This is a genomic window from Hyunsoonleella flava, assembly GCF_004310325.1.
Taxonomy (GTDB): Bacteria; Bacteroidota; Bacteroidia; order Flavobacteriales; family Flavobacteriaceae; genus Jejuia; species Jejuia flava.
The window spans coordinates 461,374-576,716 of record NZ_SIRT01000001.1 but is presented as its reverse complement, the minus strand read 5'-3'; the positions used below and the strand labels follow the sequence as shown (position 1 = coordinate 576,716).

At 33.6% G+C, this 115,343-nt stretch carries 99 protein-coding genes and 1 pseudogene (2 of these 100 only partly in view); 51 read left to right on the top strand and 49 right to left on the bottom strand.

Annotation, left to right across the window (positions count from 1 at the left end):
- On the top strand, positions 1 to 528 hold the 3' portion of the coding sequence (locus EYD45_RS02395) for an ABC transporter substrate-binding protein (RefSeq protein ID WP_130962741.1). Its footprint begins 261 nt before the window's first position; the window shows 528 of its 789 coding nt (coding positions 262-789); the start codon falls outside the window, past its left edge; its stop codon occupies positions 526 to 528.
- Positions 529 to 725: 197 nt separating this feature from the next.
- Here the strand turns inward: EYD45_RS02395 and EYD45_RS02390 are convergent, their stop codons facing one another.
- The gene (locus tag EYD45_RS02390) at positions 726 to 932 is read right to left on the bottom strand and encodes a Lacal_2735 family protein (protein ID WP_130962740.1); all 207 of its coding nucleotides are present in this window, start codon (positions 930 to 932) and stop codon (positions 726 to 728) included.
- Positions 933 to 1,106: 174 nt separating this feature from the next.
- Here EYD45_RS02390 and EYD45_RS02385 point away from each other — a divergent pair, with 174 nt between their 5' ends.
- Positions 1,107 to 1,616: a hypothetical protein gene (locus EYD45_RS02385; protein WP_130962739.1), complete on the top strand. Its 510-nt coding sequence runs from the start codon at positions 1,107 to 1,109 to the stop codon at positions 1,614 to 1,616.
- Between the two features lie 201 nt (positions 1,617 to 1,817).
- Here the strand turns inward: EYD45_RS02385 and EYD45_RS02380 are convergent, their stop codons facing one another.
- Complete coding sequence (locus EYD45_RS02380) at positions 1,818 to 2,522, bottom strand: DUF4197 domain-containing protein (RefSeq protein ID WP_130962738.1); 705 nt, start codon at positions 2,520 to 2,522, stop codon at positions 1,818 to 1,820.
- Positions 2,523 to 2,791: 269 nt separating this feature from the next.
- Here EYD45_RS02380 and EYD45_RS02375 point away from each other — a divergent pair, with 269 nt between their 5' ends.
- Positions 2,792 to 3,901, top strand: a complete 1,110-nt coding sequence (locus tag EYD45_RS02375; RefSeq protein ID WP_165453872.1) for a TlpA family protein disulfide reductase — start codon at positions 2,792 to 2,794, stop codon at positions 3,899 to 3,901.
- Positions 3,902 to 3,973: 72 nt separating this feature from the next.
- Here EYD45_RS02375 and EYD45_RS02370 read toward each other — a convergent pair whose 3' ends face one another.
- On the bottom strand, positions 3,974 to 5,071 hold the full coding sequence (locus EYD45_RS02370) for an OmpA family protein (RefSeq protein ID WP_130962736.1): 1,098 nt from the start codon (positions 5,069 to 5,071) through the stop codon (positions 3,974 to 3,976).
- Positions 5,072 to 5,221: 150 nt separating this feature from the next.
- Positions 5,222 to 6,076, bottom strand: a complete 855-nt coding sequence (purU, locus tag EYD45_RS02365; RefSeq protein ID WP_130962735.1) for a formyltetrahydrofolate deformylase — start codon at positions 6,074 to 6,076, stop codon at positions 5,222 to 5,224.
- A 142-nt stretch (positions 6,077 to 6,218) separates the two neighbouring features.
- On the opposite strand from purU, the gene EYD45_RS02360 reads away from it, so the two are divergent.
- Both EYD45_RS02360 and EYD45_RS02355 read left to right on the top strand, forming a co-directional pair.
- Positions 6,219 to 9,668, top strand: coding sequence for a methylmalonyl-CoA mutase family protein (locus tag EYD45_RS02360; RefSeq protein WP_130962734.1), 3,450 nt, complete (start codon positions 6,219 to 6,221; stop codon positions 9,666 to 9,668).
- Between the two features lie 132 nt (positions 9,669 to 9,800).
- On the top strand, positions 9,801 to 10,238 hold the full coding sequence (locus tag EYD45_RS02355; protein WP_130962733.1) for a hypothetical protein: 438 nt from the start codon (positions 9,801 to 9,803) through the stop codon (positions 10,236 to 10,238).
- Here EYD45_RS02355 and EYD45_RS02350 read toward each other — a convergent pair.
- The gene (locus EYD45_RS02350; protein WP_130962732.1) at positions 10,235 to 10,627 is read right to left on the bottom strand and encodes a hypothetical protein; all 393 of its coding nucleotides are present in this window, start codon (positions 10,625 to 10,627) and stop codon (positions 10,235 to 10,237) included. The genes EYD45_RS02355 and EYD45_RS02350 overlap by 4 nt on opposite strands.
- A gap of 125 nt (positions 10,628 to 10,752) precedes the next feature.
- On the opposite strand from EYD45_RS02350, the gene EYD45_RS02345 reads away from it, so the two are divergent.
- Positions 10,753 to 11,196, top strand: a complete 444-nt coding sequence (locus EYD45_RS02345; RefSeq protein WP_130962731.1) for an Lrp/AsnC family transcriptional regulator — start codon at positions 10,753 to 10,755, stop codon at positions 11,194 to 11,196.
- A gap of 5 nt (positions 11,197 to 11,201) precedes the next feature.
- Here the strand turns inward: EYD45_RS02345 and EYD45_RS02340 are convergent, their stop codons facing one another.
- From EYD45_RS02340 to EYD45_RS02330, 3 genes are read right to left on the bottom strand one after another with little or no spacing between them, the layout of a single operon-like run.
- Positions 11,202 to 11,576: a VOC family protein gene (locus tag EYD45_RS02340; RefSeq protein ID WP_130962730.1), complete on the bottom strand. Its 375-nt coding sequence runs from the start codon at positions 11,574 to 11,576 to the stop codon at positions 11,202 to 11,204.
- Positions 11,577 to 11,579: 3 nt separating this feature from the next.
- Entirely contained in the window at positions 11,580 to 12,545 is a 966-nt protein-coding gene (locus EYD45_RS02335) for a YpdA family putative bacillithiol disulfide reductase (protein WP_130962729.1), read from the bottom strand.
- Positions 12,545 to 13,756 (bottom strand): MFS transporter, encoded by a 1,212-nt coding sequence (locus EYD45_RS02330; RefSeq protein WP_130962728.1) that lies wholly within the window; start codon positions 13,754 to 13,756, stop codon positions 12,545 to 12,547. Before EYD45_RS02330 ends, EYD45_RS02335 begins: the two co-directional genes overlap by 1 nt.
- A gap of 267 nt (positions 13,757 to 14,023) precedes the next feature.
- On the opposite strand from EYD45_RS02330, the gene EYD45_RS02325 reads away from it, so the two are divergent.
- Together EYD45_RS02325 and EYD45_RS02320 are read left to right on the top strand one after the other, a co-directional pair.
- Positions 14,024 to 14,554 carry a DUF4252 domain-containing protein gene (locus EYD45_RS02325; RefSeq protein ID WP_130962727.1) on the top strand — a complete coding sequence of 177 codons (531 nt, stop codon included), beginning with the start codon at positions 14,024 to 14,026 and terminating at the stop codon, positions 14,552 to 14,554.
- A complete protein-coding gene (locus EYD45_RS02320) occupies positions 14,551 to 15,282 on the top strand; it encodes a DUF1684 domain-containing protein (protein ID WP_130962726.1) in 732 nt (243 codons plus the stop codon). Before EYD45_RS02325 ends, EYD45_RS02320 begins: the two co-directional genes overlap by 4 nt.
- A gap of 24 nt (positions 15,283 to 15,306) precedes the next feature.
- Here the strand turns inward: EYD45_RS02320 and EYD45_RS02315 are convergent, their stop codons facing one another.
- The 3 genes from EYD45_RS02315 to EYD45_RS02305 all read right to left on the bottom strand — a co-directional run bounded on the left by EYD45_RS02315 (position 15,307) and on the right by EYD45_RS02305 (position 17,819).
- Positions 15,307 to 16,320, bottom strand: coding sequence for a DUF3500 domain-containing protein (locus EYD45_RS02315; RefSeq protein ID WP_130962725.1), 1,014 nt, complete (start codon positions 16,318 to 16,320; stop codon positions 15,307 to 15,309).
- Positions 16,321 to 16,429: 109 nt separating this feature from the next.
- On the bottom strand, positions 16,430 to 16,795 hold the full coding sequence (gene crcB, locus EYD45_RS02310) for a fluoride efflux transporter CrcB (RefSeq protein WP_130962724.1): 366 nt from the start codon (positions 16,793 to 16,795) through the stop codon (positions 16,430 to 16,432).
- Positions 16,796 to 16,799: 4 nt separating this feature from the next.
- Positions 16,800 to 17,819: an SRPBCC family protein gene (locus EYD45_RS02305; protein ID WP_130962723.1), complete on the bottom strand. Its 1,020-nt coding sequence runs from the start codon at positions 17,817 to 17,819 to the stop codon at positions 16,800 to 16,802.
- A 186-nt stretch (positions 17,820 to 18,005) separates the two neighbouring features.
- Here EYD45_RS02305 and EYD45_RS02300 point away from each other — a divergent pair, with 186 nt between their 5' ends.
- The 7 genes from EYD45_RS02300 (at position 18,006) to EYD45_RS02270 (ending at position 27,317) form a co-directional block, all read left to right on the top strand.
- On the top strand, positions 18,006 to 20,036 hold the full coding sequence (locus EYD45_RS02300) for a dipeptidyl-peptidase 3 family protein (RefSeq protein WP_130962722.1): 2,031 nt from the start codon (positions 18,006 to 18,008) through the stop codon (positions 20,034 to 20,036).
- Between the two features lie 321 nt (positions 20,037 to 20,357).
- Positions 20,358 to 21,377 carry a ligase-associated DNA damage response exonuclease gene (locus EYD45_RS02295; RefSeq protein WP_130962721.1) on the top strand — a complete coding sequence of 340 codons (1,020 nt, stop codon included), beginning with the start codon at positions 20,358 to 20,360 and terminating at the stop codon, positions 21,375 to 21,377.
- Complete coding sequence (locus EYD45_RS02290; protein WP_130962720.1) at positions 21,374 to 22,963, top strand: ATP-dependent DNA ligase; 1,590 nt, start codon at positions 21,374 to 21,376, stop codon at positions 22,961 to 22,963. Before EYD45_RS02295 ends, EYD45_RS02290 begins: the two co-directional genes overlap by 4 nt.
- Positions 22,963 to 25,416: a ligase-associated DNA damage response DEXH box helicase gene (locus tag EYD45_RS02285; protein WP_130962719.1), complete on the top strand. Its 2,454-nt coding sequence runs from the start codon at positions 22,963 to 22,965 to the stop codon at positions 25,414 to 25,416. Before EYD45_RS02290 ends, EYD45_RS02285 begins: the two co-directional genes overlap by 1 nt.
- 3 nt (positions 25,417 to 25,419) lie before the next feature.
- Positions 25,420 to 26,070 (top strand): ligase-associated DNA damage response endonuclease PdeM, encoded by a 651-nt coding sequence (pdeM, locus tag EYD45_RS02280; RefSeq protein ID WP_130962718.1) that lies wholly within the window; start codon positions 25,420 to 25,422, stop codon positions 26,068 to 26,070.
- 97 nt (positions 26,071 to 26,167) lie between these two features.
- Complete coding sequence (locus tag EYD45_RS02275) at positions 26,168 to 26,539, top strand: hypothetical protein (RefSeq protein ID WP_130962717.1); 372 nt, start codon at positions 26,168 to 26,170, stop codon at positions 26,537 to 26,539.
- A 151-nt stretch (positions 26,540 to 26,690) separates the two neighbouring features.
- Positions 26,691 to 27,317 (top strand): peptidase associated/transthyretin-like domain-containing protein, encoded by a 627-nt coding sequence (locus EYD45_RS02270; RefSeq protein WP_130962716.1) that lies wholly within the window; start codon positions 26,691 to 26,693, stop codon positions 27,315 to 27,317.
- 87 nt (positions 27,318 to 27,404) lie between these two features.
- On the opposite strand, the gene EYD45_RS02265 is transcribed toward EYD45_RS02270, so the two are convergent.
- Positions 27,405 to 27,917: a hypothetical protein gene (locus EYD45_RS02265; RefSeq protein ID WP_130962715.1), complete on the bottom strand. Its 513-nt coding sequence runs from the start codon at positions 27,915 to 27,917 to the stop codon at positions 27,405 to 27,407.
- 68 nt (positions 27,918 to 27,985) lie between these two features.
- Positions 27,986 to 28,555 carry a hypothetical protein gene (locus EYD45_RS02260; RefSeq protein ID WP_130962714.1) on the bottom strand — a complete coding sequence of 190 codons (570 nt, stop codon included), beginning with the start codon at positions 28,553 to 28,555 and terminating at the stop codon, positions 27,986 to 27,988.
- A 148-nt stretch (positions 28,556 to 28,703) separates the two neighbouring features.
- Between EYD45_RS02260 and EYD45_RS02255 the strand changes: the two genes are divergently transcribed.
- The gene (locus EYD45_RS02255) at positions 28,704 to 29,537 is read left to right on the top strand and encodes a winged helix-turn-helix domain-containing protein (RefSeq protein WP_165453871.1); all 834 of its coding nucleotides are present in this window, start codon (positions 28,704 to 28,706) and stop codon (positions 29,535 to 29,537) included.
- Here EYD45_RS02255 and EYD45_RS02250 read toward each other — a convergent pair.
- Complete coding sequence (locus EYD45_RS02250) at positions 29,534 to 30,436, bottom strand: peptidoglycan DD-metalloendopeptidase family protein (RefSeq protein WP_130962712.1); 903 nt, start codon at positions 30,434 to 30,436, stop codon at positions 29,534 to 29,536. The two genes, EYD45_RS02255 and EYD45_RS02250, sit on opposite strands and share 4 nt — an antisense overlap.
- 182 nt (positions 30,437 to 30,618) lie before the next feature.
- Here EYD45_RS02250 and EYD45_RS02245 point away from each other — a divergent pair, with 182 nt between their 5' ends.
- The 4 genes from EYD45_RS02245 (at position 30,619) to EYD45_RS02230 (ending at position 37,336) form a co-directional block, all read left to right on the top strand.
- Positions 30,619 to 32,043 carry an MltF family protein gene (locus EYD45_RS02245; RefSeq protein WP_233702491.1) on the top strand — a complete coding sequence of 475 codons (1,425 nt, stop codon included), beginning with the start codon at positions 30,619 to 30,621 and terminating at the stop codon, positions 32,041 to 32,043.
- A 273-nt stretch (positions 32,044 to 32,316) separates the two neighbouring features.
- Positions 32,317 to 34,284, top strand: coding sequence for a leucine-rich repeat domain-containing protein (locus tag EYD45_RS02240; RefSeq protein WP_165453870.1), 1,968 nt, complete (start codon positions 32,317 to 32,319; stop codon positions 34,282 to 34,284).
- 125 nt (positions 34,285 to 34,409) lie between these two features.
- Positions 34,410 to 36,599 carry a tetratricopeptide repeat protein gene (locus tag EYD45_RS02235; protein WP_130962709.1) on the top strand — a complete coding sequence of 730 codons (2,190 nt, stop codon included), beginning with the start codon at positions 34,410 to 34,412 and terminating at the stop codon, positions 36,597 to 36,599.
- A complete protein-coding gene (locus tag EYD45_RS02230) occupies positions 36,599 to 37,336 on the top strand; it encodes a LytR/AlgR family response regulator transcription factor (protein WP_130962902.1) in 738 nt (245 codons plus the stop codon). Before EYD45_RS02235 ends, EYD45_RS02230 begins: the two co-directional genes overlap by 1 nt.
- Positions 37,337 to 37,731: 395 nt before the next feature.
- Here the strand turns inward: EYD45_RS02230 and EYD45_RS02225 are convergent, their stop codons facing one another.
- Positions 37,732 to 39,822: a DUF3857 domain-containing transglutaminase family protein gene (locus EYD45_RS02225; protein WP_130962708.1), complete on the bottom strand. Its 2,091-nt coding sequence runs from the start codon at positions 39,820 to 39,822 to the stop codon at positions 37,732 to 37,734.
- 526 nt (positions 39,823 to 40,348) lie between these two features.
- Between EYD45_RS02225 and EYD45_RS02220 the strand changes: the two genes are divergently transcribed.
- Positions 40,349 to 41,500: a DUF7486 family protein gene (locus EYD45_RS02220; RefSeq protein WP_130962707.1), complete on the top strand. Its 1,152-nt coding sequence runs from the start codon at positions 40,349 to 40,351 to the stop codon at positions 41,498 to 41,500.
- Between the two features lie 42 nt (positions 41,501 to 41,542).
- Here the strand turns inward: EYD45_RS02220 and EYD45_RS02215 are convergent, their stop codons facing one another.
- Positions 41,543 to 41,758 carry a hypothetical protein gene (locus tag EYD45_RS02215; protein ID WP_130962706.1) on the bottom strand — a complete coding sequence of 72 codons (216 nt, stop codon included), beginning with the start codon at positions 41,756 to 41,758 and terminating at the stop codon, positions 41,543 to 41,545.
- Positions 41,759 to 42,065: 307 nt separating this feature from the next.
- Between EYD45_RS02215 and EYD45_RS02210 the strand changes: the two genes are divergently transcribed.
- The 6 genes and pseudogenes from EYD45_RS02210 to EYD45_RS02190 all read left to right on the top strand — a co-directional run bounded on the left by EYD45_RS02210 (position 42,066) and on the right by EYD45_RS02190 (position 50,365).
- Positions 42,066 to 43,811: a sensor histidine kinase gene (locus EYD45_RS02210; protein ID WP_130962705.1), complete on the top strand. Its 1,746-nt coding sequence runs from the start codon at positions 42,066 to 42,068 to the stop codon at positions 43,809 to 43,811.
- Positions 43,808 to 44,521, top strand: coding sequence for a LytR/AlgR family response regulator transcription factor (locus tag EYD45_RS02205; protein WP_130962704.1), 714 nt, complete (start codon positions 43,808 to 43,810; stop codon positions 44,519 to 44,521). Before EYD45_RS02210 ends, EYD45_RS02205 begins: the two co-directional genes overlap by 4 nt.
- Positions 44,522 to 44,651: 130 nt before the next feature.
- Positions 44,652 to 46,235, top strand: a complete 1,584-nt coding sequence (locus EYD45_RS02200; RefSeq protein ID WP_130962703.1) for an ELWxxDGT repeat protein — start codon at positions 44,652 to 44,654, stop codon at positions 46,233 to 46,235.
- Positions 46,236 to 46,366: 131 nt separating this feature from the next.
- Positions 46,367 to 46,483: pseudogene (locus EYD45_RS17100) on the top strand (IS982 family transposase); the annotation flags it as partial.
- A 507-nt stretch (positions 46,484 to 46,990) separates the two neighbouring features.
- Positions 46,991 to 48,736, top strand: coding sequence for a LytTR family DNA-binding domain-containing protein (locus EYD45_RS02195; RefSeq protein WP_130962702.1), 1,746 nt, complete (start codon positions 46,991 to 46,993; stop codon positions 48,734 to 48,736).
- A 210-nt stretch (positions 48,737 to 48,946) separates the two neighbouring features.
- The gene (locus EYD45_RS02190) at positions 48,947 to 50,365 is read left to right on the top strand and encodes a T9SS type A sorting domain-containing protein (RefSeq protein ID WP_130962701.1); all 1,419 of its coding nucleotides are present in this window, start codon (positions 48,947 to 48,949) and stop codon (positions 50,363 to 50,365) included.
- 421 nt (positions 50,366 to 50,786) lie between these two features.
- Here the strand turns inward: EYD45_RS02190 and EYD45_RS17095 are convergent, their stop codons facing one another.
- The 12 genes from EYD45_RS17095 to EYD45_RS02135 all read right to left on the bottom strand — a co-directional run bounded on the left by EYD45_RS17095 (position 50,787) and on the right by EYD45_RS02135 (position 65,450).
- Positions 50,787 to 50,945, bottom strand: coding sequence for an agmatine deiminase family protein (locus EYD45_RS17095; protein WP_130962901.1), 159 nt, complete (start codon positions 50,943 to 50,945; stop codon positions 50,787 to 50,789).
- Entirely contained in the window at positions 50,938 to 51,951 is a 1,014-nt protein-coding gene (locus tag EYD45_RS02180) for an agmatine deiminase family protein (protein ID WP_130962700.1), read from the bottom strand. The genes EYD45_RS17095 and EYD45_RS02180 overlap by 8 nt, the downstream gene beginning before the upstream one ends.
- 540 nt (positions 51,952 to 52,491) lie before the next feature.
- The gene (locus EYD45_RS02175) at positions 52,492 to 53,439 is read right to left on the bottom strand and encodes a hypothetical protein (protein WP_130962699.1); all 948 of its coding nucleotides are present in this window, start codon (positions 53,437 to 53,439) and stop codon (positions 52,492 to 52,494) included.
- A gap of 35 nt (positions 53,440 to 53,474) precedes the next feature.
- Positions 53,475 to 54,098 carry a hypothetical protein gene (locus EYD45_RS02170; protein ID WP_130962698.1) on the bottom strand — a complete coding sequence of 208 codons (624 nt, stop codon included), beginning with the start codon at positions 54,096 to 54,098 and terminating at the stop codon, positions 53,475 to 53,477.
- A 25-nt stretch (positions 54,099 to 54,123) separates the two neighbouring features.
- The gene (locus tag EYD45_RS02165) at positions 54,124 to 57,165 is read right to left on the bottom strand and encodes a hypothetical protein (protein WP_130962697.1); all 3,042 of its coding nucleotides are present in this window, start codon (positions 57,163 to 57,165) and stop codon (positions 54,124 to 54,126) included.
- Positions 57,166 to 57,269: 104 nt separating this feature from the next.
- Positions 57,270 to 57,470 carry a hypothetical protein gene (locus EYD45_RS02160; RefSeq protein WP_130962696.1) on the bottom strand — a complete coding sequence of 67 codons (201 nt, stop codon included), beginning with the start codon at positions 57,468 to 57,470 and terminating at the stop codon, positions 57,270 to 57,272.
- 12 nt (positions 57,471 to 57,482) lie between these two features.
- A complete protein-coding gene (locus tag EYD45_RS02155; protein ID WP_130962695.1) occupies positions 57,483 to 58,676 on the bottom strand; it encodes a hypothetical protein in 1,194 nt (397 codons plus the stop codon).
- 12 nt (positions 58,677 to 58,688) lie between these two features.
- Positions 58,689 to 59,633 carry a DUF4412 domain-containing protein gene (locus tag EYD45_RS02150; protein ID WP_130962694.1) on the bottom strand — a complete coding sequence of 315 codons (945 nt, stop codon included), beginning with the start codon at positions 59,631 to 59,633 and terminating at the stop codon, positions 58,689 to 58,691.
- Positions 59,634 to 59,740: 107 nt separating this feature from the next.
- Entirely contained in the window at positions 59,741 to 60,274 is a 534-nt protein-coding gene (locus EYD45_RS02145) for a hypothetical protein (RefSeq protein WP_130962693.1), read from the bottom strand.
- Positions 60,275 to 60,279: 5 nt separating this feature from the next.
- Positions 60,280 to 61,245, bottom strand: coding sequence for a hypothetical protein (locus tag EYD45_RS02140; RefSeq protein ID WP_130962692.1), 966 nt, complete (start codon positions 61,243 to 61,245; stop codon positions 60,280 to 60,282).
- Between the two features lie 11 nt (positions 61,246 to 61,256).
- Positions 61,257 to 61,406, bottom strand: coding sequence for a hypothetical protein (locus EYD45_RS16695; protein WP_165453869.1), 150 nt, complete (start codon positions 61,404 to 61,406; stop codon positions 61,257 to 61,259).
- A gap of 141 nt (positions 61,407 to 61,547) precedes the next feature.
- The gene (locus EYD45_RS02135) at positions 61,548 to 65,450 is read right to left on the bottom strand and encodes a hybrid sensor histidine kinase/response regulator transcription factor (protein ID WP_130962691.1); all 3,903 of its coding nucleotides are present in this window, start codon (positions 65,448 to 65,450) and stop codon (positions 61,548 to 61,550) included.
- A gap of 465 nt (positions 65,451 to 65,915) precedes the next feature.
- Here EYD45_RS02135 and EYD45_RS16690 point away from each other — a divergent pair, with 465 nt between their 5' ends.
- On the top strand, positions 65,916 to 66,077 hold the full coding sequence (locus EYD45_RS16690) for a hypothetical protein (RefSeq protein ID WP_165453868.1): 162 nt from the start codon (positions 65,916 to 65,918) through the stop codon (positions 66,075 to 66,077).
- Between the two features lie 70 nt (positions 66,078 to 66,147).
- On the opposite strand, the gene EYD45_RS02130 is transcribed toward EYD45_RS16690, so the two are convergent.
- The 6 genes from EYD45_RS02130 to EYD45_RS02105 form a co-directional block, all read right to left on the bottom strand.
- Complete coding sequence (locus EYD45_RS02130) at positions 66,148 to 66,633, bottom strand: hypothetical protein (protein ID WP_233702489.1); 486 nt, start codon at positions 66,631 to 66,633, stop codon at positions 66,148 to 66,150.
- A gap of 29 nt (positions 66,634 to 66,662) precedes the next feature.
- Positions 66,663 to 68,447, bottom strand: a complete 1,785-nt coding sequence (locus tag EYD45_RS16880) for a hypothetical protein (protein ID WP_207303280.1) — start codon at positions 68,445 to 68,447, stop codon at positions 66,663 to 66,665.
- A 106-nt stretch (positions 68,448 to 68,553) separates the two neighbouring features.
- On the bottom strand, positions 68,554 to 70,410 hold the full coding sequence (locus EYD45_RS02120; RefSeq protein ID WP_130962690.1) for a glycosyltransferase family 2 protein: 1,857 nt from the start codon (positions 70,408 to 70,410) through the stop codon (positions 68,554 to 68,556).
- A gap of 4 nt (positions 70,411 to 70,414) precedes the next feature.
- Entirely contained in the window at positions 70,415 to 71,317 is a 903-nt protein-coding gene (locus EYD45_RS02115) for a hypothetical protein (protein ID WP_130962689.1), read from the bottom strand.
- Positions 71,318 to 71,353: 36 nt separating this feature from the next.
- Positions 71,354 to 71,743 (bottom strand): hypothetical protein, encoded by a 390-nt coding sequence (locus tag EYD45_RS02110; RefSeq protein ID WP_130962688.1) that lies wholly within the window; start codon positions 71,741 to 71,743, stop codon positions 71,354 to 71,356.
- Between the two features lie 54 nt (positions 71,744 to 71,797).
- Positions 71,798 to 71,980, bottom strand: a complete 183-nt coding sequence (locus tag EYD45_RS02105; RefSeq protein ID WP_130962687.1) for a hypothetical protein — start codon at positions 71,978 to 71,980, stop codon at positions 71,798 to 71,800.
- A gap of 197 nt (positions 71,981 to 72,177) precedes the next feature.
- Between EYD45_RS02105 and EYD45_RS02100 the strand changes: the two genes are divergently transcribed.
- The 9 genes from EYD45_RS02100 to EYD45_RS16685 all read left to right on the top strand — a co-directional run bounded on the left by EYD45_RS02100 (position 72,178) and on the right by EYD45_RS16685 (position 81,967).
- The gene (locus tag EYD45_RS02100) at positions 72,178 to 72,696 is read left to right on the top strand and encodes an RNA polymerase sigma factor (protein ID WP_130962686.1); all 519 of its coding nucleotides are present in this window, start codon (positions 72,178 to 72,180) and stop codon (positions 72,694 to 72,696) included.
- A 55-nt stretch (positions 72,697 to 72,751) separates the two neighbouring features.
- A complete protein-coding gene (locus EYD45_RS02095; RefSeq protein WP_130962685.1) occupies positions 72,752 to 73,651 on the top strand; it encodes a FecR family protein in 900 nt (299 codons plus the stop codon).
- Positions 73,638 to 76,142 carry a TonB-dependent receptor gene (locus EYD45_RS02090; protein ID WP_130962684.1) on the top strand — a complete coding sequence of 835 codons (2,505 nt, stop codon included), beginning with the start codon at positions 73,638 to 73,640 and terminating at the stop codon, positions 76,140 to 76,142. The genes EYD45_RS02095 and EYD45_RS02090 overlap by 14 nt, the downstream gene beginning before the upstream one ends.
- 749 nt (positions 76,143 to 76,891) lie before the next feature.
- Positions 76,892 to 78,859 carry a DUF2779 domain-containing protein gene (locus EYD45_RS02085; protein WP_130962683.1) on the top strand — a complete coding sequence of 656 codons (1,968 nt, stop codon included), beginning with the start codon at positions 76,892 to 76,894 and terminating at the stop codon, positions 78,857 to 78,859.
- A 3-nt stretch (positions 78,860 to 78,862) separates the two neighbouring features.
- Entirely contained in the window at positions 78,863 to 79,861 is a 999-nt protein-coding gene (locus EYD45_RS02080; RefSeq protein ID WP_130962682.1) for a helix-turn-helix transcriptional regulator, read from the top strand.
- A 104-nt stretch (positions 79,862 to 79,965) separates the two neighbouring features.
- A complete protein-coding gene (locus tag EYD45_RS02075; protein ID WP_130962681.1) occupies positions 79,966 to 80,235 on the top strand; it encodes a multiubiquitin domain-containing protein in 270 nt (89 codons plus the stop codon).
- Positions 80,236 to 80,241: 6 nt separating this feature from the next.
- Complete coding sequence (locus tag EYD45_RS02070; protein ID WP_130962680.1) at positions 80,242 to 81,417, top strand: ThiF family adenylyltransferase; 1,176 nt, start codon at positions 80,242 to 80,244, stop codon at positions 81,415 to 81,417.
- Positions 81,404 to 81,814 carry a DUF6527 family protein gene (locus EYD45_RS02065; RefSeq protein WP_130962679.1) on the top strand — a complete coding sequence of 137 codons (411 nt, stop codon included), beginning with the start codon at positions 81,404 to 81,406 and terminating at the stop codon, positions 81,812 to 81,814. Before EYD45_RS02070 ends, EYD45_RS02065 begins: the two co-directional genes overlap by 14 nt.
- A gap of 12 nt (positions 81,815 to 81,826) precedes the next feature.
- Positions 81,827 to 81,967 carry a hypothetical protein gene (locus EYD45_RS16685; protein ID WP_165453867.1) on the top strand — a complete coding sequence of 47 codons (141 nt, stop codon included), beginning with the start codon at positions 81,827 to 81,829 and terminating at the stop codon, positions 81,965 to 81,967.
- 821 nt (positions 81,968 to 82,788) lie between these two features.
- Here the strand turns inward: EYD45_RS16685 and EYD45_RS02060 are convergent.
- Both EYD45_RS02060 and EYD45_RS02055 read right to left on the bottom strand, forming a co-directional pair.
- Positions 82,789 to 87,816 carry a DUF4132 domain-containing protein gene (locus EYD45_RS02060; RefSeq protein ID WP_130962678.1) on the bottom strand — a complete coding sequence of 1,676 codons (5,028 nt, stop codon included), beginning with the start codon at positions 87,814 to 87,816 and terminating at the stop codon, positions 82,789 to 82,791.
- Between the two features lie 15 nt (positions 87,817 to 87,831).
- Positions 87,832 to 88,293, bottom strand: coding sequence for a hypothetical protein (locus EYD45_RS02055; RefSeq protein WP_130962677.1), 462 nt, complete (start codon positions 88,291 to 88,293; stop codon positions 87,832 to 87,834).
- A gap of 261 nt (positions 88,294 to 88,554) precedes the next feature.
- On the opposite strand from EYD45_RS02055, the gene gcvT reads away from it, so the two are divergent.
- The 6 genes from gcvT (at position 88,555) to EYD45_RS02025 (ending at position 94,854) form a co-directional block, all read left to right on the top strand.
- Positions 88,555 to 89,637: a glycine cleavage system aminomethyltransferase GcvT gene (gcvT, locus tag EYD45_RS02050; RefSeq protein WP_130962676.1), complete on the top strand. Its 1,083-nt coding sequence runs from the start codon at positions 88,555 to 88,557 to the stop codon at positions 89,635 to 89,637.
- Between the two features lie 14 nt (positions 89,638 to 89,651).
- The gene (locus EYD45_RS02045) at positions 89,652 to 90,488 is read left to right on the top strand and encodes a sugar nucleotide-binding protein (protein ID WP_130962675.1); all 837 of its coding nucleotides are present in this window, start codon (positions 89,652 to 89,654) and stop codon (positions 90,486 to 90,488) included.
- A gap of 110 nt (positions 90,489 to 90,598) precedes the next feature.
- Positions 90,599 to 90,889 carry a 4a-hydroxytetrahydrobiopterin dehydratase gene (locus EYD45_RS02040; RefSeq protein WP_130962674.1) on the top strand — a complete coding sequence of 97 codons (291 nt, stop codon included), beginning with the start codon at positions 90,599 to 90,601 and terminating at the stop codon, positions 90,887 to 90,889.
- Positions 90,890 to 90,906: 17 nt separating this feature from the next.
- Positions 90,907 to 92,973 (top strand): S41 family peptidase, encoded by a 2,067-nt coding sequence (locus tag EYD45_RS02035; protein ID WP_130962673.1) that lies wholly within the window; start codon positions 90,907 to 90,909, stop codon positions 92,971 to 92,973.
- 10 nt (positions 92,974 to 92,983) lie between these two features.
- Positions 92,984 to 94,018 (top strand): LIC11966 family surface protein, encoded by a 1,035-nt coding sequence (locus EYD45_RS02030; RefSeq protein WP_130962672.1) that lies wholly within the window; start codon positions 92,984 to 92,986, stop codon positions 94,016 to 94,018.
- A gap of 89 nt (positions 94,019 to 94,107) precedes the next feature.
- Positions 94,108 to 94,854 (top strand): YebC/PmpR family DNA-binding transcriptional regulator, encoded by a 747-nt coding sequence (locus EYD45_RS02025; RefSeq protein WP_130962671.1) that lies wholly within the window; start codon positions 94,108 to 94,110, stop codon positions 94,852 to 94,854.
- Positions 94,855 to 94,907: 53 nt separating this feature from the next.
- Here EYD45_RS02025 and EYD45_RS02020 read toward each other — a convergent pair whose 3' ends face one another.
- From EYD45_RS02020 to holA, 9 genes are all read right to left on the bottom strand, one after another.
- Entirely contained in the window at positions 94,908 to 95,984 is a 1,077-nt protein-coding gene (locus tag EYD45_RS02020) for an AMP-binding protein (RefSeq protein ID WP_130962670.1), read from the bottom strand.
- A 9-nt stretch (positions 95,985 to 95,993) separates the two neighbouring features.
- On the bottom strand, positions 95,994 to 96,953 hold the full coding sequence (locus EYD45_RS02015) for a CPBP family intramembrane glutamic endopeptidase (RefSeq protein ID WP_130962669.1): 960 nt from the start codon (positions 96,951 to 96,953) through the stop codon (positions 95,994 to 95,996).
- A 3-nt stretch (positions 96,954 to 96,956) separates the two neighbouring features.
- Positions 96,957 to 97,991: an o-succinylbenzoate synthase gene (locus EYD45_RS02010; protein WP_130962668.1), complete on the bottom strand. Its 1,035-nt coding sequence runs from the start codon at positions 97,989 to 97,991 to the stop codon at positions 96,957 to 96,959.
- Between the two features lie 6 nt (positions 97,992 to 97,997).
- Positions 97,998 to 98,690: a DUF2490 domain-containing protein gene (locus tag EYD45_RS02005; protein ID WP_130962667.1), complete on the bottom strand. Its 693-nt coding sequence runs from the start codon at positions 98,688 to 98,690 to the stop codon at positions 97,998 to 98,000.
- Between the two features lie 5 nt (positions 98,691 to 98,695).
- Positions 98,696 to 99,373, bottom strand: coding sequence for a metal-dependent hydrolase (locus EYD45_RS02000; RefSeq protein ID WP_130962666.1), 678 nt, complete (start codon positions 99,371 to 99,373; stop codon positions 98,696 to 98,698).
- A gap of 67 nt (positions 99,374 to 99,440) precedes the next feature.
- On the bottom strand, positions 99,441 to 100,355 hold the full coding sequence (gene menA / locus EYD45_RS01995; RefSeq protein ID WP_233702487.1) for a 1,4-dihydroxy-2-naphthoate octaprenyltransferase: 915 nt from the start codon (positions 100,353 to 100,355) through the stop codon (positions 99,441 to 99,443).
- Complete coding sequence (locus EYD45_RS01990) at positions 100,343 to 101,182, bottom strand: 1,4-dihydroxy-2-naphthoyl-CoA synthase (RefSeq protein ID WP_130962665.1); 840 nt, start codon at positions 101,180 to 101,182, stop codon at positions 100,343 to 100,345. Before EYD45_RS01990 ends, menA begins: the two co-directional genes overlap by 13 nt.
- 454 nt (positions 101,183 to 101,636) lie before the next feature.
- Positions 101,637 to 102,302 carry a uracil-DNA glycosylase gene (locus tag EYD45_RS01985; RefSeq protein WP_130962664.1) on the bottom strand — a complete coding sequence of 222 codons (666 nt, stop codon included), beginning with the start codon at positions 102,300 to 102,302 and terminating at the stop codon, positions 101,637 to 101,639.
- Positions 102,302 to 103,306, bottom strand: coding sequence for a DNA polymerase III subunit delta (holA, locus tag EYD45_RS01980; RefSeq protein ID WP_130962663.1), 1,005 nt, complete (start codon positions 103,304 to 103,306; stop codon positions 102,302 to 102,304). Before holA ends, EYD45_RS01985 begins: the two co-directional genes overlap by 1 nt.
- 60 nt (positions 103,307 to 103,366) lie before the next feature.
- Between holA and EYD45_RS01975 the strand changes: the two genes are divergently transcribed.
- The 3 genes from EYD45_RS01975 (at position 103,367) to EYD45_RS01965 (ending at position 105,747) form a co-directional block, all read left to right on the top strand.
- A complete protein-coding gene (locus EYD45_RS01975) occupies positions 103,367 to 103,813 on the top strand; it encodes a type I restriction enzyme HsdR N-terminal domain-containing protein (RefSeq protein ID WP_130962662.1) in 447 nt (148 codons plus the stop codon).
- The gene (locus EYD45_RS01970; RefSeq protein WP_130962661.1) at positions 103,810 to 104,799 is read left to right on the top strand and encodes a glycosyltransferase family 2 protein; all 990 of its coding nucleotides are present in this window, start codon (positions 103,810 to 103,812) and stop codon (positions 104,797 to 104,799) included. The genes EYD45_RS01975 and EYD45_RS01970 overlap by 4 nt, the downstream gene beginning before the upstream one ends.
- 108 nt (positions 104,800 to 104,907) lie before the next feature.
- Positions 104,908 to 105,747: an OmpA/MotB family protein gene (locus EYD45_RS01965; protein ID WP_130962660.1), complete on the top strand. Its 840-nt coding sequence runs from the start codon at positions 104,908 to 104,910 to the stop codon at positions 105,745 to 105,747.
- Positions 105,748 to 105,935: 188 nt separating this feature from the next.
- Here EYD45_RS01965 and EYD45_RS01960 read toward each other — a convergent pair whose 3' ends face one another.
- Positions 105,936 to 106,556 carry an L-threonylcarbamoyladenylate synthase gene (locus EYD45_RS01960; RefSeq protein WP_130962659.1) on the bottom strand — a complete coding sequence of 207 codons (621 nt, stop codon included), beginning with the start codon at positions 106,554 to 106,556 and terminating at the stop codon, positions 105,936 to 105,938.
- A 98-nt stretch (positions 106,557 to 106,654) separates the two neighbouring features.
- Between EYD45_RS01960 and EYD45_RS01955 the strand changes: the two genes are divergently transcribed.
- Genes EYD45_RS01955 through EYD45_RS01945 form a run of 3 tightly spaced genes read left to right on the top strand, consistent with a single transcriptional unit; the run spans position 106,655 to position 109,489 of the window.
- Positions 106,655 to 107,521: an alpha/beta hydrolase gene (locus EYD45_RS01955; RefSeq protein WP_130962658.1), complete on the top strand. Its 867-nt coding sequence runs from the start codon at positions 106,655 to 106,657 to the stop codon at positions 107,519 to 107,521.
- 40 nt (positions 107,522 to 107,561) lie between these two features.
- Complete coding sequence (locus EYD45_RS01950; RefSeq protein WP_130962657.1) at positions 107,562 to 108,527, top strand: retropepsin-like aspartic protease; 966 nt, start codon at positions 107,562 to 107,564, stop codon at positions 108,525 to 108,527.
- Positions 108,524 to 109,489 (top strand): glycogen-binding domain-containing protein, encoded by a 966-nt coding sequence (locus tag EYD45_RS01945; protein WP_130962656.1) that lies wholly within the window; start codon positions 108,524 to 108,526, stop codon positions 109,487 to 109,489. Before EYD45_RS01950 ends, EYD45_RS01945 begins: the two co-directional genes overlap by 4 nt.
- 10 nt (positions 109,490 to 109,499) lie before the next feature.
- Here EYD45_RS01945 and EYD45_RS01940 read toward each other — a convergent pair whose 3' ends face one another.
- Together EYD45_RS01940 and EYD45_RS01935 are read right to left on the bottom strand one after the other, a co-directional pair.
- Positions 109,500 to 110,141 carry a hypothetical protein gene (locus EYD45_RS01940; RefSeq protein ID WP_130962655.1) on the bottom strand — a complete coding sequence of 214 codons (642 nt, stop codon included), beginning with the start codon at positions 110,139 to 110,141 and terminating at the stop codon, positions 109,500 to 109,502.
- A gap of 126 nt (positions 110,142 to 110,267) precedes the next feature.
- Complete coding sequence (locus EYD45_RS01935) at positions 110,268 to 112,619, bottom strand: ATP-dependent helicase (RefSeq protein WP_130962898.1); 2,352 nt, start codon at positions 112,617 to 112,619, stop codon at positions 110,268 to 110,270.
- 130 nt (positions 112,620 to 112,749) lie between these two features.
- Here EYD45_RS01935 and EYD45_RS01930 point away from each other — a divergent pair, with 130 nt between their 5' ends.
- Both EYD45_RS01930 and EYD45_RS01925 read left to right on the top strand, forming a co-directional pair.
- A complete protein-coding gene (locus tag EYD45_RS01930; protein ID WP_130962654.1) occupies positions 112,750 to 114,312 on the top strand; it encodes an FMN-binding glutamate synthase family protein in 1,563 nt (520 codons plus the stop codon).
- Between the two features lie 20 nt (positions 114,313 to 114,332).
- Entirely contained in the window at positions 114,333 to 114,854 is a 522-nt protein-coding gene (locus tag EYD45_RS01925) for a DUF7935 family protein (protein ID WP_130962653.1), read from the top strand.
- 3 nt (positions 114,855 to 114,857) lie between these two features.
- Here EYD45_RS01925 and EYD45_RS01920 read toward each other — a convergent pair whose 3' ends face one another.
- Positions 114,858 to 115,343 carry the 3' portion of a patatin-like phospholipase family protein gene (locus EYD45_RS01920; RefSeq protein WP_130962652.1) on the bottom strand. 429 nt of this gene lie beyond the right edge of the window, so 486 of the gene's 915 nt are visible here — the last part of the coding sequence; its start codon lies beyond the right edge, outside the window; its stop codon occupies positions 114,858 to 114,860.

Here is a 115,343-nt window from a genome sequence, read left to right as displayed (position 1 = left end):
AATAACAAAGCGATTGTAGATGAGTGCGAACAAATTTGTAACGTTCATATTTCGGATATTTTTGATTTAGAGGATAGTTATGAATTGATACGTCACTATGGTATTCTTTTTCAGAAAGAAAACAAAGCAGAAGAAATCATATCTGAAATAAGAAAAGAAGCAAAAGATTTTAAGCTTTACATTGAAAATAAGCCCAATCTGAAATCAGTATATTTTATATGGAGAAACCCTTGGACAGTTGCTGCTAACAGTACGTTTATCAACTACATGATGCAGCTAAATAAATTTGAAAATATTTATAAAAACAAGAAACGTTATCCGGAAATAGAGCTAAAAGAAGAGAATAATGCAGAACTTGTGATGTTATCTAGCGAACCTTTTCCTTTTAAAGCGTCTCACAAAAAAGAGATAAAAAAATTCTATCCAAAAGCGGAAATACTTTTGGTAGATGGAGAAATGTTTTCTTGGTACGGCTCTAGACTAATTAAAGCATTTCGCTACTTCAAATGGCTCCGCGAGCATCTTTAGAAAACTCAACCTTGCTGATATCATCTACAAAGTTTTTTATTCTTCGCTCTAATTCTTTTACACTAACCAATTTGTTAGTGTTTGCTTTAATTTTGCCTACTTTACAAAAATGGGGACTCATAATTTTCTCTTTTACTATAAATTACGAGCATTTTGCCGATTTGGATGTAATGCGAACGTTAAAGAAACGCTAAACTTTATACAGCTGGTCTTTGATGGTTTCTGGTGAGGTATCCTAGTTTGTTCAGTTTGTTCAGTAATTTAATCGCTTTATATTCAGAAAAATCACTTAATGGAGCATCAGTTTGTCTAAGATTGTAAGCTTGTTCTATAAGGGTTTTGTACTTTTTTATGAGTTCAATTTGGCTTTGCTGGATAGAATCATCCTTTTTGTATTTTTTCATTTTTTTGAAAGTATTAAAAAAAGTAGTTGGCAAATCAAATTACTTCCAACAGACTTACATTTCAATAATATGGATAGACCGTGTTAAGCGTATTTTATAATGTTATGTTAATTAACACTTAAAGAAATCTAAACATCTTTAAATTTAAATAATTATTTTAAAAGTCTGATACTTATGCGAATAAAATTTTTATACTTCCTTTTGTTTGTGTTTTCAATCGGTCTTACAGCACAAGAAAGTAACTGCAATTGCTGCACTGAAAAGCATTCGGAGTTTGATTTTTGGATTGGGTCATGGACAGTTACAAATCCAGACGGCACTTTAGCGGGAAAAAATATTATTGACAAAATTCAGGATAATTGTATTTTAAGAGAGAATTGGACAAGTGCTAAAGGTAATTTTACAGGAACTAGTAATAATTTTTACAACTCTACAAAAAAACAGTGGGAGCAAATTTGGATTGATAACCAGGGTGGCAATTTGCACTTAAGAGGCAATAGGGTTGGCAACCAAATGATTTTAAAAACCGATGTAGCTAAAAATAAAGATGGACAGCCTTACTATCATAAAGTAACTTGGACGCTGAATGAAGACGGTTCAGTGAGGCAATATTGGGAAACTATTACTAATGACAAAGATGTTACTATTGCTTTTGACGGGCTATATAAGAAAGCAGAAAACTAAAAATACCATAGTTATCCAAAAAAGAAAACCTGATAAATAAAAAATAAGAGTTTGAATTTTAGCCTTAGGAGAATTATCAAGATTATAAAAAACTTTTGTTCCCATTATTAGAACAATAAAAACTCCAAAAAAGAAAATTTTAACTTTCTCTTTTTTTGGAAGTCCTTTCCTTTTAAATTCTTCATTGAACTCTTTCAAGTTTTAATCTTGTAAAGCGAACACCTTCTTCAACAAATCTGTTGTTCTTGAACCTATTTTGTTCCTTATTTCCTTTTCTTCAACAGCAATCATGGTGTACACGCCTTTTAATGCTTCATTAGTTACATAGTCTGTTAAATCTGGATTTACATCATTAGTAAAAGGAAGTGTGTTGTATTTATTTATAAGATTATTCCAAATATCATCAGCACCAACTTTACTAAAAGAATTTTTAATCACAGGATTAAACTTATCATATAAAGCAGTTTGCGTTTTTGAAGTTAGATATTGCGTTGCTGCATCATCATTACCTAGTAAAATATTTTTAGCGTCAGTAAAAGTGATATCCTTTACAGCGTTAACAAAGATAGGAGTGGCTTCTTTTACAGCATCTTCAGCGGCTCTATTTAAAACTTTTAGCCCCTCATCAGCCAACTTACTTAAGCCAATATCCCTAAGTGCCTTATCAACTTTTTGTAACTCTTCGGGGAGTAGTATTTTTACCAATTCATTTTTAAAAAATCCATCTTTTTGGGTAAGTTTAGTTACCTGTTCGTCAATTCCAAAATCTAAAGCCTGTCGCAATCCTGAAGCTATTTCGGTATTGGTAACTACACCTCCTTGTGGTAACTGGTCAATCACACCTTGTAATTCGGCACAGGCCACTAAATTAAAAATTATAAATACTGAAAGAATTTTACGTATCATGGTAATTGGGTTTTGTTTTCAAAAGTAATGAATACTAAAAAATAAGACACCCAAAAAACAAGTATTTGGGTGTCTTTATATATGTAAACCAGATTAATCCCTCAATTAACTAGGCTTCATTTCATATTAATAAGACACGGTAAAATTAAAAAGGTCACATGAAATTATAATTTTTTATTTATTTTGCACGGTAATCCCAACCAAATACTATTCTAGCATAATTATTGTTATTACTGTTATATACTTATTTTATGTATTTGAAATTAAAAATGAAACACTTCGTTCTTCTTGCTATCATCATACTTTTTCCGACTCTATTTTTCGGGCAAATTAGAATTTCTGAAAACATTCAAAACTCTCAAATTAATACGTCTGAGGACAATGCACTCTATTTTGTGGATTTTTGGGCAACTTGGTGCGGGCCTTGTATACATGCATCCAAATATTTAACCTCTTTACAGCGTCAGTATCCCGAGAAATTCCATATTATGTCTTTAAGTCAGGAAAACCCTGATATCGTAAAGCGTTTTATGACAAAGCATGTTTTAGAACTTGCAGTGGCCATTGATTATCAAGGTGAAACGTTTTCAAAATATAATATATCGAGTTTGCCGTATGGAGTTTTGTTAAATGCGAAAGGAGAAAAACTTTGGGAAGGCCATCCTGCAGAATTTAAAAACTACCATTTAGATGGTTATTTGAGCACCAATAAAACAACTATGAATATTGGTGATATGTATCAACTACAATCTTATAAACCAATAGATGTTGTAAAGGAAACTGGTCCAAAAACTGATTTTGATATTACTGAAATTACTGATTCTTACGAAACATTAGAAATAATTGAAAAGCCAGATTTTTTGCAGTTAACAGGAAGCTTAAAAGATATTATAGCATATATTAATAATGCCTATAGAAATCAAATAAGTATATCGGATGATTTAAATAAAATGTATCGTATGCGCTTTAAGTATGATACAAAGGCACTAAAAAACATGGAGCGCATAATTTTTAAACAACTAAAGTTAAAACAAAAGTATAGCACTGTAAATGGCGAGGTACTTTTTTTAAATATATCTGACGCTCAATTTTGGGATATTAACCAAATTAATTGGGGAAATGATACACCACATTTTTTAATTGGAGATTCTGACCTAAAGGCAGATAATGTATCTCTAAACCAAGTTACTTTTCAGTTGGCAAACTTATTAGAACTACCTATAGTTACGAGTGATGAAGAAATGGCCAATACGTTACACGATTGGGAGTTACATTACAAATACTTCGACTTAATGGCCTCAAACCTTAGTGATACATATGGTGTAAAAATAGAAAAAAAGGTTCTTGATTATCCCAACTATATTATTTCTAGGCGATAATCTTTTCTACAAAATATGATAACAAAAAAAAGACGCCCAACAGGCGTCTTTTTAATACTATACTGTAAAGTTCTAGTTTCCTATAACTCTAAACTCAGTTCTTCTGTTCTTTCTGTGTTCTGCTTCAGAACAATCAACACCATTAGAGCAACGGTTTACCAATCTAGATTCTCCGTAACCTTTAGCAGATAATCTACTTCTAGAAATACCTTTAGATACTAAATAGTTTACAACAGAGTTAGCACGTTGTTGTGATAATGACATGTTGAAATCATCGTTACCTCTAGAATCTGTATGAGACATTAATTCAATGCTTACAGGCTTGCTATTTAATAATGGTAATAACGTTTCGTCAATAATCTTTTTAGACGCAGGTGTAATACGAGCACTACCTAGTTCGTAAAAAATTGGTAATACATTAGCATTTAATAATCCACAATCCACTTCTTCCCAAGTAGTTAAACCTCCTTTTTTAGCCAAAACAGTTCTAGTAACGGTTTTAGACTGTGCAGGCACAGTTACACTTCTTGTTGTAGCTGGAGTAGCTAGCACCTGACGCTTGATAGTTTTGTACTCTGCAGGAATATCAATTTGATCCATTCTAGCAGGAGTTTTTACTACACGCTTTTTGTAGGTAGCACCTTGCTCTGGTACAGGAACACTACTTGTAGCAGCATCTCTTTCTAATGTTGTGAAACTTACATCTCTAAATTGCGCAGGATACTCAACAAAACATGCTACCATACAATCCTCTTTATTAGGAGAATCACAAGCTGTTTCTCTGTATTCCCAACCAGAAGTTTTAGGATATGTTTCAAACGTTCTTGAATCAGAACCAAAAGAAGCAGGAATAATGCTTAAATCAGATCTTCCTTCTTTACTTACGTAAGGTACTTCAACAGTTTCATAAGTAGCAGGTACATAAACAAACTTTTTAGAAGCTTCCTTAACTAACACGCGCTCTTCAACGGTTCTGTAAGTTGCAGGAACAACTTCTAACTTAGTGTATGCAGGATAGGTTTGGATAGTTTCTTCAACAGTCTTAAACTCATCTTTTGTAATACACTTTACGTAGCATTTACCTGGATCAGGATTTGCAGGTAGGTTTTGTGCTTGGGACATTCCGAAGCCTAATAAAAAAGTTAGGCATAAAATAAAATTTGATTTCATAAAAATTAAGAAATTAGTTAATGGTTTTTATCTATTCGATAATTAAGACACCAATATATCAAATAAGTCACAATTAACATTTGTTAATTTTAACAAATTTTAACTTTTTTCAAAAACATGATTGAAATCCATTGAAAATCAGTGGAATAATTAAGAAAAAATGACGGTCTTATTATTATAAACCATTACTTTCCTTTCAGAATGTAGTTTTATAGCATTGGCCAAAACTATTTTTTCAAGGTCTCTACCTTTTGCAATCAAGTCTTTAATTGTGTAGGCATGTGTTACTCTTGAAACATCTTGCTCAATGATTGGTCCAGCGTCCAACTCTTCAGTAACATAATGGCTTGTTGCTCCAATAATTTTCACACCACGTTTATATGCCGAATGGTATGGCTTTGCACCAACAAAAGCTGGTAAAAATGAATGATGAATATTTATAATTTTATTAGGGTACTTATTAATCAGTTTTGGAGATACAATTTGCATATATCTGGCGAGTACTATAAAGTCTATGTCATTCGACTCAAGCAATTCCAGTTGTTTATCCTCCGCTTCAGATTTTGTGTCTTTTGTTACTGGTACATGATAAAAAGGGATTTTAAAACTGTCTGCTATCGGTTTTAAATCCACATGGTTACTAACAATAAAGGGAATTTCCAGATGAAGTTCTCCTGAATTATAGCGTCCTAAAATATCATACAAACAATGATCATATTTAGATATGAATAAAGCCATTTTTGGTTTTCTTTCAGAAGAATAAATACGCCATTTCATATCAAACGCATCAGCCAATTCATTCTTAAAGCACGCTTTAAAAGTTTCTGTGGAAAAATTATCGTCAATAAACTCACTTTCCAACCTCATGAAAAATATATCCTGTTGTCTATCAACATGCTGATCTAAGTAAACAATATTGCCATTTTTTTTAGCAATGAAGTTTGTCACAGTTGCAATGATATTTGAACGATCTTTACAATGAATTAAAACCGTGATTTTTTTCATGAGTTTTCTTTTGAAGCCTCAAAAATAATTAAAAAGGGTGTTGAGGCTAAAAATTGAGTGAATTTTGCAAAATGTGCTTTAAAAGTTAATTTTTTTTGAATTATTCGTAAATTGCAACCCGTAAACTAGTTATTTTTCAATAATGAATCAACATACCCCTTACAAACCTGAGCATAAAATTAGAATAGTTACCGCAGCATCGCTTTTTGACGGACATGATGCCTCAATAAATATTATGCGGCGCATTATTCAAGCTACGGGTGTAGAAGTCATTCATCTAGGGCATGACAGAAGTGTGGAGGAGGTTGTAAATACGGCGATTCAAGAAGATGTTAATGCTATATGTTTAACGTCTTATCAAGGTGGGCACAACGAGTATTTTAAGTATATGTATGACCTTTTGAAAGAGAAAGGTGCAAATCACATCAAAATCTTTGGAGGTGGCGGTGGCGTAATTCTCCCTTCAGAAATTAAAAATTTGATGGATTATGGAATTACACGCATTTATTCTCCAGATGACGGCAGGGAAATGGGGTTGCAGGGAATGATTAACGACTTAGTTGAAAAATCAGATTTCGCCATTGGAGATAGTTTAGACGTTTCTTTAAAAGACGTGACAACGAAAAGTGCAAAAACCATTGCCAGAATAATTTCTTCTGCTGAAAATTTCCCTAATGTGGCAAAAGGCATTTTAGATGATATTACTACTAAAAATAAAAATACAACCATTCCCGTTTTAGGTATTACAGGCACAGGTGGTGCTGGAAAATCCAGTTTGGTAGATGAACTTGTACGACGTTTTTTACTGGACTTTCCTAAAAAAACGGTCGGTATTATTTCTGTAGACCCTTCCAAGCGAAAAACTGGTGGTGCATTACTAGGTGATAGAATTAGGATGAACTCTATTAATAATGATAGGGTTTACATGCGTAGTTTGGCAACACGACAATCAAATCTTGCACTTTCAAAACATGTAAATGAAGCTATTGCAGTTTTAAAAGCTGCTGAATATGATTTGATAATCTTAGAAACTTCTGGAATAGGGCAGAGCGATACGGAGATAATAGAGCATTCTGATGTGTCGTTGTATGTGATGACACCAGAATTTGGTGCAGCTACACAGTTGGAAAAAATTGATATGCTAGATTTTGCAGATATCGTTGCCATTAACAAATTTGATAAACGGGGTGCCCAAGATGCCTTACGCGATGTAAAAAAGCAATACATGCGTAACAATAATCTTTGGGATACGCCACAGGAACAATTACCTGTTTTTGGTACTATCGCGTCGCAGTTTAACGACCCAGGGATGAATAGGCTTTATAAAGCAGTTATGGATGTTTTGGTAGATAAAGTTGGGGCGAAGTTAAAATCATCATTTAATACAACTGGAGCATCTAGTGAAAAGATATTTATAATCCCACCTTCTAGAACGCGCTACTTATCTGAAATTGCTGAAAGTAATCGCTCTTATGATACATTGTGTGCAGAACAAGTTGATATTGCTCAAAAACTATATGGCATATTTCAAACAATTTGTTCTGTTTTAAATGTCTCCTTAACTGAAGTAGAAAGATTATGTCTTGGGGAATTAGGTTTAAATGAAGATGAAATTCTTAATAGTCCTGAAGTCTCTGGGAAGAATGACAAAAAAGAATTCATTAAATTATTAATCGCAGAATTTAATAAAGTAAAAAAAGATTTAAGTCCGTACAATTGGGAAACTATTTGTGGTTGGAGTGAAACCGTAAATCGTTACAAAAATCCAATCTATGCTTTTAAAGTAAGAGATAAAGAAATTAAAATTGAAACGCATACTGAATCGTTATCCCGCACTCAAATCCCAAAAGTTGCGCTTCCAAAATACAAAGCTTGGGGAGATATTTTAAGATGGTGCTTGCAAGAAAATGTTCCAGGGCAATTTCCTTATACTTCTGGGCTCTACCCATTTAAACGAACTGGCGAGGATCCAGCACGTATGTTTGCAGGTGAAGGTGGTCCAGAACGTACAAACAAACGTTTTCACTATGTAAGTGCAGGCATGCCAGCTAAACGATTGTCCACTGCTTTTGATAGTGTGACACTTTATGGCAACGACCCTGATTATCGTCCAGATATTTATGGTAAGATTGGTAATGCCGGTGTTTCTATCTGTTGTTTGGACGATGCTAAAAAGTTGTACTCTGGCTTTAATCTTGCAGATTCCATGACCTCGGTAAGTATGACGATAAACGGGCCTGCGCCAATGCTTTTAGGTTTTTTTATGAACGCTGCGATAGATCAGCAATGTGAGATTTATATTAAAGAAAACAACCTTGAAAAAGAAGTTATTTCCAAAATTGAAAAGCTATATAAAAACAAGGAGCGACCAACATATAATGGAACATTACCAGAGGGAAATAATGGCTTAGGGCTAATGCTTTTGGGTGTTACTGGCGATCAAGTGTTACCGAAGGAAATTTATCAAAACATTAAAAAAGACACCATTGCGCAAGTTAGAGGTACGGTTCAAGCAGATATTCTTAAGGAAGATCAAGCACAAAATACCTGTATTTTTTCTACTGAATTTGCGTTGCGCTTAATGGGCGATGTGCAGGAATATTTTATTGACAACAATATTAGAAATTTTTATTCAGTATCAATTTCAGGTTATCATATCGCTGAGGCTGGTGCAAACCCAATTACGCAATTAGCTTTAACTTTATCTAATGGTTTTACATACGTAGAATATTATTTGAGCAGAGGCATGGACATCGATAAATTTGGTCCTAACCTTTCATTTTTCTTTTCAAACGGGATAGATCCAGAATATGCAGTTATCGGAAGGGTAGCGCGCAGAATATGGGCAAAAGCGATGAAGGAAAAATATGGAGCCAATGCCAGGGCCCAAATGTTGAAATATCATATTCAAACCTCAGGACGAAGTTTACATGCTCAAGAAATTGATTTTAACGACATTAGAACCACGCTTCAAGCACTCTACGCTATTTATGATAATTGTAATTCCCTACATACAAATGCGTATGACGAAGCGATAACGACACCTACCGAAGAATCGGTGCGTCGTGCCATGGCAATTCAACTAATCATAAACAAAGAATTGGGATTAGCTAAAAATGAAAATCCTATTCAAGGTGCTTTCATTATTGAAGAATTAACCGATTTGGTAGAAGAAGCGGTATTGTTGGAATTTGACAGAATTACCGAACGCGGTGGAGTTCTTGGTGCTATGGAAACCATGTATCAGCGTAGCAAAATCCAAGAGGAGAGTTTGTATTATGAAACCTTGAAACATAATGGCAAGTTCCCAATAATAGGCGTTAACACATTTTTAAGTAGTAAAGGTTCGCCAACTATTTTACCTGCTGAGGTAATTAGGGCTACTGAGGAGGAAAAACAATCTCAAATTAAAACTTTAGAAAATCTGCATAAAGCTAATGATACAAAAGAGTTTTTGAAACAACTTCAGGAAACGGCCATCAATAACCAAAATATTTTTCAAGCTTTGATGGAAGTTTGTAAAGTCTGTTCCTTAGGGCAAATTACAAAAGCACTGTTTGAAGTAGGAGGGCAGTATCGCAGAAATATGTAATCAGAGAACCAGATTTATGCTGTAAAGATGTGTGAATCGCTTATGCTGCTAAAAGCAGGATCATCAAAATTATCTAAAATCTTTAAGCAACCATTTTCAAATTTTTTCATCTATAAGAAAAGCTTACCTCTAATGAAAAAGATATTATACTTCACAATCATCATTCTGTTGTTCAATTGTGCATCAGACGACGGCAAACCAAATGAAGAAACCCAACTGTTAGGAAAATGGCAAGTAATTGAGCATTTATTAGATCCTGGTGATGGCAGCGGTACATTTAAACCTGTAACAAGTCAAAGGGTTATTGAGTTTTTTCTTGACGGCTCTGTGAAGGTTAATGGCAACTTATGCTTTTTAACAACTGAAATAGGAGAGAAGCAAACTGGTACCTATGAAATAACCAGTAATCCTAATGCCGATACAACATTTGATGGAGAGATTATTCCTGATGATGATGATTGCAATTCAGAATTTTACAAAATATACTTTGATATATCAGCAGATGGCCACTTAATATTGTGGTATCCCTGTATAGAACCTTGCGGCGAAAAATTTAAAAAAGTAGATTAAAGCGTCAACATCCAATTGTGCTGTAGCTTTTTAAACTTCTTTAGTTCACGACGTAAAACAGGTAAAAAGTCTTTACCATTACTATTACTTTTTTCTAAACGATACGAGTTTTTGTAGAGCGTATTGGTTAATCTGCGTAATGAAGCTAAATGCCTGTGCTTTCTATCAGAATGACGTTCACGCTCAATATTCTCTATCTCGGGAACTAAAGAAACTGACTGCTGAACGATATCTCCAGAAAAATAAATATGAGTATCTTCAGAACCGTCTTCTTTGAGTCCAGAAAGATCTTCGCTAAGGTATGAAGAGATGCTTTGAGACAATGCAAAAATCTCGATAGCTTTTTGATAAATCGGTAATTCCGATAGATTTACTGGGGTATTATGCATTTTTTTATATTTTCATTAGCAATTGTAACAAAATTAGGCACTGAATTTTATATACAACCTTAATATTTAAAGTAAAATTGTATTTTTGCTTTAAATATTATGTTTTATTAATCTAATCTCTTTAAATGCAAATTGACATACTTAATACTAAAATTTTAAAATGCTTACAGCAAAATGCACGACAGTCTAATGCCGAAATTGGACGGCAAGTTGGCATCAGTTCTCCTGCCGTTTCAGAACGCATTAAAAAAATGGAAGATGTTGGGATCATAGAAGGATATAAAGCATTAATTTCTCCTTTTGAAATAGGATATCAATTAAAAGCAATTATAACACTAAGAGCTTTTATGGGTAAACTAAAACCATTTTTGGCTAAAGTAAAAACACTTGATGAAGTCGTAAATTGTTATCGTATTACCGGCGACGAAAACATTGTTATGGAAGTAGTGCTTAAAGACAATAAGCATTTAGAGGCATTTATTGATAACTTAATCATCTACGGTGAATGCAAAACGCAGATAGTATTGTCTAGAGTTATAAAGCAAAAAGAAATTATCCCAATAAAATAGTATATCTAAATACGCCAAGGCGGATTTTTTCTGTTTCCACCTGCTTTATAAAGTATTATTTGATTCCCGTCCAAATCCTTTAGATGTGCCTCACGCCACAGCCATGGTTTGTCTTCAGGCAAACTATCAAATGTAATTCCTTTATCAATTAAAGAATCTACCAAATTATCTAAGTTATCATCTTCAAAATAAATAGTAATACCATCACATTTTGGTAATTCTTCAACCTCATGAATAGAAAATGTACTAGTACCGTCAATACATTCGAAACGCACGTATTTTGGTAGAGATTTCACAATAAGTTTTAGCCCTAAAGTCTCATAAAAATCGATAGCTTTTTCAACATCCAAGGATGGAACTGTTATTTGATTCAAATTCATAATCTATTCAGCTAAAGCGGTTTCAATATGGGTTGCTATTTGTTTCGCGTGTATTCTGCTGTTCTCTATAAACCATTTATGGGTCTCCATGCCACCACAAATAACTCCAGCAAGATATACCCCTTCAATATTGGTTTCCATAGTTTCAGTATTATAAGTTGGTAATCGTTTTTCGTCATCAGACTGTGATACACCAAGTTGATTTAGCAAATCAAAATTTGGCTTATAACCCGTAAGTGCCACTACAAAGTCATTAGGAATCTTTTTTATACCGTCAGGTGATTCAAAAACAACTTCATTTTCAGTAATCTCTATGATTTCAGAATTAAAATAAGCGGTTATACTGCCTTCTTCAATCCGATTGATAATATCAGGGCGTACCCAATATTTCACACGCTCACCAATACCTTCACCACGAATAATCATGGTAACATTTCCGCCCTTTCTATAAATTTCCAAAGCGGCATCTACAGAAGAGTTACTTGCACCAACTACCACAATATCTTGCATCGCATAAGGATGCGCCTCTTTATAATAATGTGTGACTTTTGGTAAATCTTCCCCTGGAACATCAAGTAAATTAGGGATATCATAAAAGCCGGTAGCAAGAATAAGTTTCTTTGTTGTATGCTCTCCCTTATTGGTTCTAATTTCAAAACCAATATTATTTTTTGAAATAGCTCCAACCTGTTCAAAAAGATTGATATTAATTTGATTTGAAGTTGCCACACGACGATAATACTCCAAAGCCTCGTCGCGATTAGGCTTAGGGTTTTTGCTGATAAATGGAATACTGTCAATCTCCAACTTTTCAGAAGTTGAAAAAAACGTCATGTTTTTTGGGTAATTGAAAAGGGAGTTCGTCAGCGCTCCCTTTTCAATTACTACATAATTCCAGTTACGTTTCTTACATTCTAAAGCGCAAGCTATTCCAATTGGACCACCTCCTATAATAATGACATCCTTCATTAAGCAATTTTTCTTTTGGTGCGTAAATAGTTTTTCAAAATGAACAATAAAAATACACAAATACCGCCTATTCCCGTAACGATGTACCAAGTATTGTCAAAGCCAAATCTTACTATCATTTCCATACTTACTTTGTGGCTAAAAATATGGGCAAGAGAAAAAGAAACTGTATATAACGCCATGTATTCTCCTAAGTTACCCTTTTTCGCTTGTGCGTATGTAAATGAATTAGAAAAGGGAAAAGCTATCATTTCCCCAACCGTTATCAAAAACATACTTATAATTAAAACTCCAGACCAACTTGATACATTAAATACAAGAAAGCTAAGAGTGGTTAAAATAGCACCAAATAATATCAACCCTAACTTTGACGCTTTAGAGTTTTCTAACCAGTTAATGAGAGGCATTTCTAAAAGGAAAATAAGTAACCCATTAGCTCCAAGTAACAACCCAATTTCTAGCTCTGAAAGATAATGACCATTTCTATAATACAACGGAATTGTTGATAGCAACTGTAAAAATATAACTCCAAATAAAAACATAGCGAATAGGAAAACAAGAAAGACTTTATCCTTAAACACAGATTGAGGATTTTCAGTTTTTACGTCGTCTTGTATTTTTGCTTTTTTAGGATTTAAAACTAACGTCATTAACAAAGTAGCTAATATACATGTAATGCCATCCACCCAAAACAAGCCACTATAGCTCCAAAGTGTTACAATTAAACCAGCAACTGCAGGACCAGCCGTAAAACCTAGATTAATTGCTAATCTTACAAGTGTTACACTACGCGTTTTATTTTCGGGTTTACTATAGGCACTCAGGGCTACAAACATAGCAGGACGAAACATGTCGGCAACAGTAATGACTAAATAAACACCCAAACAAACACTAAAAAACGTGTTCAAATATTGCAACAAAATGAACAGAACCCCTGTACTCATTAAACTTCTTACCATAACTTTATAGTACCCAATTTTATCAGTTAGTTTTCCACCCAACCAAGAGCCAGTTACTGCCCCAAAACCAAAGAAGGCTAATACTGTACCTACATCGCTGAATGATAATTGCAAACTTTCATTTAGGTAAATTGACAGAAAAGGCAATACCATTGCACCAGCCCTATTTATTAGCGTAATTAAGGCAAGCCACCATACTTCCGTTGATAAACCTTTAAAGGTATTTAGGTAATTGTTAAAAAGAGTTTTCATGAGTTCTAAATGTGCTACATATTTATAATTGATTTGTTTAATGTTCTAAAAACAAAAAGTCCGACTGTGAAGCCGGACTTTTAAATATATCTGTAAACGTTTATTCTATAACATCACAATACATCACAAGTCCGTCTTCCTTTCTTTAAAGAAACGGTCCATTGTTTTCTACAAATTGTGACGTTGCTACGCATTTTATTTACTTTGAAAGTTCAAATCTAGATAAAAATTTTGGATATTGTATTTTTACCTAGATAAAAATTTAAAATGAAGCGATTAGTTTTAGCAATATACCTACTGTTTTTACTCACATCATGCGGCAGTAGCTTTCAAGGGTTTTACAATAACCACAAAGCAGATTTAGGGGTTACCTCGTTTCAAGTACCCAACTTTATGAAATCGGTTTTAAGCACGCTTTCCCCCGAAATAAAACATTCCATTGGCAATATTTCAGACCTAAAGTTTATAAAATTCGACAACTTAAATGCTGTTAAACGCCAAAGCCTCATCACAGAAATGAATGCCGTAACCAATAACGGGTACCTAGATGTATTTAGAAAAAACGACCCCGATAACACCAGGATTATTTCCGTTCGGGAAGCGGGCGTTGTTGTAACCGATGTCATTATTTTCAATAGTTCTGCATCCCAAACCACCGCATATTATTTACAGGGCAATTTCGATCCAGAAAAAATTAAGTCCTTCGCAGACGAAGATACTTTTAATGCCTTTTCAAACGATGTAATGCAGCATTACAAAATGAACATAAACCCATCCTTCAACCCAGAAAACCAATGAGAGTTTCAAAAGTATTACAAGCATTTTGGCGTTACCCACAAGGGGTCGGGCTTTCACTACTCGCTCTCTGCGAGGAGCTCAAACACGCCGTTCAATCCCTAACGCGGGCGTACCAGCCAAAAGCGTTTAGAACCCTGGCTTCAATAATACTTGCATTAGTCTTTACCGCCACAAGTTGCACTCAAAAAAAGCGTCCACTAAAAGGAGAGACAACATTTCAAAAAGAACTGAATGCTTTTTACAAGGATGCTTCAACATCTCCATTAAAAAAGAAAGACCTTAAGACGTTTGAAGGTCTGGATTTCTTCAAATATGATTCGTCATATGTAGTAACAGCAAAATTAAAGCGAACTCCAGACTCTGAATGGTTTAACATGAAAACTACAACTCAGCGTGTTTCAGAAGAGCGTGTTTACGGTATTTTGTACTTTGAGCTCCATGGGAAACAGCACCAACTCAATATATACCAAGGTAAGGATGCCGTAGTAGAAGGTGATGACTATTTATTTCTGCCTTTTTTGGATGAAACCAACGGGCTAGAGAGCTATGGTGGTGGGCGCTATATTGATGCGAATATTCCCGAAGGCGATAGCATAATTATAGACTTTAATTCAGCCTATAATCCTTATTGTGCCTACAATGATAAATATTCCTGTCCCATAGTACCTCGTGAAAATTATTTAAAGACTAGGGTAGAGGCGGGCGTTAAAGCTTTTGAAAAGCATTAATATCAAAATAGCATAAACAACTTGTTATTTTTTATGATGATGTTCTGCATTATGATAATGATCCCGTATTAAATCTCTTCCAAAATCTCCATCAAAATCTCGCCATACCGTATGAATGTGATTTGCACCATTTTGCGTATTATCAAATTCTATTAAAAAAGACTTTCCTTGAATTCTATAATAATGCCCAATACCTTTAACTTGTGCACCCGCCCAAGCAAATTTTATATATTCAAACTCTTCGTTGTTAATCTTTTTTTCGCGTGCAATGGCTACATCCCTTGGTATTGAACTTAAATATTCTTTTAATAACTCTTTCAGTAAGGTCTTTTGGTTTGAATTCAAATTCCTTACTTCAATACCAAAAGGCTCCAACGGATTTACTTTAGACGCATTCCGTGTTAAAACATCAGGGAAAGCAACATTATTGAAAATTGCCTCTTTCTTTTGGTCTTCTGTAAGTGTATTTAAAAGTTCAAAGGCTAAATCTTCTTCTTTATCAAGTATTCTTTCACCCTTTCTACTGCCACTTGGTATATTACCAGGGTTAGCTCCAAAAAATCTGGGTGCGGTAGCTAATGTTCCATTAGCTACCGTAAAGTTTAATGATAAATGATGACCTTCAAAAGACCATGACCATAAACTATCTGTTTTAGGATGTCCATAAATACACAAATAATAAGCTCCGGTGTCTCTATAAGATGGATTGCCACCTAATTCTACTAGAACATTTTCCAATTCTATAACGTCTTGCGTTTTCTTATAACCAGACTTACTTAAAAAAGATTTAAGCATATTAGAAAAAGCTATTTTTTGGCTTTTATTTAAATCACCTATTTTTAAACCTTTTCTTGGCCATGATGCGGCTGGTAAATAATGCCATTTTTCTCTAGAAGTATCATCAAAAGGTATTAGAACTTGATCTAACTGTTTTTCATCTAAAGTATTCAAAAACTTAGTTGTTTCATTGGTGTTATTTAAACTTATAAAACATACAGCTATTACTACTAGAGATAACGTTATTATTAGCTTTTTCATGGTTTAAATAAATTAATTTGTTAGTAGAATAAAGTTGACTTCAATTGTTTATAGCCCGAAAGTTAAGTTTTATTATGAAGCATTAGTTCTAATAAGACTAGACTAGGATTTACTTTACCAAATACATCCCAGCAAAAACAGCCAAAAACCCAACTACAAAACTCGCAATGGTATAAATCGCAAAACTCATGAAATCACCTGATTTTAAAAACACATGATTTTCGTAAGCAAAAGTAGAGAAGGTAGTAAAACCACCGCAAAACCCTGTAGCTAATAACAAGGTGTTATTCTGTGAAAGCGCATCATTTTTAGCGGCTAGCCCTAAAATTATACCAATAAGGAGACTTCCTAAAATATTAGCAGCAAATGTACCGTAAGGTATCCTGGTTTCAGTACTATTTAAAAATTTACCAATTATATATCGCAACACACTGCCGACACCACCACCTAAAAACACCAATAATACTTGCTTCATAAATCTACTTTAAAGCAATATAAATTTCGGTTAACCAATCTGCCGGATTAGGATATTGCATGGGGTCATTAGTATAAGCTTCAAGCATTGGTCCATTTTCATCGGTCTTCAGATTGTTTTCGGCAATATGTTTCATACTAGTTTCCCAAGCTTCTTTTAAGTTTTCATAATTACCCTTAAGTGTAGTTTTTAAAGCCTTAAAGGATGGTAATTTTCCTGTGAGGATGTCTGGCTCTGTAGAAATTACTTTATTTATAGTAGGAATACAACAAGAAAACATCACTGTATTGTTGGCTTCATCCCATTTATGGTATAAATTAAAAGGTGCTCCAGCCATTTTAATGTTATTTTTCATAGCATAATCCCCCAGCTTTGGCATCATTTGCTGTATGTGCTTAGGCATATCTGGAATTTTACAGGATACCGTATTGTAAATATAAAAGCCACCACTGTGTTCAGTAACACCGTTTACAGTAACACTATATTTTTTCATATCCGCAACCAAAATACTATCTAACTTCTCTAAACTGCGCTCGTAATGCGGACCAATTTGTTTTTCCATACCGCCCATAAAAGTGGCAAAGGCTTTAAATCCAAAAGGTAAATCCTTACCAGAAATCGTCCAAGTGGTTTCAGTTGTGCCATCTTGGTTAGGTGTAAAACTCCATGTAATATCAGAAGGCGGAAAATCTGCAAATTGCATTTCCTGGTTTATCGACTCGTTTGGTATGGCTTTAGTGGTTTTCATGGTGCCAATACCATCCTTATCTTCCCATTGGTAAGAGCTTCCAACTCCTGATGTCTTTTCGGGATATGTAATTTTCATATCAGGATCTGCCTCAACCCAAGAAGACCATGATTCCCAATTCTTATAGTCAATAACCTTATTATAAACTACAGGCGCTGGTGCATTTATGGTTTTGGTTCGGGTAACTTCAAACGAATTAGGCTGTACCGCTATGTAAATAGCAAGCCCAATAATGGCGATAAGCAGCAGAAAGAAAATATACTTTAAAGCTTTCATTTTTATAGGTTTAGTTTGTTTAAAACAAATATAGTTATTTTTGAAATTTAGATTTAGAAATTGTTACATTTGTTAAGGCTAATTTAGTTTTTCGATAACAAAATTTCGATATTTTACGTTAATCAATAATCAAAATTGGATAATTGACCTATATTCTGAAAATAATTTAAAATTCAAAATAACCTTATGAAACTAAAATCTGTATTACTGTTTTTGGTAGCTCTAATGATTTTGTCTTGCGGAAATGACAAAAAAGCTACTAACGATGATAGCAAAACCGAAGTAAAACAAGAGTTTGACTATAATGTTGAGCAATTTGCTGATATTAAAATATTGCGATACCGAATTCCAGGTTGGGATAAACTCTCCTTAAAAGAGAAAAAACTAGTATACTATCTTACACAAGCAGGATTATCTGGTCGGGATATTATGTGGGATCAAAATTATCGTCATAACCTTACAATCAGAAAAGCTCTTGAAAATGTATATAAAAATTATAAAGGCGATAAGTCTTCAGAAGATTGGAAAGCATTTGAAACGTATTTAAAGCGTGTTTGGTTTAGTAATGGTATTCACCACCACTATTCAAACGATAAGCTAAAACCAGAATTTTCGGCAGATTATTTAAAAACCTTATTATCAGAAACCAATACATCATTAGAGGGTGAGCCGTTTGATGTGATTTTTAATGATAAAGATAGTAAGAAAGTAAATCAGGCTAAAGGTGTGGATAACGTAGCGCTTTCTGCTGTTAATTTTTACGGACCAAACGTTACCAATGCTGATGTTATCAATTTCTACAAGCAGAAAAAATCACCAAACCCAGATAAGCCTTTATCCTTTGGCTTAAACTCTCAACTGGTAAAAAAAGATGGTGTTTTAAAAGAACGCGTTTATAAATCTGGCGGTTTGTATGGTGAAGCCATTGATGAAATAGTTAAGTGGTTAGAATTGGCAAAAGGTGTTGCAGAAAACAAAGCCCAAGGCAACGCTTTAGGTTTGTTAATTGAATATTACAAAACAGGCGATTTGCAAACTTGGGACGATTATAACGTTGCATGGACTGCTGCTACTGAAGGTAATATTGATTATATCAATAGTTTTATTGAAGTGTATAACGACCCATTAGGGTATAGAGGCTCTTACGAAACTATTGTACAGATTAATGATTTTGATATGTCTCAAAAGATGAAGGTATTATCGGATAACGCACAATGGTTTGAAGATAATTCTCCGCTGATGGACGCTCATAAAAAGAAAAATGTGGTAGGCGTTACCTATAAAGTGGTAACTGTAGCCGGAGAAGCTGGAGATGCCTCACCAAGTACCCCAATTGGCGTGAATTTACCCAATGCAAACTGGATAAGAAAAGAAGTGGGTAGTAAATCTGTTTCTTTAGGTAACATCATTGAAGCATACAACAATGCCGGAAGTTCAGGACGCTTAAAGGAATTTGTGCATGATGAAGAGGAATATCAACTTGAAAAAGAGCATGGGCAATTAGCCGACAAGCTACATACCGCACTTCATGAAGTAATTGGTCATGCTTCCGGACAATTAAACCCAGGAGTAGGAGAGACCAAGGAAACGCTTAAAAATTATGCATCTACTTTAGAAGAAGGACGTGCAGATTTAGTGGGGCTTTACTATTTGTACAATCCAAAACTACAAGAATTAGGCTTAGTTGATGATTGGAAAAAAGTGGGAATGGCAGCATACGATGGCTACATTAGAAATGGATTGATGATGCAATTAATTCGCTTGAAATTAGGAGACGATGTTGAAGAAGCGCATATGCGAAACAGACAATGGGTATCTGCTTGGGTGTTTGAAAAAGGAAAAGCCGATAACGTTATTGAAAAGGTACAACGAGATGGTAAAACATATTTCAACATTAATGATTATGATAAATTGCATGATTTATTTGGAGAATTATTAAGAGAAACCCAACGTATAAAATCTGAAGGCGATTATGCAGCAGTTGAAGCGTTAGTTGAAACGTATGGTGTAAAAGTAGATCAAAGTATACACGCCGAGGTATTAGAGCGCAATAAACAATTTACTTCAGCCCCTTATAGTGGTTTTGTAAACCCAGTTTTAGTAGCAGATATGGAAAATGGTGAAGTTACTGAAATACGTGTTACTCAGCCAGAAACATTTGCTGGACAGATGCTAAATTATAGTGAAATTTATAATTTTTTACCTGAAGAGAATTAGGCAAACAATACATATAAAAATTAAAAAACAGAACCTTGATTAAGGTTCTGTTTTTTTATTAACACTAAAAGCTAATAGTATTAAATTAACAACAATGAGTAAGCTAATTATTAGTAATATTTTCATGTTGTTGCTGTTGATGTTATCAATTAGATGCAATTTTTTTTAAAAGGTTGCGTCATGAAACCTATTTTATTTATAAAACAGTTTACTTTTAGTTTTTCCTAGTATAGCATATCAAAAGAATTATCAAAGGTGCTTTTAAAGTTAGTTTGTTTATTATAACATCATTAATTTGTATTTTTAGTAAAAATTGCATTCTTGAAATTAATCCATTTTACAAAAAAGGGACTGTATTGTATTCCTGGAAAATTCTATCTAGACCCTTGGTATCCTGTAGATTATGCCGTAATATCGCATGGACACGCAGATCATGCTAGGTGGGGCATGAAGCGTTATTTATGCCATCATCACTCTAAGCCTATTTTACAGCATCGTATAGCTTCAGATATCAACATTCAAAGTTTAGGTTATAATGAACCATTACTAATTAATGACGTTAAAGTGAGCTTTCACCCTGCAGGACACATTATAGGCTCTTCTCAAATCCGATTAGAATATAAAGGATTTGTTGTTGTATTTACGGGTGATTACAAAACAACTTCAGATAATTTAACTATACCTTTTGAACCTGTGAAGTGCCATGAATTTATTACTGAGAGCACTTTTGGTTTACCTATTTACAAATGGCTACCAGAAGATGTTTTAAAACAACAAATGCATGATTGGATAGCTACAAACCAGTCTAATAATAGAACTAGCGTATTTTTTGGATATTCTTTAGGAAAAGCGCAACGCATTATGAAAATGCTTGATGGTGTGGATGAACTATTTGCACACCGTGCTATTGTAAATTTAAATGAAGCTATCGAGACCTCCGGCATTAAATTATCGAAAACGAAATTAATTACAGCCGGCTTTGATAAAAAAGCGATACAAAACAAAATAGTGATTTTACCACCATCCTTACTAGGTTCTCGATTGCTAAAACGTATTCCAAATGCTGCCACAGCAGTATGCTCCGGATGGATGCAGATACGCGGTAATAGGCGCTGGAAAGCAGTAGACGCAGGTTTTCCTGTAAGCGATCATGCCGATTGGGATGGGCTTCTAAGCGCTGTGAAAGCGAGTGAGGCCGAAAAAGTTTACGTAACTCACGGCTCACAGGCAATATTTAGTAAGTATTTAAATGAAATAGGAATTCCTGCAGCTGAGGTTAAAACCGAATATGGTGAAGAGCAGTTAAACGATGTAGAAGCTACTGAAACTACCAGTGTATGAGAGACTTTGTAAACCTCATTAATACAGTAGAAATCACAAATAAAACCAATGCCAAAATTCAGGCTTTGGTAGACTTTTTCGAAAGCGCAACGGATAAAGATAAACTTTGGCTCATTGCTATTTTTACTGGTAAACGCCCTCCCAGACCAGTAAAAACCTCATTAATGAAACAGTGGTGTATGGAACGTGTTGCTATTCCTGAATGGTTGTTTTTAGAGAGTTATAGCACTGTTGGCGACTTAGGGGAAACATTAGCACTATTGCTTCCAGAGCCAACACATCAAATTGATAATACTCTAGATGCTTGGATGCAAGATGTTATTGCCTTAAAACCAAAAACCGAAGAAGAGAAAAAAGATTTTGTGCTTAATGCTTGGTCTGGCCTCAATATGCAAGAGCGTTTTATTTTTAATAAACTTATTGGAGGTAGCTTTAGAATTGGTGTATCTAAAAAAACGCTTGTAAATGCTTTAGCGAAAGTTTCAGGAATAGATGCAAACCAGTTGATGCACAGTATTATTGGAAATTGGGATATTAATACCATTACTTTTGACGCGCTTATAAGTGGTGCACATATCAACTATGATAATTCTAAACCGTATCCTTTTTGTTTGGCTTATGCTTTAGAAAAAGAATTGAAAGATTTGGGACAACCTAAAGAGTGGCAAGTAGAATACAAATGGGATGGCATACGCGGACAAGTGGTAAAACGCAATGGCGAAATCTATATCTGGTCTCGTGGTGAAGAATTGGTAACCCAACAATTTCCTGAAATTGAAACGGTGATGCAGCAGTTTGATGATGATTTTGTAATAGATGGAGAAATACTTGCACTAAAGGATAGTAATGTTTTATTATTCAATGATTTACAAAAAAGATTAAATAGAAAAAATATTTCAAAAAAATTATTAGAAGAGGTGCCTATCGGTTTTTACGCGTATGATGTATTGGAATACAATGGAGAGGATTTAAGAAATTCATCATTAGAAAAACGAAGGACTATTTTAGAGAAATTATTCGCAAGTATAACACTTCCTAATCATATTAAATTATCACAAATCATTGCATTTGATGATTGGGATGTTTTAGGGGAAATTCGAGAAAATGCGAGAGGTATAAATTCTGAAGGCTTAATGTTAAAGCAAAAGGCGTCTCCCTATCATGTTGGACGTAAAAAGGGTGACTGGTGGAAATGGAAAGTAGATCCCTTAACTATTGATGTTGTGATGATTTATGCGCAAAAGGGGAGTGGCAGGCGCAGTTCCAAATACACAGATTATACTTTTGCAGTAAAAAAAGACGATGGTTTAGTTACTGTAGCCAAAGCCTATTCAGGTTTAACTGATAAAGAAATTACCGAAATATCTAGATGGGTGAATAAAAATGCTATTGAAAAATTTGGCCCTGTAAGAACTGTAAAACCTGAATTGGTATTTGAAATTGCTTTTGAAGGTATAGCGCTTAGTAACCGCCATAAATCTGGTGTAGCGTTGCGTTTTCCTAGAATTAAACGCTGGCGAAAAGATAAAACTACTGAAGATATAGATACTATCGCTTCAGTTAAAAGCTTAATACACGCACAGTGATGGGAAAGTTTGAAGAAAGCGATGGCTTTAAAATTATCTACAATTACTTTGAAGACAGAGAACAATCCCCGTTTCAGTTTCAAATAAAAACGTGGAAAAAATATGCTTCTGGTCATTGTGGTGTCGTGGTTGCACCTACAGGCTTTGGTAAGACATTCTCGGTATTTTTAGGAGTGCTAATAGATTATTTAAATCATCCTGAACGCTATAAAAAGGGGCTAAAACTACTATGGATAAGTCCACTAAGATCCCTAGCAAAAGATTTAGCAAAAGCCATGAAAGCTGCAGTAGATCAGATTGGTTTAGATTGGGAAGTACAGGTCCGCAATGGCGACACACCACAAAATGTAAGGCGACAACAAGAGCGCTTAATGCCAGATATTTTATTGACCACTCCCGAAACCATGCATTTACTCTTTTCGCAAAAGAAAAATTCACGATGGTTTACAGCGTTGCAGTGCGTAGCTGTAGATGAATGGCATGAACTGCTGGGAAACAAACGTGGCGTACTTACGGAGTTAGCTATTTCGAGACTATTAACCATAGTGCCAAACTTGAAAATCTGGGGCATTACCGCTACCATTGGTAATTTAAAAGAAGCCATGGATGTCTTAATTCCTTATGCAGATAAAAAAACCGTAATGATTACCGCTAAAGAAAAAAAGAAGATTAAAGTGGTATCTGTATTGCCAAATGAGGTAGAGGTATTGCCCTGGGCAGGTCATTTAGGAAAATCGTTAAGTTCGAAAATAATCCCTATTATTTACGAAAATAACACCACACTTATTTTTACAAACACACGAGGCCAAAGTGAATTATGGTACCAAATTATTTTGGAAGCTGCTCCCGAACTTGCAGGCCAACTCGCTATTCATCATGGTTCCATAGACTTAAAGTTACGCCACTGGATTGAGGATAACATTGCAGAAGGTAACTTAAGAGCAGTGATTTGTACATCGTCTTTAGATTTGGGTGTGGATTTTAAGCCAGTAGATTGTATTATACAAATAGGATCTGCAAAAGGAGTTGCACGATTTATACAACGTGCTGGTAGAAGTGGGCATTCTCCTTATGAGGTTTCAAAAATATACTTTGTACCAACACACTCCTTAGAGTTAATTGAGGTAGCAGCATTAAAAGAAGCCCTTAAAACTGGTAAGATTGAAGAACGCCAACCTATGGTATTGTGCTACGATATTATGGTGCAATTTCTAGTAACTCTGGCAGTTGGTGAAGGTTTTCATGCTGATGAAGCTTATAAGATATTAAAACAAACCCATGCTTTTTCATATTTAAATGAAGATGAATTTAACTGGGGCTTACAGTTTATCACTCAAGGAGGTTCAACATTAAAAGCTTATGAAGAATTTCATAAAGTCATAAAAGATGAAGACGAACTATATAAAGTAAAAAGTAGGCGTATCAGCATGCTGCACCGTATGAATATTGGTGCCATAGTTAGTGATGCTATGCTACGTGTAAAGTACATGTCTGGTGGTTATATTGGAATGATAGAGGAGTTTTTCATTTCAAAATTAAAACCAAAATCAAGCTTTGTTTTAGCTGGTAAGACGCTAGAATTGGTGAAGATTAAGGATATGACCGCCTATGTAAAAAAGAGTAAGGCTAAAAATGCTGTAACACCAAGTTGGTTAGGAGGGAGGTTGCCACTATCGTCACATCTAAGTCATTATCTAAGAATAAAACTTGCTGATGCCCTGTCTCCTGGTATTCGGGAGCGAGAACTCAAGTTTTTGCACCCACTTATTTCTAGGCAATCAGCACATTCTCATATCCCACAATCAAATGAATTTTTGGTTGAACTTATCGAGACCAAAGAAGGGTTTCACTTGTTTATGTATCCGTTTGAAGGTAGATTAGTGCATGAAGTGATATCAGCATTAATAGCACACCGCATAAGTAAAATTAAACCGTTAACCTATACCATAGCCATGAACGACTATGGGTTTGAACTGTTAAGTGACCAACCGTTTCCTATTGATGAAAATAATATAGAGAACATACTCTCAAAAGAAAATTTGATGGAAGATGTAACTGCCAGTATTAATGCATCAGAGATGGCATCACGAAAATTTAGAGATATTGCGGTGATTGCAGGTTTGGTTGTACAATCTCGCCCAGGAAGTAGGCAGAACAACAAAAGTTTACAATCCTCATCGGGTTTAATATTTAGAGTCTTAGAGGATAATGAACCGCAAAATTTATTATTACGACAATCTTATACCGAAGTGTTTGACCAACAGCTGGAAGAAGTAAGATTACAAGCTGCGTTTGAGCGAATTTCTAAAAGTAAAATCATATTAAAACACGCCAAGAGTTTTACACCATTAAGTTTCCCCATTAAAGTGGATAGCCTACGAAATAGCATGAGTTATGAGAGTTTAGAAAAACGTATCGAGCGCATTAAGAAACAAACCCTTAAGGTGAACTAGAATATGACTATAGCTGCTAAAACCGTAAATATTCAGGGTGAAGTGCTTGCACTTACAAACCAACGATGTATATATTGGAAAGCAAAGGAAGCTTTAATTTTGTCCGACCTACATATTGGCAAAACTGCTCATTTCAGAAAGAACGGTATTCCAGTATCTTCAGAGGTGCTTCAAAAGGATTTACAGCGTCTAGAACAGCTCATTCACCACTTTAACCCAAAGTCACTAATCATAGTTGGTGATTTGTTTCACGCAGAACTTAATAAAGACGTGTTATTCTTCAAAAAATGGATGCAACAATTTCCTGATATTAACATCTCATTGATAAAAGGGAACCATGATAAAAATTCGTTTGAATTGTATGATGGTTTAAATATTGATTTACTAGATAATCAACTAGAACTACCACCTTTTGTATTTGTGCATGATATCAAAACCTATGCAGTAAACAAATTTTATATTTCAGGACATATCCACCCAGGTGTTCTCATAAAAGGCAAGGGAAAGCAACGTATAAAATTACCTTGCTATCAAATCATAAAAAACAAATTAGTATTACCAGCTTTTAGTGAATTTACAGGGCTGAATTCAAATACCAATATCGAAATAACCAGATGTTTTGCTATCACTAAAACTCAAGTTTTTGAGGTATAACCGTAGTTGTTAAAATTATACGAAACTAATGTTAAGAAGTCTTAAACCTCTTGACTTTTCTACTCTCAGTACTTATATTATAGTAAAAAAAAAGATTATGAGACATATATTTTTACTATTATTACTATCCTTTACGTCCTTAGCATTTGCGCAATATCCAGATACAACATATGAAAGCCCAGAAATTCGTAAAGAAGCGAAACAAATTGTACAGACTTATGATGCACAACTAGGTTTGGATGGCGCCCAAGAACCCATATTCCTTGACAAGATTGAAGATTATTTAGTATTGACGCATAATGCTAAAAAGAATTTGGACGGTAAAGAAGAGCTTGACGCGCTTACATCATTAATGGCAAAACAATCTTTAGATATGCAAGACATATTAACACGACCCCAGTTTCAATTGTACAAGAAAATTTGGCAAGATATCCAGCCCATCAAGATAATCACAGACGAATCAAAATAAAAATTAAGTGATTTTTGGCGTTTCATCGTCAATTTTTGCAGTTCATATTGGCACTCGTTCAATGAACATGGGATTTTTGCGTTTTTCCGATTTTTTATGATATGGCTTACTTAGTTATTTAGTTTTGAGAAGATTAAATAATTAATGCCCCATGAAACAATTAATTACACTCCTAGTTTTTACAGCTTTTTTGGCTCACAGTAATGTTACTAATGCCCAAGAATATGCTGATAATTCCTTAAACAGTTCCAAGACCTATAAAAAGCGTCATGCCATATATGACTATACTGAAAAAGAATTAAACAGTACAGATACCATTCCAGGTTTTGGCATTCAATCTGAAAAACTTAAAATCACAGGTACTATCTATTTGAGTGATGGTGTTACTCCTGCTAGTAATGTAATTTTTTACATTTGTCAAGCCGATGAGGAAGGTGATTACCATTCAGAAAAAGTAAACGGAAAACGTATTTTAAGACATCAAGGTTGGGTAAAGACCGATGAAAATGGTCAATATACGTTTTACACCTTTGTACCAGGAACCAATTGGGGGAGTAAAGCCTTAAAACAAATTCATGGCTATGTAAAAGAGCCTAATGATACTGATGTGTATCCTATAAACCATTTTGTTTTTGATAACGACCCGTTTTTAAGAAAATCATGTCGCAAAAAAATTGCAAAGCGTGGCATCAACAATATACTAAAGTTAGAGAAAGAAGACGATATGTTAGTGGGCATCCGCAACATCGTCTTACCCTCAAGTACACTAACGTATTAGTGTTTATTATGTAAACTGAAATCCCCGAACATTGGAAACGATGCCTCGGGGATTTTTTCTGTTTTCTATTTTGATTTAGTACACCTACTAATTGCAAGTTCCGGACAAAATTTCAAAATCCCCTGTTACAGTAATATCACCAGGGCTATTATCCTGCCTATCGTATTCAACATTTAATTTGCCTCTGTAAGTTACACAATCACCATTTTCAATAATTTGTTCAACATCTAATGTTCCACCAGCTTTTGATAAAAATATACCACTATCTGGAATACTCATACTTGAAATATGGTCTTTCGTGTTATTGTAAACAGTCATGGTGTATTGTTTCTGTTCAATAGGCAATGGTAATGTAAATGTAATTCTATAGCCTTCATCATTTCTAACATCTAAACGCACTCTATCTTCAAGGGTAATTACATCTGCACGATTCAAATCGACTTTAAGATTGGTAAAGCCAGCGCCGTCAATGGTTAGTGTTGAAAAAATGGTATTTAGTTGTTCGTCCATTATTTCTTCTTCTCCATCATCGCTATTAGAACACGCAGAGAACGATATAAAAATAGTTAAAAGGAATACGTTGTAAATGAGTTTTTTCATGGTTTTCAATATTTGGTTATACATATTTATATATCCATCGAAAACCTTTTAAAATGTCATCAAATTTTCTAACAATTATCAATCTCAAATTTTAACTCACCTTTATCCATAAAGATGACTATTGGTATTTTTTCTAAAGTGCAGCGTGGTTCTATCGTAAATCGTATTAGACCTCTTACAGTGAAATCTTCATCTGTCATTAACTTTATTTTCTGTGTGTAGGTTGTATTTTCGCGTACCCAATTTACTTTTCCGTTTACAAATGGGTGAGGATCGTTTTCTTCTTTCGTTAAAGGGTATTCGATAAGACCATCAATAAGTTTAATATCTGGTGATGTTTCAAGTTCTATGGTAAATTTACCCTTAAAATCCCTCGTAGAATTTGGGGATATAAAATAGGCGCCCTGTATGAGTTCCATATCTACAATAAGGTTATACCTATTATCCCAACTAGGTTGTAGGCGTAAACTAGTTTTGTATGGGTTTGATGTTGGCGAGAAGGCTTCAAAAGCTAACAAATACATTGGGGCATATTGTGTTTGGTTCTCCGAGTGCTTGATGTTTTGTACTATTTCTTTCTTTTTAGACTGGCAATTCCATAGTAATACCGCCAGAAGACATAATGCTGTTCTTTTCATTTTTTGATGATTTAAAAATTACATGTGTAAAACTATAAGGACTTGTGCCTAAAAGTGTCAAAAAAATGTAAAAGAAGTGTCAACCATTGTAAAAATTGAAGAAATTGTATGTTATTTACATCAGATTATGATTAAAAGCACATTTTTTATGAAACAGATTGCTACAGCTATTGCTTTTGTGTGCTTCTGTTTTTCCTGCACAAATGATAGCATTAAACATTCAGACAAGCGCATTAAAATAGCACTACGCGATATTGGAGATAAGTTATTACTGATGAGTAAAGATTCCGTATCTGTAGTAAAACCTGTTATTGCTTTAACAGATAATACCTATCAGTTGTCTTTTGAAAAAGCATTGGTAATCAATCCTGATAGCTTAGTTAGCACAGTTAAAACTAGTTTTAAAAAGGCAAATATATCTGAACATTATATTACCGAGGTACTGGAATGTCATCGGAATGAAGTAGCTTACAGCTATGAAATAAAATTTGACATGGAACAAAGTCTTGTGCCTTGTAGTGGCAGGGAATTACAAAAGGCATGTTATACCATTCAGATTCAGTTTACTGAACCAGTGATTAAAGTTAGTAAGTTGTTTTATGTTTTTGCTCCACTAATTTTAGTGGCAGTTGCCTTTTTTCTTTTTAGGAAGAATCCAAAATCTGAAGTAAAGTCTATATCAGGTGGTTTTAATACTATTGGCCATTTTAAGTTTTATCCAGAGCAGAATAAACTAGTAAAAGAGGCTGAAGAAATTACCTTATCTAAAAAAGAGTGCGAGTTACTTGCCATATTTGTGGCGCGTCCCAATGAAATCATCAAACGTGAGGAGCTGACAAAACGTGTTTGGGAAGATAATGGTGTAGTTGTTGGGCGCAGTTTGGACACCTATATTTCAAAACTGCGCAAAAAGTTACAGACAGATGAAACTATTAAACTTACTAATGTTCACGGCGTGGGCTATAAGCTAGAAATTACTTAAGGGTATTTTTCGATAACTAACTGCTGCCCAATTCTTAACACCGAATTTCTTTTAATTGTATTCACCTTACATAAAGAGGTAATGGTAACGTCATTTCGTTTAGAGATTCTAGATAGGGTATCTCCAGGTTTTACAATGTAAATTGAACGTAGTTTCTTTAAACTTGCAATTGCATCTTCTTCTGAAAGTAAAGGTTTTATTTTACTCTGACGTTTAGAACTGTGGGCGAGGGGCTGCGTCCATTTTTTGGTCAACCAAATTTCCTTTGCTCTTATGGCATTGTTTTCGTCAAACTTAAAGATGTATTCAGGATTGATGGATACACCCTTATAATTGACCACCAAATGTAAATGACTTCCTCTTGCGTTGCCAGAAATACCGCCTTTACCCAAATAAGCACCTTTCGCAACGGTATCATTCTCTTTTACGCCATATTTAGATAAATGCGCATAAACAGTTTCCAATCCGTTATAATGCCTTACTACTACAGTTCTTCCGTGCCCCCTCGTATATCTTGCCATACGCACAACACCGTCAAACATAGAATAAATACTATCACCCGTAATTAAATCGATATCAATACCTTTATGTGCTCTTCCCCGTCGCCGTCCGTAACGTGAGGTGATTACTTTTTTTATCCCGATAGGAGATGCATACGTGGAATCTTCAAAAGTTAATTGCAAAGGGAATTTTAAATCCTCAGCATATTTGTAGGGATTGTAAACAGTGCTTATCCAATATTCCCCTTTGATGTCCTTTTGTTCTATATGGATTGAATCAACTTTAGTAGGTTCTGGTACTTCTACAATATCAATTTCAATGGGTTGAAGGAAGTCGTATTTTTGAGCGTTTAGTTGCACGCCAATCAAAAAGAATACAAAACAAAATACTACTCGCATGAGGGTTAAAGCCGTATATTTAAGTAAAACGACGACAAAGATACTAAAAACAACGATAAAATGAATTAATTGGTATATCCAAAATGACAAAAGCGAGTACTTGAGTTACTCAATTCAAATATCATTATATTTGATAGCAAGTGATGAAACCAATTAAACATCTATTTCTAATACTTCTTATAATGCATGCTACTACAGCATGTAAAAACCAAAACAAATCATCCGACGGCACCTATTATGAAGAGAATTACAACCCCATTGTTGCGAATTCAGTAGATAAAGATTTAGATAAAATAAAAAAAGAAGGTGTTTTAAGAGCGCTAGTAGTTTACAGTAGCACTAGTTATTTTTTGTATAAAGGTCAAGCAATGGGATTTGAATATGAGCTATTGCAACGTTTAGCGAAAGATCTTAATCTTAAATTAGAAATTGTAGTCTCTAATGATTTAGACTCTCAGTTTGAAGTACTTAATAGGGGTGATGTAGATTTAATTGCACATGGTATGACGGTAACGAACCAACGAAAGTGGGAAGTAGATTTTACTGAATACTTATACCTTACTAAACAAGTTTTGGTACAAAAAAAACCAGACAATTTTAGAAGTTTGTCTTGGAAACAACTAGAAAAAGCAATTATCCATAGCCCTATAGAACTTATAGGAGACACAGTATCTATTCGTAAAAACTCTGCATATTCCGAGCGCTTAAAAAGTTTATCCAATGAGGTAGGCGGGCAAATAGTAATTGATACTTTAGATAGTGCTTTAAGTACTGGAGAAATCATGGAAATGGTGGCCAACGGCGAAATAAAATATACTATTGCAGACGAAAATCTAGCCAAAATTAATGCTTCAAATCTTCCTGTTCTCGACATAAGTGTCCCTATTTCATTCTCACAGAGAATTGCATGGGTAACTCGAAAAAAGTCCAAGCACTTGAGAAAGGCGGTTAATGCATGGATACTAAAACATCGTAAAACCACTATATTTAGAGTTATTTACAACAAATATTTTAAGAATAAGCGCTCGTTTAAGCGACGAACTGATAGTGACTATTACAGTCTAAAAAATAATCAGATCAGTAAATATGACGATTTAATTAAAGCGCATGCTAAAACGCTTAATTGGGATTGGAGGTTATTAGCATCACAAGTATATCAAGAATCTAAGTTTGACCCGAAAGCAAACTCTTGGGCAGGAGCACACGGGCTTATGCAAGTAATGCCTGCTACAGCAAAAGAGTTAGGAATTAAAGACATTTCAAACCCCGATGAAAGCCTACGGGGTGGGACACTCTATTTAAAACAAATGTATGAACGGTTCAACACAATATCCGATAGCATAAACAGGATTAAATTCACATTAGCAGCTTATAATTGTGGTTATGGTCATATTCTAGATGCCCAACGCTTAGCCGAACATGATGGCTTAAATCCTCAAATTTGGACAAACCATGTGTCAAAAGCGATTAAAGGTTTAAGCGTGCCTAGAAACTACAGAAAATCATTTATAAAGTATGGCTATGTTCGTGGTTCTGAGCCAGCGAACTATGTACGGCAAATTTTTGACCGATATAGTCATTATAAAGAGCTCATTAGTTTGGAGTAACCATAATCACTTAAATAAATTTTAAAGTTTGGCTTCTACTATGGTTTCTAAAAGCATTCCGAAAAACAGTTTCTACAAAAGTAAATCTGCAAAATTTAACAATAATATTTTTTCAATTCTATTGATATTCTTTCTGAATTAAAATCCTGTAGCAGCAAATATTAAATAAACTCCTACGCTTTTTTCTTATAACACTTAAAAAAAAGATTGCCTATACTCTGGAAGGTGTTATGAATGTATTTTGGCGTTTTATTAACCCAAAATGTATCAAAAATGAAAAAAAATCTACTCTTTTTAACCACTTTATTAATTTGTGAAATACTGTTTTCGCAAACATTTACTGATAACTTTATTACGTATCAAGTTATAAGTAGTACACCACCTTATACTGTTCAGGTTACAGGTTATGACTTTACAAATGGTAGTCAGGATGTTACTATTCCAGCTACAATAAGTAATAATTCAATAACTTATACCGTAACTGTGATTGGTGACCAAGCTTTTCTTGGTAATACCGCAACTGGCGCACAAATAACCAGTGTAACCATTCCTAATAGTGTTACCTTTATTGGCTATCGCTCATTTCAAAGTAATTTATTGACTAGTGTAGTTATCCCAGACAGTGTTACACAGCTAGGAGGTTTAACCTTTGGAGAGAATCCACAGTTGTCAAGTGTAACACTTAGTGCCAATTTAACTGACATCGCTCAATTTTCTTTTGTTAGTTGTGCAATAACTAGTATTATTATACCAAGTTCTGTTACTTCAATAGGATCTAATGCATTTTCTAATAATCAATTAACTAGTGTTACTATACCTAGCAATGTTAATAGTTTAGGTACTAGGGCATTTTTTGGAAACCCTTTAACCTGTGTAATTTCACAGAATTCAACACCACCAACAATAGATACACCAACTGGCCCTAATACAAGTTCTGATACTTTTTTTGGGTCTAGATCTAATATAAACTTAACCATACCATCAAATACAGCGAGTGCATATGCAAATGCAACTTGGACAGGCTTTAATAGTGTAGCTGAAGGACTTACAGGTTCTTTTATAGTAGATAATATAACTTATAGCCCTATATCAAGTAATACCGTAAGAACCTCAGGATACAATACTGCAGGAGGATCTGATGTTGTTATACCCGCAACAGTAACTAGAGGTTGTGTGACATATGATGTTACAGAAGTTGGATTCTTTTCTCAAAAAAACCTAACCAGTGTTACAATTCCCACGAGTGTAATATCTATTTTGCCTGGTGCTTTTTCCAACAATCCCAACTTAACGAGTGCACCTTTGCATAATGCTATTACAAGTATTGGTGGTTTTGCTTTTAACAATTGTGGTTTAACCAGTGTAAACATCCCAACCAGTATGACTAGCATTGAAATTGGCTCATTTGGATCAAATAACATAACTACTGTTACAATTCCAGATAATATTACAAGTTTAGGGAATTCTGCTTTTCAAGTTAATGATATCTCAAATGTTGTACTTTCAAATAATTTAACTAGTATTGGAGATTTTACCTTTGAAAATAATAATATATTAAGTATTAGTTTTCCTAGTAGTTTAACTACTATTGGTCAAAGTGCTTTTATGAATAATGATTTAACTTCTGTAAATATTCCAAATGGAGTAACAGACATACCAGAAAGTGCTTTCTTGCAAAACAATATAACGAGTGTTACAATTCCAAATAGTGTCACATCTATCGGAACTGCTGCTTTTCGCTCAAATCAATTAACAACAGTAACTATTCCAGCCAGTGTAACTAGTATTGGAGATAGGGCTTTTAACAACAACCCTTTTACCGATGTTACCTCATTAGCCACAACACCACCAACCATAACTACTACAGGAGATTTTATGGATACCTTTGCTTCAAATCGTGGTACAATACACCTACACATTCCAGCAGGCACTCTTGCGGATTATGTAACAAATCCTGGAGCCTTATGGACAGGATTTAGCCCCGTTACTCAAGATGCCTCTTTAAGCACTTCTAGTTTTGAATTAGAAAGCGATATCAAAATCATTTCAACCTCAAATCAACTTGAAGTAAAACATTCCAATAGTATAAAATTAGAAACGCTGGCTATTTACAATATATCTGGCGCTAAAATTATTGAGGGCAAAAAAAGTACCATCTCTACCGAAGTGCTTTCAAACGGTATTTATATTTTAGAATTAAAATTTGATAAAGGCAGAATTGCAAAAAAGTTTGTAAAGTAGGTGGGTATGAACTACTTTACTTTTTAGGATTATCTGTTTTTTTACTAACCGTAAGCATTTTGCCCAATAGCTTACGGTTATTTATTAAATATATTGTTAATTAGCGTTTTTACGCTTAGTGCTTTATGAAAATATCTCTAACATTTGTTATTTCTTTACTTCTGTTTTTTTGCATCTCCAACATTGCCCTAACTCAAAATGCCAAGGTAGATAGTCTTAAATTGGAGCTTAAAAACAATCCACAAAAAGATACTACTAGAGTTCATTTATTAAATGCGCTTTCATATGGGTATACTAAAATTGATATCGATAGTGCTGATAAAATGGCTCAAGAGGCCTATGATTTATCAAAACAAATAGGTTACATAAAAGGTGAGGCAAAAAGCCTATTAAGACTGAGTTATAATCAACTAAAAAAAGCAAATTTAGGTGAGGCTGAAAATTTAGCGCTAAAAGCGCTTAAGTTATGCGAAAATATATATGATCAAGATTGTAAAATTTCTTGTTATAAAATATTAGGTGAGATAGCCTATTATGATAATGATATTGAAAAATCGAAGAACTATTACAAAAAGGTGCTTGATGACAATATTGAAAAAGGGAATTTACTGGAACAAGCTGATATGCTAAATAACTTAGGAATCCTAAGCTATAGAAAAGGAGATTTTGATGAAGCCCTTAGATTTTTTAAGGAAGCTTACGGTATAAGAGCAGAACTAGGTAAAGAAAAATTAAGCTTAGGTACTCTAAATAATATTGGTGCTATTTGCTTAAATCAAGGACGGTATAGAGAAGCTTTAGAATATTTTAATAAGTGTTTAACCATACATAGAAAAGACCAGAATAAACGTGGGATTGTGCAAGCTTCTTATAATATTAGTGCTGTGCACTATGAACTTAAACAGTATGACAAAACACTTAATTATTTAGAGGAAGCACTTCCGCTTTGTAGAGAGTTAAAAGATAAGCGCCAGATAGCTTCAGGCCTAATTAAGATAGGGACAGTTTATGCTGATTTAAAAGAATTTCCCAAGGCATTAGACTACATGACAGAGTCCTTACGAATAAGTAATGAAATTGAAGACAAGTCCGAACTCAGTGCTGGTCATTTTCAATTAGGTGATTTATATCTTTTAATGAATCAACCAGAGAAAGCTTTAAAACATTACTATACCTGTTTAGATTTAAGCAAAACTATTGAGAGTTCTATTTATATCTGTCATGCCAGCATAGGTTTGGCAAGATCCTATGTTGCACTTAATGACTATTCCAAGGCTTTAATCTACACTAAGAAAGGGAAGGAAATAGCAGAGGATCTAGAACTTTTAGTGCAGCAAAAAATGGTGTCAGATCTACTTGCAACGATTTACAGTAAAACGGGTAATTATAAAAAGGCATTTGAAAGCCATAAAAAATTTAAAACATTAAATGATAGCATTTTTAACAAAGAAAATATAGAGAAAATAACTCAACTAGAATACGACTATAAGTACAAACAAGCCCTAGATTCGGCTAATATTAGAGAATTAAAACTCACCAAAACAGTACTTACAACAACTCAAGATTTAGAAAAGTCGCAACGCAATTATTTATGGGCTATCATAGCTGTATTGCTGCTTTCAATTCTATTAGGTGCTTTTGTTTTTTATCAGAAGTTAAAAAATGCCAAATCCAAAACGCAAAATGTCATCATGGAACAGAAGCTATTGCGCTCTCAAATGACACCTCATTTTATATTTAATTCGCTTTCGGTATTGCAGGGCATGATATTAAATAAAGAACAACGGAAATCGGTAAATTACTTATCTAAATTTTCAAAATTACTTAGGATTACTTTAGAAAATTCCAGAGACAAAACCGTTTCGCTTTCGCAAGAACTCAAAGCCATTCAAAACTATTTAACGCTTCAAAATTTAGAAAATGATGCATACCAATCTACACTTTTGGTAGAAGATAGTATTGATGTTCCTAAATTTGAAGTGCCTCCTATGTTAATTCAACCTTTTGTGGAAAACGCTATAGAACACGCCTTTAAAGACAAACCAAAAGATAGAAGAATTGATATTCGCCTTAAATATTCAGAAAAAAAATTGATTTGTACCATAGCGGACAATGGTATTGGGTACACAGCTCAAAAAACCACAACTAATGGGCATAAAAAATCACTATCAACAGCAATAACCTCCGAGCGATTAAAAATATTATCTAAGGATTTCAAAATGGAGGGCAGTGTATCTATTGTAGATAGAAAAGCACATAATGAACAGGGAACTTTGGTAACTTTGGTAATTCCACATAAAATAATTTTGGTGTGATGAAAACACTACTGGTTGAGGACAAAGCATACATTAGAAAAGGGTTGCGCAATCTGCTAAAATCTATTACTTCAGATATAGAAGTGATAGGGGAGTGCGCCTCTGTAAAAGAAGCTGTAGTAGTCGCCAATGCCTGCAAACCAGAACTCATTTTTTTGGATATAAATCTTACTGATGGTAATGCTTTTGAGTTTTTAGAACAAACCGAACATCTAAATTTTAAAGTCATATTTATTACTGCCTATGAGGAATACGCTCTTAAAGCCCTTAAAAGTGGTGCAGTAGATTATATTTTAAAACCTGTGGATATAGAAGAGCTAGAAGCTGCGCTAAACAAAGTGAAACACCTTTCGGTAACAGACCAGAAAGAGCAAATTAAAACAGCCAAGGCGGTGTGGCACAACGATAGCTCTAAATTGGTACTATCGCTGCATGATAGTTTTCAAGTTATAGATTTAAACCAGCTTTTGTATTGCGAATCAGATAAAGGCTATACCACGTTTTATTGCGATAATGGTAAGAAGTATTTGGTTTCAAAAACACTTAAAGAGTATGAGGAGCAGCTCACCAAATCCAATTTTGTCCGTCCACATCAATCCTATATAGTGAACCTCAATTATATAGATAAATACGAAAAGTCCGGTACCATCTACTTAGAAAATGGAAAAAAAATCCCAGTATCTTCCAGGAAAAAAGACCACTTTGTTTCAGTATTTTTAAATTGGAACAAGCCCTAGTAAAACCTTAGTAGTAAAAAGCAATATCTATACAATAAGAAACAAATAGTGGTTATCAGAATTAACTAAATAAAGGCGTAACTTTGCAAAAAATAATTTGCTATTGTTAACTTCAAAGGTTTGACTACAAAAGACTATATATTCTACGCCTTAGTTTTTCTAAATATTGGTTTCGTAATTTTTGTTTTCGTTAGCCGGTATCTTACCAGAAACAATGCGCATCATCATGATGAAGATTCAGAAGATGGTTCAATTTAAAATCGATAAGCGCTTAAAAGGCTTCTCCATGAGCGCCGCCATATAAAAAGCGCCATTGATTAATTAGGGGGCGAATAATCTTGAATACTATCGAGATTGTTCGACTTTTTTATGCCACAACGTAATAGAAGCTAAACTTAACTTCTGTTTTTATTGCTCTTTACTACAAAAATAACCAGACCAATTACAACTACAGCCATAGCACCAATAATCCAATACAGTATAGCAGTGATGCTAGAGGCTACATTTTCACTAAGTATTGGCGTGCTAAAATTACCACTATTAGCTTCACTCTTAGGAATATAGATGTAGTAAGCCATGATTTGCTCTACCTCTTTAATTTTAGTGTAGTAATCTTCAAAATCCTCAGGTTTTACATAGCTGGTTTTATTTTGATATTCATAATTAAGATAAAGAATATCCTTTGAAGGATTCATTTTAGAAGTCATTGAAAAATCAAAACTTTTAGAGTTTACATTCACCTTATCTAACTTAAAACTCCAGCGTCTTGGTAATTTAACGGTAATCTGATGTTTTTTATGCGTTGGGTAATATAAGGCAAACGGTGTTTTTCGTTCTTTTTCATCAGGTATAACAAACACGTCCAAAATACTGTATGGATAAAACTCTACGCTAATGTTCTTATCGTTACCAACCATTGGTGTCCATAAATCGCTAATTTTATAAGACTCCTCAACCAGTATTTCATTTACCAAACTATCATCATCAAAAATGGGGTCTTTTAAAACTTCAACACCGTCATAAAGGTTATCATAATAATTCTTAAAATCTTTACTTAATGATGACAAACTGCTGGATTTATAGCGTGCCCGTATCACATCAGCTTCTGCTTCTTTATAAACTGTCATCGTATTTAGCGTACCAGAACCACCAACAGTGGGCAAATCATAAGTATCAAAAACTTCTACTAAATTTTCACTTTTAGGGGTAACCTGCTCTAAAGCTGTAGTACCTTTTTTAACCACTAAAGCTTTGCCATAATTTGGAAATGAAACCGATTTATAATTCCCAAACTGATTACTGTTAGTTGGGTCATAGAACAAATTTGTATCGGTGCTATCCACCACTTTTACAACCACATGATCAAACACTTTTGGTGAGGGTAAAAACTGGTGAAGTGATTCGCCATAGATGCTGTTAATCAGCACTGGGTAAGCCTTAATGCCCATATTACGAAGCATGGTCACCATAAGCCAACTTTTATCCTTGCAATCTCCAAAGCGTTGCTCAAGTACTTTATTAGGTGAAAAAGGCTTGTATGCGCCTATACCAGATTCCAAACCTAGATACCTAATGTCATCTTGTACAAATTTAAGAGTGGCAAAAATGCGTTCACCTTCATACTCTGAACTATTTTTTATTTGCTCAATTTTTTCCAGTAGTGCTTGAGATGGCTTTACGTTGTCTTGGTAAATTTTTAAAGCCCAATCTACCACAGCATCCCAACTTTTAAAATCACTAACAAACAGGTTGTGGTAGGGCATGTACCACATAGGTGTATTCTCTTCAAACTCTGGCGCTTCAGTTTCCATTGCATGCCACTGATAAGTAGTATACCCTTTATAACGTCCTATTTTTGGAGTAATATCAGAATTTAGGAGTTTGTACTGCAACTGCTTATCAGAAATAAGGTAATAATTAATTTTGCCTACAGGCTGAAAATCATTTAGTGTAGTCCCCCCAGAAAAATGAGTACCATGAATCGGGTTGAACCCTTTAATCGTATAGCTTACATCTAAAATGTCTCCGTTACGTATATCAGATAAATTAGCAATGGCATTAAGGCTACCGTCATAAATATAACTCTCTGCGTTAGATTCTTGCCGTATGCTCTGAAAATCGTTTACATTAAGCTTATTAATAGTCTCTCCATTTCTAATCACCGTAATGTTATGTAAAAACAAAGTTTGGTACGTAGGGTCGTAATTAATAGAAATAGCCGAACCATCCTGCACACCAACATTATCCGTTATTTTACGCACAACACGCAAGTAACGCTCTTGTTTAGGTATATGTATCTGCTCATCACTAAGCAATGTTAATAAGCCATACGATATTTCGTTTAAGTCTATCGCTGGGTTCTTTTCATACGTTTGTTGGATCACCCATTGCGGCGTATTACTAGTTTTAATCTGGGCATGCAACACGCAGAAACAAAAAATAAAAATAATGGTGAAAAAATGACGGGAATTAGTTTGGAAAGACATGCATAATAATTAGACTACAAATTAACTAAAAATATGGGCAAAATACGTCCACAACATCCCTTATTATACAAAATACCATTTTATACGCTAACCTGCAGAAGTGTGTACAGTAAAGGATATCAACTACTTTAAGTTTGAAGTCTGAAACTCCTTAGTATATGTATTTGGGCCTTCCCTTCGATGGTACCCTAGCGCGTTATATCAAACTTGCACGCTCGGGTCGGGCTGAAGTTTATCCTGAGCGTAGTCTGAGGGCTATATCTTTTTAAAAAAGATGTCATTGCGAGGAATTCACGACGTAGCAATCTCATATATTTAAGCACTTTAATACTTTCGTTATTCAAAGTTTAAAAAGGATGCCGTTGCAATTCCTAACGCGGGATATGTTTGCCAGTAGTGTTTTTCAACCCAAAAATTTTCGTGTATTTACAGAGGCCTCCAAACAGTTTCCGTTTATGACGAAAATCATAAAAAACCACGCTATGGTTTTATAATTTTAGTGTATTCTAAACTTAATAACAGTATCATGAAAAATTCAGCCCAATTAGTCATCAAAATAATAGGTTATAAATTGTGTATGCTTATCATGTTATTTGCAGTAATTGGCTGTAAAGAAGGCACTTCAAAAGATAAAACCACAAAAACCGAAACAGAGAACGTTGTAAAATTTAAAGACATCTTCTGGAACGTAAAAGCCATTCAGCCCAACGGTAAAAGTTTGGATATCAAAATTTTTGATAATGCAGGAAATGGATTCGATGTTAAGGCAGTTCAAAATTCCGAACAAGACCAATTGCTAGATGTAAAAGCATTTATGGAAGGTGAGCGTTTACCCGTTAAAATATTGGTTAGCAAAAAACAATTTAGCCCTGTAGTGGCCATTAGCCAAAAGGGCAACACCTACAAGCTTAAGGCCGTAACACCAGAAGGCGAGCAGCATCAAATTATAGGTGTTAGAAGGTTTGGTAATGTTGTAATTATGAAAGCTGTAACCCAAAAAGGAAAGTTCTATGCGGTAAAAGCCTTGTCACCTAGCGGAAAATCAAACGATATTAAGGGCATAAAAATTAATCCACAGGACAAGGAAATGAGTTTAAGAGGTAGCCAGATTTATGCCCACGTAAAAGCAATGCATCCTGCACCAAACGAAGATAACTTTGTAATGCCAAAGCGTAATATCACAAAGCCACCGTACAAGCCTAATTTTAAAAGAATTATTTGGAATATTAAAGCTGTAACGCCCGACGGTAAAAATCTAGATATCAAAGCCTTTGATGCCGAAGGTAATATGCTAGATGTAAAAGCTACACAGGATTCTAAGCAACATAGCCTTATGAATATTAGGGCATTCGAAGGAGAGGCAGAATTAGCTGTGAAAATAATGGATACCGAAGACGAACATGCGCCTGTTAAGGCCATAGGGGCAGATGGCACTATTTACGACGTTAAGGCCATAACCGAAGACAATGCCACACTAGAAATAAAAGGCATCAGTCGCGAAGGTAACATCGTTAATGTAAAAGCTGTAACTGAAAATGGCGACTTATATGCAGTAAAAGCCTTTTCGCCAGATGGGAAGCTTAACGCCGTAAAAGGCATCAAGATTTTTGAAAGAAAAATTGAAATGCGGGTTAAAGGTAACCCTGTGTATGCACACTTAAAGGCTATTAGTCAATAGTTATAATTAAAGCATTAGTAATATGGAAAGCGAGGACTTAGTTTAGGTGCTCGCTTTTGCTATATCTGCAATTACAGAAACCACATCATAACCCACATTATGGCGTCTGCGTCGGGCGTAGTCGAGAGATAACTTGATTTGAATACGTCCGAATGATAAAGATCTGCTAGACCTTTTGAAGTAGGAGCGAGGTGTAGTGCGGGCAAAGTTATTACTAGAGTTTCTTGAAAAATTTATTCTCAAAAGTTTCTTCTGCAAGGTTAATGGCACACGCTTTTTACAAAGCGACGATAGGAGAGTAGTGGAATGTGTGTGCAATGGCTAAATAATTCAATATTAAAATTATCTTTGCAATAATCATAATTACTTCTCGCTGACCGTATACTATAAATATGCAATACTAATTACTTGTTTTTGGCTAAACACGCAATCTTTATATGCTCAAAATCAAAATATTGAATTAAAATTTAAATCACAAAAAGAGCGTCAACAAGACAGTATTAAAATAAATAATCTATTAGAATTATTTGATTTTTACTATCTACAAGAGAGAAATGTGGATTCTATGATGAATATTGCTAAAAAAGCAATTAAATTATCAGAAAAAAATAATTTTTTATCGCAATCAAGTACTGCTTATGGAGCTTTAGCTACTAGCTACCAACTGCATAATAAAATGGATTCAGCATTTTATTATAATACAAAAGCGTATAATGTTGCCAAACAATTAAAGGATTTAAATCTCGAGTTTTCTGCTTTACTACGATTAAGTCATTACTATTCAGACAACAACGACCCTGTTAATTCTATTGAATATGGTCTTAAGGCCTTAAAAATAGCAGAAGACGCCAATAACAAAAGTCAATTGGCAACGGCCTACTTTAAGTTATCTTATACGTTTGCGTACCATGATGATGATGACAAACAGAAATACTATTTAGATAAGGCTTACGACATTATTTTAGATAACACCATTGATGTGCCAGCAGAAACAAAAAACAATGTTTATACGCATATGGTGGATTTTTTTGAACGAAAAAGGTTTAAAAACCCAGATAGTCCTTTTCTAAAAGATTCGGTACTGTACTATGCAGAAAAGGGCATTAATTATGGTAAGTCTGAAAATAATGCTTCCCTTGTTGCCGACCTTTTAAGAATTAAAGGTAAAATGTATTTCATTGATGATGACGTTGAGGAAGCCAAGACATATTACAATGAAGCTCTAAAATATAGAGATAAGATAGATGCAACAAGTTTGCGTAATTTGTATAATACATTTGCCTACGTTTACTTAAAGGAAAATAATACTGAAGTAGCATTACGTTATAAAGATTCTATTTTACTCGATATTTTAAAAGAACCTAGTTATTATAAGAAAGGAGATAGATATTATTTGGCATACTATGTATGTAAAACAGCCAAAAGGCATGATTTGGCTCTTGAGTATCATGAAAAAATGACTGCAAATTTTAATAAAGCAAAAGAAGAAAAGCAAATAGAGGCTTTAAATGAACTGGAAATAAAATATGAAACCGAAAAAAAGGAAGCTGCACTTATAGCACAAAAACTAAACAATGAAACCCTAAAAAATACAGCCAGAACCATTTACTTCATTCTTGGTATTATTAGCTTGTTAGGCATAGGTATTTTAGGTTTCCTATTTTTCAAGAAAAAAAATAAAGTATTGGCATCAGAACTAAATTTGGCAAAAACTAAGGCTTCATTGCATAGGTCACAACTCAATCCCCATTTTATTTCAAACAGCATCAATGCTATTTATCCTTTTTTGTATGACAAGTCAGACCCTAATAAAGCCACAGCCTATCTATCAGATTTATCGCAAATGATGCGAAGTATCTTGGATTCTACCTTCGAGGCTAATTGGACACTTCAAGAAGAGCTAAAATTTATTGAGCAATATTGTAATATACAAGAGCTAAAAATGGATGTGCCTTTGCAACTGGAGGTTGTATGCGACGCATCTTTAAATTCGGCATTGGTACCGTCTTTAATTACCCAAACATTCATAGAAAATTGCTTTGTGCATGGTTTTGCCAACCAAACCAAAACAGCAGTTATAAATATTAACGCAACCAAGGAAGATTTTGGTCTTCAAATTACTATAACAGATAATGGAAGTTCTACTGCCAAGCCCAAAACAAAAAACCATAAATCACGATCTAACCAAATCGTAAAACAACGTCTTGAAAATACATATACCAAAAAGGAATTGCCTAAAAACTTTTTATATTACGGCTTTAAGGAACACACCTATCAAGTAATTATAAAACTACCGCTGATGTATTTATGAAAAAAATTGCCATCATAGACGATAATAAAGCTGTAAGGAGCTCAATAAAAAATATTATTGAACATAATTTTAAGAATTCTTTTGAGTTTGTCGAAGCAAATAGCGTCTTATCTGGGCATAAATTAATTACGGAAACAAATCCAGATATTGTGCTATTGGATATAGAAATGGGAGATGGCACTGGGTTGGATTTAGTTCATCTTTTTTCAGAAATACATTTTAAACTTGTTTTCATCACGGCGCATAAAGACTATGCCATAAAGGCCATTAAACATCGACCAGAAGATTATTTATTAAAACCCGTTAACCCTTTCGATTTAATAAAAGTGATTAATACCTTACAGAACGAGTTGAATACCTCAACATCGCCGATATCTAATAACATAAACAAAATTGTTATCAAAAATCAGGATACATCCATTTTGTTGGATGTTAACTCTATTATTCGTTGTGAGGCAGATGGTGCCTACACAAAAATTATTACTTCTGAAACAGAATACATGGCTTCAAAAAACTTAAAACATTTTACGGATTTATTGGAAGACAAAAACTTTTTAAGGGTTCATAATGCACATTTAGTAAATGCCAATTGTATTAAAATGCTTAATAGACATACACAAACAGGAATTACTATGGAAAATGGTGATAAAGTGCCAGTGTCTTCACGAAAAATAAAAGTGATTTCAAAATTTTTGGAGGCGTTAAGCTAATTGCTAATGCACGTATTGATATATAATACGCAGATATAAACTATAAATAGTCAGCTATAAACTAGTGCCTTTTTCCCTTGTAACAGATAGGTATTTTTAAGTCCAAATTAAACTTAAATCTATTTATTTTATGAAAAAAAGCTACTTCTTTATATTTCTGTCAATTGTTTTTTTAAGCCAATCAAGCGCTCAAATATCACAAGTAAAATTTATTTCTTCAAACGCCAAAACAAGCAGTATTACATCTACCAGTTTTGGTGTATTGTTTGTGGCAGATGACGACCCAAGTATTATAAACGCAGAACCATTTATAAGTGATGGTACAGAAACAGGAACTTATAAACTAAAGGAGATTAACAGTAATAACGTGCTTACAAATGCATCTGGCGTGTACATTTCTGATAATACAGAATATGTAGAACTAAACGGTTATGTGTACTTTGCTGGAGGGACTGCAAGCAACAACTTTGAACTTTGGAGAACAGATGGCACAACTGCTGGCACTACGCTTGTAAAAGAAATCAACAGCTCATCGGCGAGCAGTAGTTTCCCTTTATATTTAAATGTCTTAAATGGCAGCTTAATATTTTCTGCCAGCAATGGATTATCAGGAAGCAACAACGGAACCGAGTTATGGATTTCTGATGGCACTAGTACTGGCACAGTACTCTTAAAAGATATCTATCCAGGCACTGACAGCTCTGGGCCTTCAGATTTTTGCTTGCACGACAACAAGCTCTATTTTACTGCCAATAATGGCCCAAACGGAAGGGAATTATGGGTTACCGATGGTACAACTGCAGGTACACAAATGGTTAAGGATATGGTTGTTGGTTCTGGATCTAGCAACCCAAAATACACAACATCATATAATGGAGACCTATATTTTAGTGCAAACGGAGAATTGTACAAGTCCAATGGCGTAGTTGGCAATGGCGGTGCTCTTAAAAATATAAACACCTCTGGAAATAGCGCCCCAACTGGTTTTAAAGTTTATAATAACAGATTGTACTTTTCTGCTAATGATGGTGTTAATGGTAGAGAACTTTGGCGGACCAACGGAACCGTTTTTGGCACACAACTATTTAAAGACATAAACCCAAGCGGAAATTCCAACCCTGCAAATCTTACCATAGTAAACGGACTGCTTTATTTTAGGGCTGGTAATGGCACAAGCGGAAAAGAACTTTGGTCTACAGATGGCACGTCTGCAAATACTAGTATGATTGAAGTTCCTTCCATAGCAGAAATGAACCCAACCAAGCTTATTGATTACAACAACAAACTTTATTTTTTTGGAGATAATACAACAGGACAAAGAAAGTTGTGGTCGTCTGACGGAACGGTTTCTGGTACTGTACAAATTTCTGGCTCACCTACTATTATTAATGAGCGCAAAATGGCCGTACATAACAACGAGCTATATTTGGGAGCCAGCAACCTATATAAGTACATTGACCCATCCCTTTCTTCAGAAGAGTTTGAAAACAACTCCGTTTCATTATACCCAAATCCAGTATCCAACAAATTCACGATTAAGAGTAGCCAAAACATAGAACGCGTAGAGGTTTACAATGCTTTAGGGCGTCTGGTAAAAACATTTAGCAATACCGCAAATAGCAGTTATAATATTTCGTCTTTAAATAGTGGGCTTTATTTGGTGAAAGTATTGAGTGGCAACAAGATAAAAACGTTAAAGCTCATTAAAAACTAGTCACACCACATTTTTACTTATAAAAACCTATTTATTATGAAAATAAACCCGTTGTGCATTTTGATTTAAAGAAAAAAAGTTGTTCATCTTACTGATAATCAGTAAATTGTTTTATCTGTAAAACATTAACCATGAACAACTTAAATACAATTTACGAAAGAATATTGGAAGTTTTACGAAAAATATCAGAAGAACAATTATTGCACCATCAAAGGCGAAAGTCAAAGTTAAGCGACCTGGAACTGATTTATGCAAAATATCCAAATTATGACAAATGCTTAATTTAGTGGCAAAAGCCCGAAGACGAATGTTTCAACACCCACGTTCTAAATATTCTTATAACAACGGATTATTCTGGGATATTTTACATAGTATAGAATTATAGCTATCCAATGTTATGAAATACATTTGTACTATAATGTTCTCGCGTTATGTAACTTGAGCTTTGGTTACGTCCGAATGAAAAAGGTCTGGTAGACCTTTTGAAGTAGGCGCGAGGTGAAGCGCAGGCAAAGTTGTTACTACAGTTTCTGAAAAAATTTTATACCCAGAAGTTTCTTTACGATATTAATGAAACCGCTTTGCGGTTCACGAGCACTTATTTATTAAATAAGTGTGGTGAGAGTAAACACTTTTTATGCGACGACGCGGTCACTGAGCTTGTCGAAGTGTAGGTGGGAAGCGTAATGTGCGCGGAATGGCTTCATTTTATATATTTAAATTTTATATTTAGGCTTTCAATTATTTAGATAGTAATGGTAAGACAGTATTTCACAGTAATTTTTGTAGCAATTATATTTTTTACTAATAAATGTATTTCACAAAATGAGACTGTAAAAAGAGTAAAAGATGAAACAACTCTAAGGCAAAATGATAGTGTGAAAGTTGTTGAATTATTAAATTCCGCCAATTATTATTACCAAAATGAGTTTAACCTCGATTCACTTTTAGCTATTTCCACTCGTGCTGTTATTATTAGTAAAAAAAGTAATCTCGATTTACTTACAAGCAGAGGTTATAGTGCACAATCTATCACTCATCTACATCGCGGAACATTAGACGATGCCAAAATAGCTTTAGATAGTTCTTATTTATATGCTAAAAAGTCAAAAAACGATAAACAGATTATAAGTTCATTAACACTAATTTCTGGATATCATACTGAAGCAAAACAGTTTGACAAAGCCGTTGAAATTCTTATTGATATATTAAAAATAGCAGATAAAGATAATGATATAGCAACCCAAGCTTCTGTTTATAATAGGTTGACAAACCTTTACAGCAAACAAAATAACGAACCGAAGGTTAAAGAAAATTTAGATAAGCTTTCTCAAATCATAAAAAATCATCCTAACAAGGTTCCTAAAAATGTTCAAATCTATGTATTAGAAAGTTATGTGTACTATTTTGAAAAACGTTCTAAACGTGAACCCAATTCTAAAGCATTGCAGGATTCTGTTAAATATTACTATAATAAAGGTTTAGATTACGCAAAAACTAATAAGTTATTACAAAATCAAGGTAGTCTTCATGCCGTAATGGCCTCGCTCTATATTAATAAGGACCAATTTTTAGAAGCCGAACCATACATAAAAAAAGCATTACAATACAAGAACTATTTAGATAATATTGCTTTGAATAATATTTATGGTTCTTTACCTCATATCTCTCTTTATAAGAATCATGATATAGAGGCAAAAAAGTATGTAGATACTCTATTGTACCACGTTCCCAAATATAGTACAAATGATAGTATTCATGCGTATCATATAGCATACGAGATTAATTTTGCTTTGAGAAACTATAAAGAGTCTCAAAAATATAGTGCTTTAGAAAAACAGCTCAAAGACAAACAAGAAGCGATTAAACAAGCAAAAATAGTTGAAGAATTACAACTTAAATATGATACTGAAAAGAAAGACGCACTAATAAAAGCACAAACTTTAGAGCAGAAAGAACTCAAAAACAGGGCAAGAATTAATTACCTGTTATTTGGGTTAGGCTTTTTGGGATTGTTAGTGTTTGTAGTAGGTTACTATTTTTTGACAAAAAACAAATCGCTTGCGGTTAAATTAGATTTAGAGCAGACTAAAGCAGCATTATTGCAATCTAAACTAAACCCAAATTTTCAACCCAAAGAAAATGGAAATAATGTCAATGGCAATGGCAAAACAGTTGATAAATTATTGGTAAAAAGCCAAGATATTAGCGAGTTGGTAAATATTAACGACATTATTAGATGTGAAGCCGATGGCACCTATGCCAAAATAGTCACCACTAAAAAAACACTATTTTCTTCTAAAAATTTAAAATATCACGAAGATATACTGACCAAACATAATTTTATACGTGTACATAATTCACACTTGGTTAATGTAGATTATATTCAATCTTTTAATCGTCAAATCCAAGATGGAATGCAACTGCACAATGGGGATAAAATTCCTGTTTCAGCACGTAAAAAGAAAGAAATTAGCGAATTTTTGGATACGCTGAGTTAATTCTCTTTTTTTTTGAAAACATCACATGTATATTGTGTTTTTTATGAGAAATTGGGTGTAAAAGCTCTGTTTCATTGACTTTACACTTACAGCAAAATAGCATACACTTACAAAACAATCCTGTACTATTGCGAGTTAGCACAGTACAGTAATCTTTCATAGTAATAGATTTGAGTCCAAATCAACATTAAACTTAAAACCTATTTTATTATGAAAAACTTTACCCTTTTTACAATAGCCTTATTTTTTATTAATACCTCGTTTTCACAAATTAGTTTTGTAGAAGATACCTCTAATAGTTTTGCACCTGTAAGTTTGGGAGATGTTGCTTTTACCGATTACGATTTAGATGGCGACCAAGATTTATTAATTACAGGAAGTTCTACAGGAAACACGCCAGTTGCCATATTATATCAAAACGATGGCAATGGTAATTTTACTGAAGTAACAGGAACACCATTTCAAGGTATTTACAACAGTTCAATTGCTTTTGCAGATTTTGATAATGATGGAGATGATGAGCTTATTACCTCCGGATTAAATGCTAACGGTTTTAAACCAACTCGCTTTTTTGCAAATAATAATGGTAATTTTATTGAAGTTCCTGGTACATCTTTTATTTCTGTAGATAAAGGAGATATTAGTGTTGCAGACGTAAATAATGATGGAAATTTGGATTCCTTGTTGAGTGGTGAAGATGACTCAGCAAGTAATTTATCAGCAACAAAACTGTACGATAATAATGGTTCGGAAATTTCAGTTCCATTTAGTGTTGTAAGTAATGCCATAAAGTTTTCATCTACTGCTTTTGCCGATATTGATAATGATGGTAACCAAGATGTCATTTTAAGTGGTTTTAATACGGTAAACGGTAGTCAAATACTATTATATACTAATGATGGAACTGGAAGTTTTTCACAAGTAAGCACAATACCTTTTTTAGCGGTAACAAATGGTGATATTCAATTTTTTGATATGGACAATGATGGCGATCAAGATGTTTTAATAGCAGGAGACAATGCCATTGGAAGAATTGCTAGACTATATTCTAATAATGGTTCAGGTGTATTTTCAGAAGTTACTGGAGCTCCCTTTATTGGAGTGGGAGGTACATCATCGCTTACAATTTTTGATGCCGATAATGATACTGATTTAGACGTTTTGATGAGCGGTTTAACACAAGGCGGCAGTTATTTAACGCGATTATACATCAATGATGGAACTGGAGGTTTTACAGGTCTTACAACCTTGCCTTTTGAAAATGTTAGATTTGCATCACTTTCTAATGCAGATGTCAATGGAGATGGAAAGACAGACGTTATAGTAACAGGCTTTAATGGTACTGCTAAAGTTAGCAAGCTTTACCTAAACACATCAACGTTATCAACGCAAGATTATGCTATTTCAAAAGTGAGCCTTTATCCAAACCCAACCAAAGAAAGCTTTACAATAGAAACAAACCAAAACATTGAAATCGTAAATGTTTTTGACTTACAAGGAAAATTAGTAAAAACATATAAAGACCATTTTACTAAAAACTACAAAATACACGATTTGCTTACAGGAGTATATTTTGTGGAATTAAAATCTGGAAATTCAGTCATCACAAAAAAACTAATTAAGAATTAGTGGTTAATCGTTTTTTTAATAAATATAAATTAGAATTATTTTTAGTATTCCTGTACTTGTTTATGGGAATACTATTTATTTTATAAGATATACTAAAGTTTTGTATAAAATCAAGTTTATGACCTCATAAAATTTTGGTCAAAACAATAGGAGAGAGGAGCGTTCATATTTTAGGCTATACAAATACAAGGCTCCAGAGGATGATTGTATTTGTAAGCAACACTTTACTAAAAGTCTACTTCTAATCGTATTTAGCTAATAATGTCCACTGCACATTCTCCAAACGCTAAATAGTCTAAAATATAAAAGGAAGCCAAAACGAAGCTTTTATACTGTGACACCTTACGAAGGAAGTATATTATGTATGGAATAGAAAATTAATAATATTCAAGAATATAAGTCAGTTACATATTTATAAAAGTTATACTGCTCTTCTTCTTTTCTTTTTCTTAGGCTTATTTATAGCTATACAGTGAAATCCACCACCATATCTATTTAAATCTACACAATCTAACATAACTATTTTTTTTCCTGGAAAAATACTTTTAAATGTATTTTCTGTCTCTAAATCTTTAGAAATAGCTTCTTGTTTTTAAGAACTGCCCATAACAAGGTACAATAACTTTGTTTTTGGCTATAATAAAGTTTAAATAACGGTTTGAGCGTACATAGCTAAAGGTTGCTTCAAAATTTTTTTCTTCTTCAAAGAGTAGGGGAGCTATAGGTATTCTAATAATATGTAAAGGTTTTCCGTCTTGGTCTAAAGAGTTTTTGAGGATATTATAATTTTCTTCTAGACGTTCATTAGCTAATTTTAAAATAGGATTAGTAAAGGCTTCATCAGGTTTTACCTGAGCAAGCAAAACGGTATTTGGAGAAATAAATCTACAAAAAGTATCTATGTGGTCACCAGCTCCATTAGTAAATATGGAGTCCAATAGTGGCTTAATTGATATTACTTCATCTTGAGGAAGTCCACTTTTTAACCAAATAATTTTTTTAACTCCCAATTTCTTTTTCATTTCTTTAAATATTTCATTTTTGCTGAGATTTGGGTTTGCTGCTTGTTCGTGTTTTTCAACCATTATAGCAAGTCCTTTACCATTTAATTCTCTGGCACCACCAATACCAACTATATAAGAAGCCCTTAATCTTTCTTGCATTATAGTTTGGTACTCATAAGGAAAGATGTTTTCGGCATTTTTGTAATATTTAAAACTTAAAGACTTCATTTTTCCGCTTTTATTCATCAAAAATACAGGGCCAAAATCTCTAATCCATATCTTCTCATTCTGTATAGATTCTAGTTGAACATTATCCATGTTAACACCAACAGATGTAAGTGTATTAAATACACTATCCTTTAGAGTTGATTTAGGAACGTATAACGTAATATGATCATCTTCAGCTAGGTGCTTAATAAAATTAACATAGGTATTTGTATGACGTCGAGACCAAACTAATAAGTGCGATTCAGTGTCGTCAAAATCTGTAGTAGGTTGATAATCTTGATCAAAAAAGAAAAAAAACCAAGTAAAACTTGCTGCCATTACTAGGCAAACAAGTATAATTTTTTTTGTTTTCATTTAGGTATATCCCATCAATTAGGACTATTATAAATGTAAATATAAATTTTATAGAAAATACACTTAAAGGCTATTTTTTCTTTTGAAAAAAGAATAGCCAATATTTAGAGTTTAAAAAAATTATAATCAGAAATTTCTATTTATAATCACAATAAAACGTGTACTTTTAATGTTATAAAGACATTTTATATAATGTCGGATTATAATTTCAAAATGAATTATAATGTTCTGCGTTATGTAACTTGAGCTTTGGTTAAAAACGAGAGTCGTTACTAGAGTTTCTTCAAAAAATTTATTTCAAAAGTTTCTTTACGATGTTAATGGAACACTCTTTATGCGAAGCGACAATAGGATAGTAGTGGAATGTGTGTGGAATGGGGTTGATATGAAATCTTTTCCAAATTTATAATAAAAACTCTATCAATTTAAATTTTATTCCAAACAACTACATCATTTGTTGAATCTTTTAAAACAGAAACCAAGTTCTAACTACCTAATCCAAACGTATTGGAATGATCTGTCAGAAGATTTTGTGAATTATTAATCTTTTACTTCAAAAACTTTAAATAGCCCTTTGCTTTTTGTATTAGGAACTTCAGATATGAGAGCATATTTTCCTGGTTTTAAATCTGCATAGAAATAACCTGTTCTACCTGCTGGCATATCATTAACACCACCTAAAAAGGTAACACCTTCCGGAACTGGAGTAATGAGCCCTTTAGGATGCGACCAATCCATCCACTTTTCTAATGCTTCTTCACTTGCACTAGCTTCTAGTCTCACTAAATTTATATCGTGCTGCATAAAATTTTCGTGCTGCTTTTGTTCTTTATAAAAAACCGAAAATACTTGCTTACCCATTGTTATTGGTTTATCGTAAGTAATGCCTTCTCCATTTGACACAGTTATATTTATTGTAGCTTCAGGAGGTGTGTTTCCACTATTTTCTTGCGTAACTATTATAGGTTTTGCCATTCCCATAGAGGTATGGAATTTACCTTTTGGCATTTTTACATAGCATTCCATGATGTAATATCCAGGTTCTAAATTAATAGTAGTAATAGCTGTTTTTTTTGGGCCAATGAGTCCTGAACCACCAGAAAACACGATTTCACCAAACCATTCTGGTAGTTTACCAAAGGCTGCAAACCCTTCTTCTGATTTTCCTTCGTTTATTAAATCCATACCTTCTTCAAAAACTGGAGCGACATCTGTTAATGTATTTTCTACTGTTTTACCCTCTGGATATTTATCCATTAAAAAGAAATGGGTTTCATTAGACAGGTTTTGATATTTAAAGGTATTCCAACCAGAAGTAATGGTATCAATGGTTTGAAACTCCATACTGCGAGTTACAATATCTATAACATTTGATGGTGTTTCGGTAACAGGTTCAATATTTGTTTTTCTACCATTTTCGTTTTTGCAGTTAAAAAGCATGCAAAATAATAACAGGCAGATACTTATTAAAGATTGATTTGTTTTCATAATGATAGCATTAGGTATTAGCGTTTGATATAAAGTTAGTTAATTAAGTTGTGAAGTTGAAATTCTTTAAAAATTGCCCATACATCTTTTTGCTGAAATCCAGTCACTTGTAAATTAATTGCAAAACGGTCGTTGTAGAAAAACTCTAAGGTATATCTGTTTTGATTTTTATCGAAATGTTGTTTTACAATGGTGTTATCGTATTCTTTTATTTTAATGTAATCACCATATGCTTCTTTATTGGTCTTATCATATTTAATAGCTCTATAAACAGTTGTAGCTGCCGAACCCTTCTCACCTGCGCCATCTAAAATTCTTAGTTTTATTTGCTTACTGGTATTTTGCCCATAGGTAGCAAAAGCTGTTGAAGCGCCTGCCATATCCAAGGCATTACTATTGGTTTTTGGCATACCATAAATAGTTTCTGGAAAGAACGCTTTTAAGGTTTCTACAGAAATTGGTGTTAATTTTTTTAAGACCTCAGACTCAGCAGCTAAATCTCGTGCGCCTTTAACAAGGTTGTTACCTGTTTTTATTTTGTTTACTACTGAGTTGGTTTTTGAACTTGCTTCACTTCTATCATTATTTCCACAAGTGTAAAGTAATAATGATGTAAAACATACAAATGTTATTTTTAGGATTGATTTTTGATATTTCATATTTAATTATTTATTGTTAAATCATTTAGCATTTAAAAAACGAGAAATCACCTCCCATAGCACCAATAAGATTTTCTATGGTATCTCCAAAAGTTCCAACATCACGAAAAGAATCATATAATATTTCCTTGTACAGATCACAGGCCAAGGCTTGAAGCGTCAAGGTTAAATCCTCATCCATGCCTGTAGTATTCATCAATATTAATGCTTGTGATGCCAAGGCATATAATTTTACTAAGGTCATACTATACGTAGCAACAAGACCTATAGGCAAATTACCAAGCCCTGTAACTGTGATACCTACTTTCATTTTAGCTAAGATTACTTTATAACCTTCAACAACCTTGTCCAATTCCATCAATTGTTCGTAAGTGGTTCGTGTACCACCTCCAGTTTGGTCAGGTAAAATGCCATAAAGTTCTCCTTTAGTGGTATCTATGCTCCAAAAAGATTTAACCTGCCAAGAGGTATCAAATAACTTTAATGGACCTCCTCCAAATATTTGTTTACCAAAATAATGACCATCATTACCTAAATTTCCGGGACTGAACTGATCATCATTTCCAATTTCTCTATTAAGCAACAAGGGTTTTTCTTTAAGTTGTGCGTAGGCACTGTCTGGAAACACATGTCCCTCAAGAATTGCTAGTTGTGCCGTTTTTTTGAGCGTTTCTTCAAAATTTCCAGTTCCAATTCTAGATACAGATTGATACTCTGAAGTAGGTAAAAAATCAAAAGATGTTTTAGTTTCTTTGTTGTAATATCCTGGAGTAAACTTAACAATACAAGATCTAAATCCATTTGGATAGGTTACAGCATGTTCTGTGACATTGTTCTTTATAGGTTGCAGCATACTCAATAAAATAGATGGATAACTTAAACCGCCTTTCCCTAATTCTTCGACAGCTTTTTTAACATCTCCGTTTTGATAGGCTTCAAACCAGTTTTGGTTGCTCATTAAGGTTTGCAAGTATTCGGTAAGTTGAATTGAAAGCGTAGGTGCTTCTCGTTCAAATGCCATGACTGCACCACCGAGAAACATTTCATGTACTTGGTCAACCATTTTTCGTGTGAGCTTGGTTGGATTTCCATAATAATCGTTATGCGGCTCATAACCTGCTAACACTCGTCTTATAGGGTTTCTACCTAATCTATTAAGCGTTAAATAGAGTCCTACCATACGATTACCTAAAAGGCTGTCGCTAGGTTCTGGAAATTTATAATTGAGATTAACTTTATGAGTTGTATCCTTTATTTTAACTTCTACTTTATGGTCTTCATTTTCACCAAATGAATTATATGTTACAACATACGTTGGGAACTTTAAGCCTTCTACAATTTTAGTGATTTCGGTTATAGTAAGTTCCTGATTATCAGCAGAAATTTCTATAAAATCCATATTATCCCTTAGATATTGATAAACAGTACCTTGAGGCTTTACATTAAGAAAAATTGCAGGTGGTCCAGCCTCATATATAGGTGTGTACGAAGGATCAAATAAGTCATTATTATCACCATCAGTTGCATAAAGTATAAGGTCAACGTCCAATTGTTTTGCCTTAAGCAAAGCTGTATAAATATTTGATCCTGTTTGCTGTAATATTACTTTGGCTCTTGGGTACGCTACTTTTATTGCGTCTTCTGTGTTTTTTAAAAACAATTTAATCTGTTCGCCAGCATATTCTACTGGCATACTTGCAGAAGTATCGTATAATAATAGCACTTTAGGCGACAATACATTTTGATTCATCCAACCAGTGACATGCATATCGTTATCCAGTATTTCAAAATTACTAATAGAAACACCTTCTATAATATTGCCTTGGGCATCTTTAGGGCTTAACTCTAAGCGCACTTTAGGAAATGCCTGTGGCATAACTGTACCTTCAAAAGAGTGTATTTTTTTTATAGCTGACGTTTCTTCATTACTTGGTAAACTATCTGGATTATAGTTTTCAAATATCTTAACACCTTCTAAGGTTATAGGCTCACCCAAAACGCTTCGTTTTTCCATATAAGCTGTATCCTTGTTGATGTCTTGAAGTGCAAAACAAGGTGTGAAGGAACTAATTTCTGAAATAGTTTTTACAGACTGTTCTTCAAAACTCATATTGTTTAAAAACTGTATTTGAAGCTGATTACCCAATAATTCTGATAATTTCCATGTACCAGATAACAATTCGGTTTCATTCCAATGGTCTAAAGCCTTTCTGCAAGAAAGTGTGATGGTAATATCTTCATCTAATGGATCATTATATTCGCCTGCTTCATTGAAGGTTTTGTTTTTATTAGTTGGATGAAAGTTCCCAAAAGACACCTTTGGATCAAACACATGTGCATACTTTTCAACTCCTTCTTCATAAAACACCACAGATGGCACAGCATTATTATGAAACCTAAAATTGACATTTACATCTCTAACATACTTTTTGTCAATTTTGTTTAGCAAATTAGTGGCCAGTGCTTCAGAATTTTCAATAAAATTTGGTATTTCTGTATAATGTCCTTGAGTATTAGTTACTCCCAACATGCTTTGCCATTTACGCATTTTTTTCTTACTAATTGGTGGCGCAAACTCTGGTGCAATTTTTTGATAGACTATGGCTTTAGCTTCATCTAAAGTTATATTGGTTTCTTCTAAAACTACTTTAGCTTCGTAGCCTGCTTCTACCAACATATCCTTTAAAATCTCTGCTTTTTCTCGTGGTGTTGCAAGTCCGCAGCGCAATGCCATTTGTTTTCCATATATAGTGCCATAGGCGGCTTGATGCAAAAAGTCACTTTGTCTAGGTATAATTTGGAAACTTTCCCTGACAAAATTGGTCATAGCTTCTGGATTTTTAGATGCCACCAAAGCATTTCGCCTTCCTATAAAATGGTCTGGGCTTTGCTCTAAAACCTTAATCATGTCTTTCCACACTCCAAATGGTGGTTTACCCAAATCGTCTTCACTACAACTTTGTAATAGCAGTGGTGACAAGTATAATCCCATACCTCCTAGTACAATTTGCTTGAAAAATTCTCTTCGAGAAGTATCGTTTAACATGGTTTCTGAAGTGCTATTCATAATTATATTATCCTTTTGTTATGACAGATTGTTTAGCTTTATTACTTTTTTTCGTTAGTTCTTTTTTGCTGTTTTGCTTTTTTTAATTTCTCTTTTTCTTTTTACTAGTTTTTAATTACATTCTCTTTATTTTTCTGATCTAATATTTTTTTCAATTCGTCTATAATCTCCTGATATTTCTCTGTGTCTTTTTTCGTAACGGCTTGTTCTTTTTGTATTTCTAGTTCGCTAATTTTTTCTTTTAAATATTCTATTACTTCTTCCTTTTTATTAAGCTTTTCAATTTCCTCTCTGAACTCTTCCATTTCTTTATCGAGCTATTCTTTCTTCTTTTTATAATTATCTTCCATATTTCTTTGCTTGAAAATATCACTCATCATATTAGACATATCCATAACCACACTAGGATCAGGTAGCGTAACCGTAATATCTTTATCGTAAAAGAATTGAGCTGTACCCTCTTTTAAGGAATTGATAAAGGTGAGTCTGCCAAGGCGGTCAAACTCCATAGATTTTCCTTTGTCTGGACCTTGCAATACTGTAAATTTTGAACAGGCATTTGCAAAACCATCGCAATCAAATGTTTTTTTATCTACTTTATTGCCATAATACTTTTTAATAACTTCTGGTGAGTATATAAATGCCCAATGTATAAAGATGGGAAAGCCACCAATTTCTTCTAGTTCTTTACTTAATATCATTTTTATGGCTTCTTCAAGTTTCTTTTGAAGCTCTGCATTTTTTTCGTCAAAGTTTTGTAATAGTTTATACAATCCCATAGGAAGTGAGTATTCACCGCCACCACCACCACCAAGCATAGCAAGGTCTATTTGATGATGTTGAATTAGCTGAAATAGATAAATCTTAATCTTTTCTACTTTATCATCCATCGATAAATCTAATAGTTTTTGCAAGTTAGAAACAGCCATTTGCTTTGCATTAAATTTGATGTATTCAATGTTTTCATAACCTTCCATATCCTCAACTGGTGTGTACCAATTACCATCTTTGTCTGTGTATTGAACAAATTTTTTTGAATCTTTTTTATAATCGCTTATCTTACCACTGCTAAACGACCTGCCAAAGTCCCAACCAGAAGTTTCTCCTTCCATAATTAGAGTTCTATTATCCCAATCAAATCTAATTTCTAAAGAATTGTCACCTATTTCTTTTAAGTAATAATTACGTTTGTAACCTCTTGCGTCAATAGCTGAATCACTTTCCAATTCAACTCTTTCATTACTACCTTTCATAATCAATTGAATATCACCTTGCATAAATTTATCCCAAAAACTAATTTTGTCTAAGCCATCTTTAATGTCATCTAAAACATCATTAGCTTTATCTTTCACGTCATTAACTGTTTCAATAACATCATCTTTAAAATCGAGAAAGCTATTTTCTATGCCCTTATAGGCTTCATTTCCAGCTGAGGTAGATTTTGTTTGTGCTTGTACAGACACACTTAAGAGTAGTGTTAGTACTATTATATAAATATTAGTTGTTTTCATAGTTTAGTCTCTTTATTCTATATAATCTGTTTTGTTAAATACCATGGTTTTTGGCTGTAATTGTGTACATGCCATTTGGTAATTCTCATTTGGAGATTCTTTAGACGTATAAGCAACCTCCATAATCATGGAGTTTTTCGTAAACGGTGAGTTTGGTGCTTCAGCTCTGCTTTCAAACATAACTGCATACAACGTAGCTGGTGCTTCGTTAGTCACCCAAAACTGTGTGGTTCCATCCTGAGTTGAGATTTCGTAACCTTCGCAATTAAAACCTAATAGTTTCTTGCTACCTAAGGGTTTTACTTGCTTGTCTGGTGCATCTTTGTAAGCTCCCAATAATCTAGCTTTTGTAAGAATTCCCATTTTTTTACGAGCCTGTCTTTTTTGGCCTTCAATTTCGGCATAATACACTTCTATACTGCGCTCATTGTCATACACAATATGCTCGGTAAAGCCATTTTTGGTTTGCTTTTTAGCATAATAGGTTTCGTTGGGTTGTAGTAAATACTCAACTTCTGCAGTTTTGTTATTACTTTTTACTTGTATAGTGGCTTGATATGAAAACTTGTAACTATCTGGCAGTTTTACATTGTTGTCTTCTGGTGGTAGTAAGGGTTTACCTGCTGTAGTGTTATCGTTATTTTCTTTACCACCACCTACCTCTTTAGGTGTTTGGCTCAGCATGATATCCAGAATGCCTTGTGCTTTTTCGTCTTCGGAAGTTGTTTTACGATTTCTCTTATTATTTTTATTTCTTTTGTTTTTTTTGGAGTCTCCTTTAGCCATACTGTCAATAGCTTTTTCTGTTTTTTTGGCAACAAGCGAGTCTGCTTTTTTAAGTACAGTTCGTTCAATAGCTCTTTCTGCTTTCTTTTTAAGCTTTTTTAAAAGTTGGGCTTCAGATGTGGAGATTACACCCAAGCACATTATTAATAAAAGTATTTGTTTTAGCTTCATAGTTTTTGTTTTTGGTAAGTTGTTTCGTGAGGTTTACTGTGTTTACTAGAGATATACTAATAGCATTCTATAAGGAGGTAAGTAAGTTAGTATCAGCATCAATGATATTAATAGTTAATATTTATAGCTCCTGAAATAGGGAAAAGTGCATCACTACGTTCCATCATTCCGCAGCCTTCACCAGCAAATTCCATTTTAAGGCTATTCTTGGTTAGCTCTGAAATTGTAATGGTTCCTTTTTTAAAAACCACACGCTTATTGGAGCGCTTTTCTACTTGCCGATTTTTATTAAAAAAACTTAAATCTACTTTTACTGTTTCTGAATTAGCTTCTGGAATAGTGTAGGTAACTGGTGCGTTTTTTAAGGCCTCTGTTTTATTGAGGTTAAAATTTATGGAGACCGTACTTTTATTAGTATAGATATTAAACTGAAGCTTGTCGTTTTCAAAATCCAGTTTTTGTTGTGGGTTAAGCTCATTTTGCTTCATGGTAAAAATTTCTCCTTCCATTTTTAACAATACAGCTACATTACCTGCCTCTAGAGATTTTTTTGTACTACTAACAAGTGAAGTTTTTGTTGCATTATTTTCTTTACAACCTATTAACAACACAGTGCAAATTATAACAGTAAGTAACTTCATTGGTCTTAATTTTTATTTGGATTTAATCCTTTTATTAACAAGTCTTGCCCTAACATTTTTTTCTCAACTGCTTTTGGTACCTTTACTTCACATTCTTCATAGAAATATGCTATTTTACCTTTACCAGAACCATAGAAAGGGTCATTTTCTACGTTAACATTTATTTCTACAAGTCTATCTTCGTTGTCGAATAAAATGTAACTACCCTTATAGCCAGCCTCTGTAACATTAAACTTTGTACAACCCATGTTATTTCTACATGGTTCCTGAGATTCTATATAGTCACTAGATACCATTCCATCTCTAAAATGGTCTGGCTTTAACACAAAGGGAAAATCGACATGCATAAACGGATAGACTGCCAAACCATTACTTTCCATTTCTTCCATGGCTTCGTATATAGCTTGAACTGGTAATTTATAAGCAGTACCCATCATGCTTGGTGCCATCATATTCATTCCTGGCATATTTAGGAGTTGTGATTTGGTATATTGCCCTTCTGAACTGCTATAGGAAATAAAAAAACCGTTACTATCTATAAAAGAAGTCACTGGCTGTCCTGTACGTTGGTCTTTATAATTTGATTGCATAGCCACAGCATCTGCATCAAAATAGTTAACCATATCCGACTGTTTGTCTTTATCGTAAGACGTAACTCTTAAATCTGATGTATACCATGCTTTTTTAGCTTCAGTATTATTTTCAAGTGAAGGGTTAGAAAACTCTGTACCTATAGGAATATTTCCGCTTTTGGAATTATTATCCTTTGCATCGCCTTCTTCTCCACCTACAACACCATCAATTGTTTTCTCAGTTTTTTTAGCAACAAGCGAGTCTGTTTTTTTAAGTACAGTACGCTCTATGGCTTTTTCTGCTTTCTTTTTGAGTTTTTTGAGTAATTGAGCTTCTGAAGTTGAAACTACACCAAAGCAAAATATCAATAAAAAAATATGTTTTGTGTTTAGCCTCATTAGAATAATGTTTAAGATTTATTGTCTTTTGTTTTTTTAATCTTTACTGTTTTATGCACTTTGTTTTCAATCATAAAATTGAATATGTAATTACCTTTTTTAAGATGATCTATATTTAAATATATGTGTTGCATTTGTGGTTTATCTTTAGTTTTATCCATTACCATTTTTGTTTGACAACCATCAACCAATCCTAAAGTCTAGTTGATTTTGTTTCAAAAGTATTTTATAGTTAAAAGCTGCTATTACACATATGTAACGATCCTTTTAACTTATGTAACAAATGCTAATAAGTACTGTGTTTACTGAGACGCGCGATATGCTTCTGGTGTGGTATTGTAATGCTTTTTAAAGCAAGTACTAAAATAAGAAGGTGAATTAAAGCCTGTTTGATATGCAATTTCGGCTATGGTTACGTCAGACTTTCTAAGAAGTGGTAAGCTTAACGTTAAACGTTCTTTAGTTATAAACTCTGTAGTTGACAAACCTGTTAGTGCTTTTAGTTTTCTATGTAGTTGCATTCTGCTCATCAACATTTTTTTGCTTAAAAATTCTGCGCTACAGCTATTTTCTGTAATTGAATTATTAAGAACTTGATATAATTTTTCTAAAAACTGCTGCTCTGTGTTAGCCACAGCCAATTCTTTGAGTTTATAGTTTTGACTATATTTTTTCTGAAGCTGTTGCCTAATATTTAAAAGAGATTCTATTTGCACTAACAGTTTTTCTTTATTGAACGGTTTCGTTACATAAGCATCTGCTCCAACTTTTAAGCCTGATATTTCATGCTCCTTTCCAGCTTTTGCTGTTAATAATATAATAGGAATATGACTTGTTTTTTCGTTTTGCTTTAATGCATTACATAAACCTATACCATCTTCTAAAGGCATCATTATATCACTAATTATTATGTCTGGGATAACGTCAGTTGCTTTTTTAATACCTTCTTTTCCGTTTACAGTTTCTATGACTTTATAGCTTTTACTCAAAAAAGATTTTACATATTGCCTAATATCGTCATCATCTTCTACCAACAAAACTAATTGTTTTGTATTCAGTGTTTCTTTATCTGATTGTAATTGCTCATCATTAATTGAGATGCTTGGACTTTCAGAAAGCTCTGAAGCCTTAAAATATGAACGCTCTATAGGCAAAGTTGCTGTAAACTGAATCTCATCATTATTTAGCATGTGTGCAACCACATTACCATGAGAGAGTACAGCAAGTTCTTTTACCAAAGCTAAACCAATTCCTGTACCACCACTATTTTTCCCTGCTTGATAATATCTTGTAAACAGTTTCTGTAAATCTTCGGATGAATAATTAACTCCATTGTTGGTAACACTTATTGAAACATGTCCATTTTCTACAAAAGATTCAAAACGAACAAATCCTTTTTGAGGTGTATATTTTATGGCATTTGAAAGTAAGTTTATGGTTATTTTATCAACCACATCTTTATCAAACCAAACCATGTGTGTAGGTTGTATGTTGTATGTAAAATCAATTTGCTTTTTCTGGGCCTTAAACTTAAATGTTGATACCAGTTGTTTTAAATTAAGTTCAAGATTATCATGAGCAACTGAAAGTTTTAAGTTTCCTGTTTCTAACTTAGAAATGTCTAAGATTTGGTTAACTAAATTTAGTAATCTTGCCGCATTACGTTTAACTATTGAGAGTTCTTCTTTGTCTTCGGTATTTAAATTTGGTTTAGCCAATTGGTTTTCAACAGGACCAGAAATTAGAGTTAATGGCGTTCTAAACTCATGCGAAATATTGGTAAATAAGCGGTTTTTAAATTCATCTAATTGTTTTAACCTAGCCGCTTCCTTTTGCTCAAACTCTAAATCATTCTTTATCTGAATACGCCATTTTAAATAACGAAAAAAGAAGTAGAGGCTACTCAAGACTATTAATCCGTAAATAGTATATGCCAAGTTTGTACCATACCATGGTTTTAAAATAGTAAAACTATATGTTGCTGGTTCGTCATTCCAAACACCATCATAATTACTGGATATTACTTGAAAGGTGTAGTTATTTGGAGGCAAGTTGGTATAATGTGCTATAGAATTATAACCAGCATCAATCCAGTCTTCATCATTATTAATTAATCGATATTTATATTGATTTAACTCTGGTTGTGAAAACTGTAACGAAGCAAATGAGAATGATAACGTATTTTGATCAGATGAAAGTTCTAGATTATCAGAAAATGGAATTTCCTTATTAAACAGTTCTAACTTGGTTAAAGCTGTTTTAGGTAAAACAGGATTCGTTTTAAGTTCATCAGGATTAAACCAGTTGATGCCCTTAATACCACCAAAATATAGGTTTCCTAATTTATCTTTATGATACGCTCCGGCATTAAACCCATGAGATTGTAGTCCAAAATAATTATCATAATTTTTGATGCTTGAAATAGAATCGTTTTCAAACTTAAACCTCGTAATACCTTTATTGGATGTCAACCATAAATACCCATCTGAATCTGGCAAAATACTGTAGATAATATCATTAGGAAGGCCGTCCTTTGTTGAGAATTTTGATATAAAACCACTTTCTGTGTTATATAGTTTTAATCCATTACCATTTGTTCCAATCCAAAGTTTTGAATCATTATAGTACAAAGAAAATATTCTATCAGAGATTCCTTCGACCACTGAAAACTTATTATCACTTAAATTCAGTTTGTATAAGCCTTCAAATTCTGTTCCTACCCAAAGGGTATTGGCATCTCCTTGCTCTATTGTATTAATATCTTGTTCAACAGTACTGATATAGTAATTTGTAGTTAACCCAGAATTGTTTGAATTAAATTGTTTTAAAACACCTTTGTCTTTATCAAAAAGTATTAGGCCCTTATTTGTACATAGCCACATATTACCTTTAGCATCCTTGTATATTTTTAGAATAGTAAATGATGACGTTTCGTTGTAGGTTTTCATTTTACCATTTGTATCAAGAATTTGAAGACCATTATCTAAATGTCCAATCCACAAACACCCATCATCGTAGTACAAACTTACAATCCTGTCTCCTACAAGATCTGAATTTTCCATTGTATACGTAAAAAAACTATTCTTTTGAGTGCCTATTTTAGTTAAGCCTTTGCTTTCGGTTCCAATCCATATGGCATTTTTATTGTCAGTTGTTATGGCTCTAATACCATCAATGTGAATAGTATTTGGAATTTGATCGTTTGTCAATAAATTAAATTTAGACAAATAAGCATCGAAATAATTGACACCAGCTCCTTTAGTACCAATCCAAATAGTTCCAGAATTATCTTCATTCATAAAAAACAATGAATTAGAACCTATGGAATACTGTTCTTCTTTATTATAAAGAAAGTTTTGAATAGTTTTTAATTTAAAATCCAGTAAAAAAACCCCTCGCCTTTCTGTAGTAATCCAAAGCCAATCACGTTTATCAACCAATAAATCCTTGACTATTAAATCGTCAGGCAAAGGATTGTCATCAAATCCTTTAAATTGTTTAAACCCTTCACTGTTTTTAGTTTTTATATAAAGCCCTTTTTCATAACTACCCAAATAAATAGTTCCGGCACTAGATTTTGCAAACCGACTAAATATAGTTTCAGAAGCAAGCTCAATAAACTCGTAATTGTTATTTTTTATTTCAATTATACCGTCATCGGTTGTAGCAAGTATAGAATGTTTATCTGTTTCAACAAAACTGCATACGGCAAAATGTTTGTCTTGAGGTTTTAAAATCTGGATGGTATCTTTCGACCGATAATCAATTTTAAATAACCCTTGACCATAAGTTCCGATAAAGTAGTTCAAGTCCGAATCTTGAGCAATAGTAATAACCTCTTTTAACTTTTGTAACTCAATAAATTTATCTGTCTCTTGATTATAATAATTTAACTTCCCATAATTATTAATAGCCCATAATTTTCCAATTTTATCAACAAACACCTCTCTACTAAGGTATTTAGCTTCTCTTTTAATTTTGTTTGAAGTTAGATAATAAGTTGTAGTTTCCTTGCCATCGTATTTATTTAAACCATCTTCAGTATTAAACCACATAAAACCAATGGAATCTTGAGCAATACTAACCACGTTATTTTGGGACAAGCCTTGCTCTACAGTAAGAGCTCTAAAAATAACATGTTTATCATTTTGAGAGAAGATAAAAGTTGTAAAGAAGCAAAAAAAGAGTAACCTTAAGTAATTCATAGGCTTAAATTTACTGAAAATGTTTATAAAGATTACTATATGTAAGACTTTACTATTTCTGCCATTTTTAAGTCAGAATTAATAGGGAAAGATACTAATTCTTTAACCTTTAAAATAAAACATTAAGGTATACATTATACATTTACAAATTTTTCATATTACTAGCATCCTAAATTTCAATAGGAATCCAAAACTTAGCTTTTATAATGTGTTGGCAAGCGATGGATAATTGTGTTATAAATAAATTGCAAAAAGCAATTTGATTTTATAAAAGCAATCGAGCGTTTGGTAGCGGCTATTTTACATAATATAGAATTATAGCTTACAAATGGATAAACCCTCTTATTAACTAAACAATACATTTGCACTATAATGTACTAGCGTTATGTAACTTTGCTTTGGTAAAAAGCTAAGGTGAAGTATATATTTTATTTTTTTGTTCTAAAAGGTTTCCTTAAAAATATAATGGAATACTCTTTTTGCGATAGGGCAGAAGAGATGCCGCAAAATGTGTATGAAATGACATGGATTTTAGGAAGCAAAATAAGAACCAACCAACATTATACCGAAGAAATGTTCTATTCTATTCCATTTTTGTTTAACACAAGATTGAACTTAAAAAATTAAACCAACCACAAAGTGTGTGATTGGTTTACTTACTATTAGAGACAATTACTAACTTAAAACCCTTGTTTTATTAATTTCTCTCAAATGTGAGCATATCTGTACCGCCATTTCCGCCACTAATATCAATGAGTTCAATTCTTGTAGATGTTGTTGTTACTACATCCCAATCATCATTTAAGTCTTCAAAATCATTGTCTTCTGATACAGGGAAGAAAATATTAAAATCTATATCGTCATCATTACTACTATCATCACTACTGTTACTATCATCTGTAACAGACCAAGTTCCTGTTAGGGTATTTGAACCAATTGTAGCAACTAGTGAGCCATCTGCATTAAATGTAAAGTCATAACCATTGAAATCAGAAGTTTCATTTTGACCAGAGTCATTAAAATTTGTAATTCTCCACGCTCCTGATTGCGCTGTGCTTTCTATTTCTGCTATTTGTTGACTATTGTTATTTGTGCTTCCATCATCGTCGTCTGTTGAACACATTGATGACATTAGTGAAAAACTTAACATTAATAAGAATCCTAGATTAAATACTTTTTTCATAACTACTATTTTTAAATTAAAATTTTGCATTAAAGTTTTTGGAGGGTTAAAGTGTCTGTTCCGCCATTTCCACCACTAATATCTCTTAAAACCACTTCTGTACTAGAGACTGAAATAACATCCCAGTCATCATCATTAAATTCATCAAATGGCATATTTGTACCAAAGTCCAGAGTCATTTGATTACCAGAACTAAATACAGACCAAGTACCATTATTTGTATTTGCACCATTTGACGCTGAAACTGTTCCATCTATATTAAAATTCAATTCATAACCTGTATAGTTAGCGGTTTGATCATCGGCATCTTCTGTATAGGATGCTACTATCCAAAGGCCATCTGATAGAATTGTAGTTAAATCGTCATTACCATTTCCCCCATCAAAAGGTGTTCGTTCAAAGGTTAAAAAGTCTTCAGAACCATCTCCACCACTAATATCTTTTAACCTGATAATGTCGTTGGTTACTTCAAGAACATCCCAATCATCGGCTAATTCATCAAGTGGCATACCCGTCCCGAAATTTAAGTTTAATCCTAGTTCGGTCTCATCTCCTGATGTTGTTGACCACGAACCATTAGTCGTTCCGTTCATATCTGTTGCCGTAGCGGTATTGTCTGACGCAAAATTGAAAACATAGTCTGAAAAGTCTGCTGTTTCATCGGTGTCATCAAAGAAGTAGGTGACATACCAATCACCACTTGTAAGAGCGTTTACCATTGCTGTATCATCAATGTTTCCACCAGATTGACAATCACTCTCAAATCGCAATCTATCGTCTCCTAACCTTAAATCAACATCAACTTCGTCATCATCTTGTTCAATTTCGTGTAAGTTCCAAGTATCGTTAAAGTCTGGCAGTCCAGTAACATTAATTACAACTGATATATTATTGCCTGAACCTGAAGCTTCCCAAGTCCCATTGAATGTATTAGACCCTTGAGTAACTAGAATCGTTCCATCACTATTAAACTCAAATACATAGCCTACGTAGTTATCTTCAAGGTCATTGTCATTACGCTCTAGTTTATCAACTGTCCATTGAGTACAATCTGCAAAAACAGTTTCAAGGTCATTAGTTGTACAGTTATCACAATCATCATCATCAAAATCGTTATCATCATCTTCATCACAACTATCGTCTGCTATTTCAATAGCGTTTTCTAGTTCCTGAATAGAATTTATAGTTTGTGTTGTTCCATCTGCAAATATTACGGTAATTGGGAAGTTAATGGTTACTGCTGCAAATTCATCTAAATCATCAATGAAATCATACATATCATTATCATTGTTGATAGTAATAGAGCTGATTAAATCATTGTTTTCATTAAAAACAGATGCAGTAATAGGATATTGGAAGTCAATACATTCTATATCGTCATCATTTTCATTTTCCCCAGCACAGTTAACTGCAAGAGCCGTTAATTCGGCATCAGAGTTAACCACAACTGTTGAAAAATCTGTTAGAATAATTGTTACAGGGTATGAAATAACAACTGAATCGACATCATCATCAAACAAATCAATAATATCTTCAATATCCTCATAACCATCGTCATCATTTATTTCTAGTTCAATTCCGTTAACAGTTACGGTAACTGGAAGTTGAACGCTTAAACAACTAGCGTTATCGATAATATTATCATTAGAACCATCTTTAGTAGCTGTTCTACTCATTAAGTTGGCTATTTTTGAGCTGGCTTCAATAGTATCTTCAACTGGTGGGTCTATACTTAAATCGTCTTCGGTTCTACAAGAAGTCATAGTGAATAGCATCCCTATAACTAATAGTAAGATTGGTTTTAATGTTTTCATAATGAAATGGGTATTATTATAAAATTTAAATTCATTTTTAATATGGCCTTTAATTGCCTCTTTATTATTAAAACAACTCATTAAATAAATGTCCCAAGAAAATATGTTAAAAATGAAAACCATATCCAAAAAACATAGTTTGCAATCCTATTAAACTTAGGGATGCCATAAAAATACCTAGTATAATAAATATAAATGGTAAATGCGCAATAGATCTGGTAAGTTTAGATTTCCATCCGAATTTATGAAAAATGGGCATGAAAATAAATGCCATACACAATCCTAAAAATGATACCTGAAACATTTTAAAACAAGCAATAGCAAAAATTAACCCTATAAAAAGCTCAATGCTTTGAACCAAATAATTGTCAGGGTGACTTTTGTCAATAAATTTTCTCCACTCCGTCTTAAACCTTCCCAATAACCCCTTTGGATTACTAGCTATGTTGTTATTTGAATTAGATTGATTTTTATCTCCTGTAACCAAAAAAATAGCTTTACCTGATATTAGGTAAGAGATAACTCCTATAGCAGACAAAGGACCAAGTGCTGCATAAGCTGCTGTACTATGGCTAATAAAGTGCAATAGCTTACCAGGTGTTTTTCGTAACCCCACAACAAAGCAAAGCACAGGTGCAAAAAAGGTCATTAAAGTAATCAAGAAAAAATCGAATGTGTAAATAGATTCAAATCCTTGACTTAGCAAATAAACTGTAAATGAAGTTGTTTCTCCAGCAAATTCAAAAGTTAAGTCTTGCGGTGAGCCAAAGAAATACGGCAACATTAAATTAGCCACCACCATAAAAAACAGATAGACTAATGTTAAGGGAAGATTTAGTGTTGGAAATAAAATATCAAACTTTTCTGTCCAAGTAATGTTTTTAGCCTTTATTAGCCATTTAAATTTTGTAAATAGAAACTCGCAAGTGCCTCGAGTCCATTTCATATGTCTAATTCTAAATGAGCGCATATCTTCCGGAAAATCTTCTAAACAAATAACATCTTCAACAAACCTACCTCTGTATCCTTTTTCTCTAGCATGAATGGCAAAACCTAAGTCTTCACTAACTATATGAGGAAAGCCTCCTATTTCATGCCAGCATTTTGTTCTAATCAATGCTCCATGACCTAAAAACATTACAAATCCGTAGTCGTTTCTAAAAGGTTGATAATATTTCCAATGTATGTCGACTCCAACACCTAATGATTTAGACAATTCGCTATTATCTAAAATTCTTGCACGATGATTCGCTTGAACAAAACCACATTTGTCATCGGCCTCTATAACATTTACTAACTTTTTTAAAAAATCTCTTGGTAGAATTTCATCTGCATCTGCAATAGCAAAATAAGGCTCGGTTATGTGATTTTCGAGCGCATTATTCATATTTCCAGCTTTAAAACCAACTCTATTGTCTCTTCTTATTACTTTAACCTTGTCTTGATTAAGGCTTTGATATCGGTCAATACTATTCTTAATATCCTCATCCGAACTATCGTCTAATATGTAAACCTTATAGTTTTTATAGTCTTGATCTATACAAGAATTTACGGATTCTTCTACAAAATCATTACATGTTGTGTAAAGAATTGCAACCTCTGGTTGATATTCTAATTGAAGATTTACTAATTCTTTTTCAGGCTTTTTGCTAAAATATTTATAAATAAAAACAAAACACATAATGCTTACATTATAAAAGCCATAAAGCCATGCAAAACAAATAAACGAGATAAAAAGAACCATCGTAATATAACTTGGAACACTATAAGCCATATCAAGTAAACCTATTAATCTAGGACCAAACCAAACTAATGATGAGAGCCAAACCACAAATATGCTGATGTATAAATACGGTTTAGGTGCTTTAGAAATTAACCTTGAATTATCAACATACTTTGCTGGTAAACTTAAAGTGTTGCTACTATTTATATATGATTTAAAGGTAAAAGAGATGCTTTTCATGATTTTAAAATTTTTGATTTAACCCAATTGATACAACAGTAATTTCATTTTTAAATCCCTTATCGTAATTAAAAAAGGCATTGCCTTTAAGGTTTTTGATGATAGGAAATATTATATGTGAAAAACCCCCGCTAAACTGATTTAATCTTTCTTGCTGAAGTTTGTACACATCATAATAAACCCCCATATTCAATTCTACTTTTTTCCATCTCATTTTTGGAATAACAAGAAATCGCTCATTATAAGTATTGGTAAATGCAAGGTTTTCAGAATGAAAAAGACCGGATTCTAAACGCATCCACTTATTTACTTTTAAATCAACAAAAGCCCCAAGTGTAAGCAAATTATCATCTTGCCTAATATCATATTGCGTTACAATTTTTCCTAAAACTTTATCTGAAAAGAAATATCCGTTTTCTAAATTAAACATAGATTGATCATCCTGGTCAATCATAAATCTTCTACCAAATTCAACTTTTGAAAACCATTTTTTTGACCAATCATGTTTAGCCCCAACGCCTATCATTGGCACATTGCCATTGCTATTTGCAAAGAAGTTGTTATCAAATGTTAAAGCGTTATCATAGTATGCAAATACAAGGTTCTTTTTATTAATTTCGTATTTGGCATCAAAACGGCGTAAACCATTTTCATCTGCTAATTCGCTAAAAGTAGCACCATACCAAAGGGCAACCTCAAGATTTATTAAGCCGTAATTATCATCAAAATTATTGCCAGCCCTTTTTCCTTCTTCATCTTCTTTGCTTTTTTTAAATGTATTGGTTTTGATTTCTGAAAAATCTTCAAAAGATGAATAAGTACTTAATTGACCATGTGCATTATAAATGATTAAACTTAGCGCCAATAGTGGCATAAGACACAATTTTTTTTTGTTTTTAGTTTTCATAGTTTCTTGTTTTTATTTAACTAGATTGAATATCTATTAGCTTTCAAACCATGTTTGAAATTGATTAATTAAATGTTCAGGGATTTGAAATTTGTCTTTGAATGTATTTTTAGATACTACTTCGATGCAATCATGGGTTGGTTTTACAACGACAAAATTCTCCTTGCAAAAAATAGTTTCATCGTCTATTTGAAAGTAAAGGGACTCCTCTAAATCGATTGAAAGTTGACTTAAAGATTGTAAGCCTATAGGTAATTTTAAATTTGTTTTATCAACAATAAAAAAAACACCCTCACTTTTATATATGTAAGCGATATTAGTAGTGGCAATACTGTAAACTTTATTACCAAATTTTATATCTATTGAAGCTATATTATCCTTGGTTGGGAAATAATTATATGATTGAAGGTTGATTATTCGAGCCATTATGAGGGTTTTATTTTAAAACAACTCATAAATTGATTGTCCCGAAGAATTTTTTTAAAATTTTCGCTTTATTCTTAATTCCAACATTTTTAAATCAAAAATTACCACTTTCAAATTATTGAATCTTTCGGTTGCTTTTTTATACCTGTAAAGGTTTAAACTACTAGAATCATTTTCAATGATTTTCTCTAGTGCTTTTATCTTTTTTTTACATTGTACTAGCTCCTCAATTTTCATTGAAGAAATTGATTTTATCAAGTTTGTAGTTCTATCCAAAGTAAAAGATGGCATAAAAAATTCTGAATCTTATGGGTTATCCAATTATTAATTAAACACCAAAAGTCTTTTTATATTTAAGACAACTCAAGCCAAAATTATCCCAATTAATTCTAGTCAATCTTTTTTTCTATCTTTCCTTCATTAAATAAAAAAAATTGCCAAAATCACTACACCAAAACATCTGCGATAAAATTCGCTTTTCAAAACTTTATGAAAAGTATGCACAGTCGTTGAGTAATATTCTTTTTTATAAGTATGGTGAATTATTAAACCCTTCTGATAAGGTACAAGAGGCGTTTATTAAGCTGTGGGAGAATTGTGCCAAAATAAAACCAGAGGCGGCAAAATCCTATTTATACACCACAGCAAATAATATGATGCTCAATGAAGTAAAACATCAAAAAGTAGTATTAAAGTATCAGCAAGTAAAACCAAAAGATTATACAAATGAATCCCCTGAATTTGTTCTAAGGAAGAAAGAGTTTTTAAAGCGGTTTGAATGTGCCTTGTCAGGTTTAAATGAAGAAGAACGTGTGGCATTCTTGTTAAACAAGGTGGATGGTAAAACGCATAAAGAAGTTGCAGAAGTTTTAGGCATAACAAAAAAAGTGGCTGAACACAGAATTTATGCAGCTTTAAACAAACTTAAAGACAACCTTGAAGAACTAAATTGAAAATAATTTTGGGACAATTGTAATTTAAGTTGTTTTAATTATATAACAGCATGTTATGGACAAAGAGCAATTAGTAAAAAAATGGTTAAATAATGACCTTACAGAGGAAGAGTCAAAAGCTTTCAATGCGTTAGAAGATGCCGACCTCTATAAGGAGATTATTGAAGAAGCTCAAAGGTTTAATGGTAGCACACATGCCAAAGTTGAATCTTTTGATACATTGGATGAAAAACTAGTTTCCAAAAACAACAATTCTATCAATTGGGTAAAAGTTGTATCTAGTATAGCTGCAATTTTTATTGTTGGTTTTGCACTCTTTACATTTTTAAATAAAGACCAAATTAGCTCTTATCAGACCACTTTAGCCCAAAATGAAGTCATTACCTTGCCTGACAACTCAATTGTTAATCTCAACGAACTATCCGAGCTACAATACAATAATTCCAAATGGAATTCTAATAGATCATTGGATTTAACTGGAGAAGCTTTTTTCGATGTAGAAAAAGGAAAACGATTTGATGTTAATACGCCTTTTGGTACAGTAAGCGTTCTTGGTACAGAATTTAATGTAATGTCGAGAGATAGTATTTTTAAAGTCTCATGTTATGAAGGTTTGGTGCAAGTTGCATTTGATGATGAGAATGTTAAGTTACCTGCTGGAACAGAGTTTATCTTATCATCAGGAAAAGGTTCTAAATCTAAAATTACAATAGCAGAGCCACATTGGTTAAAAAACATGAGTGTTTTTGAAAACGCTTCATTTGAAGATGTTATCATAGAACTCGAAAAACAGTATAATATTAAAGTTCAGCATCCATCTGATTTGAATATTCAGTTTACAGGTGCTTTTGAACATGATAATCTTGAAAACGCCCTAAAATCAATCTCTAAGCCCTTTAATTTGACCTATATAATCGACACAAACAAGGTCATTATCACGAATGGGGAGAACTAGATTTTACATATTTCTGTTATTAAGTGTCTTTCCACTATATCAAATATTAGGACAAAATTCTGAACAGGGCGTACCTATTTCTAAAGTTCTTGAAGAAATTTCACAAGCACACTCAATCACTTTTAATTATGAAAGTAGTCTTCTAAAAGATATTGTTGTAGAACCTATACCAAAGGATTTAAAACTATCAGCTAAAATTAAGAGTCTTGAAAATCAAACTAACCTAGTCTTTGAGAGGGTCAGTAATATAGTATATACTATTTCTAAAGCGATTCAGTTATGTGGTTATATTATAGATTCTGAATCACAAAGTCCACTCGTTTCAGCAACGGTAACCAATAAGTTTGCTTATGCTGTAACTGATGATAAGGGTTATTTTAAAATTGAACTCAAATCTTTAAATGAAGTATTGACCATTAGGCATATTGGATTCAAAACCATAGAACGTCAATTAAAATACTTCAATTTAGAAGCCTGTTCAACGGTAGCAATGTTTGCCCAACAAGAGGTCATAGCACCTGTACTTATTGAAACGTATTTGGTTCGTGGAATTGACAAAAGACAAGACTGGACAACATCCATTGATTATAAAAAGTTTAGTCTTTTACCTGGCCTTATTGAATCTGATGTTTTGCAAACTGTTCAAGCACTACCTAGTGTTTTGAGTGTTGATGAAACGGTTTCAAACATCAATATTCGAGGAGGCTCTAATGACCAGAATTTAATGCTTTGGGATGATATAAAAATGTATCAAACAGGACACTTCTTTGGTCTCATATCAAGTTTTAACCCTCTTATAACACAAACTGCTAATGTAATTAATAATGGTTCGGATGTAGCATTGACAGATGGTGTTTCAGGAACAATCCACATGCAAACAGATAAACAAATTGATTCAAAATTTAATGGTGTTTTTGGACTTAACTTCTTAAATGCGGAGTTATTTTCAAACATACCAATAGGAAACAAATCATCATTGCAAATAGCTTCAAGAAAGTCATTAGATGATTTTGTCAGAACACCAACTTACGATGTCTATTTTGAAAGAGTAATTCAAGAAACGGAAGCAGACAATAATGTTTCCAACGTTACTAATTCTAACCAAGAGTTTGATTTTTATGATGCTTCTTTAAGATGGTTATATCAGCCAACAGACAAAGATTTTTTAAGGCTAAACTTTATTTTGATTAACAACGATTTAGGCTTTAACGAAACTGCCGATGTTAATGGAATTTCACAATCAAGAGGAAGCGGTATTTCTCAAAATACTCTTGCTATTGGACTAAACTATAAAAGACAATGGAATGAAAAGTTGTCCTCAACCATTAACATCTATGATAATGAGTATAAGCTCGAAGCTCTTAACGCAGATGTTTTAAATAATCAGCTTCAGTTACAAGAAAACATTGTTTCTGAAACAAGTGTTCAATTGAATAACTTATATGAGGAAAATAGATGGCGTTTTAATCTTGGCTATCAATTTACAGAAACGGAAGTTATTAATTTAAACGATATTGATTTACCACGTTTTGTGAGACGTGATGAAGAAATATTGAGAGAACATGCAGTCTTCGGTCAAGCTTTGTATAAAAGTCCAAATAATGACTTTTCAGTTAGAGGTGGTGTAAGAGCGAACTATCTAACTCGTTTTGAAAAATTGATAGTTGAACCTAGATTAAGCGTTAGAAAATCAATAGGAGAACATTTTGAAATTGAGGCACAAGGAGAATTTAAACACCAAAGCACTTCACAAATCGTCAATTTCCAAAATGACTTTTTAGGAATTGAAAAGAGACGATGGCAGTTAACTGATAACGATAGTATTCCTGTGTTACAAAGTAAACAAGCTTCATTTGGAATACTTTATAAGAATAACGGTTGGCTTTTAGATGCCAAAGGCTATTACAAAACAGTTGATGGAATAACCACCCAAAGTCAGAGCTTTACCACTAAATACGAGTTTGCAAAAGAAAAAGGAAGTTATGATGTTTATGGATTTGAGTTTCTCTGCCGAAAAACTTTTGGTAACTTCAATAGTTGGTTAAGCTATTCTTATATGGATAATATTTACTCATTTGAAGCTCTTGAAGATATTAAGTTTCCGAGCAACTTTGATATAACACATTCTGTAACTTTGGGTACAACGTTTAGTCATAAATCTTGGAATGTCTCAGCAGGATTAAATTACCGAACAGGAAACCCAACTACTATACCGTTAGTGGGTAATGAGATTGTAGATGATGATGTAAATTTTGATGAAGGTAATGGTCAAAGATTAATTGATTATATGAGAATTGATGCTTCAGCTATTTACAAATTCAAAATAAGTAGCACATTTCGGTCAGAAATTGGTGCATCCGTTTGGAACATCTCAAACAGGGAAAATGCAATTAATGACTTTTACAGGGTCAATGAAAGTGATGGAGTAAATAAGTTTTCAAGATTTTCTCTTGGTTTAACAACTAATGCTGTAGTTAGACTTTATTTTTAATAATGACACAACAAGTATTTTGTTAGGCAATTTTAAATTATTATGATTTAAAGGAAAACTTTGATGTTAAGTCTGGTCTTATAAAATTTTGGTAAAACATTAAGGTGAAGTGAGCGCCTATATTTTAGGGGTTTAATGTTAACTTTTATTTTGGCGTTGGCAAGCGATGGAAGTTATTCGTAGATTTTTATTGTTTTAAAGGAGCTCATGAATGCTTCGCATTTGTGTTACAAAACAATCGAGCGTTTGGCAGCGGCTATTTTACATAACGTCTAATTATAGATACAAATGCATTAACGCTGCTTAGCCGACCGATTCTTGTTTAATGACCCAAGTTCCAATTATTCTTATGAAAACGAATGCTTATGGGATATTTTACATAATACCACATTATAGCTATCAAATGGACTCCTCTCATAAAATACCAATGACAACATTTGTACTATAATGTTTTGCGTTATGTAACTTGAGCTTTGGTTAAAAGCGAAAGTTGTTACTACAGTTTCTTCAAAAAATTTATTCTAAAAGTTTCTTCTAGAATGTTAATGAAACACTTTTTATGCGACGACGTAGGAGGAAAGCGTAATATGTGTGGAATGAAATAAATGTTAAAAACTTTGTTCTACTTTACGGTTTTCCCTCATATATATTCCTACAATATTTTGTAAATTTAAACTCTCCCTTTAATTAATTATCTAATACAACCGACTATAGTTTTTGAACTATGGTAAAAATCTGTATTTAAAATTATGAGAGTATTATCAAAGTCAAGATTCAAATTAGGGCTTGAATGTCCAAACAAGCTTTATTATACAGGCAAGAAAAATTATGCAAACAAAAAAAATGAAAATCCTTTTTTGGAAGCACTTGCAAAAGGAGGTTTTCAAGTTGAAGAACTCGCAAGATTATATTATCCTGGTGGACATCTTTTAGAAGGTGAAGATTGGGATTATGTAAAGCATTGGAATCAAACTGAAGAATTATTGAAAAAAGAAAATGTCATTATTTACGAGGCTGCTTTTTTATTTGATGGACTTTTTATTAGAACAGATATTCTTGTTAAAAAAGGGAATATAATCGAATTAATTGAGGTCAAATCAAAGTCATACGAACCAGATAATGAAAATATTTTCATAGGAAAAAGAGGAGGGATGGATAGCAAGTGGAAACCTTATCTATTTGATGTAGCTTTTCAAAAACATGTGATGCAGCTCTGTTTCCCTGAATGGAAAATAAAGTCATTTATTATGATGGCGGATAAATCTAAAAAAGCTTCAATAGATGGTTTAAACCAACTTTTCAGAATTACAAAATCAGCAGATAATAGAACAGGAGTAACTGTATTAGCAAAATCAAAAGATGAATTAGGAAACCCTATATTAGGTAAACTAAACATAACCGACATCGTAACTGGTATTGAAATCGGGAAGTACGCTTATGCCGATGGATTAACTTTTATTGATTCAATACACGATTATAAAGAAACTTATATAAATGATAAATATATGAATTCGCCAACCTCTTATTCGGCATGTAATAAGTGCGAATTTAGAACTTCAGATGAAGATAAAAAACAAGGACTAAAATCTGGTTTTGTTGAATGTTTTGAAAAACAAAATAAATGGAATGATACAGATTTTAAGAAAACTAGTTTGTTTGATATTAGTGGGATACATTGGACAAAATCAGTTAAACTATTTAACAACAATTCGATTTTTGCTGAAAGTTTGAATCAGGATGATATTGGATTTAAAGAAGGAGTTGGAAAACTATCAGATAGTGAAAGAGCCTGGATTCAAATAGAAAAAGCAATAAATGATGACGATTCTATTTACGTTGATAAAGTTGGATTAAGAGAAGAAATGAATAAATGGGTGTTTCCTTTGCATTTTATTGATTTCGAAACATGCACAGCTGCTTTGCCGTTTTCAAAAGGAAGAAGACCGTATGAGCAAATTGCCTTTCAATTTTCTCATCATACATATTATGAAGATGGTGAAATCGAGCATTCGAATCAATATATTAGTAACAAAGCCGCTTACTTTCCAAACTTTGATTTTATAAGAGAATTAAAAAAAGCACTTGAAAAGGACAATGGAACTATTTTTAGATACCATAATCATGAAAACACTATTTTAAATGCAATTCATGTACAATTATTGAAATCTGATGAAAAGGATAAAGATTCTTTAATTGATTTTATTGAGAGCATCTCACATTCAACGGGAAATAGTGCCCAAAAATGGCAAGGTGAAAGAGATATGGTAGACCTTTGGGTTATAGCGAAAAGCTTTTATTTCAATCCTCTTACAAAAGGTTCAAATTCATTAAAGGATTTGTTACCTGCGGCAATCAATAGCAGTAATTTCTTAAAAGACAAATATTCAAAACCAATTGATAAAATCTCATTGACTACTACTAACTTCCCAACTGATTTTGTATGGTTAGTACATGATGAAAATAAAGTTATTAATCCTTATAAGCGTCTTCCTCCTGTATTTGACGATTGGACAGAGGAAGAAATTGAACACTCAATATCTGATATTGAAGATATAAATGATGGTGGAGCAGCGCTAACAGCATATGGTAAATTGCAGTATACAGATATGACGACATCCGAAGTAGAACAAATAACTTCCGCATTATTGAAATATTGTGAGTTGGACACATTGGCGATGGTAATGCTTTATGAACATTTTAAAGCCTTAATCAATTAATTTATGCGGGAATTACCTAAAAATATTCAGCTACGTTATCGTGTTATAGATAGATTATTGAGAGATTATGATACCGTTAAAACGAGTTTTATTATAAATAAAGTTTATGAGAGGCATGATATTTCAGTTGGAGAGACAACTATTCAAAGAGATATTAGAAATATGATAACAGACTATCATGCACCGATTGAATATGATACATCAAAAAAAGCCTATTATTATCCAGAAAATATTGATGAAATATTTCCAATTATTGAATTATTAGATGAAGAAATAAATGCTCTTCTTTTTTATTTTAAAACAATAACTCAATATAGAGATTATCCAATATTTAAAGAAATTTCAATGACTACAAAAAAGGTTATTGATTCATCGAATATATCTTTAAAAATGAAAGAACTATTTGAACAGAACACATTATTAGAAACTGAAAAACATCCTCTTATTCCCGGTTTGGGAAACATCACTGAATTATTAGATTGTATCGCAAATCATAATGTTATTGAGGTAAACTATAGGAGGCATAATAAAGAATCAAAGAAGCATTTCATAAAGCCATTATTATTAAAAGAGGATAAATTACTATGGTATTTAATTGGAATAAATATTAAGTATGATAGTTTAATAACTTTTGGTTTAGACCGAATAATTAGCTTTAAACGAACTGGGGAAGTTTTTGAAAAAATAGATTTTAATAGTCAAGAATATTTTAAATATTCATTTGGAGTTACTGTTACAGATGAAGTACCCATTGAAGTAATTATTTCATTTAAATCAAAACAAGGACATTATCTTAAAACACTTCCAATTCATCATACACAGGAAATAGTTGAAGAAAATAAAGAATTTTTAATCATTAAAGTTATCGTGAAACCATCTTATGAATTTTACTCAAAAATTTTTAGTTACGGTTCTGATGCTAGAATAATATCTCCAAAGTCAGTCATAGCAAAGGTTGTTGATGCATTAAAAAATGCACAAGCACAATATAAAATCACATAAATTAAAAAAAATATAATATTCTTTTTTATGGCGCAAATAGATTGCGCCATACTGTCTTTTATTTGTACCATAAAAAATTGTTTAATAACAAAAAAAATAAAATTATGGTCTCAAATTTAGAAAAAGACAAAAAAACAAAAAAGGTAACCATTATTGTTAATGGAACTCCTCATGAAGAAGAAAAGAACGATATCACTTATGATGAAGTGGTTACACTTGCATTTCCCGATTTTCCTCAACATCCAGAAAGAACTTATTCAGTTACTTATGAAAGAGGACAAGGAAATAAACCAACTGGAATTTTATCTCCAGGTGGAAAAGTAAGAGTAAAAGAAGGAATGATTTTTAAAGTGAAACATACGGGACAATCTTAAATAGAAATGATAGGAAGTTTAGCAGAAAATAATGAAGATATTGAAAGGTTATTAAAAAAGGGATATGCATTAGCAATAGATAGCAATCATCTTGTTGTTAGAGATATCCCTTATCTAGACAATAATGGAAACCTTCAAATTGGCGCAATAGTTTCGATAGTAAATTTTATTAGCCAGAATAAAATGAGCATGAAAGACCATCAAATATTCTTTTGTGGTAGTCATCCTCATGAATTAAACGGAAAACCAATAAGAAATCTTGGTGGTGGTGTCACATCAGTCCATTTGGCTTCAAAAGATTTGGTTGTACAAAGGTCTTTCTCTAACAAGCCTCCAAGTGGAAAATTTAAAGATTGGTTCGAAAAAATTGAAAATTATATTACTATAATTTCTGGACCAGCAATTGATAAATTTGATGCGAACCCTTATACTTTTAGAGTAGCTGATGAAAACACTAAATCTGTGTTTAAATTTAGGGATACGTTAACAAGTAGGGCAGGAATAGGAGAGTTAAGTGCTAAACTTGAAGAAGATACAATTGCGATTATCGGACTTGGTGGGACTGGTTCATACCTTTTAGATTTTTTAGTTAAAACTCCAGTAAAAGAAATCAAAGGATTTGATGGAGATTGGTATCATGTTCATAATGCATTCCGTTCTCCTGGAAAATTAAATGAAGAAGAACTAGGTAAAAGAAAAACAGAAGTATATAACAATCGTTATCAGAATTTCCGTGATAATGTAAATATTTATTCTAATTATATTACTTGTGATTCAGAAGAAGATTTGACTGGGGTTACTTTTGCTTTTGTGTGTGTTGATAGCGGAGCTGCTCGTGGTGAAATATTTGATTTACTAGTAAAACTAAAAATACCATTTATAGATTTAGGTATGGGATTAGACAAAGATACTGGCTTAATAAGTGGCACACTTCGAACTACATATTTCCCTGTCGAATCAGCACAAAGTACTATAAATAAAAGGCTAGCTCCATTAAGTGATATTCCCGATCATGTTTATAAAAGTAATATTCAAATTTCAGAACTTAATGCCTTAAATGCTTGTTTAGCGGTTATTAAATATAAACAAATAAGAGGTTTTTATTTGGATGACAATTCATATTTCCACATGTTATTTAATGTTGATGGGGTAAATTTAGTAGGGGAGAATGGAAAAAATTAAATTGCTGAAAGTTGAATATTTACCAAAAGTCCTTGAGCAAGGAATTTTATATGTTTCTGAAGAATTTGGTATTGCAGGTCATTTGTGCCCATGTGGTTGTGAAAATAAAATAATGACTCCAATTGAGCCATCCGAATGGTCGTTTAAAGAAGTTAAAAATAAACCAACTTTATATCCTTCTATAGGTAATTGGCAATTACCATGTAGGTCGCATTATTGGATTACTAATGGAAATATTGAATGGTCACATGATTGGAGTGAAGAGGAAATCATAGCAGGACGTGAAGCAGAAGCAAGAAAAAGACAAGCCTATTATGATGATTTAGAATCAAAACAGGTAAGAAAATCAATTTTTAGAAGAGTTTTAGATTGGTTTTTAAAGCTATTATCTAATTAATAAACAAATATTATGATTACAATTGAAGCAATTAAACCAGGTCCTAAACCAAGAAAAGATGATGGTTCACTGGACAAAAGAAGAAGAGTGTCACCAGATAAAAAGAAAGATTATCCACCATTAAAAAAGCATAAGCACAAAAAAGGTGACTAATTACAAATAGTTGAGTTTTTAAATATTATGTAAAATAGAATTTCGATATATACCTTGGCCTCATAAAATTTTGGTTAAAACAATAGGAGAAATGAGCGTGCATATTTTAGGGGTTTAGTAATACAGTTTCTTAAGAGTTATAATTACTCAATAACTTCAGAGCAATCTTAATTAGTTACAATGTTTCCTAAAATATAGCGAATAAGCCGTAAATTGTTTCGAAAAGTTTATGCAGCCTTGAATTTTTGTTTCTTTTGTTTCAAGACAAAAGATAATAAAAGAATGAAAAAAAGGTTAATTGAAGTTCTAAATATAACAAGTGCATAGAATTTTATTTTTCTTAAAATTTATGCTCTTGTGGCAAGCTCACGAGAATCGTCTAAATTTTTTTATAACGTACATTTAATCGAATACGCGATTTTTAATAAGAGCAAAAAGGTTAGCTTTTATTTTGGCGTTGGCAAGCGTTGGATAATTGTGTGTAAAATAAATTGCCATAGCAATTTGATTTTATAAAACAATCGAGCGTTTGGTAGCGGCTATTTTACATAACGGCTAATTATAGCTACAAATGACTTTCCTTATAAATCTAAAATCTTAATCCGTGAGAATTGAATATTTCAAATTTTCTTGACCCAAGTACTTAATATCGTAAAGAATAAATACAGCTTCTGGGATATTTTACATAATACTACATTATAGCTATCAAATGGATAAACCACTCTTATTAACTAAACAATACATTTGTACTATAATTTACATTATGTAAAATAGAATATTCAAAAACCATACTCTACATCAAGATAATATAATTTAAAAAATTAAGACCGTTGTATCTGAGCTAAAATTGTAGGATCCTTTATCTTATTATCTTCTGACAATAATTTCATTTTTGAAATGATTTCAGCAGTTTTCGGATCGTCATCAATAAACGGTAAAAATAAACGCCCGCGATGTTGGCTGTGTACTGGTATGATAGATAATTGTAAACCTGTTTTGCTTACCATGCCACTTCCTAGATGAATACTATAATCGGCCAAAGTTCCTTTTATTAAAATATGTCGTTCTTGTACTGTAACATTATCTGCTTTAAATAGTCTTGCGGTTTCTCTTGCTAAAGCACCACGCATCTGCATGGTAGAATGACTTGCTTCTGGGTCTACACCTCCAACATGCGCTACACTTACTACCAAATCTAAGTCGCGCATTACTTCACTAAATGTTACGCTATCTATGTCAGTAAGCGGTATTGGTTTGTAGGTGTTTCTAGAATGAAACGCTATATGCTCTAATGTTGGTGCCTCAATATCGGCTGGAGAAAACCAATCTGCCATAGCATAAATTGAAGCTATAAATCCTTTTTTGTGATATACTTTTTGTAAGCCTTCTTCATGATTTACCGTCCATCCTCGCGAACGTAATAATGCTACAGTTTTTTGAGGTTGTATTTGGTGGCCTTGGTACCGTTCTGACTGTAAATTACGTTCTATTTCGTCTTTTGTAATTACATAAAGCTCTCTAAATATTTGTTTAAAAGGCTGTACTAGTTTTGTATCAAAAGCATATTTTTGATACAAATCCCAAACAACGTTTTCATATAAATGAGATGGATGCGCAATAACAACTGCATCATCTTCTGCAATGCTGATTAGCTTACCTTCACTATCCTCCAAACCACCTTCTTTATAAAACCCAAAGGTGTTTTTTGTTTTATTATAAAGCACTAACTTATTTAGCATTGCTTTTACAACTGGATGTATCAGGATGTTTTTAAGTTCTTCTTTACTAAACACTTCTTCTCTTAACATCGCGTTTTCTAACGAAATACGTGTTCTGGAATATTGTTTTCTTAAATATGCTTTATTTTTTTGAAGCGATTTAATTTGCTTATCCTTTCTGTATTTAGCAGGAATAGATTTTTGGGATTTCCCATCTTTAGTAACTTTTATATCTGCTTTTCCCTGTGCATTAACAAATAATTCTACAACTACATTATCAATCTCAACAAATGCTTGTTTCATAATGTTTTGGGTAGCCTCCCCTTCCATTGCCCAAGAAAACCGAATACTATCATCATATCCTGCATTTCTTGCCAAATTATCCAAAGCTATTTCTACAGCATTTTTTTCGCTTTCTTGTCGTTGCGCTCCAAACTGTTTGCTTTCTCTTAAAAACTCCTGTAAAATAGTATACCTATTTAAAAGGTCTTTTTTTCTATTGGCTTTACTTAAAGGAATTAATCCAAATGCTTTTACATAATCCTTGTCTCGCTTATCATTTATTTTAGCAAGCGTTTCTCTTATTTTAATCTCGCCAAGAATTACGGAAGAATACAGTTTTACAAGTCGGTGACCATTACCATCAGAAATATATTTTGCGGCATCATGTAGTACTTTCCAATTTTGTTTTCCAAATTTGGGATACACCTCATTAAACCAATCTAAATCTATTACTCCTTTTGCAAAATCGGCTTTTTCAACATTAGAATATCTAGAAATTATGGTCTCTTTTTCAGCATTCATATAATCTGAAGCATGTGCATGAAACCACCAAACTGCGTCTTCCAGTTTTTCTATATTTAAGTATTCGCCAATCCAGTTTGCCCATTGCGGCGCATAAATAGCTGTTTCAATCCAACGCTTTTTTGTGATTTTTGAAGTTTTTGCTTGTGTCAGAAAATCAGTGTAGGTTTCTGTTTCTTTCGGGATACTTTTCTTTATTAAATTACTAAACACTTCCTTTTTCGAATCAAAATTATACCAAGAGTAGCCTCTATGAAACGTGTCTTTTCCTAATCGTGTTAATAATTCGAATAAATACGTTGTACCCTCTACGCTACCAAAATGGTTCATGTAATGCGTTGCCTCTGTAGCCAAGTCTCCCCGCTCCAACTCCACAGAAATCATGTTCTTCTTTAAATCATGTGCAATATCATGAGGTATGCCATCAATATTGACATCGTTGTGCCTATAATATCTGGTTTTCTCTATAATATTTAGCAAATCGGTATTTACAAGTAACTGATATTTAAAATCATCTGCACTTATAGTATTTGCTTTGTATAGTGCAACTGTAATCCATTCTGGCGGGAAATTTGGTTGTAAAATAGAAACGTTTGTTTTGGCAATTTCAGAAATATCAGTTGGCACTTTAGGATAAGTTAATTTTGCTGCAAATAGATACATTTTTAAATCCCAATAGCGTTTCAGTAATTTGGTATTGTTTGAGATTTGATGCAATTCTGTTCCTAATGCATTCAAATCTAAAGTTTGATATTCAATAATATCTGTCCAATGTGTTACTTTGTTATTCCATCGCTCTTTAGAGGTTTTACGCTTTAAATCTTCTGGAATTCTTGCAATAGCATCTTCAAATAGGTCTATTTTAAACTGTAATAGTGTTGGGAAATCGGCATAAGCTTTATATATAAAATCAAGTAGTCTAGCAACTTTTTTGTTTATGGAATCCCATCTATTGGTTTTCACTAAACGCAAGCCTTTTAAATTGGGCATATAGTGTTTTACAAAATGAACGTAATCTTCACTTTTGAATAGATATGGGAAATTATCGCAGTTATAGATGGCCGCCAATAGTTCAAAATCGTTCAATTTTGAATTTTCATACCAGTTTATCCATACCTCTGCCATAGGAAGCAGCTGCAATTGCGCTTTTGCATCTTCTAAATGATATGCTTTTTTGTCTGTAAAATTGATACTATTTGAAAGTAAAACTGTTTCTTTAGCACCATTCTGATAGTGTGCTTCGTACTCGTAGTTTTGATGTTTTTCAAAAAGACGGATTAGTGTATTTATTGCATTTACCGTTTTTTCAGTATCAATTAAATTGCCGAAAATAAAGTTAGTTTTTGGGGTTATTTTAGAAATGATATTGGAAAGCAATGATTTGTCTTTACCAAAAATAATTTTAGGCGTAATTAGTGGTTCTAGATTGCTGTAATCTATAGCACCAAAACCGTTTTCAAAACTGTAATCTTGTGTGGTTTTAGAAAATTTATCGATATAAACTTGCTCGTTTTTAGTGAGTTTTGGTCTTTTAGTATATAAACTAATTTGCGTATCAATAAAAGGCACCATGCGGTTACTATCATGTAAAACAGTCATTATTTCTAGAGCAGCTAGCCTTTGGTCTACTTTTGGAGATGCGATAAGATTTGAAGTAATAGCTTCTACCCTATTTTCTTTTTGTTTAAGTATAAGCTTAATGATATGTTCTCTTAAATCTTTATTCTTACGCTGAAGTAAATCTTCAAGTACAATAACATCATCATCATTTAAGTCTATCGATTCAAACAGGTTAATTCCTGTTGCCATTACAGATGTATTTCTATCCTTAATAGCTTGGTGAATAACATCTCGTTTCCAAGGTGCTGCTTTTAAATTAATCTTAGGGTTTTTCGTTTTATTAGTATTGTAGTAAGACCAAGAATAGTGGTCTGGAAATAGCTTTCTAATAAAGTTACTACGCTCATCAGAGGTTATGGCACTTAAATTTTTTGCCAATAACTGGTATTGGTCTTTGTTAGCATGATTTACTAAATATTCAAAAAAGTAATCGGGTTTAATAGTATACGCGGTCCATGCAAACACCTGCCCTTTAACTATTTTTCCCTTAGAAGGCAATTCTTCTCCATAGTGCTTTATTTTATTGAATAAATCATCACTAAGCTTAGGGTTAATTGGTATGGTTTGCAAAACCCAGAAATCTATTTCTAAATCGTTTCCAAAATTGGAGTTGATCCAATCTAAAACTTTATGATTTGTTCGCCCTGTTTGCGATATAAACATACTAGCTAGTATTTTTTTCTCTTTACTACCTGTATTTATTAAATCAATCGCCTTTAAATTTGCATTATCAACATCATCTAAGCCTAAAAACCATAAAGCAACATAAATCTCTAAATTGTCTTTACTTGTTAATGCCCTTTCGGTTAAGCTAGGTTTTTCAAAAAAAGATAAGCTTAGCTCTAAAACCCGCTTTATTGTTGCGGTTTTAGGCGCTTCCCAGCCAAAACCAAACCAAGTGTCTACAGCTCTAACTACACTACTAAATCGCATTAAATTGTAATCTAAAATTACTTTTATAAAATGCTGTAGTGCGCCAATGGAAGTTTCATCCAAGGCCTCCAAAATAGTTTGTCTTAAACCTTCTTGCCGTTGGGCTGCCAGCAATAAATCTTCAACTAATTTCCAATTCTCAGGATTTTCGGTTAGTAACAAACCTTTTATTAAACCTCTGGTAACTCCTCCAATTTCATCTTCACCTAAAAAAATGTCCTTTATTAAATTATGAAGGTTTACCGATTCTTTTTCATCATTTAAAGCAGCAGCAAATACATACGAATGGTTTTTGTAATAATATTGATCGTAAATATCATATTGTGCTAATTCTAGAATATTTAACCCTGAGTATCCTAAAGTTCCAGACTGATATAAATTTTGTAGAAACCGAAGTCTGTTTACGGTATAATCATCCGTTGATTTACATCTAAACGAGCGCCTTGTATAGTCGTTTTGGTAAGGCGATTTTAAAATTAAATCCCAAATGTCTGAAATGTACTTAGCTTGATAATTCCCAAATAATAACTTGGCTAATTTTGCACCTTCTTTACTCTTCCACGGATTAGTGGTTACATCACTACCAAAATGATCTTTATAAGGCGTTATGTTCACGTTATTTGAGTAGTAACTATGCGTTGTGTTTTTTGAAAGTTGTGTAATTAAAAGTCCTAAAACATTATATTTTCTGCTGAAACCGTTTAAATGACTTCTTTGTAATTTTGAAGTTTTTTTGCTTTCAATAAAGGCTTGGGCGTTTTCTAATTTAATCATACTCAGTTTTAGTTTTTACCAATACGTTCCTGTTAAAAACGTCATTCTTAAAAAGGTGATATTTGTGTCTTTAGAGAGTGCAATTTTAGTGTCTAGCGTAGAAACTTCTTCATCATCTAAAAACACTAAAAACATACCATCTGCATAGGCTTGAAGCGCAGTTTCAATACTTTCTGTTTCATCTGCCAGTTTAAAATTAGCAATATCTCCAAAACTTATTTTACCAGTTTCTGATTGCTCTTGAATTTGTGAAGGTGTTAAAAACGACAGCAGTTGGTTTTTTTCTCTTTTGGAATTATATTGCCTTACCTTACTAGAAACACAAGCTATAATTAAATCTTTCAAGTCATTAATTTGGTGTTCTACAACAATGGTTTCAGTGTAAATTTTTCTTTTACCTAAACGTTTTAAATTGATGAGGAATTCTTGCAATATGTAATCTGTGTTGTTTATTGCAATATAAGATAATTTATACAAAAAAAATATTGTATTTACTGTTATAACATAAAATATTGGGCGCTTACAGCGCAAAAAAATCTATATATTTTCAATACATTTGTGTACCTTGACCATGGAAGATATTCTTGTTGGAATTATTAAATTTTTTGGAGCAACAATTCATGATATTGCTAATTCCGCTAAACCAATTAAAGGGTTTTTAATTGGAATTTTAATTGTTGCAATATGCTTTCTAATTTTATACATTTTATTACATTAACGCTTAAAGATAATTAATACATGAAACATACTGCCTTATCAACCACTCACGAAGCTCTTGGTGCTAAAATGGTGCCTTTTGCGGGTTTCAATATGCCTGTACAATACGAAGGCGTTACTGCAGAACACGAAACGGTACGAAACGCTGTTGGTGTTTTTGATGTGTCCCACATGGGTGAATTTTTAATTGAAGGGCCACACGCCCTGGAATTAATTCAAAAAGTGTCCAGCAATGATGCATCTAAACTCGCTATTGGTAAGGCACAATACAGCTGCTTACCCAATGACGATGGCGGTATCGTGGACGATTTAATTATTTATCGCGTTAAGGAACACACCTATTTGTTAGTGGTAAACGCCAGTAATATTGAAAAAGATTGGAACTGGATTCAATCCAAAAACGATGTTGGGGCTACCATGCGCGATTTAAGTGCCGACTATTCCCTACTCGCCATTCAAGGTCCAAAAGCTGTGGAAGCAATGCAATCTTTAACCAGTGTAGATTTATCCGCAATTAAGTTTTACAATTTTGTGGTGGGTGATTTTGCTGGTATAGAACATGTGATTATTTCGGCTACTGGATATACTGGCAGTGGCGGTTTTGAGATTTATTGTAAAAACAGCGAAGTACAACAAATTTGGGATAAGGTTTTGGAAGCTGGCGATAGTTTTGGTATCAAACCCATAGGATTGGCGGCACGTGATACACTTCGCCTAGAAATGGGCTATTGCCTTTATGGTAATGATATTGACGACACCACCTCTCCTATTGAAGCTGGTTTGGGCTGGATTACAAAATTCACTAAAGATTTCACTAATAGCGACGCGTTAAAAGCCGAAAAAGAACGCGGACCAGAACGTAAACTAGTTGGTTTTGAGTTAGACGACCGCGGTATTCCACGTCATGGTTACGATATTGTGGATGGCAACGGTAATATCATTGGCAATGTGACCTCTGGTACCATGGCGCCATCCTTGGGCAAAGGCATTGGTTTGGGCTACGTCCCTCCTATTTTTGCTGATGCCGGAAGTAAAATCAATATTCAAATTAGAAAAAAAGCAGTACCTGCAACCGTTGTAAAATTACCATTTTACAAAGGGTAAGTCTATGTTGATGTATGGCGAAGATGGAGCGGGCACATAAACACACAATTTTAATTCTTGGCGGAAGTGGCTTTTTAGGGAACGCTATTTACAGCGAACTGTGCTCCTATTTTAGGACCTTTGCTACCTATAACACGTCCAACAAACAACTGGAGAAAAACCACCATTTTTTTCAATATAATTTTGAGGAAGATGATATTTATGAAATTTTAGATATCGTTAAACCCACCACAATAATTTCAGCACTTCGGGGCGATTTTTCTAAACAGGTATTGTTGCACCAACATCTTGCGGAATATGTATTTTCAAAACAGATAAAGCTTCTGTTTTTGTCATCTGCCAATGTATTTGATGCGTATAGCAAATACCCAAGTTATGAGCAAGACAAAACCTTAAGCAACAGTGTTTACGGGCATTTCAAAATAAAAATTGAAAATATGTTGTTGCGCTTGCCCAAAAAGCAAGTCGCTATTTTAAGATTACCAATGGTATTTGGCAATCATTCGCCCAGAATTAATGAAATCCTTCAAAATATCAAGGAAAAAGTACCTGTTGAAGTCTTCCCTAATTTGATAATGAATGTTACTACAGACTCTAAGCTAACGCAACAAATCCATTATATCATCAATAGAAATAAACATGGTATTTTCCATCTCGGAAGTACAGATTTAGTGCATCATGACGAATTCATAAAAGAGTTGGTTTCGTCTTTAGAATTAAACAAAACAGCGCAATATAAAAGAGTGTATACCACAAATGATGACAGGTACTTAGCCGTTCTACCAAAATTCAATAAACTTCCCAAACACCTTCAAATTCAGAGTCAAGATCTCATAACAGAGCTAAAATAATATTCGTTTAAAGACTTGAAAACTTGTTAAAAGACGTGTCCTTGCTTACGAAAATTCTTTAAATTAGTATCAATTAAATTACAAGCCTAAGGCTATAAAATTGATATAACATGAATAGACTTTCAAAAGAAGATATCGAAGCTAAATTATTGCGTTTTCCTGATTGGGAATATTTTGACAATGCCATTCATGCAGAGTTTGAATTTGAAAATTTTAAGGACTGTTTTAGCGCTATGAGTCGTATTGCTTTTGAATGTGAAGCGTTAAATCATCATCCTAATTGGTCGAATGTCTATAATGTATTAACCATATCATTATCCACTCATGATGCGGGTGGCGTTACGAATAAGGATTTTAAACTTGCCGAAGCTATTGAAACTATTGTAGAGCAAGAGGAGTAAGACTTCTTGATTGTTTTATGCGTAACACTACCATTACTTTATTTGTTTGTTTTTTGTGTTTTTACAGTTTTGTATTTGCACAAAACCCAAATTTTTGTAAACAACTTTCAGGACTAAAAACTTTAGTTAAAAAAGAGCACTTTGCTCCTAAAAAAGTGGATGATTCATTATCTAAAGGTGTGTTTCAACTTTTCATTTCTCATCTTGATTCTAAAAAGTGTTTGTTTACAAAAAGTGATATTAATCTTTTTAAAGAACACACCTATCAACTTGATGATTACATCAATACGGGTAATTGTGAATTTATTAAAACCTATGTTAAGCATCTTGAAAAGCGTATTGCTGCTTCAAAATCTTATTTAAGTGAACTTTCAAATTTGGAACTGGACTATACAGGAACAGATACACTGTATTTTGATGCAAATAGGGATTTTGGTTACTTTAAAAATGATGAAAAAGCTAAGAAATATTGGGCTAAACGATTAAGATACAAGGTACTGACGGACATGATGGAAGACACTACTAACCTTGAGGTGTTGCGCAAAAACTTCAAAATAAAAGAACCCGCAATTAAGAAAAAAGTTGTAGAAAAGGAGTTGTGCTTTCTTGATGAAATTTCCAACGCCAAAGGTGGTATCCATCAATTTGTGGAACATGCTTTTTTGAATGCTTTTTTAAATTATCATGACCCCCACTCTACTTTTTTTAGCAATACAGAGAAAAATGTCTTTGAGCATGGGTTGGGTAATAATCAACTATCATTTGGAATTACTACAAGCAAGAATGAAAATGGAGATATTGTAGTCTCACATATTGCCCCAGGAAGTCCTGCTTTTAAAAATGCGAATCTGGAAGTAAACGATATTATAAAATCTGTGTCATCAAATCATACCATTTTAGAAACCTATTGTGTCTCAAATGAAGATGTTTTGGAATTTTTAAATGATGAATCTCAGCATGAAGCGACTTTCAAAATAAAAAAATCAAGCGGACTTATAAAAGATGTTAAGCTCATTAAAAGTTTAGTTGAAAATGAAGAAAACAATGCTAGAGGGTATATCATTAAAGATATATCTGAAGCGCTTAAAATAGGCTACATCAAGATTCCACAGTTTTATACGGATTTTGAATCCCCACAAGGATTAGGAGTAGCCAATGATGTTGCCAAGGAAGTGTACAAGCTGAAGAAGGAGGGCATCAACGGATTGATTATAGATTTAAGGTTCAACGGTGGTGGCTCTCTAAAAGAAGCCATGGATTTATCAGGCATGTTTATAGATCGTGGCCCCTTAATGATAATGAAATATAATAATGGCGAAACCTATACTTTAAAAGACAGTAAGCGTGGTGCAGTATTTACTGCTCCATTGATTGTTTTGGTAAATCATTTTAGTGCTTCGGCTTCAGAGCTTTTTGCTTCTGTAATGCAGGATTATGGACGTGCCCTAATTGTTGGCACTTCTACACATGGTAAATCAAGTGCACAAATTGTATTGCCAGTAGATGAAAAACAGGATTTTGGATTTGCTAAACTTACTGTAGAACGTTTTTATAGACCAACAGGAAAAAGCCACCAAGGCTTAGGTATTATACCAGATATACAACTACCTTCCCTTTACGATGGTTTTAAAACTGAAGAAATTTACTTGGATTATGCCCTACCCAACGACTCCGTAGAAGTGTCTCTCGCACATCGTGCATTAAAAGGGTTTGATATAAATTCTCTTTCTGAAAAAAGTAAAAAACGTATCACCCAAAATCAGAATTTCAAACTCATTTCAAATATCAATAAAAGTGTCCTTAACGACTATATCAATAAAAAAATACAATATGCCCTCACTTTAGATAATGTTTTTTCAGATATCAATGCTTACCAGAAGCTATGGGAAAGTTTCACCAATAAGATAACTGTAGAAAATGATAATGTTATTATTGAAAATACTTCAGCAACTAGCAAAGTCTTAAAATACAATCCAAAGAAAAGTAAAGAAAATATTGAGGTCATCAAAGAGTTATCAAATGACGCTATGATTATAGAAGCTTTTTACATTTTAAACGATATTACATCAACAAATCACAATTAATACTAAACACATGAACCTTAAAAGAACGTACTCCATTTTGCTATGCCTATTTGCAACCATTATGATGAATGCACAAACCTTTAAAACACCTACTGATTACCTTGATTTTGTGGGAAAAGAGCAAAAAAGCATTACAAGAAACATGTGGAACTACACCAAAGCCTTGGCACATAGTAAAAGCGATAGAACCATTGATAGTCGAAGAAAAATATTGATTAAAACCGTTGAACGTGCCATTGCCAAAATTACAAAAGCCGAAGGTTTTGATGGCAATACGTATAAAAATCAAGTACTAAAGCATCTTAATTTTAATTTGAACCTTCTTAAAGAGGATTATGCCAAAATTATAGATATGAAAGAAGTAGCAGAACAGTCTTATGACCTTATGGAGGCCTATATGTTGGCACAAGAAATGGCAGATGAAAAATTAGAAGAATCACAACAACAATATGAGACTGATTTTTATGCGTTTGCCAATAAGCACAATATAAATATTCTAGAAAGTGAATCTGATTTAGGTAAAAAAATGACCATCTCAAATGAAGTATTTAAGCACTACAAGGAAATGTATTTAAAATACTTTAAGGTTTACATTAATGAAGTTTATTTAATAGATGCCTTAAATAAAGGTGATGTTGGTGCTATAGAGCAAAGTGCTGCAGCATTAAGTGCGTCTGCCAAAGAAGGGCTAAAGCTTTTAGAGAATATTGAACTTTACAAAGGCGATAAGAGTATTATTAATGCCACCAAAGAGGCTTTTAATTTTTTTATTGATGAAGCAGATAATAAAATACCTGTTATTACTGAATTTTTGGTATTGAATGAAGATTTTGAAACCATAAAAAAAGCTATTGAAAGCACACCACAACGAAAACGCACCAAAGAACAAATAGCAGAATACAACCAACAAGTAAAAAAAATGAATAAAGGCGTTAAAGATTACAATAAAACAAATGCAGAATTGAATAAAAACAGACAAATTATACTAAACAAATTAAACGGAGCTAATGAGCGATTTTTATCTAAACATATTCCGAAGCAATAAGTTTTTGTAATTTTTTTAAATTTGCGAAACTCTAAAGTGGCTCACACTTTAGGCACTTAAATACTTGTAACTTTTTAATTGATATAAAAATGGGAAGAGCTTTTGAATTTAGGAAAGCAAGAAAAATGAAACGTTGGTCTGCCATGAGTAAAGCCTTTACCAGAATTGGTAAGGATATCGTTATGGCGGTAAAGGAAGGTGGTCCCGATCCCGATAGTAATTCCCGTTTAAGGGCTGTGATACAGAATGCCAAGTCTGTTAACATGCCTAAGGACAATATAGAGCGTGCCATAAAACGTGCCAGCGATAAGAATCAAGGTGACTATAAGGAAGTGGTTTTTGAAGGCTACGCCCCTCACGGTATTGCTGTTTTGGTAGAAACCGCAACGGATAACAACACGAGAACTGTAGCTAATGTTCGCAGTTATTTTAATAAATGCGACGGTAGTTTAGGTACCTCTGGATCAGTGGTTTTTATGTTTGACCATACTTGTAACTTCAAAATTAAAGGTGAAGCACTTGATTTGGAAGAATTAGAACTAGAGCTTATTGATTTTGGTGTAGAAGAGATTTTTGAAGACACTGATGAAGATGCGGATGGTAATGAAGTTAACAGCGTCATGATATATGCACCATTTGAAAGCTTTGGTAAAATTCAATCTTATCTAGAAGAAAATAATATTGAAATTTTGTCTTCTGGCTTTGAGCGTATTCCGCAAGTCACCAAACCTCTTTCTGTTAAACAAGCGGCTGACGTAGAAAAACTATTAGAAAAATTGGAAGAAGATGATGATGTACAAAATGTGTATCACACTATGGAAGAGACTACAGATTAAGGTATATCTAAATAAAATTAAAAATCCGAATCACTAATATGATTCGGATTTTTTTATGACTCTAATACAGATTGAATGGTTTTGGCTCTATGAATTTTTCCAGATGCAGTTTCTTTAAACCTACGGGTAAAGAAAATATCTTTTGGTTTTTCATATTTATCTAAAACATCAAATAATGAGGTGTCTAAGTCTTTTTTGTTGCCTTCAATAACCATAACAATCTTTTCTCCTAAAGTATCGTCTTTAATACCGTGAATAAAAAATTGTCTGCCATCCATTTTATCCTGCAGCTTCTGCTCTATTTTCTCTGGAAACACTTTGATGCCTCCAGTATTAATCATATTGTCAAATCGTCCAATCCATTCAAATTGGTTTTCAGAATAGATTTCTACTAAATCGTTCGTTACTATGGTTTCATCTGAAAGTTTTGGAGCTTTAATCACCAAGCATCCTCTATCGTCTGTCGCAATTTCTATTCCGGGCAACGTAGTAAAATAATTGTCTGATGCATCACCAGTAAAATTGTTTAGTTTCTTCACTGCAATATGCGATACGGTTTCCGTCATGCCATAGGTCTCATACACTTGAGGTTTTTTATCCTTTATCAAGTCTTTAATATGACTTGAAACACGCCCCCCTCCTACAATTACCGTTTTAATCGACTTTAAATATCTTGCAAAGTTTTTTAATTGCATTGGTGTAAATGCACAAAAGTCATAATCCTTTTCATAGTCTATTCTTGGTAGAGACGATGGTACCACCATATCTACTTCAAGCCCTAAAACTATGGCTCTAACCATCATCATTTTTCCAGCAATAAAGTTTGACGGTAAACAATTCAACACTTTTTTTCCAGGTGATAAATCAAAAAAATCACCGGTAGTAATTGCAGAATTTATCATGGCTTGCTTCTTGATTTTTAAGATTTTTGGCTTGCCAGTAGAACCTGAAGTTTGCACTTTAATATAATCTTTCTTGTCCAACCAATCCAGTAAAAAAAGTCCTAACTGTTGCTGATATGGGTAGCCTTCCTTAACAAAACTGTAGGCTACTTCCATTAAGTCTTCATGGTTGTAGTGAAATCCTTCTAATTTAAACCTGTTGTGTACTTTGGTATAATCGGGCGTCATTAAATAGTCTTATTCTTCTAAAATTTTATAATCTTCCTTTGGTGGCTCAACAACTGGTCCGAATAATTTATCCTTCCAATTGGTCCATTTGTATTTCTTGGACAAAATAAATAAAAGAATTGGAAACACTACCAATACTGGCACAAGTATTTCTGTAATTACCATTTCTGATGGATCGCTAATATCTTTTAGCACACTGTCGGTTTGCAATACCGTCCAGTCCGTTGTAACCAGTAATGCAGTAAATAAATTATTTGCAAAGTGAAAACCTAATGCTAACTCTAAACCATCATCCATTAGGGTAATGATCCCTAAAAAGAACCCAGTACCTATGTAATACACCATGATGATGTAGCCCAACTTTTCTACCTCAGGGTTAAAAATATGCATGAGACCAAAAGCTACAGAAGTTATTACCAATGGCAACCACCTATTTTTAGCTAAGGTGCCTAAAAAATGCATTCCATACCCTCTAAAGGCATATTCCTCAAAACTGGTTTGCAATGGTAGCAGAAAAATACCAATGGCCAAAAGAATTAAAAAAGGTTCTAGTTTAAAATTCCAAACATAACTTTCTGGGGACATATAGTAATAATCCAATAGTACTAGCCCACTAGTTATTCCGCCCCATAAAAAGAAAATAAACCAAAAACGTTTCCAATCGATTTTTGTCCTGGTCGTCGTTAAATTTTTAATGGATAACTTGTGAAGGGACTTAGACGAAATAAAAACCCCTGCAAGTCCTATGGCAAAAGAAATGAGCATTAAAAAGAGGAAAAGGTTACTTCCCAGTAGTTCAACCATTCCAGAAATATCGGTTGGGAAATTTTCAAAGCCGTCCATATTTAAAAATATTGCTGCCATTAACGGAATAGCCCCTAAAATTTGCCACGCAAAAAATATAATCATACCACCGACAATATATCGCCATGCATCTGTTAATCCTTTATAAGCCTGCTCTATATACATAATTTATAAATTAATTTTCCAATTTTTACTTCTATCATAATACAATCCACCATCACTTACATAAAGCGGCGCATCAAAATTATTAGTAAACAAACCGCCCGTACCCAAACCTTGCGGAAGCGTGACTTGTTTGTTAAACGTATATTGCGCAATTGCATTTAACCCAATATTGCTTTCTAAAGCACTGGTGATCCACCAACCAATATCGTTTTTTTCTGCAAAAGCTATCCATGAATCGCTTCCTTGATATCCGCCTACCAAAGTGGGTTTCAATATAATGTATTGCGGACGAATTGTTTGTAACAATTCTGCTTTTTTTGTTACATCAAAAACACCTATTAACTCTTCATCTAGTGCAATTGGTAAAGGAGTGATTTCACAAAGTCGAGACATTTCCTCGATTTGCCCTTGCTTTATAGGCTGCTCAATAGAATGCAAATCAAAATCGGATAGGGTATTTAATTTTTCCAGTGCTTCATCTGCACCAAAAGCACCATTGGCATCAACCCTAAGCTCAATATCTTTTGAAGTAAACTCTTTTCTTATAGATTTTAATAATTCTACTTCAACTTCAAAATCAATAGCTCCTATTTTCATCTTTATGCATCTAAATCCTGCATCAATCTTGTCTGCAATTTGTTGCTGCATAAACCTTTTACTTCCCATCCAAATTAACCCATTAATGGGGATAGAAGCCTTTCCGTTTGTGAAATCTGATGAAAATAACTCAAAAGTTTGTTCTGCCCTAAGAGATTTAAATGCCATTTCTAGTCCAAACTGAATGCTTGGAAATTCAATCAGTTTTGAATTTAGAAATTTTAAGCCTTTATCAATATTTTGGCAGGTCCATTTTAGCTTCTCAACATAATCTGGTCTGTCATCTGCGGATAAACCTTTGAACATTCCACATTCTCCAATACCTGTTTTTCCTTCTGAACTAATTTTGATTATCCAGGTATCTTTTGTCTTTAGGATACCTCGAGATGTACCACTGGCTTGCTTAAAATTTAAAGTGTAGTGCTGAAACGATGCTTTCATGGTTGACTAAAAGCTATGATGAAAACTTAATTGCAGTTGCCCCTTGCCCCAGTTATTCGTTTTCTGGTTCATCCACCCAAATTGTATCCTTTTACCAGGTTTTATTACATAACCGATACCTAAATACGTTCTGTTTCTATCAAATAATTGTACTGTATTATTGTTCCCTATATCGGTTTGGCCATTTATGAAAAGTTCATTATACAAAGCAATGTAGACCGTTTTATCAATTAATGCTAGTTGATTAAGAGGAATATTCAAAAATAAATTATAGCGGTATCTGGTTCTAAAATCTTGATTTTCAACAAAACGTTGCTCATACCTAAACCGGTGTGCAAGGTATAATCGGCCCCCAAGCTTTTGTGGTATAAAGGCTTCTTGATAAATCCTGTTTTCTGAAACCGTAGCTTTACTATCACCATATTGGCCAGTAGTAATATTGGCATAACCCAAAGTGAGTAAAACATTAGTTTTTTTTGGTGTAAAGGTTAATCCCGAACGAATTAATAGTTGTTCCAAATCGCCTAGCGTATTCCAATTTCTATGCTGCAAATCGCCCTGAATTCCAAATTGACTATCCTTAAACTGATGCCTGTAAAAGTACATGTACCAAGCACCTGTTTTAGACTGATCTACTTGCGCTGAGATATCAATAATGCAGCAAAAAGCAATTATCAATAGACATAAAAATTTCTTCATATATGTTATACTTCGGTGGACTCTCCAATATCTAACAACGATAAGGATTTTAGTTCTGTATCAAATTTGGCTTTTGCCCTTACTTTATCAATTTCAATATAACCGAAGGTGTCATAGTGGTATCCCAGAATTTTATCACACTTGATAAAATCAGATGCAATAATTGCATCATCAACACCCATGGTGAAATTATCGCCAATTGGCAAAACTGCCAAATCCAAATCATAGGCTTTACCGATTAATTTCATATCATAGGTAAGTGCGGTATCTCCAGCAATATAAATTGTTTTCTTACCTGATTGGATAATAAACCCTCCTGGTTGCCCACCATAACTACCATCAGGAAAAGAAGAGGTGTGGATCGCGTTTACATATTTTACTGTACCAAAATCGAATTGCCAAGAGCCACCATGATTCATAGGGTGACCTTTTAATCCTTTTTGTTCATAATGTGTCACAATTTCATAGTTGGAAACTATTATACCGCCAGTTCGTCTTGCAATCGTTTCAACATCCAAAGTGTGGTCTTGGTGTGCGTGGGTAACAAGAATATAATCTGCCTTTAAAGTCTCTATATCAATGGATTCAGCTTGTGGATTTCCTGAAATAAATGGGTCTACAAGAATATTGCAGTCACCTATTTCAATCCCTAAACTAGCGTGTCCGTAAAATGTAATTTTCATATAAAATATCTTTTCAGACTAAATTAATGATTTTAGGGATAACTCTAAAATTAATAATGCATGGTTATTAAAGCAGATGCCCGATGGCCAAAAGTACCGCAAGAAAAAAAGTGGAAAGCGCCACTTTTTTTAACTCAGGATCTAAATCTTTTGCAACTGTATTTTTTTTAACTGTTCTTAGATGTTTTAGAAGTGGAATATATGTTAAAAAGCATATCAAATTATAAGGCGACGTGTAATATAATATCCCAAATAAAGTTGAAATGATTATAGCCGAAATGATTAAACCGTAATGATATGCTTTGGCTTTTTCAAGGCCTAATTTTACGGCCAACGTCATTTTTCCAGAAATTAAATCAGATTTTATATCCCGCATATTGTTCAAATTGAGAACAGCTACTGATAAAAGTCCTATTGTAATTGCTGGAAGAAAAACAACATGATCTAATTTTTTTGCATAGAGCACATAGCACCCGACAACGCTAACTAGACCGAAAAAAACGAAAACAAACAGATCGCCCAATCCGCGATACCCATAGGCCTTACTTCCAATCGTATAGCGAACCGCTGCAATGACTGACCCTATTCCTAAAACAAAAAACAATAGCGTCAACATAAAATGTTGCGAACCAAAAGCTGCAAATATTAAAAGAAAAGCAAGAACGATACAGACCAATATGTTCAATTTAATGACCTCAAACATTTCATCTGGCCGTATTTTACCACTCTGAATGGCACGCTCTGGCCCTATTCTATTGTCGTCATCGGTACCCTTCATGCCATCTCCATAGTCGTTTGCTAAATTTGAAAGCACCTGTAAACTTATAGTAGTTAAAATTGCTAAAATGAATATTGACCAGTCAAAATATCCGTTATATTCCGCAAAACTTGATGCAATTATGATACCTGAAACCGATAAAGGCAGTGTTCTCAGGCGCATTGCTGAAATCCAAACTGAAAGATTTTGCATTATGGAATCCATTTTTTATCGAAGTTTGGTTTGCGCTTTTCCAAAAATGCATTCCGCCCTTCTTTAGCTTCATCAGTCATATAAGCCAATCGTGTTGCTTCGCCAGCAAAAACTTGTTGCCCTACCATACCGTCATCTGTTAAATTCATAGCAAACTTAAGCATTTTGATAGAGGTAGGAGACTTTGCTAAAATTTCTTGAGCCCATTCAAAAGCAGTACTTTCTAATTCAGCATGAGGCACAACGGCGTTTACCATACCCATTTCAAAAGCTTCCTGTGCTGAATAATTTCTACCCAAGAAGAATATCTCCCTTGCCTTTTTTTGTCCCACCATTTTTGCTAAATACGCTGAACCGTATCCGCCATCAAAACTGGTAACATCAGCGTCGGTCTGTTTGAAAATAGCGTGTTCTTTACTGGCTAATGTTAAATCACAAACTACGTGCAAACTATGTCCTCCACCAACAGCCCACCCAGGAACTACTGCGATAACCGCTTTGGGCATAAATCGGATTAAACGCTGAACTTCAAGAATATTTAAGCGGTGGTAACCATCCTCACCTACATAACCTTGATGACCCCTAGCTTTTTGATCTCCACCACTACAAAATGAATACACCCCATCCTTTGTAGATGGTCCTTCAGCAGAAAGCAGAACTACACCAATTGAAGTATCCTCGTTAGCGTCATAAAAAGCATCATAAAGTTCGCTGGTTGTTTTTGGTCTAAATGCGTTTCTTACATTAGGTCTGTTAAATGCAATTCGCGCAACACCTTCACGCTTTTTGTACGTGATGTCTTCATAATGTTTTGCAACTACCCATTTTGAATCCCTCATGGTATCATATTTTGGTCAAAAATAAATTATATTTTTTTAAATATAGATGGGTTTTGCTAATAATAATTTAAACTTAAAAAAATATTAATTTAATAATTTCTTGTTCTTATTTTAACTATTTACTAATTATCACAACTTTATCAAAGAATCTTATGTAGTTGTAGTATTATATTTAATACTTTTAGAAAACTTTATGAAAAATTAACATTTTATTTGTATTTTATCGATGTTTTTTGTAGTTTTGTCGAACTAAATCTAAATTATGCCTATGTTATTAACAACTACTATTGTACTTTCTGTTTTGGTATTTATTAATCTGTTACTTTTAAAATTTAGCTGTAACAAGATTAAAAAAACTGAGAAATCTCAAAGCAAACAAATCGTCGTTTTGAAGTCGCACAGATTACTCTACGAAGATAATGATAGCTTAGCTCCTACCGGAAGCTGATTAATTTTACCAGTTTATTATACTCTTATTGGCCTCAAGCAACAACTTGTTTGTTTGGCTAAAATGTCTATTGCCAAACCAATAGCCTCTATTTGCGCTTAAAGGAGATGGATGCCCTGACGTTAAAATTTGATGTTTAGTATTATCGGTTAATTTTGCCTTTTGTTTCGCATAACCACCCCAAAGCAAAAAGACAACATCACTTTTTCTTTTGCTTACGGTTTCGATGACAGCATCTGTAAACGTTTCCCAACCCTTTTTTTGGTGGCTTCCTGCTTGGTGAGCTCTTACCGTTAGCGTTGCATTGAGCAATAACACTCCTTGTTTGGCCCAACGTGATAAGTCGCCACTACTGGGATAAGAAGTTCCCAAATCATTTTCTATCTCTTTAAAAATATTAATGAGAGATGGTGGATGGGAAATTCCATCATTCACCGAAAAGCATAGTCCGTTAGCTTGCCCAGGCCCATGATAAGGATCCTGCCCAATAATCACCACTTTTACATCATCAAAATGACAATGGTTAAAAGCATTGAATATTTCTTTTCCTGGAGGAAAACAGGTATTTGTTTTATACTCATGCTTTACAAAAGCAACTAAACTTTTAAAGTACGGTTTTTCAAACTCCTGCTTTAAGTATGGTTTCCAGCTTTCATGAATTTTTACTTCCATTAGTTTAATATTCTAACTAACAATTCCTTTAATAAATCTCCTTGGGGTACAGCATTTGCGCCAACACCTTTACTCTTTACATCAAAAGTTCTCAGCGTTGAAACTATAGTACTCACCTTTCGCATAGGATAGTTTCTAGCTGCTGTTACATACTCATTAACGAAATATGGATTGATTTTTAGTGCAGAAGCTACGCTCCTTGGCGTTTTGTCCTTTAATCCATGAAAATGTAAAAGCTGAGAAAAAAAGTTAAACAATAACGACACAGTCACTACCATTGGGTTGTCCTTTGGATTATCTGCAAAATAGTTTACAATTTTATAGGCCTTAACCGCATCTCTATCCCCTATGGCTTTGCGCAACTCAAAATTATTATAATCCTTACTAATGCCAATATTCTTTTCAATAGCATCTGGTGAAATTTGACTGTCCTTTGGTAAAATAATCTGGAGCTTCTCTAGCTCGTTATTTATTTTGCTTAGGTCAGTGCCCAAAAACTCCACTAACATTTGTGCCGCTTTAGGTGTTATAGAATAACCTTTGGGAGAAAGTACACGCCTTATCCAATCGGCTACTTGATTTTCGTAAAGCTTTTTACTTTCATAAACAATACCTGTCTTTTTTAAAGTTTTGTAAAGCGCTTTTCGTTTATCAATTTTTTTATACTTGTAGTTTATTACTAAAACCGTCGTGGTTTGAGGGTTTTCAGCATAAGATGCTAATTTTTCAATAGTACGTGATAGGTCTTGAGCTTCTTTTACAATTACCACTTGATATTCCGCCATCATTGGATAACGCTTTGCATTACTCACTATATCTTCAATCGAAATATCCCTGCCATATAGCACCATTTGATTAAAACCGCGCTCTTCTTCAGTTAAAACGGTTTCTTCAATAAAATCTGAAATTCTATCAATATAGTAAGGCTCCTCTCCCATTAAGAAATAAATAGGTTTAAGGTTTCTGTTTTTTATATCCGTTACTAATTGTTTGACCTCGTCCAAAAAAAGAAAATTTTCAGTGAAAAACTCTTAAAATATTATTATGAATGATACTTTTGCTAGGTGCATAAATTGAATTTCCCAACATATCAATTTCGATTCAAAAATAGCGAAAATAAAGTTCTGATTTTTGACATTATTCGTAAAAAGTTTGTGGTCTTGCAACCTGAGGAATGGGTACGCCAAAACTGTGTACATTTCTTAATTGAGGATAAAAAGTATCCTAAATCGCTAATTAATGTTGAAAAGGAATTAAAAATTAACGATTTAAGTAAACGTTATGACATCATCGTTTACAAACCAGACGGTTCAATTCAACTCATCGTAGAATGTAAAGCGCCTAAAATAGAAATAAACCAAAATGTATTTGACCAAATCGCGAGATACAACTTAGTACTTGATGCAGACTACCTGATGGTGACTAATGGATTAAATCATTATTATTGCCAGATGGATTTTGAAAACGAACAGTATCAATTTTTAAGGGATATACCTGAGTATAACACATGAATATTGCTATAGTCATATTAAATTGGAATGGAAAAAAACTCTTGGAACAGTTTTTACCTTCGGTTGTTAAACATTCTAAAGATGCTGATATTTATGTGGCCGACAATGCCTCTACGGATGATTCGGTTTTATTTTTAAAATCTCATTTCCCAAAGGTCAAAATCATTAAAAACAGTGAAAATGGAGGATTTGCAAAAGGTTATAATGATGCTTTAAAACATGTAGATACTGATATTTTCTGTTTGCTGAATAGCGATATTGAAGTTACTAAAGACTGGCTGGTTCCTGTAAAACAAAGTTTTATTGATAATCCAAAAATTGCTATTGTACAACCTAAAATCTTAGACTTTAAGCGAAAGGATTATTTTGAATATGCGGGTGCAGCAGGAGGTTTTATTGATAAGTTTGGATATCCATATTGTAGAGGCAGAATTTTTAACACTGTAGAAAAGGATAACGGACAGTACGACGATATCAGTCCTATATTTTGGGCATCAGGCGCCTGTTTGTTTATTAGAAGTAATGTTTATGAAGAACTTGGTGGCTTTGATGAATCGTTTTTTGCGCATATGGAGGAAATTGACTTGTGCTGGCGTGTAAAAAATAAGGGGTACGACATCATTTATAACAGCAATTCCGAAGTCTATCATATTGGAGGTGCTACATTAAGCAATACCAATTCTAAAAAAACATTCCTGAATTTTCGAAACAGCCTTTTTGCGCTGGTAAAAAATGCTAAGGGCAATGTGGCGTTGTTAGTTTTTATCCGATTAATTTTGGATGGTATAGCAGGCTTAAAGTTTTTACTTGAGTTTAAATTCATTCATACATTGGCTATTCTAAAGGCGCATTTAAGCTTTTACAGCCATATTCATAGTCTTCTTCAAAAAAGAAAAGGGATAAAACATAAAACTAAATATTACCGCAAAACATCCATAGTTTGGGCGTATTTCGTAAATAGGAAAAAGTTCTATAAAAGTTTATAACTCGGTTAGTAAAAGTTTTGTTAACAGTTCTAATTTCATCCGTTTTTTATATACTTTTGTCGAAACAAATAGCAAATATTTTATCCAACAAAAACCTTATTAATAATTATGAAGAAAGTACTATTACTTAGTTTATCAGCCTTATTCATTCTAAGTTCTTGTGTTTCTAAAAAGGAATTTTTAGCCTTACAGGAAAAACAAAAAGAGACTCAAGACTTATTGAATTCTGCAACCGTTAAATTGAACTCTTGTTTAGAAGAAAGAGCAACAGCAACAGCTAAAGTTTCTGTTTTAGAAGATAGAGTTAAAGATTTAAAAGATGCAAATGACAATCTTGGGATTATATCTGCTAAGGGCGCTAACAATATGGAGAAAACTTTAGAGAGCTTAAAGGAAAAAGATCTTAAAATTACACGTCTTCAAGATGCCTTAACTCAAAAAGATAGTGTAACACTTGCTCTAGTAACTAGCTTTAAACGCGAAGTTGGAATTAACGATCCAGACATTGAAGTAAATGTTGAAAAAGGTGTTGTATTTATCTCTATATCAGATAAATTGCTATTTAAGAGTGGTAGTTATAATGTAACTTCAAAAGCCAAAGAAGTTTTGGCAAAAGTTGCTAAAGTTGTGAACGCAAAACCAGATTTTGAATGTATGGTTGAAGGACATACAGATAGCAGATCTTATTCTAGCGGCGTATTGATAGATAACTGGGATTTGAGTGTGAAACGTGCAACTTCCATCATCCGCGTTCTTGAAGATTTGGATGTAAACCCAGGAAGACTGATTGCTGCTGGACGCAGTTCTTATGTGCCATTGGTTGACAATGATACTGCTGAGAACAGAGCAATTAACAGACGTACAAGAATTGTAGTACTACCGAAATTAGATCAATTTTATGATTTAATTGAAAAAGAAATGAAAAACTTGGAAGCTGGAGGCAACTAAAAAAATCTATCTAGAAATCATACAGAAGCTCAACTGAAAGGTTGAGCTTTTTTTTTCTATGCGGGCAATCTTGAACCGGGTTTTCATCTGCGCTAAGGATTGAGCGGTATGTTGAAGCTCCCCGACGCAGGAGGGAGCGACTAGCGAAAGCCTGACCGCGACGCAGGAGTGGTAGCGCCCAAATAACTCTAAAAAATCTCCAAACTACCCTTTCCTTCTCTTATCACAACGGGTTCTGCGTCAGATAAATCAATAACCGTCGATGGTTCGTTGCCTCCGTATCCCCCATCGATAACCAAATCCACCAAGTTGTCCCATTTTTCAAGAATTAATTCAGGGTCCGTAGTATATTCTAAAATTTCGTCTTCATCGTGAATGGAAGTGGAAATAATCGGGTTGCCTAATTGCTTTACAATATCTAAAGCTATGTTATTATTTGGTACTCTAATACCAACGGTTTTACGCTTTTTAAAAGGATTTGGCAAAGATTTAGACCCAGGCAGAATAAAGGTGTAAGCACCAGGAAGGGCACGTTTTAAGATTTTAAACGTGGACGTATCAATTTGCTTTACATAATCGCTGAGATTGCTTAAATCGTGGCATACAAAGGAAAAGTTAGATTTTTCTAATTTCACACCCTTAATTCTAGCAACTTTCTCCAAAGCCTTAATATTAGTGATATCGCAACCTAAGCCATAAACGGTATCAGTGGGGTAAATTATAAGGCCGCCTTTTTTTAGCACCTTTACCACCTTATCGATTTCCTTGGCATTCGGGTTTTCCTCGTATATTCTAATAAATTCCGCCATAATATTTATCTTGTGCAAACGTTTACAAAGTAATTGACCATTTACACCCTAAAGTTACTTAATAAAATTAAAGTATAACTGGTTTTAAACCTACACTTATGAAATTAGAAAAACTTTTTTTTACAGTAATTCTTTTTACTGTTCTACTTTTAGGATGTTCTGACGAAACCACTGATGATAGTGATATTTCCAATGCATTTGACACGAGCAAAATTTACGAGGAACTTAATATTCCGTATGGTACCGAGGAGCGCCAGAGGTTTGATTTATACCTGCCTGCCAATAGAACTTCTGCAACTAAAACCGTGATTTTAATTCATGGCGGTGGATGGACGTCCGGAAGTAAAGAAGATATGAATCCTATTAAGGTATTGATTAATCAAGAACTTAAGGATATTGCCGTTGTAAACATGAATTACAGATTGGCAGACGCCAATAACAAACCGTACCCTATGCAAATTGAGGATATTACAAGTGTTGTGAACTTTTTAAAGGACAATAAGACCAAATATTCTATTTCTGAAGATATAGGTTTTATCGGTACTAGTGCTGGTGCACATTTATCATTATTGTGGAGTTATGCGTTTGATAATGACAAAAATGTAGATATGGTTTGCAGTATTGTTGGCCCTACAAATTTAACGGACCCTGCGTATCTAAACAATACAAATCCCATTTTGCAAAACCTACTGGATTTATTTGGCATTGAACCAACTACAGAGTTTTTGGAAGAGGTAAGTCCGTTTCATCAAGTCACGTCAACTGCCCCACCAACTATATTATTTTATGGTGGACAAGACCCTTTAATCCCCACAACTCAAGGCACAGATTTAAGAGATAAACTACAATCTTTAAACGTAACGCATGAGTTTACGCTTTATGAAAATGCTGGACACGGCTGGGTTGGATTAGAACTATTGGATACTTGGAGTAAACTAAAAGCCTACATAGAAATACATTTGTAGTTTTTATGTAACATTTTAAGTGCTACACCGTCTTTATAATATGAGTAAAATATGGGGCATAGTATTATTTTTTCTATTAAGTGTTTGTATCACTTATGCAAATACCACGGCTAACCCTCCTATAATTTTCCCGAAAGCAGAAGTATTAAACCAATACACCACACGCATTCCTTTTAAACTGGTAGACCATTTAATGGTATTAGAAGCAGAACTGCAAGGTAAAAAAGGCAACTTCATTATTGATACAGGCTCGGAAGCTTTAATTCTAAATAGTGTTCATTTTGATAACCTCTATGAATTTCAAAAGAAATCAACAAATGCCTCCGGCGTGAGCGAAATTTTAGATCATTCCTATGAAAGGCGAATAGATGAATTTAATTTGAGTAGTTTTAAGCTTCAAAATAAAATATCTGATGTCATTAATTTATCCCATATTGAGAAAAGTAAAAAAATCAAATTACTTGGAATTATTGGGTACAGTATTTTAAAGGATTATGAAGTTTTTATCGATTTGCATTTAAATCAAATTACCTTAACCAAGGTTGATACAGAAGGCAATAAGCTTACCGACAAAGTGTATTTAGAAAAGATTGTGGATAGCTTAAACTTCAATTTAAAAAAACATACCATCGTGGTAAACGGTACCATCAATAATCAAAAAGTACGATTGGGTATTGACACTGGAGCTGAGTTTAACCAAATAAATAAGAGCATAAACAAAAAAGCTTTGCGTTATTTTATTCCAAAAAAGCGATTAAAACTAAACGGAGCCAGCGGAAAAACCATTAGGGTTTTGGCAGGGAAATTGCATCGTGTAAAGTTAAGTGATGATGTTTATTTTGGCCCTATGTATACCGTTTTAACCAATCTAAACCACATGAACGAGGCTTTTGGAGTGCAACTGGATGGTATTTTGGGATATGAGTTTTTTGCACGAAAACGAACCATCATCAATTATAAAAAAGAGAAATTATATTTTATAGATTATCCGTTACCTAAGGAATGAAACTAATAAAATTCTATATCGTTTTTATAGTATTCACTTTTGTGAGCTTTAGTGTTTTTGCACAAAAAGAGCTAAAGGGTTATAAAATTGAAAATGATACGGTTGTGTTTAGATTTGACGTAAGAGATTATTCCAAATTCACCCATGAACATACAGCACAACGGCTTGAATTTTCAGATTTTGATATAGAAAGTGTTGCTGTCTCTGGAGAATTTAACCTGTGGTCCCGAGAAGACTGGAAAATGCAACGTATAAGCGATTATATTTATGAGCTTAGGAAAAGTGTTTCGGATTTTAATGATGCGTTCTCATGGGAATTTAAATATGTGATAAACAATGCATATTGGGCAGAACCTTCTAGAAAAGATGCCAATATTGCAAAAGCAAAAAAAAATGGTAAAAAAATAAGAGGTATTTACAATTTGAAAATGTACACCGCCTACCCTAGCGAAATGGGGAACGCCTATTTTAAACTGAAGGGTTTCAAAGATGCTAAAAAAGTGATTCTTGCGGGTTCTTTTAACAAGTGGAACGAGGATTTATTTCAAATGAATAAAACCGATTTTGGTTGGGAACTCACCTTACAAATGAAACCAGACATTTACCAGTATCGTTTTATTGTTGATGGCAAGTGGATGGAAGATCCGCACAACCCAAATAAAACACCCAATGAGTTTCATGAATATAATTCTGTAATAGATATTCAAGAGTATACCACTTTTGCTTTAGTTGGTTATCCTGAAGCTAAGAAAGTAATATTGGCAGGTTCCTTTAACAATTGGAGTGAAGACGATTTTAAGATGAAGAAAACTACTGATGGTTGGGTATATACCATTCCATTGTCTGGAGGTAAACATCACTACAAATTTATTGTGGATGGTAAGTGGATGACCGATCCTGACAACCCTGTTCGTGAGTATGATGGCGAGGGGCATATCAACTCGGTTTATATGGTGAAATAATAATTTCCCCCTAACCTCCTTGCTGAAACCTACCTTGTCTTCCGTTTCTACCATTTTGGTTATTTGGGTTCTGGTTATTGGATTGCCGCCTAGGGTTTAGTTTATTTTTAATGCTTTTTTGATATTTCAACCATTTAATATTTTGCTTTTCGTTTAATATACTTTTAAGCTTTACGTTCAGCTTTTTTTCCTCTTGCATTACTTGCTGACGAACTGGTCTTATTTTTTCTCGACTAAATTTAATTGCATTACGCATCGGGCTAGCTTCACCACCCCCAAACTGTCTCCCTTGCTGACGATTTTCCATCCGGTTTTTAAATTCTGTGGAAATTATTGCATTGATATACACATTCAACGTATCAAAATCCTTTTGGTTGCGTAATCTTAGTTCATCTATTTTTGAATTGTAATTTAGAAGCGCTTGTTCAACTTGTAAAGTCAAATCTTTATCCTTCTTTATCTTTAACTTTTTAAGAACTTCTGGGATATCATAATTAAAAATACCAGCAGTTTTATAAGCATCGAACTTCGGCATTTCTCGTTGCATCCCCTGACCTCCCTGTGGAGGTCCACCTCCTTGTCCTCTAGCAGGCGGTTGAGCATAAAAAACAAATACAAATGAGGTAAACAAAAAAGTCAGGAACGTTTTCATGTGTTGTGGTTTTTACAAAAAGACTATAGTGTTGACTATTTTTTCAATAAATAGTTTAATCTGAGAGTATTGTTTTTTTGAAAACTGCCAGTTGCCTTATATCTAAAAGGGAGACAAAGAGAATAATCACCCAATCACCTCCAACTTAGCAAAACGCAACAATAGTTTTTTAATCCCACCTGTTTCAAATTTAATTTCTGCTTTGGTGTCAGCACCTTTGCCTTCTATTTTTAAAACTTCACCCTTACCAAAACGGATATGTTTTACAATATTACCAACCACTAATTTACTATCAAACAAATTTGAAGCCCCGTTACTTGTTTTAGAAACTGGCTTTAAATTTTTTGGTGTTGTAACTTGAAATTTTTCAGGCTCTTTACGAGATGCTCCTTTTTTGGGTTTAAATTGTTTTGCTGGTTTATATCGAATTTTATCTGGAGAACCCTTTTTATTGGGTTCTACATCCCCAAAAATACTCGCATCAAGCATTGGGTTATAGCGGCGTTCTTCAATAGGTGTTACAATATCCAAATACTGCTCATCAATTTCTTCAATAAAACGGCTTGGTTCTGCGTCAATCAGTTTCCCCCAACGATACCTGGATAGCGCATAAGTTAAGTAGGCTTGTTTTTCTGCTCTTGTCAAGGCCACATAAAACAGTCTTCGCTCCTCCTCTAGTTCGCTTCGGGTATTCATACTCATGGCACTTGGAAATAAATCTTCTTCAAGTCCAACAATAAACACATAAGGAAATTCTAACCCTTTGGCTAGATGAATCGTCATTAACGCAACATGGTCACTATCGCCCTTGTCATTGTCTAAATCAGTAGCAAGTGCCACATCTTCTAAAAATTCAGCTAGAGACCCTGTGGCATCAGCAAGTTCTTTTTGGCCTTCAACAAAATCCTTCATACCGTTAAGTAGCTCTTCAATGTTTTCCATTCGGGCTACTCCTTCTGGAGTTCCGTCTTTGTTAAACTCTCTAATTAAACCACTGCTTCTGGTAACGTGTTCTGCCAATTCAAATACATCAGCAGTTTGATTCATCACTTGATAGCTTTCAATTAACGTTGCAAAATTGTCAAGTTTCGCTCTGGTTCCAGAATTTATTTTAATTTCAATCTTATCCAAATCTTTGATAACATCAAAAATAGGCTTACCTAGTCCATTCGCAGCCACAACCAATCTGTCTACAGTTGTTTGACCAATCCCTCTTGGAGGAAAATTAATCACGCGCTTTAATGCTTCTTCATCAGCAGGGTTTATCACCAATCGTAAATATGATAAAACGTCTTTAATTTCTTTACGCTGATAAAAAGATAAGCCACCATAAATACGATATTTAATATCGCGTTTTCTCAATGCGTCCTCAATGGCTCGAGATTGTGCGTTGGTGCGATACAACACTGCAAAATCGCTATTCGGCACATGCTCCTGCATTTTGGTTTCAAAAATGGTGCTGGCCACATAACGCCCTTCATCTCCATCAGTGAGAGAACGGTTCACTTTTATTTTTGCACCTTCTTCATTAGCTGTCCAAACAATCTTTTCAAGCTTCGTCTGGTTTTTGTCAATAATTGAATTGGCGGCATTGACGATATTTTTTGTAGAACGATAATTCTGTTCTAAACGAAACACTTTTACATCATCATAATCCTTCTGAAAGTTTAAAATATTATTGATGTTCGCTCCGCGGAAGGCATAAATACTCTGTGCGTCATCGCCTACCACACAAATATTCTGAAATTTATCAGAAAGCGCTCTTACAATTAAATATTGCGAATGGTTGGTATCCTGATACTCATCAACCAAAATGTATTTAAATCGGTTTTGATATTTTGCCAATACATCGGGGAAACGTGTTAAGAGTTCGTTGGTTTTCAAGAGCAAATCATCAAAATCCATGGCGCCAGCTTTAAAGCAACGCTCCACGTATTCCTTATAGATATCGCCCATTCTAGGTCGTCTTGCCATGGCATCGGCCTCAATTAATTCTGGGTTTTGAAAATACGCCCTAACTGTAATCAAGCTATTTTTATATGAAGAAATTCTAGATCGAATTTGTTTATACTTGTAAATATCCTTGTCCAGATTCATTTCCTTAATAATTGAAGCAATCAATCTATCAGAGTCTTGAGTATCGTAAATCGTAAAATTACTAGGGTAACCCAATCTATCCGCTTCAATACGTAAAATTTTTGCAAATACAGAGTGGAACGTCCCCATCCATAAATTTTTAGCTTCACTCGCGCCTACTATGGAAGCAATACGCGCTTTCATCTCGCGTGCCGCCTTATTGGTAAAAGTTAATGCTAAAATATTAAAAGGGTCTATATCCTTACTCATCATATAAGCAATACGATAGGTAAGCACCCGTGTTTTTCCAGAACCCGCGCCTGCGATAACAATCATTGGGCCTTCAATTTGAATTGTTGGCTCTAACTGGGCACTGTTTAACTGATTTAAATATTCTTCCAAAGTATCTTCTTTTTCAACATGTGAAAATAACCAATGTTTGCTGCATATTACCCTTGAATTATCAATAATTATAAACAATTTGCTTTTATTATATTTTGAATATATTTAAGCATATTTTTAAGCATAAAACATGGATAACGTTTTAGAGTTTCTATCTAGCACCCCTTGGTGGTTATGGGTCATCATCATTCTAGCGCTAATTGCAATTCGCGATATATTTCAAAGAAAACACACTATTATTCACAACTTTCCCCTAGTTGGGCATTTACGCTATTGGTTGGAAAGCATAGGCCCAGAAATGCGCCAATATTTTGTAGCTAATAACAGGGAGGAATTACCTTTTAATCGCATTGAGCGCGGTTGGGTATACGCTTCTTCTAAAAAGGAAAATAATTATGAAGGATTTGGTACGGATAGGGATATTTATCAGCACCAGCACATCTTCATTAACAACGCGATGATGCCTTTTCGAATTAAAGAAGGTCATCCCCACGCAATTGACAATACATTCTTGCCATGTGCTAAAGTGATAGGAGCCTACAATAAGCGCAAAAAGCCTTATAGGCCAGCTTCTATTATAAATGTTTCGGCAATGAGCTATGGTTCTCTATCTGCTAAAGCGATTGATTCTTTAAACAAAGGTGTGGCTATGGCCGATGCCTATCATAATACAGGTGAAGGCGGATTATCGCCCTACCACAGTAATGGTGGTGATGTGGTGTTTCACTTTGGTACGGGTTATTTTGGTGTACGGTCCAAAGACGGTGGATTCTCCATGGAAAAAATGGTAAAACTAGTTGAAGACAATCCTTTTGTAAGAGCTATTGAAGTAAAACTATCCCAAGGTGCAAAGCCTGGAAAAGGCGGTGTGCTTCCTGGAAAAAAGATTTCAAAAGAAATTGCTGAGATACGCGGTGTTGAAGTAGGTAAGGATGTATTATCTCCTCCAACCCACAAAGCATTTGCCAATGTACCTGAAATGGTGGATTTTATTGAGTCCATTGCTGAAAACACAGGACTTCCAGTAGGTATCAAAGCCGCTATTGGTAAACTGGAACAATGGGAAGAACTTGCAGATATCATGCTAAAAACGGGAAAAGGCCCTGATTTTATAACCATTGACGGTGGCGAAGGTGGCACTGGGGCAGCGCCTCCAAGTTTTGCCGACCATGTATCCTTGCCTTGGGTATATGGGTTCTCAGATATCTACAGGCTTTTTAAAGCCAAAGGATTGTGTGATCGTGTAGTGTTTATTGGCAGTGGTAAATTAGGTTTTCCTGCTAAAGCAGCTATGGCATTTGCTATGGGTGTAGATTGTATTAACGTTGCACGTGAAGCTATGCTAAGCATTGGCTGTATCCAAGCACAAATTTGCCATACCAACCGCTGCCCTACGGGAATTGCAACACAGAGCAAATGGTTACAGAATGGTATAGATCCTACGCTAAAGTCTGTGCGACTAGCTCAATATTTTAAGACCTTTAAAAAAGAGCTGATAGAAATTACGCATGCAGCTGGTTACGAACACCCCTGTCAATTTAAAATGAGCGATATTGAAATGAATGTTGACGACCATAATTTGTCTAAAGAATTAGATAAAGCCTACATGTACAATAAAGCACCTGTACCCTTTGAAGGCATGCAACATTTGAAAGATTGCGTATATTTGGGAGGTAAACACAAATCGACCTAAAACGTTAACCGTTACAGATTATGGACTCTAGCAGAATTATAGATTTATTTTTATTTACCATTCCAGCTTTGATTACTGGATTGATCGCTTACTATTTTTTTAAAACCCATACGGCAAATGAAGATGGTCGAAGAAGATTTCTATTAAAGAAAGATTTACAAACTACTTCCCTTCCACTACGCCTACAAGCCTATGAAAGACTTACGTTATTTTTAGAGCGTATTTCTCCAAATAAATTACTACTTCGCGTTAAACCAATATCCTCAAATAAAGATGATTACGAAGCTTTATTGATACAAAACATTCAACAAGAGATGGAGCACAATTTAGCGCAACAAATTTATGTTAGCGAAAAATGCTGGAGTGTTATTAGTACGGCAAAAGCAGCTACGGTTCAACTCATAAGAAAAGCTAATTTATCTGAAAAAACAGATTCTGCAGATAAACTACGTGAAGTTATTTTAACCGAAATGATGGAGCGCCATTCCCCCAGTGATGCTGCAATTTCAATACTAAAAGAAGAGGTTAGGGAATTGTGGTAAATTTTAGTTATCCAATCGCAATTCATTAGAACGTGCTTGTTCACATTTTTGTTTGGCATATTCCCAACCTTGTTGCCACCAAGATGTCATGAGGTTCTTATTAAAAATCAATGAGTTCTCAGTAAGTTTTGAAGGCGTATAGTACAAATTGAGCTCAACGTTTCTGTTTTTTGCTGCCAATTTCCCTATGGTAATATCATTTCGCTCTATTTGATCAGATAAATGTCCAAATAAATTAATAAGTAATGAAAACGGGTTCTTACCCAAAATCTTATTGTATTCCATACTTTCAGATTCCAAAACTATGGCATCAACTTCGGTAGCACCTCTTAAAATAGCTTCCCTTATTGGAATCACACATCCTAAGCCGCCATCGGCATATTCAAAATCGTTCTTTTCAACTAAGGACATAAACGGTATATAATTGCAGGACACCCATATCCAATCACAAAACTCGTCGTAGTCATAATCTTTAATCGACTTGTACTC

Excerpts from the sequence above, each read along its gene's own strand:
- EYD45_RS02390 (WP_130962740.1), bottom strand. The coding sequence starts at position 932 with ATGAAAAAATACAAAAAGGATGATTCTATCCAGCAAAGCCAAATTGAA.
- EYD45_RS02385 (WP_130962739.1), top strand. The coding sequence starts at position 1,107 with ATGCGAATAAAATTTTTATACTTCCTTTTGTTTGTGTTTTCAATCGGT.
- EYD45_RS02380 (WP_130962738.1), bottom strand. The coding sequence starts at position 2,522 with ATGATACGTAAAATTCTTTCAGTATTTATAATTTTTAATTTAGTGGCC.
- EYD45_RS02375 (WP_165453872.1), top strand. The coding sequence starts at position 2,792 with ATGAAACACTTCGTTCTTCTTGCTATCATCATACTTTTTCCGACTCTA.
- EYD45_RS02370 (WP_130962736.1), bottom strand. The coding sequence starts at position 5,071 with ATGAAATCAAATTTTATTTTATGCCTAACTTTTTTATTAGGCTTCGGA.
- purU (WP_130962735.1), bottom strand. The coding sequence starts at position 6,076 with ATGAAAAAAATCACGGTTTTAATTCATTGTAAAGATCGTTCAAATATC.
- EYD45_RS02360 (WP_130962734.1), top strand. The coding sequence starts at position 6,219 with ATGAATCAACATACCCCTTACAAACCTGAGCATAAAATTAGAATAGTT.
- EYD45_RS02355 (WP_130962733.1), top strand. The coding sequence starts at position 9,801 with ATGAAAAAGATATTATACTTCACAATCATCATTCTGTTGTTCAATTGT.
- EYD45_RS02350 (WP_130962732.1), bottom strand. The coding sequence starts at position 10,627 with ATGCATAATACCCCAGTAAATCTATCGGAATTACCGATTTATCAAAAA.
- EYD45_RS02345 (WP_130962731.1), top strand. The coding sequence starts at position 10,753 with ATGCAAATTGACATACTTAATACTAAAATTTTAAAATGCTTACAGCAA.
- EYD45_RS02340 (WP_130962730.1), bottom strand. The coding sequence starts at position 11,576 with ATGAATTTGAATCAAATAACAGTTCCATCCTTGGATGTTGAAAAAGCT.
- EYD45_RS02335 (WP_130962729.1), bottom strand. The coding sequence starts at position 12,545 with ATGAAGGATGTCATTATTATAGGAGGTGGTCCAATTGGAATAGCTTGC.
- EYD45_RS02330 (WP_130962728.1), bottom strand. The coding sequence starts at position 13,756 with ATGAAAACTCTTTTTAACAATTACCTAAATACCTTTAAAGGTTTATCA.
- EYD45_RS02325 (WP_130962727.1), top strand. The coding sequence starts at position 14,024 with ATGAAGCGATTAGTTTTAGCAATATACCTACTGTTTTTACTCACATCA.
- EYD45_RS02320 (WP_130962726.1), top strand. The coding sequence starts at position 14,551 with ATGAGAGTTTCAAAAGTATTACAAGCATTTTGGCGTTACCCACAAGGG.
- EYD45_RS02315 (WP_130962725.1), bottom strand. The coding sequence starts at position 16,320 with ATGAAAAAGCTAATAATAACGTTATCTCTAGTAGTAATAGCTGTATGT.
- crcB (WP_130962724.1), bottom strand. The coding sequence starts at position 16,795 with ATGAAGCAAGTATTATTGGTGTTTTTAGGTGGTGGTGTCGGCAGTGTG.
- EYD45_RS02305 (WP_130962723.1), bottom strand. The coding sequence starts at position 17,819 with ATGAAAGCTTTAAAGTATATTTTCTTTCTGCTGCTTATCGCCATTATT.
- EYD45_RS02300 (WP_130962722.1), top strand. The coding sequence starts at position 18,006 with ATGAAACTAAAATCTGTATTACTGTTTTTGGTAGCTCTAATGATTTTG.
- EYD45_RS02290 (WP_130962720.1), top strand. The coding sequence starts at position 21,374 with ATGAGAGACTTTGTAAACCTCATTAATACAGTAGAAATCACAAATAAA.
- EYD45_RS02285 (WP_130962719.1), top strand. The coding sequence starts at position 22,963 with ATGGGAAAGTTTGAAGAAAGCGATGGCTTTAAAATTATCTACAATTAC.
- pdeM (WP_130962718.1), top strand. The coding sequence starts at position 25,420 with ATGACTATAGCTGCTAAAACCGTAAATATTCAGGGTGAAGTGCTTGCA.
- EYD45_RS02275 (WP_130962717.1), top strand. The coding sequence starts at position 26,168 with ATGAGACATATATTTTTACTATTATTACTATCCTTTACGTCCTTAGCA.
- EYD45_RS02270 (WP_130962716.1), top strand. The coding sequence starts at position 26,691 with ATGAAACAATTAATTACACTCCTAGTTTTTACAGCTTTTTTGGCTCAC.
- EYD45_RS02265 (WP_130962715.1), bottom strand. The coding sequence starts at position 27,917 with ATGAAAAAACTCATTTACAACGTATTCCTTTTAACTATTTTTATATCG.
- EYD45_RS02260 (WP_130962714.1), bottom strand. The coding sequence starts at position 28,555 with ATGAAAAGAACAGCATTATGTCTTCTGGCGGTATTACTATGGAATTGC.
- EYD45_RS02255 (WP_165453871.1), top strand. The coding sequence starts at position 28,704 with ATGAAACAGATTGCTACAGCTATTGCTTTTGTGTGCTTCTGTTTTTCC.
- EYD45_RS02250 (WP_130962712.1), bottom strand. The coding sequence starts at position 30,436 with ATGCGAGTAGTATTTTGTTTTGTATTCTTTTTGATTGGCGTGCAACTA.
- EYD45_RS02245 (WP_233702491.1), top strand. The coding sequence starts at position 30,619 with ATGCATGCTACTACAGCATGTAAAAACCAAAACAAATCATCCGACGGC.
- EYD45_RS02240 (WP_165453870.1), top strand. The coding sequence starts at position 32,317 with ATGAAAAAAAATCTACTCTTTTTAACCACTTTATTAATTTGTGAAATA.
- EYD45_RS02235 (WP_130962709.1), top strand. The coding sequence starts at position 34,410 with ATGAAAATATCTCTAACATTTGTTATTTCTTTACTTCTGTTTTTTTGC.
- EYD45_RS02230 (WP_130962902.1), top strand. The coding sequence starts at position 36,599 with ATGAAAACACTACTGGTTGAGGACAAAGCATACATTAGAAAAGGGTTG.
- EYD45_RS02225 (WP_130962708.1), bottom strand. The coding sequence starts at position 39,822 with ATGTCTTTCCAAACTAATTCCCGTCATTTTTTCACCATTATTTTTATT.
- EYD45_RS02220 (WP_130962707.1), top strand. The coding sequence starts at position 40,349 with ATGAAAAATTCAGCCCAATTAGTCATCAAAATAATAGGTTATAAATTG.
- EYD45_RS02210 (WP_130962705.1), top strand. The coding sequence starts at position 42,066 with ATGATGAATATTGCTAAAAAAGCAATTAAATTATCAGAAAAAAATAAT.
- EYD45_RS02205 (WP_130962704.1), top strand. The coding sequence starts at position 43,808 with ATGAAAAAAATTGCCATCATAGACGATAATAAAGCTGTAAGGAGCTCA.
- EYD45_RS02200 (WP_130962703.1), top strand. The coding sequence starts at position 44,652 with ATGAAAAAAAGCTACTTCTTTATATTTCTGTCAATTGTTTTTTTAAGC.
- EYD45_RS02195 (WP_130962702.1), top strand. The coding sequence starts at position 46,991 with ATGGTAAGACAGTATTTCACAGTAATTTTTGTAGCAATTATATTTTTT.
- EYD45_RS02190 (WP_130962701.1), top strand. The coding sequence starts at position 48,947 with ATGAAAAACTTTACCCTTTTTACAATAGCCTTATTTTTTATTAATACC.
- EYD45_RS02180 (WP_130962700.1), bottom strand. The coding sequence starts at position 51,951 with ATGAAAACAAAAAAAATTATACTTGTTTGCCTAGTAATGGCAGCAAGT.
- EYD45_RS02175 (WP_130962699.1), bottom strand. The coding sequence starts at position 53,439 with ATGAAAACAAATCAATCTTTAATAAGTATCTGCCTGTTATTATTTTGC.
- EYD45_RS02170 (WP_130962698.1), bottom strand. The coding sequence starts at position 54,098 with ATGAAATATCAAAAATCAATCCTAAAAATAACATTTGTATGTTTTACA.
- EYD45_RS02165 (WP_130962697.1), bottom strand. The coding sequence starts at position 57,165 with ATGAATAGCACTTCAGAAACCATGTTAAACGATACTTCTCGAAGAGAA.
- EYD45_RS02160 (WP_130962696.1), bottom strand. The coding sequence starts at position 57,470 with ATGGAAGAGTTCAGAGAGGAAATTGAAAAGCTTAATAAAAAGGAAGAA.
- EYD45_RS02155 (WP_130962695.1), bottom strand. The coding sequence starts at position 58,676 with ATGAAAACAACTAATATTTATATAATAGTACTAACACTACTCTTAAGT.
- EYD45_RS02150 (WP_130962694.1), bottom strand. The coding sequence starts at position 59,633 with ATGAAGCTAAAACAAATACTTTTATTAATAATGTGCTTGGGTGTAATC.
- EYD45_RS02145 (WP_130962693.1), bottom strand. The coding sequence starts at position 60,274 with ATGAAGTTACTTACTGTTATAATTTGCACTGTGTTGTTAATAGGTTGT.
- EYD45_RS02140 (WP_130962692.1), bottom strand. The coding sequence starts at position 61,245 with ATGAGGCTAAACACAAAACATATTTTTTTATTGATATTTTGCTTTGGT.
- EYD45_RS16695 (WP_165453869.1), bottom strand. The coding sequence starts at position 61,406 with ATGGATAAAACTAAAGATAAACCACAAATGCAACACATATATTTAAAT.
- EYD45_RS02135 (WP_130962691.1), bottom strand. The coding sequence starts at position 65,450 with ATGAATTACTTAAGGTTACTCTTTTTTTGCTTCTTTACAACTTTTATC.
- EYD45_RS16690 (WP_165453868.1), top strand. The coding sequence starts at position 65,916 with ATGGAATACTCTTTTTGCGATAGGGCAGAAGAGATGCCGCAAAATGTG.
- EYD45_RS02130 (WP_233702489.1), bottom strand. The coding sequence starts at position 66,633 with ATGAAAAAAGTATTTAATCTAGGATTCTTATTAATGTTAAGTTTTTCA.
- EYD45_RS16880 (WP_207303280.1), bottom strand. The coding sequence starts at position 68,447 with ATGAAAACATTAAAACCAATCTTACTATTAGTTATAGGGATGCTATTC.
- EYD45_RS02120 (WP_130962690.1), bottom strand. The coding sequence starts at position 70,410 with ATGAAAAGCATCTCTTTTACCTTTAAATCATATATAAATAGTAGCAAC.
- EYD45_RS02115 (WP_130962689.1), bottom strand. The coding sequence starts at position 71,317 with ATGAAAACTAAAAACAAAAAAAAATTGTGTCTTATGCCACTATTGGCG.
- EYD45_RS02110 (WP_130962688.1), bottom strand. The coding sequence starts at position 71,743 with ATGGCTCGAATAATCAACCTTCAATCATATAATTATTTCCCAACCAAG.
- EYD45_RS02105 (WP_130962687.1), bottom strand. The coding sequence starts at position 71,980 with ATGAAAATTGAGGAGCTAGTACAATGTAAAAAAAAGATAAAAGCACTA.
- EYD45_RS02095 (WP_130962685.1), top strand. The coding sequence starts at position 72,752 with ATGGACAAAGAGCAATTAGTAAAAAAATGGTTAAATAATGACCTTACA.
- EYD45_RS02090 (WP_130962684.1), top strand. The coding sequence starts at position 73,638 with ATGGGGAGAACTAGATTTTACATATTTCTGTTATTAAGTGTCTTTCCA.
- EYD45_RS02085 (WP_130962683.1), top strand. The coding sequence starts at position 76,892 with ATGAGAGTATTATCAAAGTCAAGATTCAAATTAGGGCTTGAATGTCCA.
- EYD45_RS02080 (WP_130962682.1), top strand. The coding sequence starts at position 78,863 with ATGCGGGAATTACCTAAAAATATTCAGCTACGTTATCGTGTTATAGAT.
- EYD45_RS02075 (WP_130962681.1), top strand. The coding sequence starts at position 79,966 with ATGGTCTCAAATTTAGAAAAAGACAAAAAAACAAAAAAGGTAACCATT.
- EYD45_RS02070 (WP_130962680.1), top strand. The coding sequence starts at position 80,242 with ATGATAGGAAGTTTAGCAGAAAATAATGAAGATATTGAAAGGTTATTA.
- EYD45_RS02065 (WP_130962679.1), top strand. The coding sequence starts at position 81,404 with ATGGAAAAAATTAAATTGCTGAAAGTTGAATATTTACCAAAAGTCCTT.
- EYD45_RS16685 (WP_165453867.1), top strand. The coding sequence starts at position 81,827 with ATGATTACAATTGAAGCAATTAAACCAGGTCCTAAACCAAGAAAAGAT.
- EYD45_RS02060 (WP_130962678.1), bottom strand. The coding sequence starts at position 87,816 with ATGATTAAATTAGAAAACGCCCAAGCCTTTATTGAAAGCAAAAAAACT.
- gcvT (WP_130962676.1), top strand. The coding sequence starts at position 88,555 with ATGAAACATACTGCCTTATCAACCACTCACGAAGCTCTTGGTGCTAAA.
- EYD45_RS02045 (WP_130962675.1), top strand. The coding sequence starts at position 89,652 with ATGGCGAAGATGGAGCGGGCACATAAACACACAATTTTAATTCTTGGC.
- EYD45_RS02040 (WP_130962674.1), top strand. The coding sequence starts at position 90,599 with ATGAATAGACTTTCAAAAGAAGATATCGAAGCTAAATTATTGCGTTTT.
- EYD45_RS02035 (WP_130962673.1), top strand. The coding sequence starts at position 90,907 with ATGCGTAACACTACCATTACTTTATTTGTTTGTTTTTTGTGTTTTTAC.
- EYD45_RS02030 (WP_130962672.1), top strand. The coding sequence starts at position 92,984 with ATGAACCTTAAAAGAACGTACTCCATTTTGCTATGCCTATTTGCAACC.
- EYD45_RS02025 (WP_130962671.1), top strand. The coding sequence starts at position 94,108 with ATGGGAAGAGCTTTTGAATTTAGGAAAGCAAGAAAAATGAAACGTTGG.
- EYD45_RS02020 (WP_130962670.1), bottom strand. The coding sequence starts at position 95,984 with ATGACGCCCGATTATACCAAAGTACACAACAGGTTTAAATTAGAAGGA.
- EYD45_RS02015 (WP_130962669.1), bottom strand. The coding sequence starts at position 96,953 with ATGTATATAGAGCAGGCTTATAAAGGATTAACAGATGCATGGCGATAT.
- EYD45_RS02010 (WP_130962668.1), bottom strand. The coding sequence starts at position 97,991 with ATGAAAGCATCGTTTCAGCACTACACTTTAAATTTTAAGCAAGCCAGT.
- EYD45_RS02005 (WP_130962667.1), bottom strand. The coding sequence starts at position 98,690 with ATGAAGAAATTTTTATGTCTATTGATAATTGCTTTTTGCTGCATTATT.
- EYD45_RS02000 (WP_130962666.1), bottom strand. The coding sequence starts at position 99,373 with ATGAAAATTACATTTTACGGACACGCTAGTTTAGGGATTGAAATAGGT.
- menA (WP_233702487.1), bottom strand. The coding sequence starts at position 100,355 with ATGGATTCCATAATGCAAAATCTTTCAGTTTGGATTTCAGCAATGCGC.
- EYD45_RS01990 (WP_130962665.1), bottom strand. The coding sequence starts at position 101,182 with ATGAGGGATTCAAAATGGGTAGTTGCAAAACATTATGAAGACATCACG.
- EYD45_RS01985 (WP_130962664.1), bottom strand. The coding sequence starts at position 102,302 with ATGGAAGTAAAAATTCATGAAAGCTGGAAACCATACTTAAAGCAGGAG.
- EYD45_RS01970 (WP_130962661.1), top strand. The coding sequence starts at position 103,810 with ATGAATATTGCTATAGTCATATTAAATTGGAATGGAAAAAAACTCTTG.
- EYD45_RS01965 (WP_130962660.1), top strand. The coding sequence starts at position 104,908 with ATGAAGAAAGTACTATTACTTAGTTTATCAGCCTTATTCATTCTAAGT.
- EYD45_RS01960 (WP_130962659.1), bottom strand. The coding sequence starts at position 106,556 with ATGGCGGAATTTATTAGAATATACGAGGAAAACCCGAATGCCAAGGAA.
- EYD45_RS01955 (WP_130962658.1), top strand. The coding sequence starts at position 106,655 with ATGAAATTAGAAAAACTTTTTTTTACAGTAATTCTTTTTACTGTTCTA.
- EYD45_RS01950 (WP_130962657.1), top strand. The coding sequence starts at position 107,562 with ATGAGTAAAATATGGGGCATAGTATTATTTTTTCTATTAAGTGTTTGT.
- EYD45_RS01945 (WP_130962656.1), top strand. The coding sequence starts at position 108,524 with ATGAAACTAATAAAATTCTATATCGTTTTTATAGTATTCACTTTTGTG.
- EYD45_RS01940 (WP_130962655.1), bottom strand. The coding sequence starts at position 110,141 with ATGAAAACGTTCCTGACTTTTTTGTTTACCTCATTTGTATTTGTTTTT.
- EYD45_RS01930 (WP_130962654.1), top strand. The coding sequence starts at position 112,750 with ATGGATAACGTTTTAGAGTTTCTATCTAGCACCCCTTGGTGGTTATGG.
- EYD45_RS01925 (WP_130962653.1), top strand. The coding sequence starts at position 114,333 with ATGGACTCTAGCAGAATTATAGATTTATTTTTATTTACCATTCCAGCT.